The organism is Geodermatophilus sabuli (assembly GCF_010686765.1).
GTDB classification, from domain to species: Bacteria; Actinomycetota; Actinomycetes; order Mycobacteriales; family Geodermatophilaceae; genus Geodermatophilus; species Geodermatophilus sabuli_A.
Genome location: NZ_JAAGWF010000010.1, coordinates 56,568 through 170,205 on the forward strand (window position 1 = coordinate 56,568; position 113,638 = coordinate 170,205).

107 protein-coding genes and 1 pseudogene (2 of these 108 only partly in view) are annotated in these 113,638 nt (G+C 75.3%); 26 read left to right on the forward strand and 82 right to left on the reverse strand.

Features of this window, described 5'->3' with window-relative positions:
* From GCU56_RS10740 to GCU56_RS10760, 5 genes are all read right to left on the reverse strand, one after another.
* Positions 1-244, reverse strand: the beginning of a protein-coding gene (locus GCU56_RS10740) for a GNAT family N-acetyltransferase (protein WP_163481727.1). 281 nt of this gene lie to the left of the window's left edge; only the first 244 of its 525 coding nucleotides appear in the window; its start codon is at positions 242-244; its stop codon lies off the left edge, out of view.
* Between the two features lie 27 nt (positions 245-271).
* Positions 272-1,321, reverse strand: coding sequence for a TIGR03885 family FMN-dependent LLM class oxidoreductase (locus GCU56_RS10745; protein WP_163481728.1), 1,050 nt, complete (start codon positions 1,319-1,321; stop codon positions 272-274).
* Between the two features lie 156 nt (positions 1,322-1,477).
* Positions 1,478-3,310: a DUF222 domain-containing protein gene (locus GCU56_RS10750; protein ID WP_163481729.1), complete on the reverse strand. Its 1,833-nt coding sequence runs from the start codon at positions 3,308-3,310 to the stop codon at positions 1,478-1,480.
* Positions 3,311-3,401: 91 nt separating this feature from the next.
* On the reverse strand, positions 3,402-4,955 hold the full coding sequence (locus tag GCU56_RS10755) for an EAL domain-containing protein (protein WP_163481730.1): 1,554 nt from the start codon (positions 4,953-4,955) through the stop codon (positions 3,402-3,404).
* Positions 4,956-5,050: 95 nt separating this feature from the next.
* Positions 5,051-5,971: a MerR family transcriptional regulator gene (locus GCU56_RS10760; RefSeq protein ID WP_204331879.1), complete on the reverse strand. Its 921-nt coding sequence runs from the start codon at positions 5,969-5,971 to the stop codon at positions 5,051-5,053.
* 103 nt (positions 5,972-6,074) lie between these two features.
* Between GCU56_RS10760 and malQ the strand changes: the two genes are divergently transcribed.
* The 5 genes from malQ (at position 6,075) to GCU56_RS10785 (ending at position 9,815) form a co-directional block, all read left to right on the forward strand.
* Complete coding sequence (gene malQ / locus GCU56_RS10765; protein WP_163481732.1) at positions 6,075-7,910, forward strand: 4-alpha-glucanotransferase; 1,836 nt, start codon at positions 6,075-6,077, stop codon at positions 7,908-7,910.
* Positions 7,911-7,958: 48 nt separating this feature from the next.
* Complete coding sequence (locus GCU56_RS10770; protein ID WP_239522092.1) at positions 7,959-8,273, forward strand: hypothetical protein; 315 nt, start codon at positions 7,959-7,961, stop codon at positions 8,271-8,273.
* Between the two features lie 90 nt (positions 8,274-8,363).
* Positions 8,364-8,564: a hypothetical protein gene (locus GCU56_RS10775; RefSeq protein WP_163481733.1), complete on the forward strand. Its 201-nt coding sequence runs from the start codon at positions 8,364-8,366 to the stop codon at positions 8,562-8,564.
* Between the two features lie 35 nt (positions 8,565-8,599).
* Positions 8,600-8,983, forward strand: coding sequence for a hypothetical protein (locus GCU56_RS10780; RefSeq protein ID WP_345771772.1), 384 nt, complete (start codon positions 8,600-8,602; stop codon positions 8,981-8,983).
* A gap of 13 nt (positions 8,984-8,996) precedes the next feature.
* Complete coding sequence (locus GCU56_RS10785) at positions 8,997-9,815, forward strand: DUF998 domain-containing protein (RefSeq protein WP_163481734.1); 819 nt, start codon at positions 8,997-8,999, stop codon at positions 9,813-9,815.
* 54 nt (positions 9,816-9,869) lie between these two features.
* Here GCU56_RS10785 and GCU56_RS10790 read toward each other — a convergent pair whose 3' ends face one another.
* The gene (locus tag GCU56_RS10790; protein WP_163481735.1) at positions 9,870-10,082 is read right to left on the reverse strand and encodes a hypothetical protein; all 213 of its coding nucleotides are present in this window, start codon (positions 10,080-10,082) and stop codon (positions 9,870-9,872) included.
* On the opposite strand from GCU56_RS10790, the gene GCU56_RS10795 reads away from it, so the two are divergent.
* Complete coding sequence (locus GCU56_RS10795; protein WP_163481736.1) at positions 10,081-10,965, forward strand: universal stress protein; 885 nt, start codon at positions 10,081-10,083, stop codon at positions 10,963-10,965. The two genes, GCU56_RS10790 and GCU56_RS10795, sit on opposite strands and share 2 nt — an antisense overlap.
* A gap of 354 nt (positions 10,966-11,319) precedes the next feature.
* Positions 11,320-13,365: a chitobiase/beta-hexosaminidase C-terminal domain-containing protein gene (locus GCU56_RS10800; protein WP_163481737.1), complete on the forward strand. Its 2,046-nt coding sequence runs from the start codon at positions 11,320-11,322 to the stop codon at positions 13,363-13,365.
* Positions 13,366-13,603: 238 nt separating this feature from the next.
* Here the strand turns inward: GCU56_RS10800 and GCU56_RS10805 are convergent, their stop codons facing one another.
* Positions 13,604-14,545 carry an EamA family transporter gene (locus GCU56_RS10805; protein WP_163481738.1) on the reverse strand — a complete coding sequence of 314 codons (942 nt, stop codon included), beginning with the start codon at positions 14,543-14,545 and terminating at the stop codon, positions 13,604-13,606.
* 90 nt (positions 14,546-14,635) lie between these two features.
* Positions 14,636-15,400: an SDR family oxidoreductase gene (locus GCU56_RS10810; RefSeq protein ID WP_163481739.1), complete on the reverse strand. Its 765-nt coding sequence runs from the start codon at positions 15,398-15,400 to the stop codon at positions 14,636-14,638.
* Between the two features lie 78 nt (positions 15,401-15,478).
* Here GCU56_RS10810 and GCU56_RS10815 point away from each other — a divergent pair, with 78 nt between their 5' ends.
* The gene (locus GCU56_RS10815; RefSeq protein WP_345771773.1) at positions 15,479-17,026 is read left to right on the forward strand and encodes a helix-turn-helix domain-containing protein; all 1,548 of its coding nucleotides are present in this window, start codon (positions 15,479-15,481) and stop codon (positions 17,024-17,026) included.
* Here GCU56_RS10815 and GCU56_RS10820 read toward each other — a convergent pair.
* The 3 genes from GCU56_RS10820 to GCU56_RS10830 all read right to left on the reverse strand — a co-directional run bounded on the left by GCU56_RS10820 (position 17,023) and on the right by GCU56_RS10830 (position 20,532).
* Positions 17,023-17,781: an SDR family NAD(P)-dependent oxidoreductase gene (locus GCU56_RS10820; RefSeq protein ID WP_163481740.1), complete on the reverse strand. Its 759-nt coding sequence runs from the start codon at positions 17,779-17,781 to the stop codon at positions 17,023-17,025. The two genes, GCU56_RS10815 and GCU56_RS10820, sit on opposite strands and share 4 nt — an antisense overlap.
* A 79-nt stretch (positions 17,782-17,860) precedes the next feature.
* Positions 17,861-18,598, reverse strand: coding sequence for a DUF5995 family protein (locus GCU56_RS10825; RefSeq protein ID WP_163481741.1), 738 nt, complete (start codon positions 18,596-18,598; stop codon positions 17,861-17,863).
* A 44-nt stretch (positions 18,599-18,642) separates the two neighbouring features.
* On the reverse strand, positions 18,643-20,532 hold the full coding sequence (locus GCU56_RS10830; RefSeq protein WP_163481742.1) for a PucR family transcriptional regulator: 1,890 nt from the start codon (positions 20,530-20,532) through the stop codon (positions 18,643-18,645).
* Positions 20,533-20,862: 330 nt separating this feature from the next.
* On the opposite strand from GCU56_RS10830, the gene GCU56_RS10835 reads away from it, so the two are divergent.
* On the forward strand, positions 20,863-21,873 hold the full coding sequence (locus tag GCU56_RS10835) for a DUF2877 domain-containing protein (RefSeq protein WP_163481743.1): 1,011 nt from the start codon (positions 20,863-20,865) through the stop codon (positions 21,871-21,873).
* A 78-nt stretch (positions 21,874-21,951) separates the two neighbouring features.
* Here GCU56_RS10835 and hisG read toward each other — a convergent pair whose 3' ends face one another.
* The 7 genes from hisG to rpe all read right to left on the reverse strand — a co-directional run bounded on the left by hisG (position 21,952) and on the right by rpe (position 27,342).
* Positions 21,952-22,818: an ATP phosphoribosyltransferase gene (hisG, locus tag GCU56_RS10840; protein ID WP_163481744.1), complete on the reverse strand. Its 867-nt coding sequence runs from the start codon at positions 22,816-22,818 to the stop codon at positions 21,952-21,954.
* A gap of 92 nt (positions 22,819-22,910) precedes the next feature.
* Complete coding sequence (locus tag GCU56_RS10845) at positions 22,911-23,174, reverse strand: phosphoribosyl-ATP diphosphatase (RefSeq protein WP_163481745.1); 264 nt, start codon at positions 23,172-23,174, stop codon at positions 22,911-22,913.
* Complete coding sequence (gene ribH / locus GCU56_RS10850) at positions 23,171-23,698, reverse strand: 6,7-dimethyl-8-ribityllumazine synthase (RefSeq protein WP_163481746.1); 528 nt, start codon at positions 23,696-23,698, stop codon at positions 23,171-23,173. Before ribH ends, GCU56_RS10845 begins: the two co-directional genes overlap by 4 nt.
* The gene (locus tag GCU56_RS10855) at positions 23,695-25,005 is read right to left on the reverse strand and encodes a bifunctional 3,4-dihydroxy-2-butanone-4-phosphate synthase/GTP cyclohydrolase II (protein ID WP_163481747.1); all 1,311 of its coding nucleotides are present in this window, start codon (positions 25,003-25,005) and stop codon (positions 23,695-23,697) included. The genes ribH and GCU56_RS10855 overlap by 4 nt, the downstream gene beginning before the upstream one ends.
* Positions 25,002-25,610, reverse strand: a complete 609-nt coding sequence (locus GCU56_RS10860) for a riboflavin synthase (protein WP_163481748.1) — start codon at positions 25,608-25,610, stop codon at positions 25,002-25,004. The genes GCU56_RS10855 and GCU56_RS10860 overlap by 4 nt, the downstream gene beginning before the upstream one ends.
* Before the next feature lie 2 nt (positions 25,611-25,612).
* Positions 25,613-26,674: a bifunctional diaminohydroxyphosphoribosylaminopyrimidine deaminase/5-amino-6-(5-phosphoribosylamino)uracil reductase RibD gene (ribD, locus tag GCU56_RS10865; protein WP_345771774.1), complete on the reverse strand. Its 1,062-nt coding sequence runs from the start codon at positions 26,672-26,674 to the stop codon at positions 25,613-25,615.
* Positions 26,671-27,342: a ribulose-phosphate 3-epimerase gene (gene rpe / locus GCU56_RS10870; protein WP_163481749.1), complete on the reverse strand. Its 672-nt coding sequence runs from the start codon at positions 27,340-27,342 to the stop codon at positions 26,671-26,673. The genes ribD and rpe overlap by 4 nt, the downstream gene beginning before the upstream one ends.
* Before the next feature lie 68 nt (positions 27,343-27,410).
* Here rpe and GCU56_RS10875 point away from each other — a divergent pair, with 68 nt between their 5' ends.
* Positions 27,411-28,013 carry a GPP34 family phosphoprotein gene (locus GCU56_RS10875; protein ID WP_163481750.1) on the forward strand — a complete coding sequence of 201 codons (603 nt, stop codon included), beginning with the start codon at positions 27,411-27,413 and terminating at the stop codon, positions 28,011-28,013.
* Between the two features lie 6 nt (positions 28,014-28,019).
* Here the strand turns inward: GCU56_RS10875 and GCU56_RS10880 are convergent, their stop codons facing one another.
* Complete coding sequence (locus GCU56_RS10880) at positions 28,020-28,727, reverse strand: DUF1775 domain-containing protein (RefSeq protein ID WP_163481751.1); 708 nt, start codon at positions 28,725-28,727, stop codon at positions 28,020-28,022.
* Between the two features lie 191 nt (positions 28,728-28,918).
* Here GCU56_RS10880 and GCU56_RS10885 point away from each other — a divergent pair, with 191 nt between their 5' ends.
* On the forward strand, positions 28,919-32,923 hold the full coding sequence (locus GCU56_RS10885; RefSeq protein ID WP_163481752.1) for a Pls/PosA family non-ribosomal peptide synthetase: 4,005 nt from the start codon (positions 28,919-28,921) through the stop codon (positions 32,921-32,923).
* A gap of 20 nt (positions 32,924-32,943) precedes the next feature.
* Positions 32,944-33,633, forward strand: coding sequence for a 4'-phosphopantetheinyl transferase family protein (locus GCU56_RS10890; protein ID WP_163481753.1), 690 nt, complete (start codon positions 32,944-32,946; stop codon positions 33,631-33,633).
* Here GCU56_RS10890 and GCU56_RS10895 read toward each other — a convergent pair.
* The 19 genes from GCU56_RS10895 to pyrR form a co-directional block, all read right to left on the reverse strand.
* On the reverse strand, positions 33,605-34,960 hold the full coding sequence (locus GCU56_RS10895; RefSeq protein WP_163481754.1) for a transcription antitermination factor NusB: 1,356 nt from the start codon (positions 34,958-34,960) through the stop codon (positions 33,605-33,607). The two genes, GCU56_RS10890 and GCU56_RS10895, sit on opposite strands and share 29 nt — an antisense overlap.
* Complete coding sequence (fmt, locus tag GCU56_RS10900; protein ID WP_345771775.1) at positions 34,957-35,934, reverse strand: methionyl-tRNA formyltransferase; 978 nt, start codon at positions 35,932-35,934, stop codon at positions 34,957-34,959. The genes GCU56_RS10895 and fmt overlap by 4 nt, the downstream gene beginning before the upstream one ends.
* Positions 35,883-36,416: a peptide deformylase gene (gene def, locus GCU56_RS10905; RefSeq protein ID WP_163481755.1), complete on the reverse strand. Its 534-nt coding sequence runs from the start codon at positions 36,414-36,416 to the stop codon at positions 35,883-35,885. The genes fmt and def overlap by 52 nt, the downstream gene beginning before the upstream one ends.
* 69 nt (positions 36,417-36,485) lie before the next feature.
* Positions 36,486-36,725, reverse strand: coding sequence for a hypothetical protein (locus tag GCU56_RS10910; protein ID WP_163481756.1), 240 nt, complete (start codon positions 36,723-36,725; stop codon positions 36,486-36,488).
* A gap of 103 nt (positions 36,726-36,828) precedes the next feature.
* Positions 36,829-38,832: a primosomal protein N' gene (locus GCU56_RS10915; RefSeq protein ID WP_345771776.1), complete on the reverse strand. Its 2,004-nt coding sequence runs from the start codon at positions 38,830-38,832 to the stop codon at positions 36,829-36,831.
* 23 nt (positions 38,833-38,855) lie between these two features.
* A complete protein-coding gene (metK, locus tag GCU56_RS10920) occupies positions 38,856-40,049 on the reverse strand; it encodes a methionine adenosyltransferase (protein ID WP_163481757.1) in 1,194 nt (397 codons plus the stop codon).
* Between the two features lie 114 nt (positions 40,050-40,163).
* Positions 40,164-41,375, reverse strand: coding sequence for a bifunctional phosphopantothenoylcysteine decarboxylase/phosphopantothenate--cysteine ligase CoaBC (gene coaBC, locus GCU56_RS10925; protein WP_163481758.1), 1,212 nt, complete (start codon positions 41,373-41,375; stop codon positions 40,164-40,166).
* Positions 41,376-41,496: 121 nt separating this feature from the next.
* On the reverse strand, positions 41,497-41,760 hold the full coding sequence (rpoZ, locus tag GCU56_RS10930) for a DNA-directed RNA polymerase subunit omega (RefSeq protein ID WP_012949163.1): 264 nt from the start codon (positions 41,758-41,760) through the stop codon (positions 41,497-41,499).
* A 57-nt stretch (positions 41,761-41,817) separates the two neighbouring features.
* Positions 41,818-42,426 (reverse strand): guanylate kinase, encoded by a 609-nt coding sequence (gene gmk, locus GCU56_RS10935; RefSeq protein ID WP_163481759.1) that lies wholly within the window; start codon positions 42,424-42,426, stop codon positions 41,818-41,820.
* 40 nt (positions 42,427-42,466) lie between these two features.
* Positions 42,467-42,817 carry an integration host factor, actinobacterial type gene (gene mihF / locus GCU56_RS10940; RefSeq protein ID WP_163481760.1) on the reverse strand — a complete coding sequence of 117 codons (351 nt, stop codon included), beginning with the start codon at positions 42,815-42,817 and terminating at the stop codon, positions 42,467-42,469.
* 349 nt (positions 42,818-43,166) lie between these two features.
* Positions 43,167-43,484: a hypothetical protein gene (locus GCU56_RS10945; RefSeq protein WP_163481761.1), complete on the reverse strand. Its 318-nt coding sequence runs from the start codon at positions 43,482-43,484 to the stop codon at positions 43,167-43,169.
* On the reverse strand, positions 43,481-44,359 hold the full coding sequence (gene pyrF / locus GCU56_RS10950; RefSeq protein WP_163481762.1) for an orotidine-5'-phosphate decarboxylase: 879 nt from the start codon (positions 44,357-44,359) through the stop codon (positions 43,481-43,483). Before pyrF ends, GCU56_RS10945 begins: the two co-directional genes overlap by 4 nt.
* On the reverse strand, positions 44,356-45,303 hold the full coding sequence (locus GCU56_RS10955) for a dihydroorotate dehydrogenase (protein ID WP_345771777.1): 948 nt from the start codon (positions 45,301-45,303) through the stop codon (positions 44,356-44,358). Before GCU56_RS10955 ends, pyrF begins: the two co-directional genes overlap by 4 nt.
* Positions 45,300-46,211: an iron-sulfur cluster-binding protein gene (locus GCU56_RS10960; protein ID WP_345771778.1), complete on the reverse strand. Its 912-nt coding sequence runs from the start codon at positions 46,209-46,211 to the stop codon at positions 45,300-45,302. The genes GCU56_RS10955 and GCU56_RS10960 overlap by 4 nt, the downstream gene beginning before the upstream one ends.
* Positions 46,208-49,507, reverse strand: coding sequence for a carbamoyl-phosphate synthase large subunit (gene carB / locus GCU56_RS10965; protein WP_163481763.1), 3,300 nt, complete (start codon positions 49,505-49,507; stop codon positions 46,208-46,210). The genes GCU56_RS10960 and carB overlap by 4 nt, the downstream gene beginning before the upstream one ends.
* Positions 49,507-50,613 carry a glutamine-hydrolyzing carbamoyl-phosphate synthase small subunit gene (gene carA, locus GCU56_RS10970; protein WP_163481764.1) on the reverse strand — a complete coding sequence of 369 codons (1,107 nt, stop codon included), beginning with the start codon at positions 50,611-50,613 and terminating at the stop codon, positions 49,507-49,509. The genes carB and carA overlap by 1 nt, the downstream gene beginning before the upstream one ends.
* A gap of 76 nt (positions 50,614-50,689) precedes the next feature.
* Positions 50,690-51,976 carry a dihydroorotase gene (locus GCU56_RS10975; RefSeq protein WP_163481765.1) on the reverse strand — a complete coding sequence of 429 codons (1,287 nt, stop codon included), beginning with the start codon at positions 51,974-51,976 and terminating at the stop codon, positions 50,690-50,692.
* Positions 51,973-52,893: an aspartate carbamoyltransferase catalytic subunit gene (locus GCU56_RS10980; RefSeq protein ID WP_163481766.1), complete on the reverse strand. Its 921-nt coding sequence runs from the start codon at positions 52,891-52,893 to the stop codon at positions 51,973-51,975. Before GCU56_RS10980 ends, GCU56_RS10975 begins: the two co-directional genes overlap by 4 nt.
* On the reverse strand, positions 52,893-53,525 hold the full coding sequence (gene pyrR, locus GCU56_RS10985; protein WP_163481767.1) for a bifunctional pyr operon transcriptional regulator/uracil phosphoribosyltransferase PyrR: 633 nt from the start codon (positions 53,523-53,525) through the stop codon (positions 52,893-52,895). The genes GCU56_RS10980 and pyrR overlap by 1 nt, the downstream gene beginning before the upstream one ends.
* A 215-nt stretch (positions 53,526-53,740) precedes the next feature.
* Between pyrR and bldD the strand changes: the two genes are divergently transcribed.
* The gene (gene bldD, locus GCU56_RS10990; RefSeq protein WP_163481768.1) at positions 53,741-54,292 is read left to right on the forward strand and encodes a transcriptional regulator BldD; all 552 of its coding nucleotides are present in this window, start codon (positions 53,741-53,743) and stop codon (positions 54,290-54,292) included.
* 150 nt (positions 54,293-54,442) lie between these two features.
* On the opposite strand, the gene GCU56_RS10995 is transcribed toward bldD, so the two are convergent.
* The 16 genes from GCU56_RS10995 to GCU56_RS11070 all read right to left on the reverse strand — a co-directional run bounded on the left by GCU56_RS10995 (position 54,443) and on the right by GCU56_RS11070 (position 70,896).
* Positions 54,443-56,536 (reverse strand): Ig-like domain-containing protein, encoded by a 2,094-nt coding sequence (locus tag GCU56_RS10995; protein ID WP_163481769.1) that lies wholly within the window; start codon positions 56,534-56,536, stop codon positions 54,443-54,445.
* Between the two features lie 247 nt (positions 56,537-56,783).
* Positions 56,784-57,191: a transcription antitermination factor NusB gene (gene nusB / locus GCU56_RS11000; RefSeq protein WP_163481770.1), complete on the reverse strand. Its 408-nt coding sequence runs from the start codon at positions 57,189-57,191 to the stop codon at positions 56,784-56,786.
* A 24-nt stretch (positions 57,192-57,215) separates the two neighbouring features.
* On the reverse strand, positions 57,216-57,776 hold the full coding sequence (gene efp, locus GCU56_RS11005; RefSeq protein ID WP_163481771.1) for an elongation factor P: 561 nt from the start codon (positions 57,774-57,776) through the stop codon (positions 57,216-57,218).
* Positions 57,777-58,904, reverse strand: coding sequence for a M24 family metallopeptidase (locus GCU56_RS11010; protein WP_163481772.1), 1,128 nt, complete (start codon positions 58,902-58,904; stop codon positions 57,777-57,779).
* Complete coding sequence (aroQ, locus tag GCU56_RS11015) at positions 58,901-59,335, reverse strand: type II 3-dehydroquinate dehydratase (protein ID WP_163481773.1); 435 nt, start codon at positions 59,333-59,335, stop codon at positions 58,901-58,903. Before aroQ ends, GCU56_RS11010 begins: the two co-directional genes overlap by 4 nt.
* Positions 59,332-60,378 carry a 3-dehydroquinate synthase gene (gene aroB, locus GCU56_RS11020; protein ID WP_345771779.1) on the reverse strand — a complete coding sequence of 349 codons (1,047 nt, stop codon included), beginning with the start codon at positions 60,376-60,378 and terminating at the stop codon, positions 59,332-59,334. The genes aroQ and aroB overlap by 4 nt, the downstream gene beginning before the upstream one ends.
* Before the next feature lie 5 nt (positions 60,379-60,383).
* Complete coding sequence (locus tag GCU56_RS11025) at positions 60,384-60,926, reverse strand: shikimate kinase (RefSeq protein WP_163481775.1); 543 nt, start codon at positions 60,924-60,926, stop codon at positions 60,384-60,386.
* On the reverse strand, positions 60,923-62,101 hold the full coding sequence (aroC, locus tag GCU56_RS11030; protein ID WP_163481776.1) for a chorismate synthase: 1,179 nt from the start codon (positions 62,099-62,101) through the stop codon (positions 60,923-60,925). Before aroC ends, GCU56_RS11025 begins: the two co-directional genes overlap by 4 nt.
* A gap of 84 nt (positions 62,102-62,185) precedes the next feature.
* Positions 62,186-62,860 carry a prepilin peptidase gene (locus GCU56_RS11035; RefSeq protein ID WP_163481777.1) on the reverse strand — a complete coding sequence of 225 codons (675 nt, stop codon included), beginning with the start codon at positions 62,858-62,860 and terminating at the stop codon, positions 62,186-62,188.
* A gap of 4 nt (positions 62,861-62,864) precedes the next feature.
* A complete protein-coding gene (locus tag GCU56_RS11040) occupies positions 62,865-63,710 on the reverse strand; it encodes a shikimate dehydrogenase (RefSeq protein ID WP_163481778.1) in 846 nt (281 codons plus the stop codon).
* A complete protein-coding gene (gene mltG / locus GCU56_RS11045; RefSeq protein WP_163481779.1) occupies positions 63,703-65,226 on the reverse strand; it encodes an endolytic transglycosylase MltG in 1,524 nt (507 codons plus the stop codon). The genes GCU56_RS11040 and mltG overlap by 8 nt, the downstream gene beginning before the upstream one ends.
* Positions 65,223-65,888, reverse strand: a complete 666-nt coding sequence (gene ruvX, locus GCU56_RS25170; RefSeq protein ID WP_345771780.1) for a Holliday junction resolvase RuvX — start codon at positions 65,886-65,888, stop codon at positions 65,223-65,225. The genes mltG and ruvX overlap by 4 nt, the downstream gene beginning before the upstream one ends.
* Positions 65,889-65,893: 5 nt before the next feature.
* Positions 65,894-68,587, reverse strand: a complete 2,694-nt coding sequence (gene alaS / locus GCU56_RS11055; RefSeq protein ID WP_163481780.1) for an alanine--tRNA ligase — start codon at positions 68,585-68,587, stop codon at positions 65,894-65,896.
* Between the two features lie 60 nt (positions 68,588-68,647).
* Positions 68,648-68,935, reverse strand: a complete 288-nt coding sequence (locus tag GCU56_RS11060) for a hypothetical protein (protein WP_163481781.1) — start codon at positions 68,933-68,935, stop codon at positions 68,648-68,650.
* Positions 68,935-69,360, reverse strand: a complete 426-nt coding sequence (locus GCU56_RS11065; protein ID WP_163481782.1) for a DUF948 domain-containing protein — start codon at positions 69,358-69,360, stop codon at positions 68,935-68,937. The genes GCU56_RS11060 and GCU56_RS11065 overlap by 1 nt, the downstream gene beginning before the upstream one ends.
* A 159-nt stretch (positions 69,361-69,519) precedes the next feature.
* On the reverse strand, positions 69,520-70,896 hold the full coding sequence (locus tag GCU56_RS11070) for an AAA family ATPase (RefSeq protein WP_163481783.1): 1,377 nt from the start codon (positions 70,894-70,896) through the stop codon (positions 69,520-69,522).
* 76 nt (positions 70,897-70,972) lie between these two features.
* Here GCU56_RS11070 and GCU56_RS11075 point away from each other — a divergent pair, with 76 nt between their 5' ends.
* The 3 genes from GCU56_RS11075 to GCU56_RS11085 all read left to right on the forward strand — a co-directional run bounded on the left by GCU56_RS11075 (position 70,973) and on the right by GCU56_RS11085 (position 74,863).
* A complete protein-coding gene (locus GCU56_RS11075; RefSeq protein ID WP_163481784.1) occupies positions 70,973-71,845 on the forward strand; it encodes an aldo/keto reductase in 873 nt (290 codons plus the stop codon).
* A 103-nt stretch (positions 71,846-71,948) separates the two neighbouring features.
* Positions 71,949-72,986, forward strand: a complete 1,038-nt coding sequence (gene speB / locus GCU56_RS11080) for an agmatinase (protein ID WP_163481785.1) — start codon at positions 71,949-71,951, stop codon at positions 72,984-72,986.
* Positions 72,983-74,863 (forward strand): primary-amine oxidase, encoded by a 1,881-nt coding sequence (locus tag GCU56_RS11085; protein ID WP_163481786.1) that lies wholly within the window; start codon positions 72,983-72,985, stop codon positions 74,861-74,863. Before speB ends, GCU56_RS11085 begins: the two co-directional genes overlap by 4 nt.
* A 58-nt stretch (positions 74,864-74,921) precedes the next feature.
* On the opposite strand, the gene GCU56_RS11090 is transcribed toward GCU56_RS11085, so the two are convergent.
* On the reverse strand, positions 74,922-75,416 hold the full coding sequence (locus tag GCU56_RS11090) for an Lrp/AsnC family transcriptional regulator (RefSeq protein ID WP_163481787.1): 495 nt from the start codon (positions 75,414-75,416) through the stop codon (positions 74,922-74,924).
* Between the two features lie 105 nt (positions 75,417-75,521).
* Here GCU56_RS11090 and GCU56_RS11095 point away from each other — a divergent pair, with 105 nt between their 5' ends.
* A complete protein-coding gene (locus tag GCU56_RS11095; protein ID WP_163481788.1) occupies positions 75,522-76,913 on the forward strand; it encodes an aspartate aminotransferase family protein in 1,392 nt (463 codons plus the stop codon).
* A 25-nt stretch (positions 76,914-76,938) separates the two neighbouring features.
* On the opposite strand, the gene GCU56_RS11100 is transcribed toward GCU56_RS11095, so the two are convergent.
* Positions 76,939-77,364 (reverse strand): universal stress protein, encoded by a 426-nt coding sequence (locus GCU56_RS11100; RefSeq protein ID WP_163481789.1) that lies wholly within the window; start codon positions 77,362-77,364, stop codon positions 76,939-76,941.
* Positions 77,361-78,869: an APC family permease gene (locus tag GCU56_RS11105; RefSeq protein ID WP_163481790.1), complete on the reverse strand. Its 1,509-nt coding sequence runs from the start codon at positions 78,867-78,869 to the stop codon at positions 77,361-77,363. Before GCU56_RS11105 ends, GCU56_RS11100 begins: the two co-directional genes overlap by 4 nt.
* A 108-nt stretch (positions 78,870-78,977) precedes the next feature.
* Between GCU56_RS11105 and GCU56_RS11110 the strand changes: the two genes are divergently transcribed.
* Positions 78,978-80,186, forward strand: a complete 1,209-nt coding sequence (locus GCU56_RS11110; protein WP_163481791.1) for a saccharopine dehydrogenase family protein — start codon at positions 78,978-78,980, stop codon at positions 80,184-80,186.
* A gap of 48 nt (positions 80,187-80,234) precedes the next feature.
* Here GCU56_RS11110 and gabT read toward each other — a convergent pair whose 3' ends face one another.
* Positions 80,235-81,593: a 4-aminobutyrate--2-oxoglutarate transaminase gene (gene gabT, locus GCU56_RS11115; protein ID WP_163481792.1), complete on the reverse strand. Its 1,359-nt coding sequence runs from the start codon at positions 81,591-81,593 to the stop codon at positions 80,235-80,237.
* Positions 81,594-81,730: 137 nt separating this feature from the next.
* Between gabT and GCU56_RS11120 the strand changes: the two genes are divergently transcribed.
* The gene (locus GCU56_RS11120; protein ID WP_163481793.1) at positions 81,731-83,248 is read left to right on the forward strand and encodes a PucR family transcriptional regulator ligand-binding domain-containing protein; all 1,518 of its coding nucleotides are present in this window, start codon (positions 81,731-81,733) and stop codon (positions 83,246-83,248) included.
* Between the two features lie 50 nt (positions 83,249-83,298).
* Here GCU56_RS11120 and GCU56_RS11125 read toward each other — a convergent pair whose 3' ends face one another.
* A complete protein-coding gene (locus GCU56_RS11125) occupies positions 83,299-84,510 on the reverse strand; it encodes an MFS transporter (protein WP_163481794.1) in 1,212 nt (403 codons plus the stop codon).
* A gap of 126 nt (positions 84,511-84,636) precedes the next feature.
* Between GCU56_RS11125 and GCU56_RS11130 the strand changes: the two genes are divergently transcribed.
* From GCU56_RS11130 to GCU56_RS11140, 3 genes are read left to right on the forward strand one after another with little or no spacing between them, the layout of a single operon-like run.
* Positions 84,637-85,425 (forward strand): TIM barrel protein, encoded by a 789-nt coding sequence (locus tag GCU56_RS11130; protein WP_163481795.1) that lies wholly within the window; start codon positions 84,637-84,639, stop codon positions 85,423-85,425.
* Positions 85,426-85,449: 24 nt separating this feature from the next.
* Positions 85,450-86,133, forward strand: coding sequence for an SDR family oxidoreductase (locus GCU56_RS11135; RefSeq protein ID WP_163481796.1), 684 nt, complete (start codon positions 85,450-85,452; stop codon positions 86,131-86,133).
* Complete coding sequence (locus tag GCU56_RS11140; RefSeq protein ID WP_163481797.1) at positions 86,133-87,149, forward strand: LLM class flavin-dependent oxidoreductase; 1,017 nt, start codon at positions 86,133-86,135, stop codon at positions 87,147-87,149. The genes GCU56_RS11135 and GCU56_RS11140 overlap by 1 nt, the downstream gene beginning before the upstream one ends.
* Positions 87,150-87,152: 3 nt before the next feature.
* Here GCU56_RS11140 and GCU56_RS11145 read toward each other — a convergent pair whose 3' ends face one another.
* The 8 genes from GCU56_RS11145 to GCU56_RS11180 form a co-directional block, all read right to left on the reverse strand.
* Positions 87,153-88,559: a metal-dependent hydrolase family protein gene (locus GCU56_RS11145; RefSeq protein ID WP_163481798.1), complete on the reverse strand. Its 1,407-nt coding sequence runs from the start codon at positions 88,557-88,559 to the stop codon at positions 87,153-87,155.
* 185 nt (positions 88,560-88,744) lie between these two features.
* Complete coding sequence (locus GCU56_RS11150) at positions 88,745-89,506, reverse strand: SDR family NAD(P)-dependent oxidoreductase (protein ID WP_163481799.1); 762 nt, start codon at positions 89,504-89,506, stop codon at positions 88,745-88,747.
* Positions 89,507-89,542: 36 nt separating this feature from the next.
* On the reverse strand, positions 89,543-90,988 hold the full coding sequence (locus GCU56_RS11155) for an FAD-dependent oxidoreductase (protein WP_163481800.1): 1,446 nt from the start codon (positions 90,986-90,988) through the stop codon (positions 89,543-89,545).
* A 46-nt stretch (positions 90,989-91,034) separates the two neighbouring features.
* On the reverse strand, positions 91,035-91,937 hold the full coding sequence (locus GCU56_RS11160) for a TrmB family transcriptional regulator (RefSeq protein ID WP_204331882.1): 903 nt from the start codon (positions 91,935-91,937) through the stop codon (positions 91,035-91,037).
* A gap of 83 nt (positions 91,938-92,020) precedes the next feature.
* Positions 92,021-93,019: an alpha-ketoacid dehydrogenase subunit beta gene (locus GCU56_RS11165; RefSeq protein ID WP_345771781.1), complete on the reverse strand. Its 999-nt coding sequence runs from the start codon at positions 93,017-93,019 to the stop codon at positions 92,021-92,023.
* Positions 93,016-94,119, reverse strand: a complete 1,104-nt coding sequence (pdhA, locus tag GCU56_RS11170; RefSeq protein WP_163481801.1) for a pyruvate dehydrogenase (acetyl-transferring) E1 component subunit alpha — start codon at positions 94,117-94,119, stop codon at positions 93,016-93,018. The genes GCU56_RS11165 and pdhA overlap by 4 nt, the downstream gene beginning before the upstream one ends.
* Positions 94,116-94,886 carry an SDR family NAD(P)-dependent oxidoreductase gene (locus GCU56_RS11175; RefSeq protein WP_163481802.1) on the reverse strand — a complete coding sequence of 257 codons (771 nt, stop codon included), beginning with the start codon at positions 94,884-94,886 and terminating at the stop codon, positions 94,116-94,118. The genes pdhA and GCU56_RS11175 overlap by 4 nt, the downstream gene beginning before the upstream one ends.
* Before the next feature lie 43 nt (positions 94,887-94,929).
* Positions 94,930-96,150 carry a cytochrome P450 gene (locus GCU56_RS11180; protein ID WP_163481803.1) on the reverse strand — a complete coding sequence of 407 codons (1,221 nt, stop codon included), beginning with the start codon at positions 96,148-96,150 and terminating at the stop codon, positions 94,930-94,932.
* 146 nt (positions 96,151-96,296) lie between these two features.
* Here GCU56_RS11180 and GCU56_RS11185 point away from each other — a divergent pair, with 146 nt between their 5' ends.
* Positions 96,297-97,307, forward strand: a complete 1,011-nt coding sequence (locus tag GCU56_RS11185; RefSeq protein WP_163481804.1) for an amidohydrolase family protein — start codon at positions 96,297-96,299, stop codon at positions 97,305-97,307.
* Positions 97,308-97,343: 36 nt separating this feature from the next.
* Here GCU56_RS11185 and GCU56_RS11190 read toward each other — a convergent pair whose 3' ends face one another.
* Genes GCU56_RS11190 through GCU56_RS11205 form a run of 4 tightly spaced genes read right to left on the reverse strand, consistent with a single transcriptional unit; the run spans position 97,344 to position 99,890 of the window.
* Complete coding sequence (locus GCU56_RS11190) at positions 97,344-98,090, reverse strand: SDR family oxidoreductase (protein WP_163481805.1); 747 nt, start codon at positions 98,088-98,090, stop codon at positions 97,344-97,346.
* A gap of 5 nt (positions 98,091-98,095) precedes the next feature.
* Positions 98,096-98,389 carry a Dabb family protein gene (locus GCU56_RS11195; protein WP_163481806.1) on the reverse strand — a complete coding sequence of 98 codons (294 nt, stop codon included), beginning with the start codon at positions 98,387-98,389 and terminating at the stop codon, positions 98,096-98,098.
* Positions 98,390-98,431: 42 nt separating this feature from the next.
* Positions 98,432-98,653, reverse strand: a complete 222-nt coding sequence (locus GCU56_RS11200; protein ID WP_163481807.1) for a ferredoxin — start codon at positions 98,651-98,653, stop codon at positions 98,432-98,434.
* 13 nt (positions 98,654-98,666) lie between these two features.
* On the reverse strand, positions 98,667-99,890 hold the full coding sequence (locus GCU56_RS11205) for a cytochrome P450 (RefSeq protein ID WP_163481808.1): 1,224 nt from the start codon (positions 99,888-99,890) through the stop codon (positions 98,667-98,669).
* Positions 99,891-99,967: 77 nt separating this feature from the next.
* Here GCU56_RS11205 and GCU56_RS11210 point away from each other — a divergent pair, with 77 nt between their 5' ends.
* Positions 99,968-100,690, forward strand: coding sequence for a ThuA domain-containing protein (locus GCU56_RS11210; protein ID WP_163481809.1), 723 nt, complete (start codon positions 99,968-99,970; stop codon positions 100,688-100,690).
* On the opposite strand, the gene GCU56_RS11215 is transcribed toward GCU56_RS11210, so the two are convergent.
* The 9 genes from GCU56_RS11215 to GCU56_RS11255 are packed head-to-tail and all read right to left on the reverse strand — an operon-like array spanning position 100,663 to position 110,597.
* On the reverse strand, positions 100,663-101,775 hold the full coding sequence (locus GCU56_RS11215) for a Gfo/Idh/MocA family oxidoreductase (protein WP_163481810.1): 1,113 nt from the start codon (positions 101,773-101,775) through the stop codon (positions 100,663-100,665). The genes GCU56_RS11210 and GCU56_RS11215 overlap by 28 nt on opposite strands.
* Positions 101,772-102,785, reverse strand: a complete 1,014-nt coding sequence (locus tag GCU56_RS11220) for an LLM class flavin-dependent oxidoreductase (RefSeq protein WP_163481811.1) — start codon at positions 102,783-102,785, stop codon at positions 101,772-101,774. Before GCU56_RS11220 ends, GCU56_RS11215 begins: the two co-directional genes overlap by 4 nt.
* A 53-nt stretch (positions 102,786-102,838) precedes the next feature.
* Positions 102,839-103,417 (reverse strand): VOC family protein, encoded by a 579-nt coding sequence (locus tag GCU56_RS11225; RefSeq protein WP_163481812.1) that lies wholly within the window; start codon positions 103,415-103,417, stop codon positions 102,839-102,841.
* A gap of 55 nt (positions 103,418-103,472) precedes the next feature.
* The gene (locus tag GCU56_RS11230) at positions 103,473-104,492 is read right to left on the reverse strand and encodes a zinc-binding dehydrogenase (protein ID WP_163481813.1); all 1,020 of its coding nucleotides are present in this window, start codon (positions 104,490-104,492) and stop codon (positions 103,473-103,475) included.
* A gap of 13 nt (positions 104,493-104,505) precedes the next feature.
* A complete protein-coding gene (locus GCU56_RS11235; protein WP_163481814.1) occupies positions 104,506-105,960 on the reverse strand; it encodes an FAD-dependent oxidoreductase in 1,455 nt (484 codons plus the stop codon).
* Entirely contained in the window at positions 105,957-106,790 is an 834-nt protein-coding gene (locus GCU56_RS11240) for an FAD binding domain-containing protein (RefSeq protein WP_163481815.1), read from the reverse strand. Before GCU56_RS11240 ends, GCU56_RS11235 begins: the two co-directional genes overlap by 4 nt.
* On the reverse strand, positions 106,787-107,305 hold the full coding sequence (locus GCU56_RS11245) for a (2Fe-2S)-binding protein (RefSeq protein ID WP_163481816.1): 519 nt from the start codon (positions 107,303-107,305) through the stop codon (positions 106,787-106,789). The genes GCU56_RS11240 and GCU56_RS11245 overlap by 4 nt, the downstream gene beginning before the upstream one ends.
* Positions 107,302-109,755, reverse strand: coding sequence for a xanthine dehydrogenase family protein molybdopterin-binding subunit (locus GCU56_RS11250; protein ID WP_163481817.1), 2,454 nt, complete (start codon positions 109,753-109,755; stop codon positions 107,302-107,304). The genes GCU56_RS11245 and GCU56_RS11250 overlap by 4 nt, the downstream gene beginning before the upstream one ends.
* The gene (locus GCU56_RS11255; RefSeq protein ID WP_163481818.1) at positions 109,755-110,597 is read right to left on the reverse strand and encodes an SDR family NAD(P)-dependent oxidoreductase; all 843 of its coding nucleotides are present in this window, start codon (positions 110,595-110,597) and stop codon (positions 109,755-109,757) included. The genes GCU56_RS11250 and GCU56_RS11255 overlap by 1 nt, the downstream gene beginning before the upstream one ends.
* 143 nt (positions 110,598-110,740) lie before the next feature.
* On the opposite strand from GCU56_RS11255, the gene GCU56_RS11260 reads away from it, so the two are divergent.
* Both GCU56_RS11260 and GCU56_RS11265 read left to right on the forward strand, forming a co-directional pair.
* Positions 110,741-111,622, forward strand: coding sequence for a nuclear transport factor 2 family protein (locus tag GCU56_RS11260; RefSeq protein ID WP_163481819.1), 882 nt, complete (start codon positions 110,741-110,743; stop codon positions 111,620-111,622).
* Positions 111,619-112,566: a TIGR03621 family F420-dependent LLM class oxidoreductase gene (locus GCU56_RS11265; RefSeq protein WP_163481820.1), complete on the forward strand. Its 948-nt coding sequence runs from the start codon at positions 111,619-111,621 to the stop codon at positions 112,564-112,566. Before GCU56_RS11260 ends, GCU56_RS11265 begins: the two co-directional genes overlap by 4 nt.
* On the opposite strand, the gene GCU56_RS11270 is transcribed toward GCU56_RS11265, so the two are convergent.
* Complete coding sequence (locus tag GCU56_RS11270; RefSeq protein WP_163481821.1) at positions 112,509-113,129, reverse strand: hypothetical protein; 621 nt, start codon at positions 113,127-113,129, stop codon at positions 112,509-112,511. The genes GCU56_RS11265 and GCU56_RS11270 overlap by 58 nt on opposite strands.
* A 5-nt stretch (positions 113,130-113,134) precedes the next feature.
* Positions 113,135-113,638 (reverse strand): annotated as a pseudogene (locus GCU56_RS11275) (ABC transporter ATP-binding protein); its annotated part runs 168 nt beyond the window's last position; the annotation flags it as partial.

Sequence of the window (113,638 nt, forward strand, 5' to 3'; positions counted from 1 at the left end):
GGACGACGTTGTTGACGTTGACCCGCCCGGCCGGCTCGCCGTCGACGAGCACCACGCCCGGCAGGGCCGCGCCGTGCGCGTGCTGGTCGAGGGCGCGACGCGCGTCGGCGCGCTGGCGTGCCTCGGTGAAGTACTCCTCGGGGCGCTCGGGGTCCCACGGCGCGAGGAACTCCCGGTTGGCGACCAGCAGCCGGGTGAGGGCGGGGACGTCGTCCTCGCTGAGCACCCGCACGGTGACGTCCACGCGGGCGCACCCTAGTGCGGCTCGGGCTCAGGCGGTCCCGACCGGCTGCGGTGCCTGCTCCGGGCGGCGCGCGCCGGCCGGACCGGGCTGGTCGATCGCCACGGCCGGGGCCGGGGCCGTGACGTCGAGCCGCGGCAGGACCTTCTCGCCGAACGCGTCGAGGAAGGCGATCTGGTCGCCGCCCACCTGGTGCAGGTACACGTCGTCGAAGCCGAGGTCCACGTACTCGGCGATCCAGGCGGCGTGCTGGCCGAGGTCGGCGGAGACACGGACGGCGTCGGTCACGCCCTCGGGGGTCACGTGCGCACTGGCCTGCTCGAAGGCCTCGGGGCTGTCGAGGTCCCAGCACAGCGGGGGCGGGAAGACGTTGCTGCGCCACTGGTCGTGGGCCTGGCCGAGGGCGCGGTCCGGATCGGGGTCCCACGAGACGTGCACCTGGATGATCGTCTTCCCCTGCCCTCCGGCGTCCCGGTAGGCGGCGATCATCTCGCGGAGCTTGTCGTGCGGCTGGTTGATGGTGACCAGGCCGTCGGCCCAGTCGGCCCCCCGTCGAGCGGTCTCGACGCTGACCGCGGGGGCGATGAGCGCCGGCTGCTGCTCCGGCAGGGTGTAGACGCGGGCGCGGTCGACGGTGACCAGGCCCTCGTGGCTCACCTCCTCGCCGGCCAGCAGGGCGCGGATGACGTCGACGCACTCCCGCAGCCGGGCGTCGCGCAGCTCCTTGCGGGGCCACTTGTCTCCGGTGACGTGCTCGTTCATGGCCTCGCCGCTGCCCAGGGCGACCCAGAAGCGGCCAGGGAACATCGCGCCGAGGGTCGCGACCGCCTGGGCGATGATCACCGGGTGGTAGCGCTGCCCGGGGGCGTTGACCGCACCGAAGGGGAGGCCGGTCGTCGCCAGCGCTGCACCCAGCCAGGACCACGCGAAGCCCGAGTGCCCCTGGCGCGGATTCCAGGGCGTGAGGTGGTCCGAGCACATCGCCGCGGTGAAGCCCACCTGCTCCGCGTGCTGGACGGCCGACAGCAGGGCCGCGGGGTGGACTTGCTCGTGCGAGTTGTGGAAGCCGATGACCGTCATGCGGGTGCCCTACCCCTGCCCACCGCGCCTCTACCTGGAGGTGTCGCTCCCCCGGGTTCCCATCGAGCAAGGAGTGCGTACCCGTGCGGCCCCTGGGAGGAGCCCGCTCTCCCGTGGGCGGCCGCGATCGCCCGGTGCCGGTGCTGTCCCGGTGGGTCAGAAGGGTGGTGGGTCCTCGGCGGGGTCGGGTGCTGGTGGTGGCGGTCCCGGTGGCGCCGTGAGCACCCGCGCACCGGTGACCGGCAGCCGGGATCGGGTCGGATCGGCTGGGCGGTGGTCCGGGTGCCGGTCGGCTGGGCGTCGGTCGGCTGGGTCCCGGTCGCTGGGTGAGTGGCCGGGTGGTCGGGTGGTGCGGGTGACACCGCTGGGGGTGGTCACGGTCAGCACCCCGTCGGCGGTCATCTCGTACCGCCAGCCGCGGGCGTGGGTCTTGAGCCGGTGGTGGCGGCGGCACAGACAGCACAGGTTCTCGCACGCCGTCGGCCCGCCGCAGGCATAGGACTCCACGTGGTCCAGGTCGGCCCAGCCGGCCCGGTTCGAGCAGCCGGGATGCCGGCAGGTCCGGTCCCGGGTCTGCACCCACCGCCGCTGCGCAGGCGTCGGCTCGTAGCGGTCGAACGGTGGTGGCCGGTCCAACACCGGACAGTCGCAGGCACCCGGCGGCGCGCCGCCGAGAGCCCCGTCCACCGACTCCGCCAGGTCGACACTCCCGGCCGACTCGGCCGCGTCTTCACCCTCGTGGGGTTGCCGTCGGCGGCGGCGTTTCCGGCCGGGGGGCTGGTCGTGGGTGAGGCAGCCGCGGCGGGCGATGCTCTCCAGTTCCCGCCGGGACGCGGTCGCCCGCAGGGTTCCGTCCGGGTCGGTGATCGCCACCGTCAGGCTGCCCCCGGTCGGAGCCTGCAGCCCGCCGGGACAGACCGCGTCCAGCTGGATCAGCAGCTCCCGGACGTGGCCGGCGGTGATCGGCTGCCCACCCACCACCGCGGTCGGCGCGGGCACCGACCCCGGCCGCACCAGCACCGCACCCGCACCAGCGGTGTCGGGCCCGGGTGGGCTGAGCAGGTCCAGCGGCGCAGCACGCGCAGGGGTCCTGGTGGGGCGGAGCGCGTCCAGGGGTGCGGTGATCGTCAGCTGCGCGGACACCGGATCCCGGTCCTCATCCCACGGCCGCAGGGTCAGGTCGGCCAACACACCCACCCGCAGCACCCCCAGGGGGCGGTCGTCGCCGGCGGCCTTGGCGGCGCGGGCGTGGGTGGTGAGGGTGTCCCGGACCGCGGCGGCGAGCGGCTGCGGCATCCGCGCGACCAGCTCGGCCATCCCGTCGCAGGCCGGGCGGACGGTCACGTCCGCGGCCGCCTCCGCGTCCCGCCGCCGTACCTCGGCCGCCGCGGCATCCCGGGCGGTCAGCTCCCGCCGCACCACCGCGGTCAGCTGCCGGACCGACAGCTCCATCGCCGTCGGCAACACCGCGGCCTCCACCGCGGCGATCACCAGCGGATCGGTGGACCGCGCCTTCCACCCGAGCTCGTGCGCGATCGCCCGCGCCCGGGGCCAGTCCAGCCGCCCGTCGGCCAGCGCCGCCCACGTGCCGGGCAGCTTCCCGACCAGCGTCACCGCCTGATCGATCAGCACCGAGGCCGCCGACCGGGAGCAGTTCAGCACCTGCGCCAACTCATCGGCGAAGAACTCCGACACACCCTCCGGCAGCATGACGTCGGCCGTGGCGGCGGCGCCCGGCGTGCCCGGCTGCGGATCGAACACCGCCGGCCGGTCCCCGGCCAACGACGCCACCAGATCCACCCGGTACGCCGCGATCATCGCCTCCAACCGGGCCAGCCGACCCAACTCCAGCGCCTTCTCCGCCGGCGTCCGCGACGACACCGGCAACACCTCCGACAACCGCGCCGGACGCTCCCACTCCTCCAACTGCGAGGGCACCACGAGATCAGCGACCGTCAACCCGACGCCGAACCCGCCACCGATGAACACACCCCGAAGCTAGACACCGGGTACGACAGTTCTTGGCGGGCTGACCAGGGAGAACGGGTGAGGATCCAGGCCCCTCGCGCGAGGGGGGTACTCAGGCCGGCGCGGCAGTCCCGGTGTCCTCGCGCGGCGCGCCGGCCCCACCGAGCAGGAGCAGTTCGGCATCGGTCCGTTCCAGCGGCGCGGCGAAGAGATAGCCCTGCGCGAAGGCCACCCGACCGTCGCGCAGGTGCGTGCGCTGGCGCTCCTGCTCGATGCCCTCCGCGACGATCTCCAGGTCCAGGGTGTGACCCAGGTTGATCAGGCCCCGCAGGATGGCGGGCATGGCCTCCGCGTCGTCGATGGTGTTCACGAAAGACCGATCGATCTTGAGGATGTCGACGGCGAACTGGCGCAGGTGCGACAGCGACGAGTAGCCGGTGCCGAAGTCGTCGAGCGCGACGCGGACGCCGAGGCTGCGCAGCTGGTGCAGCCGCTCGGCGGCCAGCACGGGGTCCCGCACGAGCACCGACTCGGTGAGCTCGAGGACCAGCGCCGACGGCGGCAGGCCGGTGGCGGCCAGCGCCGTCCGGACGTCGTCGAGCAGCCCGGGCGACCCCAACTGGGACGGCGACACGTTGACCGCCATCGACAGCCCGGCAGCGCCGGGGTGGTCCCGGCGCCAGTCGGCCGCGGCGGCGCACGCCTCGGCGATCACCCAGCGGCCGATGTCGGGGATCAGCCCGATCTCCTCCGCGACCGGCAGGAACCGCTCGGGCAGCACGACACCGAGGACCGGGTGGTCCCAGCGCAGCAGTGCCTCGAAGCCGGTCACCCGTTCGGTGCCCAGGTCGACGACCGGCTGGTAGACCAGCCGGAACTGCTCGCCCGGCAGCGCCGCCCAGAGGTCCTCCTCGAGCTGCCGGCGCTCTGCGGCGGCCGAGCGCATCTGCGGGTTGAACACCACGTACCGCCCGCGCCCGGCACCCTTGGCCCAGTACATGGCGGCGTCGGCGTCGCGCAGCAGGGAGCCGGCGGTCGCGGCGACGTCGCCGGTGGCGATGCCGATGCTGGCCGACACCGTCACCCGCTGGCCGCCGAGGTCCACCGGCCCGGCGAGCGCCGCCAGGATCCGCTCGGCGATGCCGGTGGCCTCCTCGACCCCGGCCGCCCGCTCGACCAGGATCGCGAACTCGTCGCCGCCGAGCCGGGCGAGGGTGTCCTCGGTTCGGACCGCGCCCTGCAGCAGCGTGGCGACCTCGCGGATCAGCGTGTCCCCGATGGCGTGACCGAGGCTGTCGTTGACGTTCTTGAAGCCGTCGAGGTCGAGGAAGACCACCGCCACCTCACCGCCGCTGCGCGCAGTGCGGCGCAGGGCGAGCTCCAGCCGGTCGGTGAACAGCGCCCGGTTGGCCAGGCCGGTGAGGCCGTCGGAGAAGGCGAGCGCGGCGAGCTCGGCCTCCGTCCGCTGCCGGTTGCCGCGCTGCCGTCGGTCGGCGGCGACGGCGGCCACCACCGCCACCGCGATGCTGACGACGACGTGCAGGGCCACCGAGGTCGGGGTCCCGCCGGCGGCCAGGTGACCGGCGACCAGCACGGCGACCAGCGCCACGGCCAGCAGCAGGGGCCAGGAGCGTCCGGCACGAGGTGGAGCCGTTGCGTCGTCCACGCCGGGGGCCTTGCGTCGGATGCGGGTCACTCGACGGCTTCGACCGATCCGGCCGGCAACTGGAGGTCACGGGCCGGTGCGATCCCTCGAAGGGGTCAGGACGACGACCGCAGCGCCCCGATCCACCACTCGACGGCCGGCACCGACGGCTCGAACGGCGGCCAGTCGTTGAGCACCCCCAACAGCTGCCAGTAGCGCTCCACGCGGGCGTCGGTGAAGGTGGCCAACCGGTCGGCGAGTGCGGCCCGCCGGCGCCGGTCGGCGGGTGCGCCGTCGCCCAGCAGCTCGGCGACCAGCGCCTCGGCGGCGGGCGTGCCCGGCGCGATGCGCTCGGCCACCGCCCGCCGTCCCAGGGTCACCATCCGGCCGGCGTCCGCGTCGAGGGTGTCGGGATCCTCGGGGGTGGCACCGGCGCCTGCGACGGCCATCTCCCGGACCCGGCCGGCGAACGACGGGTCGGCGACCAGCTGCGCCAGCTCCAGCCAGGCACCGACCTGCGCGGGCGTCGGGTCCTCGGGCAGCTCGGCGGGCAGCGATCGCATGCCGTCGGCGATGCCCGCGCCGGGTGCGTCGGCGGGGACGCCGGCGAACGCCCGCTCCACGAAGTCGTCGATCAGCTGCTGCCGCTGGCGGGCGGACAGCGCGGCCAGGTCGTGCACGATCCTCATCTCCTCCGGGGTGGTGCCGGCTGTGGCCAGGAAGCGCAGCAGGGTGCGGCGCAGACGCAGCAGCCGGATCTCGGCGTCCAGGGCCCGGACGTGCTCGGCGGCCACCTCCGCCACCGTCCGCCGCCGGGCCAGCAGCTCCCGGATCGCCGGCAGTCCCAGCCCCAGCTCGCGCAGCGTGCGCACCAGGTCGAGCTGCGCCACCGCGTCCGCGTCGTAGAGCCGGTAGCCCCCCGTGGAGCGCTCGGGCGGCTCGACCAGGCCCTCGTCGGACCAGAACCGCACGGTGCGGACCGGCACGCCGAGACGGTCGGCCAGCTGCCCGATGGTGAGCGGTGCGGAGTCGGTCACGACGGCGACGATGCACCCTCCATCGGGTGGAGGGTCAAGGAGGAGACCGGCACCACGTCGGGCTTGCAGTGCGCGGCGGCCCACCCGTGGGGAGTATCGGGGAGTGACACGCACCCCTCCCACCGACGAATGGGGCATCGACGCCAGCTGGCTCGACGCCCTCGACGAGGAACACCAGGTCGACCAGGCCACCATCGACAGGCTGCGGGAGGTGATCGGCACACCGCCGGCCGACCTCGAGGAGCGTGCTCCCATCGTCGCCCGGCCCGGCGACGCCCTCGAGGTCGACTCCGCCGAGGTCACCTGCGAGGACGGCTCGGTCGTCACCGTCGACGGCGAGCTGCCCGACGACTTCCCCCTCGGCTACCACTGGCTGCAGGCGCCCGACGGCCCGCGCCGCCGGCTGGTCGTCTCCCCCGGCCGGTGCTGGCTGCCCGACGACCGCGCCTGGGGCTGGGCGGTCCAGCTCTACGCCACCCGCAGCCGCGGCAGCTGGGGCATCGGCGACCTCGCCGACCTGCGGGCGGTCCGTGAGATGGCCGCCGAGCAGGGCGCGGGTTTCGTGCTGATCAACCCGCTGCACGCCGTCGCGCCGACGGCCGGGCAGGAGGCCAGCCCCTACCTGCCGGCCACCCGCCGCTTCCGCAACCCGGTCTACCTGCGGGTCGAGGAGGTGCCCGGCGCGGACGCCGTGGACCTGGAGCAGGACGCCGGCCGTGCCCTGTCCGAGGGCGACCTCATCGACCGCGACGCGATCTGGGCCCGCAAGCGGGAGGTGCTGCGCAGGGTCTTCGACGCCACCGGCCGCGACCAGCCCGCCTTCCCCGAGTGGTGGTGGCACCAGGGCCAGTCGTTGCAGGACTGGGCCACCTGGTGCGCCCTCGCCGACGCGCACGGACCCGACTGGCACACCTGGCCCGAGGAACTGCGCGACCCGCGCAGCGACGCGGTGGGGACCTTCGTCGCCGCCCACGAGCGGGAGGTCGCCTTCCACGCCTGGTTGCAGTGGGCGCTGCACCTGCAGCTCGAGCGCGCCACCGAGGGCATGACCGTCATCCAGGACCTGCCGATCGGGGTGGCCGGTGGCGGCGCCGACGCCTGGACCTGGCAGGACGCGCTGGCCTCGGGCGCCAGCGTCGGAGCGCCCCCCGACGCGTTCAACTCGCAGGGTCAGGACTGGGGCTCGCCGCCGCTGATCCCGTGGCAGCTGCGGGCGGCGGACTACGAGCCGTTCATCCAGTCGATCCGGGCCACGATGGCCGGCGCCGGCGGCCTGCGGATCGACCACGTCATGGGCCTGTTCCGGCTCTGGTGGGTGCCCAGCGACGGCTCGGCCGCCGACGGCGCCTACGTCCGCTACCCGGCGGAGGACCTGCTCGACATCGTCGCCCTGGAGAGCGTCCGGGAGCAGGCGGTCGTCGTCGGCGAGGACCTGGGCACCGTGGAGGACGGCGTCCGCGAGGCGATGGCCGAGCACGGCATCCTCAGCTACCGGCTGCTGTGGTTCGAGGACGACGCCCCGGCCGAGTGGCCCGAGACCGCGATGGCGGCGATCACCACCCACGACCTGCCCACGGTCGCCGGGTTGTGGACCGGCGCGGACCTCGACGAGCAGCGGGAGCACGGGACCGGCAGCGACGAGGAGCTCGAGCGCGGTCGGGCCTCGCTGCTGGAGCGGCTGCCCGGCGTCCGGGAGAACGCCCGTCCCGAGACGGCGGTCACCCGGGCGCACGAGCTGCTGGCGGGTGCGCCCTCCCTGCTGCTGTCGGCGACCCTGGACGACGCGGTGGCCGAGCGGCGCCGGCCGAACATGCCCGGCACCACCGACCGCCCCAACTGGTCGCTGCCCCTGCCGGTCCTGGTGGAGGACCTGCCGGGGCACGCCCTCGTGCAGGCCGTGGCCGAGACGCTCCGGGCGGGGGTCGCCCGCCACGACTGAGCGGGTGTCGATCGAACGAGTGTTCGACCACCGTGCCAGACTCTGCGCATGGCCGGCGGCATGCACCCGGGGCGCTCCGGTCGCTCCCTCGGCGAGCGGGCGGCGCGGTCCGGGGTGCAGCCGGCCGCGGACCGGGCGCCCGAGCCCCTCCGCCCGGCCGCCGGCCGCCGGGCGGAGGGGCGGGGGCGGCACTGCTGGGTGCACGACCCCCCGGGCGCGCCCGGGGTGTGGCCGGGGCTGCTCGTCGAGTGGCGGCAGGCCGAGGGTGGGTGGCTGGGCCGGGTGACCTACGCCGTGGCGGGGCCGCAGGGGCCGCTGCTCGTCGAGGGGTGGGTGCCGGCCGCCCTGCTGGAACAACGCTGATCGCTGGTTACGGCGACGACCGGGTGGCTATGGCCTCCTGCAGAGACCCACTGCCGACGGCGGTGGGCGCCCCGACCGCAGGAGGTCTGCATGAGCGAGCCCGACCGTCCCACCCTGGACGACGTCATGGACACCGAGGAGTCCGCACCGCGCGATCGTCAGCAGCACGCCAAGGGCTACGACCGGCCCGACGACGAGCAGTTGCAGCACCGCACCGAGCAGGAGCGCCAGGCGGTCGGGTCCGACGACGCCGACCCCGCGGGTGCCGAGCCGCACCCGGCGACCGACTGAGCCGCCTGGCCGCGGCGGACGTCGCCTGCTGGGTGGTGAAGTCCACCCGCCGGCCGGCCGAGCTCCTGCCCGGCTGGCCGGCCGGGGCGGCACGGGAGCTGGCCCGCTGCCTGCGCCGCTCCTACCGGCTGGAGCTGATGGAGCCGGGCCAGCCCTGCCTGCTGTGGGTCAGCGGCCGGCACGAGCCCGGGGTGCACGCGATCGGCACGCTCGCCGGGGAGGTCCGGCACGACGCGGACGGTCCGGTCGTCGACGTCGATCTGACCCTCCTCCCGCACCCGGTGCCGCGCGCCGACCTGCTCGCCGATCCCGACGCCCGGGACGCCGAGGTCCTCCGGATGCCGGCGGGCAGCAACCCCTCCTGGCTGTCCGCCGTCCAGTTCGCCGCCGTCCTCGACCGGGTCCCGGACGGCGGCTGAGCGGCCTGGGACGATGGCCCCCGTGACTCCGCACCGGTACCGCTGGGGCGCGCTGGCCTGGCTGCTGACCCTGCAGTTCTTCGTCGTGGAGACGATCGCCGAGCTCGCGGCCGACGTCCCCTACTCCCGCGCCGAGGACCTGATCAGTGCGCTGGGTGCGAGCAACTCCCCGGCGCAGGCGCTGATGAACACCTCGTTCGTCGTCCAGGGCCTGCTGATCGGGGCCGGTGCGCTGCTGCTGCGCCCCGCGCTGACCGGCGCCGGCGGACGGGTGGCGCCGGTGCTGCTCGGTGCCGCGGGCGTGGGCGTGCTGCTGGTGGGGCTCTTCCCCCAGGACGGCCGGGCGGCGCTGCACGAGGCCGGCGCCGGGCTCTACCTGGTCGGCGGCGGGCTGGGGCTGATCGCGCTCGCGTACGGGCTGCGGCGGCGGTCGGAACCCGTCGGGACGGCGCTGGCCCTGCTCGGCCTGGTGGGCACGGCGATGACGGTCTTCTTCGTCGCCGGCATCACCGGTCTGCTCGGCGAGGGCGGCACCGAGCGCGCGGCGGCCTACGTGCTGCCGGTCGGCCTGGCGCTGGCCGGCGTCCTGCTCTGGCGCCGCGGCGCCGCCGCGCCGACCGACGCCGGGCCCTCGCGGCGCGAGCTCCGTGGACGGGAACGGGAGGACCGCGCCCTGCGGGCGCGGGAACGCGATGCGGCGCTGGAGGCCGCGGCTGCCCGGCCCGACGAGCAGGCGCAGGACCCGACCACGACGCCGGCCCACGAGCCGGCCACGGCGGTCGACGACGACTTCGACCCCGAGGACCCCTGGGCGCAGGCCCGCCGCGGCTGAGAGGACCCCTGACCCCACCGCTCGCAGGCTCGCGGTGGGACCGGGCCGGCGGTGTCACGCCGGCCGGACGTGCGACACCTCGCTGGCCGGGCGGCGTCCGGTCGTGGTGGCGGTGGTCGTGGAGGGGCAGCCCATCCGCAGCAGCAGCATCTCGGGGTGTCCGACCAGGGAGAGGCGGGGCGCATCCGCGTGCGGCTGGCGGGCCAGGCGCCGCTCGCGCCGGTCGTCCTGGTCCGCGTCCGTCCCGGTCGAGCAGGATGGCGGCATGAGCGCCCCAGAACCCGGTGGACGGTCCCTGCGTGTGCTGGTGGGCTACGACGGCTCCCCCAGCTCGGTGAACGCGATCGAGGCGGCGGCGACGCTGGTGCCCTCGGCGTCGGCGTCGGTCCTCCACCTGTGGGAGCCACCGTTCACCTCGCCCGAGCTGCGGCAACGGCTGGCCGGCCGCGCCGCGGGCCTGGAGGCGCTGGGCGACCTGCTGGAGCGCGAGGGCCGGGCCGAGGCCGAGCGGCTGGTGGGCAACGGCGTCAAGCTCGCCCGTGCGGCCGGGTGGGAGGCCTCGGCGTCGGTCAAGCGCACGTTCGGCGGCGACGGCTACCAGTTCGCCCGGACCGCCGAGGAGCAGGACGTGGACCTGGTCGTGGTCGGGTCGCGCGGCCTGGGGGGCGTGCGGGCGGCACTGGGCAGCGTCTCGGAGCTGGTCGTGCACGTGAGCCCCGTGCCGGTGCTGGTGGTCCCCCATCCGCTGACCACCGCCGAGTGGGCCGCGGCCGCCTCCGGCCCGGTGCTGGTCGGCACCGACGGGTCGCCCGGCGCCGAGGCGGCGGTCCGCTCCGCCGCGTTCCTGTTCCCGCGGCGCGAACAGGTGCTGGTGGCGGTCGCCGAACCCGGCGACGGGCCGGGCCCGACGGCTCCCGAGGGGGTCGAGCTGCTCACCGTGCCCTGCTCCGGGCGACCCGGCAGCGCCCGCGCGACCGCCGCGACCCTCGCCGAGGTCGCCGCCGAGCGCGGCGCGGGAGTCGTCGTCGTCGGCAGCCGGGGCCGGTCGGCCAGCCGGGAGCTGCTGGTCGGCAGCGTGCCCAGTTCGCTGCTGCACTGCGCCCACCGCCCCGTCCTCGTGGTGCCGTCGAGCCTCAGCAGCCCGGCCTGACCCGGCCGGGCGAGGCCCCGCGACACCACCGCGCCCCGTCGTCCCCTGCACCTGCGGCGCCCTCGTCGCGGGACCGGGATCGCGGTTCCGCGACCACGTCAAGCTGCCTCGTGGGCGTACTCCCCGATTGGGGGTCGTACGACCCCCCCGCCACGGCTGCTCCGGAGAGGCTGGACAAGCGACCGTTCTCGGCACGGCTCCGGTCATCCGGTCGGGGCGAGCGCACGACAGCGGAGACCTCCAATGAGTCAGACACGACCGACCGTCCACAGCGGTCGCGGGGGCGGGTCCGGAGCCACGGCTCCTCCCGCGTCGCGACTGCCCCTCTTCAGCCGCCGCACCAGCCGTGTGCTCATGGCGGGCGCCCTCACGGCCGCCACCGCCACCGGCGGCGTGTTCGTCGCCCAGAGTGCATCCGCCGGCACCCCGCCCACCGGGCCGGGCAACATCGAGGTGTTCCCCGAGCGCGACATGGTCGCCGTCGAGGGCTACGCCGCGCAGGCCGGACAGACCGCGACCGTGACCGTGAAGCGTGGCGGTCAGGTGATCGGCGTCGGCTCCCGCGTCCTGGACTCGACCGGGTTCATGGAGCTCAACCACGACGCGGACGGCTGCTTCAAGGACGTCACGCCCGCGATCGAGGCCGGTGACACCGTCGAGGTGTCCTTCAGTGGCTCGCCGCTGGTGGACAGCATGACGGTCAACTCGGCGAAGATCACCGAGATCACCGCCAGCGACCCGACCGCCGGGAACACCAACTCGGTCACGATCAAGGGCAGCTACGGCTCGGAGGTGAACCTCGACCGGTTCGCCGTCGAGGTCGTCAACCCGGCCATGCGGGACGCCGGCGCCATCGGCGAGCGGGCCATCGGCTGGAGCCCCAACGAGGTGCCCGACGAGGCCCCTGTCGGCTACACGGTCAGCGGCACCGCGGCGAACGGCGGCTTCGAGGTCACCTTCGCGAACATGTCGCAGGAGGACCAGCAGATGGTCTTCGACGGCCAGGCCGTCGCGCTCAGCTGGATGGCCGACCGGACCGACGGCGTCGAGCAGCAGCTGGGCCTGACCCTGGCGGAAGAGGGCCTCACCGGCGGCGGCGCTCCCGGCTGCCCCGCGGGTCCGGACGGCGCGAAGCCGCCCAAGAGCGACTACACGGTCACGTGGACCAGCGAGACCGAGGCCACGGTCACCTGGGCGACGGCGACGCCCGTCGCCGGTGCCGCCGCGGTCACCGGCTACAGCGTCGCTGCGGTGGACCAGGCGGCCAACGCCGGAGGCGCCTTCCGGCAGACCGGCTACCAGACGGGTGCCGGCGCCACCCAGGTCGTCCTCGACGGCCTGACCGCCGACGCCGTGTACGACATCCAGGTCCGCTCGGTCGTCGCCGGAGACGAGATGAGCGCTCCGTTCGCCCTGGCCGGCACCGTGACGCCTGGCACGGGCGGCGGGGACGGCGGCACGGGCGGCGACACGACCGCTCCGGTCCTGACCGCCACTCCCGCGTTCAACGGCACCACCGCGGTGATCGCCGACAGCCGGACGCTGACCCTGGCGGCCGACGAGGGCACCATCTACTACACCGTCGACGGCAGCGCGGTCACCTCGCAGCCGAACGGCAACGTCCCTTCGGCGACGGCCAAGATCTACCAGGAGCCGATCCCGATCACGGCCGCCGACACCAAGGTCAACGTCGTGGTGATCGACGCCGCCGGTAACGCCACCCACTCCTCGGGTGTCGTGTCGCCGAAGGCCGCGGCTGCCGCCGTCGCCCCGACCGGGCTGACGGTGCTGGGCGTCACCGGCGCCGGTCCCGATGCGGCAGCCCCGAAGGGCACGATCAGCGTGGGCTGGAACCCCGTCACCGACGCCACCGAGTACCGGGTGCGGGTCTTCGACCAGACCGTTGGATCGACGAGCCCCCCCGTGCTGTTGTCGCAGTACGACACGGTGGTCACCGGGGCCACCAACGCGACCGTCAGCGGTCTGCCGAAGAGCGCGGCGAACCACCGGTACGTCGTCCGGGTCCAGGCCAAGACCCCGGCTTCCCCGAACTTCGGCCCCACCACCATCGGCAACACGGTGTACGGCGTCGTCCCCGGTGACGACATCGGCGTCGAGGTGGCCCTCTACCGGACCGGTGACGAGCTCCGCATCCGCGGCACCGGCACCGTCCCGGGCTCGGTCATCACGGCCCACCGGTCCAACGCTGCCGGCACCGGACCGGTGACCAACGCGGTCCCCGGCTACCCGACCGCCACCGTGGGCGCGCTGGACGCGGGGCTGCCGACCGGCGCCTGGGAGATCGTCGTGGACCCCGCGCCCACGACCAACCCGGGGACGCTCTGGTTCAAGTCGAGCAACGGTGACGTCTTCGGGCCGGTCACGGTCGAGACCAAGTGACCGGTTCCCGGCCGACCCCCCACCCCCGCCAGGGGTGACCCCGGTCGGGAGACCCGACAACTGAACAGACCGAGGGCCCGCCACCAGCCGGTGGCGGGCCCTCGGCATGTCCGCAGGGCCCAGCGGATCAGGGACGTACACCCCTGACACGTCTGTGCAGGTCCGATCTGCGTGACCGGGATCGACCCCGTCGCGGACGCGCCCATCGTGCGGCGTTGCGGCTGCGGGGGTGGGTCGGTCAGACCCCGGCTCCGGCCTCCCTGCTCTCCGGGACCGCCGCGACCGGCGCGCGGCGGCGCCACCGGGACAGCGCGACGCCGGCCAGGCAGACCGCGCCACCCACCACGGCCAGTGCCGGCGGCACCTCGTCGAGCAGCAGCCAGCCGAGGGCGATGACCAGCGGCGGCACCAGGTAGGTCGTCACGCCGAGGGTCCCGGCGTCCATCCGCGACAGCGCGAAGGCCCAGGTGCTGAACGCCAGCGCCGTCGGCACCACGCCCAGGTAGACCATGCCCGCGATCGAGCCGGCCGGGGCGTCCCCCAGCTCACCGACGAGCTGGCCGGCCCACGGCAGGGTGCAGACCGCCCCGATGGCGCAGGCGGTGGAGGTCACCTGCAGGGGCGGCAGCCGGCGCAGCAACGGCTTCTGCGCGACGACCCCCGCGGCGTAGGTCACCGCCGCGACCACGCAGAGGACGATGCCCAGCACGTCGGCGTCGGCGCCGCGCGTGGCCAGCCCGATGAGCAGCACCCCGGCGAACGCGACGCCGATGCCGGCGACCAGCCGGGGCGGGAAGCCCTCCCCCAGCCACAGTCCTGCGAACAGCGCGATCAGGATCGGGCCGATGTTGACCAGCATCGCCGTCGTGCCGGCGTCCAGGTGCTGCTCGGCGGCGTTGAGGGCGACGTTGTAGACGCCGAACCAGCCGACGCCGCAGACCGCCAGCAGCCGCCACTCCCGCCAGGTCGGTCGCACCCAGCCGCGGCGCGAGACGGCCAGCAGGACGGCGAGGACCGCTGTCCCCACCACCAGCCGGCCCAGCGCCAGCGCGCCGGGTGAGAGGTCCGCCCCCACCCCGCGGATGGCGACGAACGCCGAGGCCCACGCCAGCAGCGTGACCACGACGGCGGCCAGCACCGGGACGGCGAGGCGGGACGGAGCGGTGGGAGGGGTGCGCACGTCTGGCGACGATAGGGCGCGCTGCCGACCGGACTCCGGCGGGTTTCGGACGCCGTCTGCTCCGTTGCGGGATCCGGCAGGAGTGCTGCGCTACGCCGGATGGGGGCCCTGTCCCTGCAGGTGCTCGGCGTAGGTGCGCCGTCCGCGGGTGCCGCCCGAGGGCAGGGCCGCGCCGTCCCGGAACGCGCTGGACAGCCGGCCGGGGACCGGGGTGGCGACCACCCGCGCGTTGGGCTCGCGCGCCGCCGACCACGCGCGCGCGAGTTCCGCGGCGGTCAGCTCCTCGGGCCCGGCGTACTCGACGACGTCCCCCGCGGGTGGGCCGGCGGCCACCTCGGCGGTGCGGGCGGCCGCCTCGCCGACGTCGACCGGCTGCGCCCGCCAGCCCATGGGCACCGGGAGCACCGGCCCGCGGCGGGCAGTGCTCAGCAGCTCGTCGACGAAGTCGTGGAACTGGGTGATCCGCAGCAGGGTCACCGGCAGCCCCGAGGCCAGCAGCACCTGCTCGGCGGCGAACTTGGCGTGGTAGTAGCCGAAGGGGATGCGGTCGACCCCGACGATCGAGACGTACACCAGGTGCCGCAGCCGGTCCCGGTCGACCGCCTGCACCAGCCGGCGGGTGCCGGCGACGTCGGTCTGCCAGTAGTCCCCGCGCGGGTCGCTGGCGGCGTGCACCACGACCTCGGCGCCCGCCAGCGCCGGTGCCAGGTCGCGGCCGGTGGCCAGGTCCCCCCGCACGCCGCCGGGACCGGTGCCCCGCCGAGACATCAGCCGCACCCGCGACGCCGTCCCCTGCAGGTGCTCGGCCACGCGTGGGCCCAGCCGGCCCGTTCCCCCGGTGATGACGACGTCCATGTCCCCAGTCTGGCCGGACGGGTCCGTCCTCGGCGCGCCCTCCCGGCGTCATCTCACATGCGAGATAGCGTCGCGCCCGTGACGGCCCTCGACACCCTCCCGCCCGACACCACGATGCGGCGGGTGGGACTGCTGGTCCGCGACGCGCGCCGCCACCGCGGGCTCACCCAGCTCGAGCTCGCCGACCGGCTGGGCACGAGCCAGAGCGCCGTCGCCCGCATCGAGCAGGGCGGCCAGAACCTCACCCTCGAGCTGCTGGGCCGGCTGTCCGAGGCCCTGGGCAGCGAGCTGATCAGCGTCGGGCCGGCCGGCCCGGCCCACCTGCGGGTCACCGGCGGCACCCCGCTGCACGGTGGTGTCACCGTGAAGTCGTCGAAGAACGCCGCCGTGGCACTGCTGTGCGCCGCGCTGCTCAACCGCGGCCGGACGACGCTGCGCAACGTCGCCCGGATCGTGGAGGTCGAGCGGATCCTCGACGTGCTGCGGTCCATCGGCGTGGCCGCCACCTGGGACGACGCCGGCCGCGACCTGACCCTCGTCGTCCCGGCGGAGCTCGACCTCGCCGGCATCGACGCCGACGCCGCGCGCCGGACCCGCAGCATCATCATGTTCCTGGGCCCGCTGCTGCACCGCGCGCCCACCTTCGACCTGCCCTACGCCGGCGGCTGCGACCTGGGCACCCGCACCGTGGAGCCGCACATGATCGCGCTGCGGCCCTTCGGCCTGGCGATCGAGGCGAGGGCCGGCGAGTACCACGCCACCGTCACCGCGCCGACCGCGGTCGACCGCACCATCGTGCTGACCGAGCGCGGCGACACCGTCACCGAGAACGCGCTGCTGGCCGCGGCCCGGTCCGGCGGGACGACGACCATCCGCAACGCCAGCTCGAACTACATGGTCCACGACCTGGTGCTGTACCTGCAGCTGCTCGGGGTGCGCATCGAGGGCCTGGGCACCACCACCCTCGTCGTGCACGGACGGGCGGTGCTCGACGCAGACGTGGACTACACGATCAGCGAGGACCCGGTCGAGGCGATGAGCCTGCTGACCGCCGGCATCGTCACCGGCTCGGAGCTGACCGTCCGCCGCGCCCCGATCGAGTTCCTCGAGATCGAGCTGGCCGTCCTGGCCGAGATGGGCCTGCGCTACTCGCTGTCCCCGGAGTACCGCGCCGACAACGGGCACACCCGGCTGGCGGACGTGACCATCTCCCCGTCCCAGCTCAAGGCCCCGATCGACAAGATCCACCCGATGCCGTTCCCCGGCCTGAACATCGACAACCTGCCGTTCTTCGCGGTCATCGCGGCCGCGGCGTCCGGGTCGACGCTCATCCACGACTGGGTCTACGACAACCGGGCCATCCACCTGTCCGACCTGACCCGGCTGGGTGCCGACGTCCGGCTGCTCGACCCGCACCGGGTGCTCGTCACCGGCCCGACCCGCTGGTCCAGCGCCGAGGTGGTCTGCCCGCCCGCCCTGCGGCCGGCCGTCTGCATCCTGCTGGCGATGCTGGCGGCCAAGGGGACGTCGGTGCTGCGCAACGTCGACATCATCGCCCGCGGCTACGAACAGCTCTACGAGCGGCTGGTCGAGATGGGCGCCTCGATCGAGGTGTTCCGGGATTAACGCTCCTGGTCGGTGGGGCGGACCAGCACCTCGTTGACCGCCACGTGCGGGGGCTGCGTCACCACGTAGACGATCGCGCGGGCGACGTCCTCGGCCTGCAGCGTGCGCATGCCCTGGGCCATCTGGCGGGAGGCCTCCCGCGCCTCGGGCTGGGTGATGTGGCTGGACAGTTCGGTCGCCACCGCGCCGGGCTCGACCAGGGAGATCCGGACGCCGCGGGCGGTCACCTCCTGGCGCAGTGACTCGCTGAAGGCGTTGACCGCCCACTTGCTGGCGTTGTAGACCCCGGCGCCCTTGCGTGCGGTCCGCCCGGCGACGCTGGAGATGTTCACGACGTCGCCGGAGCCCTGCTCGACCATGCCGTCGATGGCCGCGTGCGTCATGTACATCAGGCCCAGCACGTTGGTCGACACCATCCGCCGCCAGTCCTCGGGGTCGGCGCCGACGATCGTGCCCAGCAGCATCACGCCGGCGTTGTTCACCAGGACGTCGAGACCGCCGAGCTCGCTGCGGGTCCGGTCGACCGCGTCCGCGCAGGCCCGCTCGTCGGTGACGTCGAGCGGCAGGGTCAGCACCCGGGCGCCGCTGGCGGAGAGCCGGGAGGCGAGCGCGTCGAGCCGGTCCACCCGCCGGGCACCGATCGCGACGGCGGCCCCGGCCTGCGCCAGTGCCAGCGCCGTGGCCTCGCCGATGCCCGAGGACGCCCCCGTCACCAGGGCGACCTCGCCGTCGAGCGGTCGGGCGACCTCGGTCATGCGGATCCTCCTCGCGGGCCCCCGGGCGCGGCCTCCGCCCCAGCCTCGCCGATGCCGGCGCGACCGGCGCGCCGGGAGCTCAGCGCAACGTGACGCCGAAGCCGCGGACGGCCAGCCGCAGCAGCACCGGCCCCGGGCGCAGCAGGTCGCCCACCCGGGCCGCGGCCGCCGCCTCCAGCTCGGCCAGGCGGCGGGCGTAGGCGTCGGGACCCCGGCGCCGGGCGGCGTCCAGTTCCCGGGCGTTGGCCCACACCTTCCGCCGGGACTCGCGCAGGAACACCTGGCTGGCCGTCCGGTTGGCCGGCGACAGCAGGCGGTCCAGCCGCGTCCGCCGCCCGCCGGCCCGGTGCAGCTCGGCGTCCTCGGCGGCGACGCGGGAGGCCAGCACCCGGTCGATCCGCTCGTGGTCGCGCCGCCGCAGCGACGCCACGTCCGGGTCGTCGAAGCCGGCCGGCGGGATGACCCGCACCAGGGACTGCGGCAGGTCGAAGTTGATGTGGGCGTTCATGCCGAGCAGCACGTGGGCCTCGGGCGGCAGGTCCGGCCGCGCCCCGAAGGCCTGCCGCCACGGCCGGGGTGGCGCGGCCGGGTCACGGCGGTGGGCGGCCAGGGCGTCGAGGTACAGGCCGGCGAAGTCGACGTCCCACGCGCTCACCCAGGCGGCGTCCTCGAACTCGCCGGCGTCGATGGCGACGCCCACCGCCTGCGTGGTGCGCAGATAGGTGGCGAGGAAGAACCGGGCGGGGTCGCGGTCGGCCTCCAGCGGTGCCAGGAGCGCGGCCATGCGCGCCACCAGGGCGTCCACGGCAGCCGTCACACCGCCGATCCTGCCGACACCGGCCGGGGACCGGACGACCGGGCTCAGGCGAGCGCGTCCAGGCCCTCGTCCGGGGGCAGGGCGAGGGCGGCGTCCACCGGCGGGCGGTGCGGCTGGTCCAGGCCCCGCATGCGCGCCGCGTGCAGCGCGAGGAGCAGGTTCAGCCGCAGGGTCGGGTCGGTGGTGAACGGCCCGAGCAGCCGCTCCAGCTTGCCGATCCGGTAGCGCATCGTGTTGTAGTGGAAGTGCAGCCGGCGCGCGGACTCCGCGACGTTCAGGTTGGTCTCCAGCAGCACCCGCAGCGTCTCCCGCAGGTCGGCGGAGTCCGCGTCGGAGGCATCGGCCAGCGACCCCAGGACCTCGTCGACGTAGTTGCGCAACTCGGTGCTGTCGGGGATGAGCGACAGCAGCCGGAACACGCCCAGCTGGTCGAAGTGGGTGACCGCCTGCGTCCCGTGGATCTCCTGGCCGACGCCGAGGGCCCGCTGCGCCTGCTGGTGTGCCTCGCCCAGCGCCGAGAGCGAGCCGGCCGGGCGGCCGATGCCCGTGCCGAGCACCCGGCCGACCCGGCGCACGCGCGCGTTGACCCGCGAGGTCACCGCCGACACCAGCGAGCTGATCTCCTCCGGCGTACGGCCGTCGAGCGGCAGCACGGTGACGATCTCCGTGGACAGCCCCGCCACGGCCGCGCCCGACACCTCCGACTCCAGCGCGGCCCGCCAGCCGTCGGCCAGCCGGTCGAGGACGTCCAGGGCCCGGGTGGGGTCGGCGTGGGCGTCGGCCGCCGTCTCGGTGGCGGTGACCAGGACGACGACGGGCCCGTCCAGGCGCCAGCCGAACGACCGGGTCTGGGCCAGCGCCCGCTCGGTGTGCCGCAACGCCCCCGCGACCAGCCGGCGGACCAGGTCGCCCTGGAAGCGCAGCTCCACCGAGTGCACGGCCTGCTGGCGGATGACCGAGAGCGCGGAGACGACCGCGGCGCGCTCGAGCACACCCCCGGCACCGACCATCATCGGGCCGCTGCGGTGGACGGCGACCAGCCAGCCCTGGCGCTGGTCACCGGCCATGATCGGCGCGACCGCGTACTCCCCGACCCCGCCGGGCAGCTCGTGGTGGCCCGGGACGAGCAGGATGCCGTCGGCCGGCGAGAGGTCGGCGTCGGCGAGCACGTCGGCTGGGGTGACCACCGTCTGGTCGGCACGGACGCCGGAGAGCCGGCGGGAGGGCGCCATCAGGGCCATCTCGTCCTCGGCCTCGGCGTCGAGGAGCCACAGCCAGTCGCTGATCTCGGCGACGTCCTCGGGTGGTCCCGCCGAGGTGACGATCTCCCGGTCGGGCCCGAGCCCGAGGACGGCGGCACCGTCCAGGAAGACCGCGAGCTGGTCGGTCACCTCGGCCAGTCCACCGCCGCTGAGCGCGACGTCGATGAACTGGTCGTGCATGCGGAACGACAGCGCCAGGGCCTCGCTCTGCTTGGCGACGACCGCGCCGAGCACCTCGGAGACGATCTCGTCCAGCCGCACGGCGGCCGGCATCGCCAGCACCGGCAGCGCCCGGCGGTCGGCCTCGGCGAGCACCTCGTCGGGCACCGGGGCCGGACCCTCGGTGCGGCGGTAGGCCAGCGCGGCGGTGCCCATCGAGTCCAGCCGCTCGACCAGCGCGCGGCAGTTGGTGACGTCGGCCGGGGGCAGCCGGGCACCGAGGACGACGAGGACGTCGGGGCCGGCCACGGCCAGCGGATCGGCGGGGTCGTCGACCACCATGTGCCGCAGCACCCGCTCCAGCCCGCCGGCGCCGGCCACCACCTCCGTCCCCGCGAGACCGGGCAGGCGGAGTGCCTCGTCGAGGGTCAGACCCATGCGTTCCTGCCAGCTGGTGCGACCGGGACGGCGTTCGGTGACCTGTCCTCCCGCTGTGGAGAAGTACCCACGCATGGAGACTGCTCTGTCACCCTGGGTGGTCAAAGTGAGGGAGGTCTCACCCTGGGTCACGGCGTCCACCTTCCGAGTTGCCGTTATGGACGGCGTACCACGGCATCCTGTCAGGAGTGCCTGGACCAACGTCCCCATTCTTGGCGACTTCCGCCATACGAGGGCATGCGACGCGCCGCTTAGGTTCGAAGCCCGGTTCCACTCCGCCCGCAGGATGGTAGGCCGGTCACCGCGCCCCCGGTGCCGCCGCACTCCTCTGGCGAGCGGGACGGCCCCGGGCGGGGGGTCTCGAGCCGACGGTGCCTCCCGAAGCTCTCAGGTGAAGAGGCCGCCATGCGCACGATCCACGAGACCGCCGGCCCAGGGGGCTCCCGCCCCGAGGCCCCATCCTCCCCGCGCGGGCGCGCCGCTCGCGCCGGGGTCCCCACGATCCCCCTGCCGCGCGAGTCCGCCCAGGCCACCGCTCGCACCACGCCGCCCGCCCGCGCCGCCACCGCGGTGCCCGCCTCGGCGAGCACGGGCGTCGCCGAGCTGCTGCGTGGGCCGGTCCGCCCGGCCCGCGTGCTGCTCAGCGTCCCGGCCGCCGTCTACCTGCACGTGCCGGGCGAGCGCGGCGGCGACGTGGTCGGGGTGCTGACCAGCGACGCCGCCCGGCTGCCGCTGGGCTGCGTCCTCTTCCGGCCCAGCAACGGCCGCCCGCTCGTGGCCCTCCCCAGCGACGCACCGGCCGAGGTGGGGGGCGGGCGGATCGTCGTCGGCGACCTCGCCGTCAGCGCCGCGGCGTGGTGGGACCCGCACCCGCGGCTGCCCAGTCCCCGCCCGGCGCTGCTGCCCGAGGGTGTCCGCCAGCTGCGCAACGCCCTGTACGGCGAGGGCGTGCCGCACAGCGCCTTCACCCTCCCCGGCCTGCCGGCCGGCCCGGGCGGTCCACTGGCCGCGCTGCGCGGCGCCGTCCGCCGGGCCGACCTCGACGCCGCCCTCCGCACCGCCGTCCGGCTCGTGGGCCTCGGCCCCGGGCTGACGCCGGCCGGGGACGACGTGATGGCCGGGACGATGGCCGGCCTGGTCCTGCTGGGTCACCCGGCCGCCGACCGGTTCTCCGCCGGGGTCTACGCGCTGGCCGCCGGCCGCACGACGGAGCTCTCGCGGGCGCTGCTGCGACACGCGGCGGCCGGGCGGGTCAGCGGCGAGTACGCCGCGGTGCTGCAGGGCCTGGTCGGCGAGCGGCCGCTGGGTCCGGCGATCGCCGGTCTGCTGGCCACCGGCTCGACCAGCGGGCGCGCCCTGGCACTGGGGCTGTGCACCGCGATCGACCTCGTCGACCGGACCACCCGCCCGCGCTGAGATGCCGGCCAGTGAGGTCGGCCGCCGTGCCGGGCCCCGTCGCGAGGTGCGAGCGGCGGGGGGCACGGCGGCCCTCTCTCACAGCCGGCAGGCGTGGATGCTCGTGACGAGGATGGCGCGGGCGCCGAGCTCCCAGAGCTCGTCCATGACCCGGTTGGTGTCGGTCTGGGCGACCATCGCCCGCACCGCCGACCAGCCCTGGGTCTGCAGCGGGCTCACCGTGGGGCCCTCCAGGCCCGGGGTGAGCGCCGTGGCCTGCGCCAGCAGCTCGTTGGGGCAGTCGTAGTCCAGCAGCACGTACTGCCGGGCCACGAGCACCCCGCGCAGCCGGCGGCGGAGCTGGGCCACGGCCGGGATCTCCTCCGCGCCCTCGCGGCGGACCAGGATCGCCTCGCTGCTGAGCACCGGCTCGCCGATGATGTGCAGCCCGGCCGCGCGCAGCGTCGTCCCGGTCTCGACCACGTCGCAGACGGCGTCGGCGACACCGAGCCGGCAGGCGGTCTCGACCGCGCCGTCGAGCTTGACCACCCCGGCGACGATGCCCTTCTCCTCCAGGTAGCGCCGCAGCAGGACCGGGTAGGCGGTGGCGATCCGCTTGCCGGCGAGCTGGTCGACCTGCTCGATGCCGGACTCGAGCGGGGTCGCGAACCGGAACGACGACCGGCCGAACCCCAGCGGCATGACCTCCACGGCAGCCGCGCCCTCGCCGTCGGCCGGAGCGGTCTCGAGCAGCATGTCGCGGCCGGTGATGCCGACGTCGAGCGTGCCGGCAGCGACGTAGACGGCGATGTCCCGTGGCCTCAGGTAGAAGAACTCCGTGTCGCTGTCGGGGTCGTAGACGGCGAGGTCCTTGGTGCTGCGGCGCTGGCGGTAGCCGCTCTCGGCGAGCATCTCCGCCGCGGGCTCGCTCAGGACGCCCTTGTTGGGCACGGCGATGCGCAGCACTGTCTCGTCTCCTTCGGTGAGCGGATGGAACGGCCCTCGCGCAGGGCCCCGCGGCGCGCGGAGCGTGCCGTGGGGGGCGCGAGGGTCCTCTTTCAGAGGTGGGCGTACACGTCGTCGAGGGAGAGCCCGCGGGCGAGCATGAGGACCTGGACGCGGTAGAGCAGCTGGCTGATCTCCTCCGCCGTCCGCTCCTCCCCCTCGTGCTCGGCGGCCATCCAGGACTCCGCGGCCTCCTCGACCACCTTCTTGCCGGCCGCGTGCACGCCGTCGGCGACGGCAGCGACGGTGCCGGACGCGGGGTCGCCGGCGGCCACCTTCGCGGAGAGCTCGGCGAAGAGCTGGTCGAAGGACTTCACGCCCGCCCCCCGCCGGCGGCCGGGGTCACCGAGAAGCCGGTGGCCCGCTGCGGACCCCGCAGGTCACGCAGCGTCAGTGCCGTGGCCAGCGCCGCCACCGCCGCCTCCCAGCCCTTGTCCTCCGCCGACCCGGGCAGTCCGGCGCGGTCGCGCGCCTGCTGCTCGGTGTCGCAGGTCAGGACGCCGTTGCCGACCGGGCGGCCCGCGTCGAGGGCCACCCGGGTGAGGCCGGCGGTGACGGCGTCGCAGACGTACTCGAAGTGCGGCGTCCCACCCCGGACGACGACACCGAGGGCGACGACGGCGTCGTGCCGCTCCGTGAGCGCCTGCGCCACGACCGGGAGCTCCACCGCGCCGGGCACCCGGACCACGGTCGGCTCGGCGATCCCGCAGGCGCGCGCGGCGGCGACCGCCCGCTCCAGCAGCGCGCCGGTGAGCTCCGCGTGCCAGGTGGTGGCGACGATGCCGAGGGTCAGGCCCGCCGCGTCGACCGGCTGCGCCTCGGGGGCGCCGTCCCTGCTCACAGCGGCTGCTCCTGCTGGTGGAGGGGCACGTCGGTGCCCGGCACGGTGGGGACGTCGGCGGGACCGGCCTCGGTCTCGGGCTCGATGATGTCGAGCAGGTGGCCCATCCGGTCGCGCTTGGTGCGCAGGTAGGCGAGGTTCTCCGCCGTCACGTGGCTGGGCAGCGGCACCCGGCCGCTGATCTTGAGGCCGTACCCCTCCAGCCCGGCCCGCTTGGCCGGGTTGTTGGTGAGCAGCCGCATGGTGTGCACGCCCAGGTCGACCAGGATCTGCGCGCCGGTGCCGTAGTCACGGGCGTCGGCGGGCAGACCGAGGTCGAGGTTGGCGTCGACAGTGTCCACGCCGGCGTCCTGGAGTTGGTAGGCCTGCAGCTTGTGCAGCAGGCCGATCCCCCGGCCCTCGTGGCCCCGGATGTAGAGGACGACGCCGCGGCCCTCCAGCGCGACCGCGGTCAGCGCCGCCTGCAGCTGGGGACCGCAGTCACAGCGCAGCGACCCGAACACGTCGCCGGTGAGGCACTCGGAGTGCACCCGCACCAGGACGTCCTCGCCGTCGCCGATGTCGCCGTAGACGAAGGCGACGTGCTCCCGGTCGTCGTAGGAGCTGCGGTAGCCGACGGCGGTGAAGGTGCCCGGCTCCAGCGGCACGGTCGCCTCGGCGACCCGCTCGACCAGCTTGTCGAAGCGCTTGCGGTAGGCGATGAGGTCGGCGATGGAGACCAGGCACAGGTCGTGCTCGTCGGCGAACACCCGCAGCTCGTCGCCGCGGGCCATGCCGGTGGGGTCCTTCTCGCTCACCAGCTCGCACAGCGTCCCCGAGGGCCGCAGGCCGGCGAGGATCGCGAGGTCGACGGCGGCCTCGGTGTGCCCGGGCCGGCGCAGGACGCCGCCGTCCTTGGCCCGCAGCGGGACGATGTGCCCGGGCCGCGCCAGGTCGGCCGAGGTGGTCTCGGCGTCGGCGAGCAGCCGGATGGTGTGCGCCCGGTCCGAGGCGGAGATGCCGGTGGTCACGCCCTCGCGGGCGTCGACGGTGACGGTGTAGGCGGTGCCGCGGCGGTCCTGGTTGACCCGGAACATCGGCGGCAGGTCCAGCCGGTCGGCGTCGGCCTCGGTGACCGAGACGCAGATGTAGCCCGACGTGTAGCGGACCATGAACGCCACCAGCTCCGGCGTGGCCAGCTCGCTGGCGAAGATCAGGTCGCCCTCGTTCTCGCGGTCCTCGTCGTCGATGACGACGACCGGCCGGCCCCGCTTGACCGCGGCGATCGCGTCCTCGATGGAGTCCAGCCGTGTCGTGGGCCCACTCACCGGCGTGCTCCCATCAGGCGTTCCACGTACTTGGCGATCACGTCGACCTCCAGGTTGACCGGGCTCCCCGGAGCAACCGTCCCGAGCGTGGTCTCGCGCAGGGTGGTGGGGATGAGGCTGATCTCGAACCAGGGTCCGGGGTCGTCGACCGCGCTGACCGCGCTGACGGTCAGCGAGACGCCGTCCACCGCGATGGAGCCCTTCTCGACCACGTAGCCGGCCAGCTCGCGGGGCAGCGCGACCCGGACGACCTCCCAGTGCTCGCTGGGCGTCCGGGTGAGCACGGAGCCGAGGCCGTCGACGTGCCCCTGCACGAGGTGGCCGCCCAGGCGGCCGTGCGGGGTGACCGCGCGCTCGAGGTTGACCGGGTCGCCGTCGGACAGGCCGCCCAGGCTGCTGCGGCGCAGCGTCTCGGCCATGACGTCGGTGCTCCAGACGTCGTCGTCGACGCCGGTGACGGTGAGGCAGACGCCGTTGACGGCGATCGAGTCGCCGAGGGCCACGCCCTCGAGCGCCTTCCGTGCCCGGATGCGCAGCCGGGCGGCGTCCTGCTGGTCCTCCCGGACGAGCAGGGTGCCCATCTCCTCGACGATCCCGGTGAACACCCTCAGCTCCTCCCGTGCGCGGTCCGACCGGCACCAGTGTGCCGGTTCGGTCGCAGCCGGATCGCCACGTCCCCGCCCAGCCGGGTGACGTCGACCACCGTCAGCGTCAGCGCGTCCACGATCGCGCTGATTCCCAGGTCGCCCACGAGGGGGGCGCCGGAGCCCAGGAGCTTCGGCGCCAGGTGCACGACCGCCTCGTCGACGAGACCGTCGCGGAGGAAGGCCGCGGCCAGCGTGGGGCCGCCCTCGAGCAGCACCCGCCGCACGTCCCGCTCCCACAGCTGCGCCAGCAGTTCCCGCGGCCCCGGCGCGGCGCTGACGAGCGTCGGGGCGGCGGCATCGAGGACCCGGGCGGTGGCCGGCAGCCGGCCGCGCCGGTCGAGCACCACCCGCAGCGGCTGCCGGTCGGCGTCGGTGCCGTCGGGCCCGCGGACGGTCAGCTGGGGATCGTCGGCCAGCGCGGTGCCCGAGCCGACGAGGACCGCGTCGCAGGTGGCGCGCAGCCGGTGGACGGCGGCGCGGGCCTCCGCGCCGGTGACCCAGCGGCTGCTCCCGTCGGCGGCGGCGACCCGGCCGTCCAGGGTGCCGGCCACCTTCCACACGACGTGCGGGCGCCGGTGGCGGACGCCGGTGAGCCAGGCGGCCAGCGCACCGTCCTCGGCCTCGGCCTGCTCGACACCGAGTTCGACGTCGACGCCCGCGGCGCGCAGCCGCTCCGCGCCGCCGACGGCCAGCTCCGTCGGCTCCGGCACGGCCACGACGACCCGGGCGATGCCGGCGGCCAGCAGCGCGTCGGCGCAGGGACCGGTCCGGCCGGTGTGCGCGCACGGCTCGAGGGTGACCACGGCGGTGCCACCCCGGGCCCGCTCGCCCGCCTGCGCCAGCGCGACGACCTCGGCGTGCGGCCCGCCGGGCGGCGCGGTGGCGCCCTCACCGGCCGGGGTCCCGTCGGCGGCCAGCACCACGGCCCCGACCGGCGGGTTGGGACTGGTCGTGCCCAGCACGCCGGCACCGAGGTCCCGCGCCCGCGCCATGGCGCGCCGCTCGGCGTCGGGGACGCTCACCCCTGCCCGGCCGCGCTGGCCTGCGCGCGCAGGCCCGCGATGGCCGCGGCGGGGTCGTCCGCGCCGTAGACGGCGGAGCCGGCCACGAACACGTCGGCACCGGCCGCGGCGGCCTGCTCGATGGTGTCGGCGTTGATGCCACCGTCGACCTCGACGAACAGCCGCAGGTGCCCGGTCTCGACCAGCTCGCGGGCCCGGCGCACCTTGGGCAGCACCTCGGCCATGAACTCCTGCCCGCCGAAACCGGGCTCCACGGTCATGACCAGCAGGGTGTCGAAGTCGCGCAGGACGTCGAGGTGGGTCTCCAGCGGGGTGCCGGGCTTGAGCGCCAGGCCGGCGAGCGACCCGGCGGCCCGCAGGTCCCGGGCGACCGCCCGGGGGTCGGTGCAGGCCTCGGCGTGCACGGTGACGTTGCGGGCGCCGGCCTCGGCGTAGCCCGGCGCCCAGCGCTCGGGGGCCTCGATCATCAGGTGGCAGTCCAGCGGCACGGGGCTGACCGCCTGCAGGGCCCGCACCACCGGCAGGCCGAGGGTCAGGTTCGGCACGAAGTGCGCGTCCATGACGTCGACGTGCAGCCAGTCCGCGTCGGCGACCCGCTGCGCCTCCTCGGCCAGCCGGGCGAAGTCCGCCGACAGCAGGCTGGGCGCGATCAGGGGGGTGCGGGACACGTCTGGCGAGTCTAGGCGGGCACCCGGGCCTCCCCCCGCACGGGCGCCGCCGGACCTAGCCTGCGGGGATGGAACTCGCCGACGGGATCGCCGTCCGGGTCGCCGCCCTCTGCCTGGACGCGCGCGGCCGGCTCAGCGACCGGCTGATCTGCGGGCACGCCGTCCGCGGCGGACTGCTGCTGGACCTGGTGCTGGCCGGACGGGTCGAGTCCGCGGCCGACAGCATCCTCGTCGACCCGACGCCCACCGGCTTCCCGCCGGCCGACCGGCTGCTGGCCGCCGTCGGCGCCGAGCCCGAGCGATCGCTCGACGGCTGGCTGGACGAGCGCCGGCTGGGGCTGCGGGACGTCGCGGCGGCCGCCGTCGCCGCGGGGCGGTGGGAGGTCACCCGGCCGCTGCTGCGCCCGCGGTACACCGACCGCGCCCCCGAGCGCACCGTCGCCGACCGGCAGCGGGCGGCGACCGCGGAGCCCGCCGGGTGGACGCCGGCCGACGCCTGCGTCACCGCCCTCGCCACCACCGCCGGTCTGCGCGGCACCGACGTGTACGTGCCGGCGGCCGTGCTCGCCGCGACCGGCCCGGCCGAGGAGATCGCCACGGCGGTCGTGGACCACCTCCGGCGGACGGCGGACCGGTACACGGTGGAGGCGTCCGGCCTCGGCCCGTTCTGACCGCGCTCAGCCCCGGCCGGCGCGGGAACGCCGGAACCACACGGCGGCGGCGGTCGCGGCGAGCACCAGGACGCCGATCCCGGCCAGCCATCCCCCGCTGACCCCGCCGTCGTCGGACGCGGCCGCGGTGGGGGTGGTGGCCGGTGCGGCGTCGGTCGTGGGGGCCGGCGCCTCCGGCGTCGGCGACGGCACGGCCGGCGCGGTGGTGGCCGGAGCCGGCGCACCCGGCGCGACGCTGATCACCGGGGCCGGCTGCTCGGGTTCGGGTCCCCCGGGAGCGGGGCGCTCGATCCAGGCGTCCTCGCTGCCGTCGGCGTAGCGCTGGATGCTCGGGAAGGCCAGCTCCGTCACCGCGAACGGCAGCTGCGCGACGGTGACCGCGTACTCGAGGTCCGCCCCCACCGGCAGTGCGGGTCCACCGACGTCGTAGCCGTCGGCGGTGGGGGTGAGCGTCCAGCCGGCCGGTCCGGAGGTGAGCGTGACGTCGGCCGGGGCGATGCCCTCGGGCAGCTGGGTGCGCATCCCGGCGATGCCGGACGAGGACGACTCGGCCGCCGCCGAGAAGGTCACGGTCAGCGGGCCGGTGCCGGCCACCGCACCCGGCGCGCTGACCTCGACGTGCGCGGCTGCCGTCCCCGCGCCGGCGCCGACCAGGACGGCGGCCAGCAGACCGGTGGCGAGGGATCGGCGGACGGCCACGCGCAGGGTGCTCACGCCGCTGTAGTCGCTCGGGACCCCGCCGGAGTTCCACGGCCCCCCGCCGGGCCGGTGCATGACGCGTCAGGTACTACGACCGACGTCGTATGGAGCCGCTCGCACCCTCGCCGCAGGCTCGTCCGTGCCGACGGAACCCGATCGTCCGGCATCCGCACGGACGCGGATCCTGCCCAGAGGAGGGCACTCCCATGACCACCACCTCCGCCGGTCCCTCGACCGCCGCCGTCGGCACCAGACCGCTGGCACCGGCCGTCTACCGCGGTGGCTCCCCGCCGCCGGTCCGGACCTTGTGGGACGTCGTGGAGGCCACCGCGCTGCGCCATCCGGGGGCGCCGGCCGTCGACGACGGCTGCTCGGTCCTCACCTACGCGGACCTGCTCCGCGAGGTGCGGACGCGTGGCGACCGGCTCGCCGCCGCGGGGGTGGGCCGCGGCGACCGGGTCGGCATCCGGATCCCGTCGGGGACCGCGGACCTGTACGTGTCCGTCCTCGCCGTCCTCGCCGTCGGCGCCGCCTACGTGCCGGTGGACGCCGACGACCCGGACGACCGGGTCGACCTCGTCCTCGGCGAGGCGGAGGCCTGCGCGGTCGTGGGTCCCGGCGGCGAGGTCGTCCCCCGCGCCGGGCGCCGGGCCGGGCGCGGCGCCGGACGGCCCGGGCCGGACGACGACGCGTGGGTGATCTTCACGTCCGGCAGCACCGGGACGCCGAAGGGCGTGGCCGTGTCGCACCGCAGCGCCGCCGCCTTCGTGGACGCCGAGGCGCGGCTCTTCCTGCGCGCCGATCCCCTGGGCCCCGGGGACCGCGTGCTGGCCGGCCTGTCGGTCGCCTTCGACGCCTCGTGCGAGGAGATGTGGCTGGCCTGGCGGTCGGGCGCCTGCCTCGTCCCGGCGCCCCGGGCGCTGGTGAAGGCGGGCCCGGAGCTGTGCGGGTGGCTGGCGCAGCGGGGGGTCACCGTGGTGTCGACGGTGCCGACGCTGGCGTCGATGTGGCCGGTGGCCGCACTCCGCGGGATCCGCCTGCTCATCCTGGGCGGGGAGGCGTGCACCAGCGAGCTGGCCGACCGGCTCACCGCGGCCTGCGCGGAGGTGTGGAACACCTACGGGCCCACCGAGACGACCGTGGTGGCCTCGGCCGCGCGCCTGTCCCCGGACGAGCCGGTCCGCATCGGCCTCCCGCTCACCGGCTGGGACCTCGCCGTGGTCGACCCCGCCGACGGGCGACCGGTGACGTGGGGCGGCACCGGCGAGCTGGTGATCGGCGGTGCCGGAGTGGCCCGGTACCTCGACGCCGGGAAGGACGCCGCCGCCTTCGGCCCGCTGCCCGCGCTCGGCTGGGCGCGCGCCTACCGCAGCGGTGACCTGGTGCGCGCCGATCCGGCCGGGCTGCACTACGTCGGCCGCGCCGACGGCCAGGTGAAGATCCGCGGGTACCGGATCGAGCTCGGGGAGATCGAGTCGGTGCTCGCACGGGTGCCCGGGATCGCCCAGGCGGTGGTGGCCACGCACGAGCCGCAGCCGGGTCTGGTCGAGCTGGTGGGGTACTACACCGTCGCGGCCGGCGGCGTCGTCCCCGACCCGCGGGCCCTCCGGGACCAGCTGCGCGCCCTGCTCCCGGCGCACATGGTGCCGACGCACCTCCAGGTGCTGGCCGAGATACCGACCACGCGCAGCGGCAAGGTGGACCGCTCGCAGCTCCCGCCGCCGACCGGCCGGCTCGCGCGCGGCCAGCTGCCCGACGCGGAGCAGCCGGCGTCCCCCCTGGAGCGGGCGCTGGCCGGGGTGGTCGCCGACGTGCTCGGGGTCGACCGGGTGCCCGTGGACGCCCACCTGTTCGACGAGCTGGGCGCCAGCTCGCTCGCCGTCGCCCACCTCTGCGCACGGGCCCGGGACACCGGCGGGCTGCCCCCGGTCTCGACGCGGGAGGTCTACCTGCACCCGACGGTCCGGGAGCTGGCCGGGGCGCTCGCCATCGCTGCGGCGACCGCACCCGCTCCGCCGTCCGAGCCGCAGCCGGCGCCGCCGGCCGCCGTGGGCACCGCGCGCTACCTGCTCTGCGGGGTGCTGCAGCTGCTGGCGCTGCTCGGCCAGGTGTTCCTGATGGCGATCCTGGTCGACGCCCTCCTCCCCCGGCTCGCCGCCGACGCCGGCCTGCTCGGGACCTACCTCCGCTCGGTCGCCGTCGGGGCCGTGGTGTTCCTGGTGCTGTGCCTCGTCCCGATCGCCGCCAAGTGGCTGCTCGTGGGGCGCTGGCGGGCGCGGGAGATCCCGCTGTGGACCGTCGGCTACGTGCGCTTCTGGCTGGTCAAGACGCTGCAGCGGACCAGCCCCCTGACCCTGTTCCGGGGGTCGCCGCTGTACGTGCTCCACCTGCGCGCGCTGGGCGCCCGGATCGGCCCGCGGGTCGTCGTCCTCTCCTCCGCCGTCCCGGTGTGCACCGACCTGCTGACCATCGGCGCGGACACCGTCATCCGGCGGGACGTCGCGTTCTCCGGTTACACCGCCGTCGCCGGCCGGATCCGGACCGGGCCGGTCACCATCGGCCGCGGCGCCTTCGTCGGTCAGCGCAGCGTGCTCGCCCCCGGGTCGGCGCTCGGTGACGGCGCGCAGCTGGGGCACAGCTCCTGCCTGTACGGAGACCAGTGCGTGCCCGCCGGCGAGTCGTGGCACGGCTCCCCGGCCCAGCCGACGGACGTCGACCACCGGCGGATCGGACCGGCTCCGTGCAGCGCGCGGCGCCGGGCCGCCTTCGCCGCCGGTCAGCTCGCGGTCCTGCTGCTGGTGACCGTGCCCGCCGGCCTGGCCCTCGCCGGTGTGCTGCTGCGCGAGTTCCCCCTGCTGGCGGAGCTCGCCGACGGCGCCACGAGCCTCGGGACCGGCGACTTCTACCGGAACGCCGTCGTGCTGGCCACGGTGCTCTACCTCGGGGCGCTGCTCACCGGCCTGGCCGTGGTCACCACGGTCCCGCGGGTGCTGAGCCTGCTCGTCCCGCCGGGGCGGACCCACCGCCTCTACGGGCTGCGTCACTGGGCCCACCGGGCGGTCGAGCGGCTGACCAACGTGCCGGTCTACCTGCAGCTCACCGGGGACAGCTCCTACGTCGTCCACTACCTGCGCGCGCTGGGCTACCGGCTGGGTGAGGTCGAGCAGACCGGGTCCAACTTCGGTTCGGCACTGCACCACGAGACGCCGTACCCGATCACCGTCGGGCGGGGCACGCAGGTCTCCGACGGGGTCGCCTTCGCCGACGCCGAGTACTCGAGCACGTCGTTCCGTGTCGTGCCGGTGCAGGTCGGCGCCCGCAGCTTCTTCGGCAACTCGATCGCCTACCCCGCGGGGGCACGGGTCGGGGACAACTGCCTGGTCGCCTCCAAGGCGATGATCCCGCTGGACGGGCCGGTGCGGCAGGACGTGGGCCTGCTCGGCTCGCCCTGCTTCGAGATCCCCCGGACGGTCGAGCGGGACACCAGCCTGGACCGGTTCCGGGTGGGCGAGGCGTTCCGCCGCGGCCTGGCGGCCAAGAACCGGCACAACCTCGCCACCATCGGCCTGTTCCTGCTCGTGCGGTGGGGCCACTCCGTGGGCCTGACCGTGCTCGGCCTCGCGGCCTGGGACCTGCACGCCGACCTCGGCGTGCTGGCCATCGTCGGCCTGGTGGTCACGGGCGTGCTGTTCAGCGTGGCCTACGACCTGACCGTCGAGCGGCTGGTGGTGCGCCGCCCGCTGCGGCCGCGGACCTGCTCGATCTACCAGCCCTACTTCTGGTGGCACGAGCGCTACTGGAAGCTCATGGCGCCGTCGCACACCCTCCTGCTGTTCAACGGCACGCCGGCCAAGGGGCTGGTCTGGCGGCTGCTCGGTGCCCGCGTGGGGCGGCGGCTCTACGACGACGGCTGCGGCATCGCCGAGCGCTCCCTGGTGACCATCGGCGACGACTGCGTGCTCAACGCCGGCACGATCGTCCAGTGCCACTCCATGGAGGACGGCACCTTCCGCTCCGACGCGGTCCACATCGGCTCGGACTGCACGCTCGACGTCGGTGCCTACGTCCACTACGGGGTCACCATCGGCGACGGCGCCGTCCTCGCCCCCGACGCGTTCCTCATGAAGGGCTCGGCGGTGCCCGCCGGCACGCGGTGGGCCGGCAACCCGGCGGCGGAGACGCGGGTCGCGGCGAGCGCCCCCCGGAGCTGAGCCGCCGGGGGACGGCCGCGATGATCGAGCAGATCCTGCCGCCGGCAGCCGCGTCCGCCGAGGCCTGGGGCGACCTGCCGTCGGCGACCCCCGCAGCGGGCGAGGAGGCACTGCCGGGCCGGGTGACCCCGGCCCGGCGCGCCGAGTTCGCCACCGGCCGCGAGCTGGCCCGTCGCGCCCTGGCCGGGCTGGGACTGCCGCCCGCCCCGGTCCCCCGCGATCGGTCCGGCGCTCCCGTCTGGCCGTCCGGCGTGGTCGGCAGCCTGACCCACTGCCCCGGCTACCGGGCCGCCGTGGTGGCGCGGCGGCGCGAGCTGGGCACGGTCGGGGTGGACGCCGAGCCCGCGCTGCCCCTGCCCGACGGCGTGCTCCCGGTCGTCGCCCGGCCGGACGAGCGGACCGCCCTGCGCCGGCTGGCGGTCGAGTGCGCGGGGACCTGCTGGGACCGGTTGCTGTTCTGCTGCAAGGAGGCGGTCTACAAGGCGTGGTACCCGCTGACCGGCGGCTGGCTGGACTACGCCGACGTCCGGGTCGTCCTGGGCCGGCACGGCACGTTCTCCGCCACCCTGCCCGCCGGCCAGGGCCCGCTGGGGAACGGCCTGCGCGGCCGCTGGCTGGCACGCGACGGCCTGCTCGTGGTCGCCGTGGCCGGCCGGGCCGCCGCGGGTCCGGCGCCGGCCGTCAGCGGGTGCGGCGCAGCAGGGCCATGAACATGGCGTCGGTGCCGTGCCGGTGCGGCCACAGCTGCCCGTAGCGGCCCCGGGCGACGTCGGGGACCTCCGGGAACAGCGGGGCGACCGGCAGCACCTCGACGTCCTCCCGGGCGGCCGCGGCGTCGGCCACGTCCACCGTCTCGGCCGTGTGCGGGGAGCAGGTCACGTAGGCGACCACCCCGCCCGGGCGGACCGAGGTCAGGGCCCCGTCGAGCAGGGCGGTCTGCAGCTCGGCCAGCGGCGCGACGTCCTCCGGCGTCCGGCGCCAGCGCACCTCCGGCCGCCGGCGCAGGGCCCCGAGCCCGGTGCAGGGCGCGTCGAGCAGCACGCGGTCGAAGGAGCCCGCCGGCCACGGCGGCTGCCGCCCGTCGGCGACCAGCACCTCCACGTCGTCCACCCCGTCCAGCGCACGGCGCACCAGCTCGGCCCGGTGCGGTGCGCGGTCGGCCGCGGTCAGCCGGACGCCGTCCGGGCGCACGGCCGCCAGCAGGCCGGCCTTTCCCCCGGGACCGGCGCAGGTGTCCAGCCACGCGGTGTCGGAGCCCTCCAGCGGGACCCGGGTCAGCAGCAGCGCGGCCAGCTGGCTGCCCTCGTCCTGCACGGCCGCGGCACCGGACCGGACCGACGGGAGCCGGCCGGGGTCCCCACCGCGCAGCCGGACGGCGTACGGCGACCACGGCCCCGGCTCTCCGCCGGACTCCTCGGCCAGCCGGTCGCGGGCCACCCGGCGCGCGACGAGGTGGACCTCGGGCGCGGTGTCGTCGGCCAGCAGGGCGGCCTCGAGCTCCGCCTCGCCGCCGAGCGCGTCGCGCCAGGCGTCGACGATCCAGCGCGGGTGGTCGGTGGCCAGCGCCAGCCGCTCCTGCGGCCCGCCGCCCAGCCGCTCCAGCCAGGCGGCGCGGTCCCCTCCGGCGGCGACCTTGCGCAGCACCGCGTTGACCAGGCCCGAGGCGCCGGTGCCGACGATCGCGCGGGTGAGGTCCACGGTGGTCGCGACCGCCGCGTGCGCGGGCACCCGCAGGTCCAGCAGCTGGTGGGCGCCGAGCCGGAGCAGGTCCAGCACGCGCGGGTCCAGCTCGGCCAGCGGGCGGGAGACCAGCCCGGTGAGGACCGCGTCGAGGGTGCCCTGGGCGCGCAGCGTGCCGTAGGCCAGCTGGGTGGCGAACGCCGCGTCCCGCGGCTCGAGCTGCCGCTCGCGCAGCAGCTGTGGCAGCAGCAGGTTGGCGAACGCGGCGCGGGAGGAGACACCGTCGAGGACGTCGTAGGCGGTCAGCCGGGCGCCGTCCAGCCGCGGGCGGGGCGCCTTGCGGGGCGGGCGGCTCACGACCCCACCCGCTCACCGGACGCGGGGCGGGCGCCCCGGGCCCAGTCGGCGGCGGGGAGCACCCGCTTGCCGGCCGGCTGGACGTCGCCCAGCCGGACCGCGCCGCGGCCGGTGCCGACCAGCACGCCCGTCGGCCCCACCGACAGCTCGCCGGGTGCCAGGCCCAGGGACGTCGGCAGCGGCTCGACCGGGCCCAGCCGGAGCCGGTCGCCGCGCCAGGTGGTCCAGGCCCCCGGGGCCGGGGTGACACCGCGCACCCGCCGGTCCACGACGTACGCGGGGAGCTCCCAGTCGACCCGGGCGTCGGCCGGCTCGATCCGCGGGGCCAGGCTGACGCCCTCGGCCGGCTGCGGCTCGGGCACCAGCGTGCCGGCCGCGATGCCGTCGAGGGTGGCCAGCAGCAGTCGCGCGCCGCTGACCGCGAGCCGGCCGAGCAGGTCACCGGCGGTGTCCCGCGGCGCGACCGGCTCGGTGACCACGCCGTACACCGGCCCGGTGTCCAGCCCGGCCTCCAGCAGGAAGGTCGACGCGCCGGTCACCTCGTCGCCGGCCATGACGGCGTGCTGCACGGGCGCGGCGCCCCGCCAGGCGGGCAGCAGCGAGAAGTGCAGGTTCACCCAGCCGTGCCGCGGCAGGCCGAGGGCCGCCTGGGGCACCAGGGCGCCGTAGGCCACCACCGGCGCGCAGTCGACGCCGAGGTCGGCGAGCGTGCCGAGGAACTCCGGGTCGCGGGGGGCCCGCGGCTGCAGCACCGGCACGCCCGCGGCGTCGGCGCGCTCGGCGACCGGTGAGCGGCTGACCCGGCGGCCGCGGCCGGCCCGCGCGTCGGGCCGGGTGAGCACGGCGGCGACCTCGTGCCCGGAGTCCAGGAGCAGGTCCAGCGAGGGGACGGCGACCTCCGGCGTCCCGGCGAAGAGCAGCCTCAGTGGGGGCTCACCTCCACGCGCGGGACCCAGGCGCCGTGGCCGGCCCACTCGGCCTCGGCGATGACCGCGAGCGCTGCCGCCCGCGCCTCCTCGTCGAGCCGGTCGACGAACAGCACGCCGTCCAGGTGGTCGACCTCGTGCTGGACGGCCCGGGCGAGCAGGTGCGAGCCCTCCACCCGCAGCGGCTCGCCGTGCAGGTCGACGCCGGTCGCGGCCACGTGCAGGTGCCGTCGGCAGTCGAAGGAGTAGCCGGGGATGGACAGGCAGCCCTCGGGCCCCTCCTCGACCTCGTCGCCCACCGTCGTCACGACCGGGTTGACCAGGTGGCCGACCTCGCCGTCGACGAACCAGGTGAACACCCGCAGGCCCACGCCGAGCTGCGGTGCGGCCAGCCCGGCGCCGCCGGCGGCGAACATGGTGTCGGTCAGGTCGGCGACGAGCTGCTCGAGCTCCCGGTCGAAGTCGACGACCGGGCTGGCCGGCGTCCGCAGCACCGGGTCGCCGTAGAGCCGGATGGGGGTCACGCTCACCGGGCCAGCGTAGGTGGCCGCCTGCGAGGTCCCGCCACGAGCGTGCGAGCGGTAGGGACAGGGGGTCCTTCAGCAGGCGGCCAGGAGCCGCCCCGCCGGCGTGGCGAGCAGCAGGCCGAGAGCCCGGTCCGGCCCGCCGCTGGGGTCGTCACTGCCGAGGACCCGGGACAGCAGGACGGCGATCGCCGCGACGACCACCAGCACCACCAGGGCCACCAGCGCGCGGATCGCCCACCGCCGGAGGTCGGAGGGACGGGGCCCGTCACCGCCCGCGGGCGAGTCGCCGGGCTGTGGGTTCGACGCTGTCACGCAGACTCCTCCCCGGTCCGCGGCACGCGGACCGGCAGTCAGGGGCCCGTTCTCAGCACCTGGCCGGGGCCTACCCCGGCCGCGTCGGGCTGACACCCGCCACTCAGACCAGGGCCAGCGGGTCCAGCTGCACGCGGACGTGCTCGGGCACCTTCTTCGCGCTCCGCACGCCCTGGACGCCGGCCAGCGCGCCCGCCAGGGCCACGCCCTCACTGCGGGGCACCCGGACCAGGTAGCGCTCGCGGTCGCCCTCCTGACCGGGGCGGGGCGGCTCGGGCACCGGACCGAGCAGGTCGGCGTCGGCCGGGAGGCGGGCGGTGGCGAGGAACTCCGCGAGCGCCGCCGGCGAACCCGACAGCGCGGCGATCCGGGTGACGGGCGGGAAGCCGAGCTCCCGCCGGTCGGCCAGCTCGCGGGCGGCCAGCCAGGCGGGGTCCCAGCGCACCAGCGCCTGGACGACGGGGTGCGCCGCGTCGGCGGCGACGACCACCGAGCCGCCGGCCGAGGCCGGGCGCACCAGGGTGGCCGCGTTCATCCACCGGCGCAGCGTCTCCTCCCCCGCGCGGAGGTCGGCCCGGCCGAGCAGCGCCCACGAGTCCAGCAGCAGCGCCGCCCCGTAGCCGCCCTCGGCGACCGGCTCGGCCCCCGGGGTGGCGACGACCAGCCCCGGCCCGCCCGGCACGGTGGCGAGGACGCCGGAGGTGCTGCCGGACGTGCGCACCGCCGCGCCCGGGAAGGCCCGCGCCAGCTCCTCGGCCGTGCGGGACTCCCCCACCACCGAGGCCCGCAGCTTGGTGCCGTGGCAGTGCGGGCAGTCGAACGTGGCCGCCGGGCGGGCGCACCAGCGGCAGGCCGGGATGCGGGCGCCCCCCGGCCCTGGACGGGCCGAGATGCCCAGCGGCCCGGCGCAGTGCGCGCAGCGGGCGGGTGCCCGGCAGCGCGCGCAGGCCAGCGAGGGGACGTACCCGCGCCGGGGCACCTGGACGAGGACCGGCGCTCCCGCGGCCAGCGCCTTGCGGGCCGCCTCGTGCGCGAGCGACGGGAGCCGGGCGGACCGGGCGGCCGGGTCGCGGGCCAGTTCGAAGTCCTCGCCCAGTGCCTGCACGCGCGGCGCGGCGGACCGGAGGGTGCTGCGGTCGGCGACCACCTCGTGCGCCCAGCCGGACTCGACCAGCAGGGCCGCCTCGGCCGTGCGCGCGGTCCCGGCGACGACCGCGGCACAGCTGTCCAGCCAGGCCCGCTGCACGAGCACGTCCCGGGCGTGCGGATAGGGCGCGTGCTCGTCGGAGTGCAGGTCGTCGCCGTCGTCCCACACGACCACCAGGCCGAGGTCGCGGACCGGCGCGAACATCGCCGCCCGGGTGCCGAGGACCACCTGCGCGGCTCCGCGGGAGGCCGCCAGGAAGGAGCGGTAGCGCTTCTCGGGCGAGTCCCCCGCCCGCAGCACCGTGTACGAGTGCTCCGGCAGGAGGCGGCCGGCAGCGGCTTCGAGCCGGTCGAGGTCCCGGCCGTCGGGCACCACGACCAGCGCCCCGCGCCGTCCCGAGAGTGCGGCACGGCACAGCTCGGCCAGCCGCGCGGGCCAGTCCTCGCCGGGCAGCGCCGTCCAGACGGCCCGGGCCGGCCGCCCCTCCGCCAGGGCGTCGAGCAGCGCGCGACCCGCCGGGTAGCGGGCGAAGCCGGCCGGGTCCGGCGGTCCGGGCAGCGACTCCGGCAGCGGCGTCGGCCGCTTCTCGGCGGCGGCGCGGCGGGGCGGCACGGCCAGGCGCAGGACGTCGCTCATCGTGCCCGCGTACCGGTCGGCGACCGTCCGCAGCAGCCTGGCCACCTGCGGGGTGAGGACCGGCTCGCCCGACGGCACGTGCGCGAGCGGCATCAGCGTGCCGGTGAACTCGGTGGTCTCGCCCAGCTCGAGGACGAACCCGTCGACCAGCTGGCCGCTGAACCGCACCCGCACGCGGCAGCCGGCCTGCACGGTGCCGGCGAGCCCCTCCGGGACGGCGTAGTCGAACGGGCGGTCGAGGTGCGCCAGCGGCACGTCGACGACCACCCGGGCCACGGACCCGCTGCCGGGTCCCGCGCCGAGCTCGTGCGGGGCGGGGGGCACCGCGGTCCTCGCGGGGACCGCCCTCAGCCGGCGGCCGCGCGGAGGGCGTCGACGCGGTCCAGCCGCTCCCAGGGCAGCTCGACGTCGGTCCGGCCGAAGTGGCCGTAGGCGGCGGTCGGTGCGTAGATCGGGCGGAGCAGGTCCAGGTCGCGCACGATCGCGCCCGGGCGCAGGTCGAACACCGAGCTGATCGCCTTCTCGAGGACGTCGTCGGCGACGGTGCCGGTGCCGAAGGTCTCCACGAACAGGCCGACCGGGTGGGCGGCGCCGATCGCGTAGGCGACCTGCACCTCGCAGCGACGAGCCAGGCCGGCGGCGACCACGTTCTTGGCCACCCAGCGCATCGCGTAGGCGCCGGACCGGTCGACCTTCGACGGGTCCTTGCCGGAGAAGGCGCCACCGCCGTGGCGGGCCATGCCGCCGTAGGTGTCCACGATGATCTTGCGGCCGGTCAGCCCGGCGTCGCCCATCGGGCCGCCGATGACGAACTTGCCGGTCGGGTTGACCAGCAACCGGTAGCCGTCGGTGGGCAGGCCGAGGGCGGCCAGCTCCGGCTCGACGACGAGCTCCTGGACGTCGGGGGCGAGCAGCTGCTCGATCGAGATGTCCTCGGCGTGCTGGGAGGAGACCACGACGGTGTCCACGGCGACCGGCCGGTCGTCCTCGTAGACCACGGTGACCTGGGTCTTGCCGTCGGGCCGCAGGTAGGGCACCGAGCCGTCCTTGCGGACGGTCGACAGGCGGCGCGAGAGCCGGTGGGCCAGCGCGATCGGCAGGGGCATCAGCTCCGGCGTCTCGTCGGTGGCGTAGCCGAACATCAGGCCCTGGTCGCCGGCGCCCTGGCGCTCGATCTCGTCGTCCGTCGTCCCGGAGGTGCGCGCCTCGAAGCCGGTGTCGACGCCCTGGGCGATGTCGGGCGACTGCGAGCCGATGGAGACGCTGACCCCGCACGAGGCCCCGTCGAAGCCCTTGCGGGAGGAGTCGTAACCGATGCGGAGGATGGTGCGGCGGACGATCTCGGCGATGTCGACGTAGCCGCCGGTGGTGACCTCGCCGGCGATGTGCACCTGGCCGGTGGTGATCAGCGTCTCGACGGCCACCCGGCTGCGCGGGTCCTGCTCCAGCATGGCGTCCAGGATCGAGTCGCTGATCTGGTCGGCGATCTTGTCCGGGTGGCCCTCGGTCACCGACTCGGACGTGAAGAGGCGGCGTGGCACGCGGTACTCCCTGGTTCGGCGACGACGAGAGGTGGGCGCTGCTGGTGCAGCGTGTCTGGTGCACGGTACCGGCGGGCGCCGACAGCGGGGCGCGCAGCCTGACCGCGGAGCCGGCTAGGACAGGCGTGGGACGACGGTGCTCCAGACGCCGGCGGCGACGGCGTCCTTGCTGCCCTCGGCGAGCTCGGTGGCGGTGCCGTCGGCGGCGAGGACGACCGCGGCGTTGTCGGACCGGCCGAACACCCGCCCGCCGGAGACGTCGTTGACCACCAGCAGGTCGCAGCCCTTGCGGGCGAGCTTGGCGCGGGCGTGGGCGAGCACGTCGCCGTCGGCGTCCCCGGTCTCGGCGGCGAAGCCGACGACCAGCCGCCCGGCGCGGCGCTCGGCGACCAGCTCGGCCAGCACGTCGGGGTTGCGGACCAGCGGGACGGCGCTGGGCTCGGCCGCGCTGCCCTTCTTGAGCTTCGTGCCGGCCACGGTCGCGGGCCGGAAGTCGGCCACGGCGGCGGCCATCACCACGACGTCGGCGTCGGCCGCCTCCGCGAGCACCGCCGTCCGGAGGTCCTCGGCGGTCCCGGCCGGGACGACCCGGACCCCGAACGGGGCGGGCAGCTCGACGTTGGCCGCCACCAGGACGACCTGGGCGCCGCGGGCGGCGGCGACCCGGGCCAGCGCCCAGCCCTGCTTCCCCGACGACCGGTTGCCCAGGTAGCGGACCGGGTCCAGCGGCTCGCGGGTGCCGCCGGCGCTGATCACGACGCGCCGTCCGGCGAGGTCGGGGGCGAGCGCCCCGGCTCCCCCGGCGAGCACCACCGTCGCCAGCGCGGCCACGTCGGCCGGCTCGGGCAGGCGGCCGGGACCGGAGTCGGGGCCGGTCAGACGGCCGACGGCAGGGGGCAGCACGACCGACCCGCGGCGGCGCAGCGTCGCCACGTTGTCCTGCGTGGCCGGGTGCAGCCACATCTCGGTGTGCATGGCCGGCACGAAGACCACCGGGCAGTGGGCGGTGAGCAGGGTGGCGGTGAGCAGGTCGTCGGCCCGCCCGGCGGCGGCGCGGGCCAGCAGGTCGGCCGTGGCCGGGGCGACGACGACCAGGTCGGCGGTCTGCCCGATCCGCACGTGGGCCACCTCGTCGACGTCGGACCAGACGTCGGTGGTGACCGGGTTGCCCGACAGCGCCTCGAAGGTGGCCGCGCCGACGAAGTGCAGCGCCGCCGGCGTGGGGACGACCCGCACGTCGTGCCCGGCCTCGGTGAACGCCCGGAGCAGGAGGGCGGCCTTGTAGGCGGCCACTCCCCCGCTGACGCCCAGCACGATCCGACTCATGCAGTCATCCTCCGCCAGACGCGATGACGCCCCCGGCATCGGCCGGAGGCGTCATCACAAAGGTTGAAGGACCTCGTCCTCCCCACCCTCCGCACGCTCAGGGCGGGACCCGGGGCGAGGCCTAGTTCTCGCCGGCGGTGTGGGTGAGCAGGCCCTCGTTGATCTCGCGCAGCGCGATCGAGAGGGGCTTCTCCTGCGGAGCGGTGTCGACCAGCGGGCCGACGTACTCGAGCAGGCCCTCGGAGAGCTGGCTGTAGTAGGCGTTGATCTGCCGCGCGCGCTTGGCGGCGAAGATCACCAGGCCGTACTTGCTGCTGGTGCGCTCGAGCAGCTCGTCGATCGGCGGGTTGGTGATGCCCTCGGGGGCGGGTGCGACTCCGGACACGGGCGGGCGTGCTCCTCAGATCGTCAGGCGAGTGTGCGGGCGGCGCGGGGGGCCGCGTCACTCGGTGGCGCCGCCCCGGACCGGGCCGGACGACGGCGCAGTCAGCAAGCTTACCAACTCGTCCGCGGCGCGGGCCACGTCGTCGTTGACGACCACCACGTCGAACTCCCCGGAGGCGTCCAGCTCGGCCTGCGCGATCGCCAGCCGGCGCTCCTGCACGGCCGGGGGCTCGGAGCCGCGCCCGGCCAGCCGGCTGACCAGCTCCGCCCACGAGGGCGGGGCCAGGAACACCAGCTGGGCGTCGGCGTCGCGCGCGCGGACCTGGCGGGCCCCCTGCAGCTCGATCTCGAGCAGCGCCGGCGCCCCGGTCGCGAGACGCTCCCGCACCGGGGCGGCCGGCGTGCCGTAGCGGTTGCCGGCGTACTCGGCCCACTCGAGCAGGCCGTCCTCGGCGATCAGCCGGTCGAACTCGGCGTCACTGAGGAAGGAGTAGTGCACCCCGTCGACCTCACCCGGGCGGGCCCGCCGGGTGGTCGCCGACACCGACACCCACACCTCGGGGTACCGACGCCGGACCTCGGCCACGACCGTGCCCTTGCCGACCCCCGAGGGGCCGGAGAGCACGGTCAGCCGGGCCGGGGTGCGCTCCTGGACAGCACTGTGCACGCGTCGTCGTCCTCGGCATCCGGGTGCCTGGTCGGACGGGTCAGCCCTCGGCGGAGACCTGCTCGGCGGCCACCGGCTCGCCGCCGAACTCCGTCTCGAGGGCCCGGCGCTGGTTGGCACCCAGACCGCGCACCCGGCGGGTCGGGGAGATCTCGAGCCGCTCCATGATCTTGGCAGCCCGCGCCTTGCCCACGCCGGGCAGGGATTCCAGCACCGCGGAGACCCGCATCTTGCCGATGACCTCGTCGGTCTCGCCCTGCCGGAGGACGTCGCCCACGGTGGCACCCTTGGTCTTGAGCCGCTCCCGCAGCTCGGCACGGGCCTTGCGGGCGGCCGCGGCCTTCTCGAGGGCCGCGGCGCGCTGTTCGGGGGACAGGTCGGGAAGGGGCATGGTGCGACCCAATCGTGTCGTCGCCGGTCGTCGCGTCGACCGGACGGGGCTCGGTGCGGTGTCGGAGGGCAGAGCTCACTGCTGAGCCTGTCGGCCAACCTAGTTCCTGGCATATGCGCAGGTCACGCCAGGATTTCGCGGTTGCGTCCGCCCGCCTGTCACTTTCCGTTCACACCGGGTATCGCGTCCCGGTGACGGTCGGTCATCACCGCAGGTCAGGGACGTCCGCTCCGGACGTCGGGCGACGGTCGGCATGCGGACGGAACCGTCCGACACACCGGCGGCGACACGCCGGTGGACGCCGGAAACCGCTGGTGACGCCGTCGCGAGGACCGGGCGCCGACCCCGCTCAGGCCGGCGGGCCCGACGTGTCACGGCGGCCGGACCGCCGGCCCAGCGCCCAGCCGCCGACGGCGGCGAGGAGGAGCAGTCCCAGCACCAGCAGGCCGGCGCCCGCAGCGTGCCGCCAGGTCCAGAGCACCGAGCCGTCGACGCCCAGGACGAGCCGGCTCTGGTACGCCGCCGGGGAGCCCTCGGGGACCAGCGGGGCGTAGCTGCCGCCGTACACCGTCCACGTGGCGGTGTTGGCCAGCCAGAAGACGACGACGCCCGCGACGGCGAGCAGCCCGCCGAGGCCGGCCACCACCCAGGGCGCCGCCCGCCTCACGCCGTCAGCTCGGTGGCCCAGCGGTCCGCGGCCGCCCGCAGTGCCGCGGGGTCCGGCCCGGCGGCCAGCACGTCGCGGGACACGGTGGGCACCACGGCCGCGTCGCGCCCGAACAGCCGGCGCAGGTCGGCGACCGAGCCGCCCTGGGCGCCGAGGCCCGGGGCGAGCACCGGCCCGCCCAGCCCGCCGAGGTCGACGTCCAGCTCGGCCAGGGTGGCGCCGACGACGACGCCGAAGGAGCCGGTCGTGGGCCCCCACCGGCTGGCCTGGTCCTGCACGGCGCCGAGGTCGGGCAGCGGGTCGCCGACGACCCAGCCCGGGGTGTTCCAGCCGCGGACGGCGTCGACCACCACCTGGGCGACCGTCCGCTCCCCCACGAGCGCGTGCTGGAGCGTGCCGGCGTCCGGGTTCGACGTGCGGGCCAGCACGAACAGCCCCCCACCGTGCTGCCGGGCGGTGTCCACGGCCGGCTGCAGGGACCCCGGGCCGAGGTAGGGGCTGACGGTCATGGCGTCGACGTGCAGCGGGTGCCCGGGCCGCAGGTAGTCGCCGTAGGCGTCCATGGTCGAGCCGATGTCACCCCGCTTGGCGTCCAGCAGCACCAGCGCGCCCGCCGCCCGCGCCCGGGCGACGGCGTCCTCGAGCACCGCCAGCCCCCGCGAGCCGTGCCGCTCGTAGAAGGCCAGCTGCGGCTTGAGGACGGCGACGGTGCCGGCGAGGGCGCCGACGACGGCGTCGGTGAAGCGGGCCAGCCCGTCCGGGTCGTCCGGGAGGCCCCAGCGCTCGAGCAGCGGCACGTGCGGGTCGATGCCGACGCACAGCGGGCCGCGGGCGGCGACGGCGTCGGCCAGCCGCTCGCCGAAGGTCGCGCTCACGTGGCGTCCCGGTGGGCGTACCCGACGGCGTCCCGCAGGGAGGAGAAACCGCGCGCGGCGAGGGCCGCCGCCAGCTCGTCGTGCACCCGGGCGACCGCGGAGGGGTCGTTGAACACCGCCGTCCCGACGCTGACCGCGCCGGCCCCGGCGAGGACGAACTGCAGCGCGTCCAGGCCGGTGCGGATGCCGCCCATGCCGAGGATCGGCACCTGCGGCAGCGCGGCGTGCACCTGCCAGACGCAGCGCAGCGCCACCGGCCGGATGGCCGGGCCGGACAGGCCCCCGGTGACCCCACCGAGCACCGGACGCATGGTGTCCGGGTCGATCACCAGCCCGAGCAGGGTGTTGATCATCGACAGGCCGTCGGCGCCGGCGTCGGTGACCGAGCGGGCCACCGCGACGATGTCGGTCACGTCCGGGCTGAGCTTGGCGTACACCGGCTGGGCCGGGTCGGCGACGGCGCGGACCGCGCCGACGACGTCGGCGGCGGCCACCGGGTCGCAGGCGAAGACCTCGCCGCGGCTCTCCACGTTCGGGCAGCTGATGTTGACCTCGAGCCCCAGGACGCCGGGGACGCCGCGCAGCCGCCCGGCGAGCTCGGCGAAGTCCTCGACCCGCGTGCCCGCGATGGAGACCAGCGCCCGGGCGCCGCGCTCGGCCAGCCAGGGCAGGTCGTCGGCGAGCAGGCCGTCGATGCCCGGCCCCTGCAGGCCGATCGAGTTGAGCATCCCGCTGGGCGTCTCGGCCATCCGCGGGGTGGGCCGGCCGGAGCGGGCGCGCAGCTGCACCGACTTGGTGACCACCGCACCGATGGCGGTCAGGTCGAGGAACGGCTCGAGCTCGCGGCCGAACGCCGAGCAGCCCGACGCGGTCAGGACCGGGCTCGGGATCGTCGCCGACCCCAGGTCGGTGGACATGTCGACGGCGGTCTCCAGCAGGGTCACGGCGCGAGCACTCCCATCGCGTCGGCACCGACGACGTCCCACGGCAGCCTGCCCACGTCCGCGAAGCGCACGCGGTCCCCGCCGAAGACCGGCCCCTCGGTGCAGGAGCGGGCGAAGCGGGTCCGCCCGTCCTCCCCCACGACCGGCAGCACGCAGGTCATGCAGACCCCGATCCCGCAGGCCATCGACTCCTCCACGGCGACGTAGCAGGGCACGCCGGCGGCGGTGGCCACGTCGGTGACGGCCCGCAGCATCGGCATGGGCCCGCAGGCGTAGACGACGGCGGCGTCCCCGGCGAGGTCGGCCAGCGCGTCGGTGACGCGGCCAGGGCGGCCGGCGCTGCCGTCGTCGGTGGTGACCAGGACCGGGTCGGCGATCCGGGACAGCTCCTCGACCGAGCACAGCCGGTCGGCCGAGGCGGCGCCGGCCACGGCCGCGACCGTGCGACCCTCCGCCCGGAGGCGGGCGGCGAGCCCGACCAGGGCCGCGGCGCCGTAGCCGCCGCCGACCACGACGGCCGGGCCGCCGGGCGGGGCGGCCGGGAAGGGCCGCCCGAGGGGGCCCACGACGTCCACCGTGTCGCCGGGGCGCAGGCCCGCCAGCCAGGTCGACCCCGGCCCGTGCGGGGCGACGACGACGGTGACCTGGCCGTCGGCGGTGGCGGCGATCGCGATGGAGCGGCGCAGCAGCATCGCCGACGTGGCGCCGCCGACGGCGAAGGCGACGAACTGGCCGGGTTCCGCGCGCTCGGCGATCTCGGGCGCGGCGAGGGTCAGCTGCACGTAGGCGCCGGCCGGGCGGGCGTCGGCCACCTCGGCGACGCGCTGGACCGGCGCCCGCCCCGCGACCGGCACGGGCCGGCTCAGGAGCGGGCCTCGGTGGCCACCGTGGCCGGTCGGGGTGGTCACGGGCGGGCTCCTGCGGCGAGGGCGGCGTGGATCTCCTGCAGGCTGCGGACGCCGATGCCCCCACCGCGCAGCGCCTCCACCCCCTGCACCGCCGCGGCCAGCCCCTGCACCGTGGTGATGCACGGGATGCCCGCGGCCACGGCGGCGGTGCGGATCTCGTAGCCGTCCAACCGGGGCCCGCTGTTGCCGGGGGCCCCGAAGGGCGTGTTGACCACGATGTCGACGTCCCCGGCCAGGATCGCCTCGACGACGTTGCCCGGGCCCTCGCTGAACTTGCCGACCACCTCGCAGGCCACCCCGTTGCGCTGCAGCACCTGGGCGGTGCCCGCGGTGGCGAGCACCCGGAAGCCGAGGTCGGCCAGCCGCTTGACCGGGAAGATGGCGCTGCGCTTGTCCCGGTTGGCCAGCGAGACGAAGACGGTGCCCTCGGTGGGCAGCGACCCGTAGGCGGCGGCCTGCGACTTGGCGAACGCGGTGCCGAAGCCGGTGTCGAGGCCCATGACCTCGCCGGTGGACTTCATCTCCGGGCCGAGCACGGTGTCGACGTTGTGCCCCTCGACGGTGCGGAACCGGTGGAAGGGCAGCACCGCCTCCTTGACCGCGATCGGCATGTCCGCGGGCAGGTCCGCGCCGTCCCCGGTGGGCGGCAGCACCCCGGCGGTGCGCAGCCCGGCGATCGTCTCGCCGACGGCGATCCGCGCGGCCGCCTTGGCCAGCTGGACCGCGGTGGCCTTGGAGACGAACGGCACGGTGCGCGACGCCCGGGGGTTGGCCTCGATGACGTAGAGGATGTCGTCCTTGATCGCGTACTGGACGTTCACCAGCCCGCGGACGCCGATCCGCGCCGCCAGCTTCTCCGTGGCCGCACGGATGCGGACGACGTCGGCCGAGCCCAGCGTGATCGGCGGCAGCGCGCACGCCGAGTCACCGGAGTGGATGCCGGCCTCCTCGATGTGCTCCATGACGCCGCCCAGGTAGAGCTCGGTGCCGTCGTAGAGGGCGTCGACGTCGATCTCCACGGCGTCCTCGAGGAACCGGTCGACCAGCACCGGGTGGGCGGGGCTGACGTCGGTGGCCTTGGCGATGTAGGCCTCCAGGGTCGCCTCGTCGTAGACGATCTCCATGCCGCGCCCGCCCAGCACGTAGGAGGGGCGCACCAGCACCGGATAGCCGATGCGCGCGGCGATCTCCCGCGCCTCGGGGAAGGTGGTCGCCGTCCCGTGCGCCGGCGCGGGCAGCCCGGTGTCGGCGAGCACCCGCGAGAAGGAGCCCCGGTGCTCGGCGTCGTCGATGGCCTCGGGCGCGGTGCCCAGCACCGGGACGCCGGCGTCCTTCAACCGCTGCGCCAGGCCCAGCGGGGTCTGCCCGCCGAGGGTGCAGATGACCCCGGCGACCGGGCCGGCGGCGCGCTCGGCCTCGACCACCTCGAGGACGTCCTCGAAGGTCAGCGGCTCGAAGTACAGCCGGTCGGCGGTGTCGTAGTCGGTGGAGACGGTCTCGGGGTTGCAGTTGACCATCACCGCCTCGTAGCCGGCGTCCTGCAGCGCCATCACCGCGTGCACGCAGGAGTAGTCGAACTCGATGCCCTGCCCGATCCGGTTGGGGCCCGAGCCGAGGATCAGCACCGCCGGCTTCTCCCGCGGCTCGACCTCGGTCTCCTCGTCGTAGGAGGAGTAGTGGTAGGGCGTGCGCGCGGCGAACTCGGCGGCGCAGGTGTCGACGGTCTTGTAGACCGGCCGGATGCCCAGCCGGTGCCGGAGCAGCCGGACGCCGTCCTCCCCGGCCAGCTCCGGGCGCAGCGCGGCGACCTGCCGGTCGGACAGGCCGTGCCGCTTCGCGCGGCGCAGCAGCTCGGGCGTCAGGGCGGGCGCGTGGCGCAGCTCGTCGCCGACCTCCTCCACCAGGGCGATCTGGTCGACGAACCACGGGTCGAAGCCGGACGCGGCCGACACCTGCTCGACCGTCGCACCGGCCGCCAGCGCCCGCTGGGCCAGCAGCAGCCGGCCGTCGACCGGCGTGCGCAGCGCCTCGAGCAGCTCCTCGGCGCTGGAGCCGTCCTCGCCGCCGGTCCAGAAGCCGGCGACCGACGTCTCCGTCGAGCGCATCGCCTTGCCGAGCGCCTCCGGGAAGTTGCGGCCCATCGCCATGACCTCGCCGACGCTCTTCATCGTCGTGGTCAGCCGGGGGTCGGCACCGGGGAACTTCTCGAAGGCGAACCGCGGGATCTTGACGACGACGTAGTCCAGCGTCGGCTCGAAGGCGGCCGGGGTGACGCCGGTGATGTCGTTGGTGATCTCGTCGAGCGTGTAGCCGATCGCCAGCTTGGCGGCGATCTTGGCGATCGGGAAACCGGTCGCCTTGGACGCCAGCGCGCTGGACCGGGACACCCGCGGGTTCATCTCGATGACGACCAGCCGGCCGGTCTCCGGGTGGACGGCGAACTGGATGTTGCAGCCGCCGGTGTCGACGCCGACCGCCCGGAGCACCGCGATGCCGACGTCGCGCATCTGCTGGTACTCGACGTCGGTGAGGGTCATCGCCGGGGCGACGGTCACCGAGTCGCCGGTGTGCACCCCCATGGCGTCGATGTTCTCGATCGAGCAGATGACGACCACGTTGTCGCTGCGGTCGCGCATCAGCTCGAGCTCGTACTCCTTCCAGCCCAGCACCGACTCCTCGATGAGGACCGTGTGCACCGGGGAGTCGGCCAGCCCGTGGCCGGCCATGCGACGCAGCATCGGCTCGTCGGTGGCGATGCCGGAGCCCAGCCCGCCCATGGTGAAGCTCGGCCGGATGACGACCGGGTAGCCGACCTCCTCGGCGGTGGCCAGCGCCTCCTCCACGGTGGAGCACACCGTCGAGCGGGGGGCGTCGGCGCCGATCGACCGGACGATGTCCTTGAACAGCTGCCGGTCCTCGCCGCGGTTGATCGCGTCGACGTCGGCCCCGATGAGCCGGACGCCGTACTCCTCCAGCACCCCGTTCTCGTAGAGGCTGATGGCGATGTTGAGCGCGGTCTGCCCGCCGAGGGTGGCCAGCAGCGCGTCGGGGCGCTCCTTGGCGATGACCTTCTCGACGAACTCCGGCGTCAGCGGCTCGATGTAGGTGGCGTCGGCGATCTCGGGGTCGGTCATGATCGTCGCCGGGTTGCTGTTGACCAGGCTGACCCGCAGGCCCTCCGCCCGCAGCACCCGGCAGGCCTGGGTGCCGGAGTAGTCGAACTCCGCGGCCTGGCCGATGAGGATCGGCCCCGAGCCGATCACCAGGACGTGGTGGATGTCGTCCCGCTTGGGCATCAGTGCTGCTCCTGCATCAGGTCGACGAACCGCTGGAAGAGCGGGGCGGCGTCGTGCGGGCCGGCCGCCGCCTCGGGGTGGAACTGGACGCTGAAGGCCGGGACGTCGAGGCAGCGCAGCCCCTCGACGACGTCGTCGTTGAGCCCGACGTGGCTGACCTCCACCTGCCCGTAGGGGGTGTCGGTCGGCCGGTCGAGCGGGGCGTCGACGGCGAACCCGTGGTTGTGGCTGGTCACGCGCACCGTGCCGCTGACCCGGTCGAGCACCGGCTGGTTGAGCCCCCGGTGGCCGAACCGCAGCTTGTAGGTGCCCAGGCCCAGCGCCCGGCCGAGGATCTGGTTGCCGAAGCAGATGCCGAACAGCGGACGGCGGGCGTCGAGCACCCCCCGCACGGCCGCGACCGCGTAGTCCGCGGCGGCCGGGTCGCCGGGCCCGTTGGAGAGGAACACCCCGTCCGGGCCGGCGGCGAGCAGGTCCTCCGCGGTGGCGGTCGCCGGCAGCACGTGGGTCTCGACGCCGAGCGCGGCCAGGTGCCGCGGGGTGGCCGTCTTGATGCCCAGGTCGAGCGCGGCGACGGTGTACCGCCGCTCCCCCACCGCCGGGACGACGTAGGGGTCGTTCGCGGTGACCACGGGCGCGAGGTCGGCACCGGTCATGCTGCCGGCGGCCTGCACGCGGGTCAGCAGCTCCTGCTGCCCGAGGCCCTCGCTGCTGATCCCGGCCCGCATGGCGCCCCGCTCCCGCAGGTGGCGGGTGAGCGCCCGGGTGTCGATGCCGCTGATGCCGACGACGCCCTGGGCGACCAGTTCGTCGTCCAGGCTGCCGGTGGCCCGCCAGTTCGCCGGGCGCCGGGCCGGGTCCCGGACGACGAAGCCGGCCACCCACATGCGGCGGCTCTCGTCGTCCTCGGCGTTGACCCCGGTGTTGCCGATGTGCGGCGCGGTCATCGTCACGATCTGCCCGGCGTAGCTGGGGTCGGTCAGGGTCTCCTGGTAGCCGGTCATCCCGGTGGCGAACACCGCCTCGCCGACCGTCGTCCCCACCGCACCGTAGGACTCGCCCCGGAACGTCCTGCCGTCCTCGAGGACGAGGAGCGCTTCCTTCACCGTGCCCACCGTTCGGCTCCGCGGTCGCTCCGCTCCTCGCTCGCAGGCCTCGCTGCGATGCTCACTCCCTGTCGCCTCACGTGACTGCCTCTCCGTCCAGAACTGTCGCCGTCCCCCGCAGGAACGTCGCGACCACCCGGCCGGGGAGTTCCCGGCCGGCATAGGGGCTGTTGCGGCTGCGGCTGGCCAGGGCGGCGGGGTCGACGACCGCGCGCGCGCCCGGGTCCAGCAGCAGCAGGTTGGCCGGCTCACCCACGGCGAGCGGGCGGCCGTGTCCGTCCAGCCGGCCGATGGCCGCCGGCCGCACCGACATGCGGTCGGCGACCCCGCGCCAGTCCAGCCGGCCCGGCTCGACCATCGTCTCGATCACCACCGAGAGCGCCTGCTCCAGGCCGAGCATCCCGGGCCGGGCCTGCGCCCACTCGCTCTCCTTGTCCTCCACCGCGTGCGGCGCGTGGTCGGTGCCGACGGCGTCGATCGTGCCGTCGGCCAGCCCGGCCCGGAGCGCGGCCACGTCGTCGTCGGTCCGCAGCGGCGGGTTGACCTTGAAGACCGGGTCGTAGCTCTCCGCGCACGCGTCGGTGAGCAGCAGGTGGTGCGGGGTGACCTCGGCGGTCACCTGGACGCCGCGACCCTTGGCCCAGCGCAGGATCTCCACCGAGCCGGCAGTGGACACGTGGCAGACGTGCAGCCGGGCGCCGACGTGGCCGGCGAGCAGCACGTCGCGGGCGATGATCGCCTCCTCGGCCGCGGCCGGCCAGCCGGTGAGGCCGAGGCGGGCGGAGCGGTCGCCCTCGTGCATCTGCGCGCCGGTGGTGAGCCGCGGCTCCTCCGCGTGCTGGGCGACCACGCCGTCGAAGGCCTTCACGTACTCCAGCGCCCGGCGCATGAGAGCCGGGTCGGCCACGCAGTGCCCGTCGTCGGAGAACACCCGCACGCGGGCGGCGGAGTCGGCCATCGCGCCGAGCTCGGCCAGCCGCTCGCCCTCGAGGCCGACCGTCACCGCACCCACCGGGACGACGTCGACCAGCCCGGCCTCCTGGCCCAGCCGCCAGACCTGCTCCACCACGCCGGCGGTGTCGGCCACCGGGTCGGTGTTGGCCATCGCGTGCACCGCGGTGAACCCGCCCAGCGCGGCGGCGCGGCTGCCGGTCTCGACGGTCTCGGCGTCCTCCCGCCCGGGCTCCCGCAGGTGGGTGTGCAGGTCGACCAGGCCGGGCAGGGCGATCAGCCCGGCCGCGTCGACGACCTGCGCGCCGGTCGCCGACAGCGACTCGCCGATCGCGGCGATCCGGCCGTCCGTGACCAGGATGTCGGCGGCGGCCTCGCCGTAGGGACGGGCGCCCTTGATCAGGTACGTCACTGGGTGGAGCCTCCGAGCAGCAGGTAGAGCACGGCCATGCGGACGGAGACCCCGTTGCCGACCTGCTCGACGATCGTGGAACGGGCGGAATCGGCCACCTCGGCGGCGATCTCCATCCCGCGGTTCATCGGGCCCGGGTGCATGACGATCGCGTCGTCGGCGAGCGCGGCCACGCGGCGGGCGTCGAGGCCGTAGCGGCGGCTGTACTCGCGGGCGCTGGGGAAGAAGGAGGCGTTCATCCGCTCGGCCTGGACCCGCAGCATCATCACCACGTCGGACTTGGGCAGCACGGTGTCGAGGTCGTAGCTGACCTCGACCGGCCAGCTGCCGATGCCCACCGGCAGGAGGGTCGGGGGCGCGACCACGGTGACCTCCGCGCCCAGGGTGTGCAGCAGCCAGACGTTGGAGCGGGCCACCCGGCTGTGCAGCACGTCGCCGACCACCGCCACCCGGACGCCCTCGAGCCGGCCCAGCCGCTGCCGGATCGTGTAGGCGTCGAGCAGCGCCTGCGTCGGGTGCTCGTGGGTGCCGTCGCCGGCGTTGACCACGCTCCCCCGGACCCAGTTGGCCAACCGGTGCGGGGCGCCGGACGCCGAGTGCCGGACGACGATCGCGTCGGAGCCCATCGCCTCGAGCGTCAGCGCGGTGTCCTTGAGGCTCTCGCCCTTGGAGACGCTGCTGCCCTTGGCGGAGAAGTTGATGACGTCGGCGGACAGCCGCTTGGCCGCGAGCTCGAAGGAGATGCGGGTGCGGGTGGAGTCCTCGTAGAAGAGGTTGACCACCGTCCGCCCGCGCAGCGTGGGCAGCTTCTTGACCTCGCGGCCGGCCAGCGCCTGGTCGATCTGCGCGGCGGTGTCGAGCACCAGCGTGGCGTCGGCGCGGTCGAGGTCGGCGGCCTCCAGCAGGTGCCGCTTCATCAGCTCTCTCCCTCGGTGACCAGGACCTCGTCGACGCCGTCGGTCTCCGAGAGGTGCACCCGCACCTGCTGGCTGCGCGCGGTCGGCACGTTCTTCCCGACGAAGTCCGCACGGATCGGCAGCTCGCGGTGCCCGCGGTCGACCAGGACGGCGAGCTGCACGCTGCGTGGCCGACCGAGGTCGCGGAGCGCGTCCAGCGCGGCCCGGACCGACCGGCCGGAGAAGAGGACGTCGTCGACCAGGACGACCAGCCGGCCGTCGATGCCCGCGTCGGGCAGCACGGTGGGCTCCAGGGCGCGGACTCCGCGCATGCGGAGGTCGTCCCGGTACAGGGTGATGTCGGCGGTGCCGACGTCGACCGGTGTGCCGGTGAAGGCCTCGATCCGGGCGGCGATCCGGCGGGCGAGCGGCGCGCCGCGGGTGGGGATGCCCACGAGGACGAGGTCGGAGAGGCCGGCCGTGCCGTCTCCCCGCCCACCCCCCGGGTCGCTCGTCGCGGCCCGCTCGATGAGCTGGTGGGCCATGCGGTCGATGACGCGACCGACGTCGGCGGCGGTGAGCAGGGTGCCGGCGGAGGACGGGTCGCCGGTCCTCGGCGCCGTTCCGCGGGCAGGCTCGGTGGAGCTGGCCATCAGGCCTCCTTCCCCGCCTCACTGGACGGGTCGTTAAAGGAGTGGTCGGACCGGGGCCGACGGTACTGCACGGCCGGATGTGACCCGCGTCGCGGCGGGGACCCGTCCGGGGCCCGACGTCACCCCGAGGAGTGCCCTGGTGTTGCCGACCTCGCTTGACCAGTACGCTGCGTGACGACAGAACGCCCACGACGACGGACAGTGAGCAGGACGAGATGAGCACCGACTACTCACGGGCCCTCGGTGCCCGGCTCCGCGCCATCCGGAACCAGCAGGGTCTCTCGCTCCAAGGGGTCGAGGACAAGTCGCACGGCCGCTGGAAGGCCGTCGTCGTCGGCTCCTACGAACGCGGCGACCGAGCGGTGACCGTCCAGCGGCTCTCCGAGCTCGCGGTCTTCTACGGCGTGCCGGTCTCCGAGCTCCTGCCCGACCCGCGCCCCAGCTCGGCGGTCACCTCGACGACCAAGATCGTGCTGAACCTCGAGTCGCTGGGCTCGCTGCCCGCCGACGAGGCCGGCCCGCTGGCCCGGTACGCCTCGACCATCCAGGCCCAGCGGCACGACTACAACGGCAAGGTGCTGTCCATCCGCGCCGAGGACCTCAAGTCGCTGGCCATCATCTACGACATGAGCCCCGACGAGCTGACCAGCCGGCTCATCGAGTGGGGCGTCCTCTCCCCCGGCATGGAGGGCATCGTCGGCTCCGGTGGCGACGACGAGGACGACGAGCTCAACCCCAACTGGGAGCGCCGCCGCTCCCCCCGCTGAGCGCAGCGATCGTCAGAGGCCCCGTCCGCCCTCGCGGACGGGGCCTCCGTCGTTCCGGCAGACCTCTCGATCGCACCGAGCGTCCCTCGCCCGCGCGATCGAGAGGCCCCGTCCGACGTCGGACGGGGCCTCTCGATCCTCGGTGCCGGTTCAGCGGGTGGTGAAGGCCCACTCCTCCGGCGCGACGGACAGGCCCGCGAGGTCCTTGACGCCGGCCGTCAGCACCACGGTGTACGTCGTCTTCGCGGTGAGGTCGACGCCGGGGTTGAGGATCACCGTGTTGCTGCTGGCGTAGTAGTTCACCGCCGCGGTGACCTTCGAACCATCCGGCGCCTCGAGCCACACAGTGGAGTCGTCCGGCTTGACGATCGGCTCGCTGAAGACCATGAACACGTTCGACGCGAGGCCGACGTTGGCCGCGTCCGGTGCCGGCGTGCGACTGGTCAGGGTGGGCGCGACGGTGTCGGTCGAGGCCACGCCGACGGTGAACGTCCAGCTCGTCGGTGCGAGCTTGTTGCCGGCCGCGTCCCGGACGCCGTCGGTCAGCACGGCCCGGTACCTGCCCGCGGCGAGGTCGCTGTCGGGATTGACGATCACCGTGTTGCTCGTCGCGTTGTAGTTGACGACGGCGGGCACCTTCGCGCCGTCCGGAGCCTCCAGCCACACCGACGACGAGTCGGGCTTGACGACCGGCTCGCTCATGCCGACGAGCACGTTGGCGCCCTTGGCCACGCCGGACGCGTCGGGCGCGGGCGACTGGCTGGACACCGTCGGCGGCACGGTGTCCCCGGACGCCGTCCCGCTCGTGGTGAACGTCCAGGTCGTGGGCGTCAGCTGGTTGCCGGCCAGGTCCTTCACGCCGTCGGTGAGGACGACCTCGTAGGTGGTGCCGGCGGCGAGGTCGGCGTCCGGGTTGACGATCACCGTGTTGGTCGTTGCGTTGACGTTGACCGCCGCGGGCACCTTCGACCCGTCCGGCGACTCCAGCCAGACCGACGTCGAGTCGGGCTTGGCCACGGCCTCGCTCATGCCGATCAGCACGTTCGCGCCGCGGGCCACGCCGGTCGCACCGGACTCCGGTGTCCGGCTGGCGATGGTGGGCGCGGCGCGGTCGTTGTCGGGACCCTCGCCGCTGGTGACGAAGGACCAGCTGGTCTTCGGCAGCGGATTCCCCGCGGCGTCGGTGACCGTCTCGCTGACGGTGGCGGTGTAGCGGGTGCCGCTCGCCAGGGGGTCGGTGGTGCCCGGGAAGGGGTTGAGGGTGGCCACCCCGGTGGTCCGGTTGTAGGCGACCCCCGCGGTCACGGCGGTCCCGTTGGAGGCGGACAGCGTGAAGGTCGAGTTGCTCAGCCCGGTGACCGGCTCGTCGAAGCCGACGGTGACGTTGCTCAGCCGGCCCACGTCGCGGGTGTCCGGCGCCGGGGTTTGGCTGACCGGCTTGGGCGGCAGCAGGTCCTGGCTGAAGTCCTCGCAGCCGACCGCGGGGCCGGGCACGTCGGCCAGGCCGTCGACGAGCATGGACTCCCGCGGCAGTGGCTCGGTGTGACCGATGCCGATGGCGTGCCCGTCCTCGGTGAGCAGCGCCTGCTTCCGCTGCGCCTCGGTCAGGCCGTCGCTGTTGCGGAAGCCGAGGTAGGGGGCGCGGTACCGCGCGACGAATCCGCCGTCCACGCCCGGGTCGGCCTCGATGACGTCCGGGGTGGCCCGGTACTTGCCGCTCTCGTTGCGGAACTCGCCGGAGTCGAGGGCCGACGGCGGGATGACCGTGCCGTCGAAGCGCTTGGCGACCCCGCGGACGACGATGGAGTCCGCGACGCCGTTCCCGTTCTCGTCCGCCGACTCCGGGGCGCCGGTCCAGCGGATGTCGTCGACGGTGACCTCGTTGCGGGTGGTCCCCGCGTACACCACCACGCGGTCGCCGGGCTTGATGTCGGGCGTGCCGCCGGCCCAGCAGTCCCCGGGCTGCGGCGTCCCGGCCTCGAGGCCGTGGTTGACCTCCAGGCCGACGCCCTCGTCGGTGCTCCAGGCCGGTCCCTGCGCGACGCCGATCACCGCGCCGGCGCGGATGACCTCGACCCGCACGGTCGAGCCGACCGTGCCGTAGCCGAAGACCCCGACGAAGTCGAGGTTGTGGAAGACGGTGATGTTCTTGTTCGGGCCCACGCCGGGACCGGTCAGGGACGCCGACGCCGGGGCGGTGCCGACGAGCGCGGGGGCGAGGAGCGCCACCGTGCTCGCCGCCACCGTCACCCCCCACCGACGGCGACGGACACGGGACTGCTGGAGATGACTCACGCGACGTGCTCCCTCGGGCTCCGGTGACCGGAACCCCCTGCCCCGGCCGGGACCCGACCGGCCCCAGGCCGGCGTCGGGATCCCCACAGCCGAGGCTGTCGGCTCGGCGACCTGCGCGGATCCCCTCGGGCGGGGGCGCGGGGCCCCCCAAACCGGGGCCCCTCCCGGGACGCCCGGCCCGCGGGTGCCCGGCGACTCAGCTGGTGGGCACCTCGGCAGCGAGGATCGCGCCCAGGACGCCGTTGAGGTAGCCCGGGGAGTCGTCGGTCGACAGCGTCTTGGCCAGCTCGACGGCCTCGTCGATGACGACGGCGTCGGGCACGTCGTCGGCCCACAGCAGCTCGAAGACCGCCATCCGCAGGATCGCCCGGTCGACGTCGGGCAGCCGGTCCACCGACCAGCCGGTGGCATGCGCGCCGATCAGCTCGTCGATGCGGGCTGCGTGCTCGGTGGCCCCCTCGACCAGCCGCACGGTGTGGTCGGGCACCGGCGGCGTCGCGTCGGCGATCCGCTCGCGCAGCAGGGTCAGGGGGTCGGCGCCGCGGACGTCGGCCTCGTAGAGGACGTCGACGGCACGCTTACGCGCCTTGGACCGGGCAGCCATGGGGTCTCCCGCCCGCCGGGCAGCTCAGTTCGCCCGGCCGAGGTACCGGCCGTCGCGGGTGTCGACCTTGAGCTTGTCGCCGGTGTTCACGAACAGCGGCACCGCGATCTGCGCACCGGTCTCCAGCGTCGCGGGCTTCGTGCCGCCGGTGGAGCGGTCGCCCTGCAGCCCCGGGTCGGTGTGCTGCACGACGAGCTCGAGGGTCACCGGCAGCTCGACGTAGAGCGGCGTCCCGTCGTGCACGGCGACGGTGGCCTCGGTGTTCTCCAGCAGGTAGTCCGCGCCGGTGCCGAGGGTCTCGGCCGGAACGTGGATCTGCTCGTAGGTGTCGCCGTCCATGAAGACGAAGTCGGTGCCGTCCTTGTACAGGAAGGTCATCGACCGCTTGTCCACGTTCGCCGTCTCGACCTTGACCCCGGCGTTGAAGGTCCGGTCGACCACCTTGCCCGACAGCACGTTCTTCAGCGTCGTCCGCACGAACGCGCCGCCCTTGCCGGGCTTGACGTGCTGGAAGTCGGTGACGGTCCAGAGCTGGCCGTCCAGGTTGAGCACGATGCCGTTCTTGAGGTCGTTGGTGGTAGCCATCTAGAGGACCAGCAGTTCCTTGCTCGTGAGGGTCAACAACTCGGGCGCGTCGTCCGTGACGACCAGCGTGTCCTCGATCCGGACTCCGCCGTGGCCGGGGAGGTACACCCCGGGCTCCACGGTGACGGCCATGCCGGCGGCCAGCGTACCCGCGCCCAGCTGCCCGATGCCCGGCGCCTCGTGGATCTCCAGCCCCACCCCGTGCCCGAGGCCGTGGGTGAAGTGGTCACCGTGCCCGGCTGCCGCGATGACGCCGCGGGCCGCGGCGTCGACACCGACCACGTCCGCGCCGACCGCCAGCGCGGCCCGTCCGGCCGCCTGCGCGGTGGCCACCAGCTCGTACACCTCGCGTTGCCAGGCCGCCACGACCCCACCCGCCCCGCCGAGCACGAGGGTGCGGGTCATGTCGGAGTGGTAGCCGTCGACCGTGGCGCCGAAGTCGAGCTTGAGGAGGTCCCCCTCGCGCAGCACGGTCCCGTCGGGCCGGTGGTGCGGGATCGCGGAGTTGGCGCCGGTCGCCACGATCGTCTCGAAGGACGGCGCCTCGGCGCCCATGGCCAGCATCCGGGCGTCGAGCTCCCGGCCGACCTGCTGCTCCGTGCGGCCCGGGCGCAGTGCCCCCTCCGCGGCCAGCTCGGCCAGTGCGGCGTCGGCGACCGCGCAGGCCCGGCGGAGGGCGTCGACCTCGTCGTCGTCCTTGACCGCGCGCAGCGCCTCCACGGCCCGGCGCACGCTGGTCAGCTCCGGCACCGTGCCGCCGGAGGCGGCGTCGGTCAGGACCGACTCCAGCGCCCGCAGCCCGTCCACGGTGAGGGAGTGGCTCTCGTAGCCGATCCGCCCGGCGCCCGGCCCACCGGACCGGGGACGCACCGCCTCCCGGGCCAGCGCGGCGACGGTGGACCGGTCGACGAGCAGCTCGACGTCGGGCACCTGCACGCCGGCCTGGGTCGTGTAGCGGCCGTCGGTGCCGAACACGTCGGGGCTCCCCGTCCGCAGGAGGAGCGCACCGTTGGAGCCGGTGAAGCCGGTCAGGTAGCGCACGTTGAGCAGGTCGGTGACCAGGACGGCGTCCAGTCCGCGCTCGGCGGCCGTGGCCCGCAGCCGCTCCCGCCGGCCGGCGTGGTTCACCGGAAACCCCGGGCGACCAGCCACTGCACGGCGAGCACGTAGCCCTGCACGCCGAGCCCGGCGATCACGCCGTCGGCGACGCGGGAGACGTAGGAGTGGTGCCGGAACTCCTCACGCCGGTGGATGTTGGTGATGTGCACCTCCACCAGCGGGCCGTTGAGCGCGGCCAGCGCGTCGTGCAGCACGACCGAGGTGTGCGACCACCCGCCCGGGTTGACCACCACGGCGTCCCCGGCGTCGGAGGCGGCGTGCACCCAGCCGAGCAGCTCCGCCTCGCTGTCGGTCTGCCGCACCCGCACCTCGACGCCCAGCTCCCGGCCGGTGGCCTCGAGCAGCTCCACCAGCTCGGCGTAGGTCGTCGTCCCGTACTTCTCGGGCTCGCGCAGGCCGAGCCGGCCCAGGTTGGCACCGTTGAGGACCTGGATGGTCATGCCGCCTCCGATACTGCGGCCCACGCCGCGTCGAGCCAGGCCTGCTCGGGGTCGGTCAGGATGGTGGGGTTGCCCAGGCCATCGAGGACGACGAACCGCAGCGAGGCGCCCCGGGCCTTCTTGTCCACCCGCATGACCCCCTGCAGCCGCTCCCAGTCGCCGGCGTACCGGGTGGGCAGGCCCATCGCCGCCACCAGGTCCCGGTGCCGGTCGACCTCGGCGCGGGTCAGCAGGCCGGCCTGCCCGGCCAGCTCCGCCGCGAAGACCAGCCCGACGGCCACGGCCTCGCCGTGCCGCCAGCCGAAGTCCTCGACCCGCTCGATGGCGTGCGCCAGGGTGTGCCCGTAGTTGAGGAACTCCCGCACGCCGGTGTCGTGCAGGTCCGCCCCCACCGCCTCGGCCTTGACCTGCACCGACCGCTCGATGAGCTCGGCGGTGTCCCGCCGGCCGGTGGGGTCGGCCGCGAGCAGGTCCAGGATCTCGCCGTCGGCGATGAACCCGCACTTGACCACCTCGGCCAGCCCGGACCGGAACTCGTCGTCGGGCAGCCCGGCGAGCACGTCGGTGTCGGCGAGGACGGCGGCCGGCGGGTGGAACGCACCGACGAGGTTCTTGCCGGCGCCGGTGTTGATCCCGGTCTTGCCCCCGACGGCGGCGTCGACCATGCCGAGCAGGCTGGTGGGCAGGTGCACCACCGGCACGCCGCGCACCCAGGTGGCGGCGAGGAAGCCGGCCAGGTCGGTCACCGCTCCCCCGCCGACACCGACGACCGCGTCGGAGCGGGTGAGCCCGAGCCGGCCGAACTCCTCCCAGGCGCCGGCCGCGACCTCGGCGGTCTTGGCGGCCTCGCCGTCGGGCACGACGACGGCCTCCGCGGCCACCCCGGCGGTCTGCAGCGTCTCCACGGCCGCGCCGGCGAGCGCGGCCAGCGGCCGGGCGTGCACCACCGCCGCCCGGGCGGTCCCGGCGAGGACGAGGGCCAGCTCGGCGTGCGCCCCCGCCCCGATGACGACCTCGTAGGGCCGGTGGCCGGCGACGGTCACCCGCCTCACGGGGCCGCCGTCCGGCTGGGGACGGCGGCGAGGACCTCGGCCACCACGTCGGCGGGCGTGCGGTTGCCGGTGTGCACGGTGAGCGTGGCGACCTCGGCGTACAGGGGGGCGCGCTGCTCCAGCATCTGCCGCAGCATCGCCCGGGGGTTGATCCCGAGGATCGGGCGGTCCCGCGAGAGGCCGACGCGCTTGGCGGCCGTGGGCAGGTCGACGTCGAGCCAGACGACCAGGACACCCGCCCGGCCCTGCGCCGCCAGCAGCTCGCGGGTGGCGGGGCTGAGCACCGCGCCGCCGCCGAGGGCGAGGACGCCGTCGTGCTCGGCGAGCGCCCGTGCCACCGCCTGTTCCTCGAGCGCCCGGAAGTGCGGCTCCCCGTGCTGGACGAAGAGGTCGGCGACGGTCGTGCCCGCCTCGGCCTCGACGTCGTGGTCGGTGTCGCGGAACGTCGTCCGGAGGGCCGCGGCCAGCGCCGTCCCGACGGTGGTCTTGCCCGACGAGGGGGGCCCGACCAGGACGGCCAGGGGTCGGCGGCCGCTCATCGCAGCGGCAGCGCGTCGAGGTAGGCCGCCGCGTTGCGCCTGGTCTCGGCCACCGAGTCGCCGCCGAACTTCTCCAGCGCCGCGTCGGCGAGCACGAGGGCGACCATCGCCTCCATGACGACGGCCCCGCGGGGCACCGCGCAGGCGTCGCTGCGCTGGTTGATCGCGACCGCCGCCTCGCCGGTGGCCACGTCGACGGTGGCCAGCGCCCGCGGCACCGTGGAGATCGGCTTCATCGCCGCGCGCACCCGCAGCACGTCGCCGTTGGTCATCCCGCCCTCGATGCCCCCGGCGCGGTCGGTGAGCCGCTGCACCCGCCCCTCGGCGAGCACGATCTCGTCGTGGGCGACCGAGCCGCGGCGCCGGGCGGTCTCCAGGCCGTCGCCGACCTCCACCGCCTTGACCGACTGGACACCCATGAGCGCGCCGGCCAGCCGGGAGTCCAGCCGGCGGTCCCAGTGCACGTGGCTGCCCAGGCCCGGCGGCAGCCCGTGCACGACGACCTCGATCACGCCGCCCAGGGTGTCGCCGTTCTTCCGCGCGTCGTCGACCTCGGCGACCATGAGCTCGCTGGTCGCCGGATCGGCGCAGCGGACCGGGTCCTCGTCGATCCGCGGGTTGTCCTGCGGGCCCGGCACCAGCCCCTCGGGCGCGACGACCGGGCCGATCGCCACCACGTGGCTGACCACCTCGGCGCCGAGGGCCTGGCGCAGGAACGCCCGCGCGACCGCGCCGAGGGCGACGCGGGCCGCCGTCTCGCGGGCGCTGGCGCGCTCGAGCACCGGCCGCGCGTCGTCGAAGCCGTACTTCTGCATGCCGGGGAGGTCGGCGTGGCCGGGCCGCGGCCGGGTCAGCGGGGCGTTCCGGGCCTGACCGGCGAGCTCTTCGGCGTCGACCGGGTCCGCGGACATGACCGTCGTCCACTTGGGCCACTCGGTGTTGCCGATCTGGACGGCGATCGGCCCGCCCTGGGTCAGCCCGTGGCGGACGCCGCCGGTCAGGGTGACGGCGTCCTGCTCGAAGGACATCCGCGCGCCCCGGCCGTGGCCGAGCCGGCGCCGGGCGAGGTCGACGTCGAGATCGGAGGTCTGCACCCGGACACCGGCCGGGAGGCCCTCGAGGATGGCGGTGAGCTGCTGGCCGTGCGACTCACCGGCGGTCAGCCAGCGCAACATGCCACGGAGTCTAGGAGGACCCCCTGCCCCCCATCCCTCGCAGGCTCGGAGCGGCGCCCGGCAGGGGGCCCTCCGGGGGCACCCTCAGGGCGGCGGCAGCGGACCCGCCAGGGCCAGCGCCAGCACCGCGCCGGCGAGCAGCGGCGGGCCGAACGGCAGGGCGGTGCGCCAGCCCGCGCGCCGGGCGGCGACCAGGGACAGCGAGGCGGCGGCGCCGACGAGCAGCCCGAGGAACACCCCGGCCAGCAGCGCACCCCAGCCGACCCACCCCAGCAGCAGGCCGAGCAGCCCCAGCAGCTTGACGTCGCCGTAGCCCAGCCCCTCGGGTGAGGCCAGCGCCGCCAGGGCGGCGACGCCGTAGGCCGCGGCCGCGGCCAGCACCCCGCGCAGCAGCGCCGGCCAGCTGCCGAGGACGGCCGCGTCGGCCAGCAGCGCCACGGCGGTCGCCGCGTACGCCGGGAAGGTCACGCGGTCGGGCAGCCGGTGGACGGCGAGGTCGACCGCGCCCAGGACCACGGCCGCGGCGAGCGCCCACGCGAAGGCCACCGTGGCCGGCCGGAGCCCGCCGAGCAGCAGCGCACCGGCGAACCCGGCCGCCAGCAGCCCGCCGACGGCGACCGTGCGGGTCGCGCCCGCCGCGGCGGAGTCGTCGCGGGTGGCCAGCCGGACCGTGACCCGGGCCAGCCACGGCGCCAGCAGCAGCGCCGGCAGGGCGGCCCCGACCAGGACGGCGACCGGCGGCAGGTCGTCGGCGCTCACCGGGTCAGCGGACGTCCAGGGCGGCACGCATGGCGGTCAGCGGCGCCGGTCGGCCGGTCATGAGCTCGACCTGGGCGGTGGCCTGCCAGAAGAGCACCTCCAGGCCGCTGACCACGGTGCCGCCCGCCGCGGTGACCCGCTGGGCGAGCGGCGTCGGCCACGGGTCGTAGAGGACGTCGAGCACCGTCTGGCCGGCCCGCCAGTCCAGGGCCGCGACCGTCGGCTGGCCGTCCACCGGCACCGTGCTGACCACCACCGGCGCATCGACGGTGGCGATGCCCAGCGGGACGACGGTCGTGGGCACCGCGAGGGTGTCCAGGACCCGCAGCAGGTCGCCGGCCCGGGCCGGCTCCCGGACGACGACGTCGACGTGCTCCGCGTCCAGGGAGGCGAGGGCCACCGCCGCCGCCACCGCCGTCCCCCCGCCGCCGAGGATGGCCGCCCGGCCCACCCGCTCGACGCCGGCCAGTTGCAGGGCCATGCCGATGCCGGTCACGTCGGTGTTCTCCGCCCGCCAGCCGGCATCGGTGCGGACCAGCGTGTTCGCCGCGTGCAGCAGCCGGGGCAGCGGCTCGACGACGTCGGCGGCGTCCACGGCGGCTCGCTTGCAGGGCATGGTGACCGAGAAGCCGCGCCACTCCTCGCCCAGCCCGGCCAGCAGCACCGGCAGGTCCTCGGCCCCGATGTCGAGGGCGTCGTAGGTCCAGTCGGTCAGCCCGAGCGCGGCGTAGGCCGCCCGGTGCAGCAGCGGCGACAGCGAGTGACCCACCGGCCGGCCGAGGACGGCGGCCCGCCTCGGACCCGGTGCCGCCGTCCCGGCCGCCGTCCCGTCTGGGGCCGGCTCAGCCACCGCAGCCGAGGCCGGCGGCGGCGCAGCGCTCGCGGGCCGCCATGAACTCCGCGTAGTCGGCGGTGAAGAAGTGCCGGCCGTCCTCGGACTCCAGGACGTAGTACAGGAGCGGACCGGCCGTCGGCGCCAGCGCCGCCTCGAGGCTGGCCTCACCCGGGGAGCTGATGGCCGTCGGCGGCAGGCCGGTGCGGATCCGGGTGTTGTACGGCCCGTCGGTGGCGAGGTCGGAGACGGTGAGCTCGTTGCCGTTCTTGTCCAGGCCGTAGGCGAGGGTGGCGTCGATGCCGAGCGCGATGCCCTGGTTGAGCCGGTTGTAGACGACCTGGGCGACGTCGGCCCGCTCCTCGTCCAGCCGGGTCTCGGACTGGACCATGGAGGCGACCGTCACGACGTCGTGCACCGACCGGCCCGCCGCCGCGGCCCGCTGCTCCAGCTGGATGCGCTCGGCGGTGGCGGTGAACTGGCCGATCATCGCCCGCAGCATGTCGGCCGGGGCGTCGTCGGGCGTGAAGTCGTAGGTCGCCGGGAAGAGGAAGCCCTCCAGCTGGCCGTTCGCGTACGCCGGCAGCCCGAGGGCGGCGGGGTCGGCCGCGGCCGCGGCGATCTCCTCGACGGGGGTGTCGGTGCCCTCGGCGAGCCGGGCGAAGATGTCGTCGAGGGTGAAGCCCTCGGGGATCGTGACCCGGGAGAACAGCCGGGTGGCGGGGTCCAGCAGCAGCTGGAGCGCGGACTGGCCGCTCATCTCCGAGCGCATGGCGTACACCCCGGGCTGGATGCCGGTGGCCGCGGGCTCCACCTCGGCGGCGTCGACGAACGGGCCGACGGAGGCGATCACGCCGGTGTCGACGAGGGTCCGCGCGATGTCGCTGAGGGTGTCCCCCACCTTGATCCGCACCTCGACGCTGCCCGAGCCCTGGCCGGCGAAGTCCTGGCTGGGCGGGTTCACGATGTCGATCAGCGCCTTGCCGCCGAAGACGATGCCGGCGACGAGGCCGGCCAGCACGACCAGCGACAGGACGACGGCCACCGGGCTGCGCCGGCGCCGCGGCCGGCGCGGCTCGTCGTGGCCCGGCTCGTCGTGGCCCCGGTCGTCGCGGGCGGCGCGCCGCCGGGACCGGCGGGGCTCGTCCGCACCGGCGGCGCCCAGGACCTCGAGGCCGCCGGTGGCGTCGTGGTCGTCGTCCCAGTGCGCGTCGGGAGCCTGCTGGGCGGCGGTGTCGTCGTCGTACCGGGCAGCCGGGACGCCGGGCACCGCGGTGACGGGGTGGGCCACGGTCTGGTCGTCGTCGGGGTGCACGTCGCCGCGGCGCTGCAACCGCGACCAGGTGCCGGCCGGGCGCGGCGGCAGACCGGGCAGCGGAGCGGAGGGGTGGCTGCTCCCGTCGGAGCCCGAGGGCCCCGCCGAGGCGCGGGGGACCGGGTGCTGCGTCACGGCGCTCCAGGCGGTCGTGGGCAGGCCACCGGCGGCGTCCGTGGAGTGCCGACCCCGCCGCTGCGGCGGGGTCGGACCGGTCACGCTCGCTCCCGCTGCGCGTCCAGGTACGCCTGGAGTATGACCACGGCCGCTGCCTGGTCGATGATCGGGCGCTGCTGACGGCTGTCCAGACCGTTCGCCCGGAGGGAACTGGCTGCGGTCACGGTGGAGAGCCTTTCGTCGACGAGGTGCACGGGCACGGACCCGATGCGCCCGGCCAGGGCCCGAGAGTAGGCACGCGCCTCCCGCGCCGAGGCGCCCGACGCACCCGAGAGGTGCCTCGGCTCCCCCACGATCACCTCTGTCACCTCGTGTTCCACCACGAGCGCCGCGATCCGGTCCAGATCGGACTCGTCCCGGGCCCGCTGGACGGTCTCCAGGGGGCTGGCGAGGATGCCGCCCGGGTCCGACAGCGCCACCCCGACGCGCACGCTGCCGACGTCGATGCCCAGCCGTCGACCCTGCCGGGGCCGGCGCGGCGGGATCGGCAGGCCTCCGGGCAGCCCACCGGACAGGTCGAGCTGCGCCGTCTCGTGCCGCACCGGGGGGAAGCCCGCGGACAGGTCGATCTCGGTCGTCTCGTGCTGGACCGGCCGCGGCGGGGGGCTGCCCGGGCCGGTCCGCGGCCGGGACGGGGGCACCGCCGGGCGGCTCACCGGACGACGGCCCACCGGACCGGTCTCGTCGGGGCGCTGATCAGGCACCTCGCTCACCTCCCTGCGGCGGTCTGGACCGCCTGTTCGCCGGCGTGCAGGGCCGCAGGGATGCCGGCGGGGTCGGTCCCGCCCCCCTGGGCGACGTCGGGCTTCCCACCGCCCCGGCCACCGACCGGGGTCGCCGCCGCGCGGAGCACGTCGTTGGCCGACAGGCCGCGGTCCTGTGCGGCCGGGTTGAGGGCCGCCACCAGAGCCACCTTGCCCCCGGACTCCGACGCGAGCAAGACGACGGCCGGACGGTCGGCGGGCAGCCGGCCCCGGACGTCGAGCGCCAGCGTGCGCAGGTCCCCGCCGCCGAGTCCGGCCGGTGCACCGGTGACCACGGCGACACCCGCGACGTCCCTGGCCCCGGCGGCCAGCGAACCGGCCGCGGCCAGGGTCTGCTGGCCGCGCAGCTCGGCGAGTTCCTTGTCCACGTCGCGCAGCCGCGCCAGCATCCCGCTGATCCGCTCGGCGAGCCCGTCGGTCGGGGTCTTGAGCAGGTCCCCGAGCTGGCGGACGAGGTCGCGCTCGCGGGCGAGGTAGCGGAAGCCCTCGAGGCCGACGACCGCCTCGACGCGGCGCGAGCCCGAGCCGACCGAGGACTCCCCGGTCAGGGCGAGCGTGCCGATCTGCGAGCTGCCCCGCACGTGGGTGCCACCGCAGAGCTCGCGCGACCAGGGGCCGCCGATCTCCACGACCCGCACCTGCTCGCCGTAGGTCTCGCCGAACAGCGCCAGCGCGCCGAGGGCCCGGGCCTCGGGCAGCGTCATGTAGGAGGCGGTCACCGTGTGGTCGGCGCGGACGGCGGCGTTGGCGACGTCCTCGATGTCGTGCCGCTGCTGGCCGGTGAGCGCGCCCTGCCAGGCGAAGTCCAGCCGCAGGTAGCCGGGCCGGTTGTAGGACCCCGACTGCAGCGCCTGCGGGCCGAGCACCTGGCGCAGCGCGGCGTGCACCACGTGCGTGCCCGAGTGCGCCTGGCAGGCCGACAGCCGCCACTCGCGGTCGACCTCGGCGACCAGCTCGGCGCCCTGGGTGAGCTCACCCTCGAGCACCCGCACCTGGTGGGCGACCAGGCCCTTGACCGGCCGCTGGACGTCGAGGACTTCCGCGCGGCCACCGTCCCAGGTGAGCAGCCCCGCGTCGGCGACCTGACCACCGGACTCCGCGTAGAACGGCGTCCGGTCGAGCACCACCCGGGTGATCTCGCCGGGTCCGGCCGGCGCGCCGCCGTCCCCGTCCTCGTCGGCGAGCTCGGACACCAGCCCCAGGACGCGCGAGTCGGTGCGCAGGGTGTCGTAGGCCCGCCAGTCGGTGGGGCCGTGGTCGGCCAGCAGCCGGCGGTAGGCCAGGACGTCGACCGAGCCGGTCTTCTTGGCGCGGGCGTCGGCGCGGGCCCGGTCGCGCTGCTGCTGCATGAGGGCCCGGAAGCCCTCCTCGTCGACGGTGACGCCCTGCTCGGCGGCCATCTCGAGGGTGACGTCGATCGGGAAGCCGTAGGTGTCGTGCAGGGAGAACGCCTGCTCGCCCGACAGCGCCGGCGTCCCGGCCTGCTTGGCGGCGGCGACGGCGGTGTCGAACAGCGTCGTCCCCGAGGTGAGGGTGCGGCGGAACGCCTCCTCCTCGGCGTAGGCGACGCTGGAGATGCGGGCGAAGTCGGTGGCCAGCTCGGGGTAGCTGGCACTCATCGCGTCCCGGGACACCGGCAGCAGTGCGGGCAGCGTGGCCTCGTCGACGCCGAGCAGCTTCATCGACCGGACGGCGCGGCGCAGCAGCCGGCGCAGGATGTACCCGCGGCCCTCGTTGCCCGGCGTCACGCCGTCCCCGATCAGCATCAGCCCACTGCGCACGTGGTCGGCCACGACCCGCAGCCGGACGTCGGCCTCGTGATCGCGGCCGTAGCGCACCCCGGCGATCTCGGCGGCCCGGTGCAGCACCGGGGCGACCTCGTCGATCTCGTAGAGGTTGTCGACGCCCTGCAGCAGGTAGGCGACCCGCTCCAGGCCCATGCCGGTGTCGATGTTCTTCTTCGGCAGCTCGCCGACGATCTGGAACTCCTCCTTGCTCCGTACGTCGGTGAGCTCGTACTGCATGAAGACGAGGTTCCAGATCTCCAGGAACCGGTCACCGGCCGTGTCGACCAGCGGGCCGCCGTCCGGGCCGAACTGCGGGCCCCGGTCGAAGTAGATCTCGCTGCACGGGCCGCCCGGGCCGGGCTGCCCCGTGTGCCAGTAGTTGTCCTTCTTGCCCAGCCGCTGGATCCGCTCGACCGGCAGGCCCGCGATCCGGTGCCAGGCCTCGGCGGCCTCGTCGTCGTCCAGGTAGACGGTGACCCAGATCCGATCCGGGTCGAAGCCGAGCCCGCCGGCGTCGACCGGCCCGGTGACCAGCTCCCAGGCGTGCGCGATCGCCCCCTCCTTGAAGTAGTCACCGAAGGAGAAGTTGCCGTTCATCTGGAAGAACGTGCCGTGGCGGGTGGTCTTGCCCACCTCCTCGATGTCGAGGGTGCGCACGCACTTCTGCACGCTGGTGGCCCGCGGGTAGGGCGCGGGCTCGCGGCCGGTCAGGTACGGGATGAACGGCACCATGCCGGCGACGGTGAACAGCAGCGACGGGTCGGGGGAGACCAGCGAGGCGCTGGGCACGACGGTGTGGCCGCGGGAGGCGAAGTGCTCCAGGAAGCGGCGGCGGATCTCGGCGGTCTGCATGGTCCTACTCGGGGGTCTGGAGGAGGGCGGAGCGGCGTCCTCCGGCGGGTGGCGAGGTGGTCAGCGGTCGGCGGCGTGCGCGCCACGCCGGCCGGGCAGCTGCACCTGGTCCGGGCTGGGCAGCGGGGCGTCCAGGCCGGTGCCGGCGCGCAGTTCCTGCTCGCGCTCGGTCATGGCCTCGCGCACGTCGGCACCGAAGTCGCCGATCGCGTCGGCGAGGTCGCGCAGGCCCTCGGCGATGGAGGCACCGATGCCCGAGGGGGTCAGCCGCTCGGCGGCCGCGGACAGCTTGCGGACCACGAGGACGCCGATCGTCACCCCCATCGCCAGCCAGAACAGCCGGCGCATCAGGCGGCCCGCCGTGCGGCGCGGCGTTCCCGGCGCGCGGCCTTGTCCCGGGCGGCGGCCTCGGCGAGCGCCTGGCCCTCCCGCTTCTTGCGCGCGGCGCTGCGGACGCCGTAGCTGAAGGCGGCCACCTTGATCAGCGGGCTGCCGACGGTGGCGGCCACGACGCTGGTGAGGGCCGCGACGTTGCTGGACACGTTGGCGGCGTTGCCGGTGATGTCGTCGACCCGCTCGAGGTTGCTGTTGACGTGCGCCACGGTCGTCGAGGCCTGGCTCAGGATCGGCCCGCTCTGCTCCCGGGCCTGGCGGATGGTCAGCGTCGCCTCGTCCAGCGTGCGACCCAGCTTGAGGATCGGGACGGCGAGCAGCACCACCAGCAGCACCAGCGCCAGCGCGGCGATCAATCCGGCCCACTCTCCTGCGGTCACGCGCAGTTCTCCTGTTCGTCGTTCGGGCACGCGGCGCGCGGACACGCGGCCGGGCGCCGACCCTCGGGCGACTGCCCGGCGTGGTCACAGTAGTCGCGGGCACCGGCGACCGTCCGTGCCCCGCCGGGAGTCAGCGGCCGCGCCGGACGACGCCCTCGGTCAGACCCCGCTCCCCGGGCTGCCGGTGCTGCGATGCCCCCGCGGCTGTCGTCTGACGATCGCCCGCAGCTTGGCCAGGCGGGCGCCGATCGGACCCTCGGCGCCCCTGCTGGTGGGCCGGTAGTAGTCCCGGCCGACCAGGGCGTCGGGCGGGTACTGCTGCGCCAGGATCCCGTCGGGGGCGTCGTGCGGATAGCGGTAGGCGGCCCCGTGGCCCAGCTTCTCCGCCCCGGCGTAGTGCGCGTCGCGCAGCCCCGGCGGCACCGGCCCGGCCAGGCCGGCGCGCACGTCGGCCATCGACTCGCCGATGCCCACGGTGAGGGCGTTGGACTTGGGTGCCGTGGCCAGGTGCACCACGGCCTGCGCCAGGGGGAAGTGGCCCTCGGGCATGCCGATGAAGGCCACCGCGTCGGCCGCGGCGACCGCGGTGAGCAGCGCGGTCGGATCGGCCATGCCGATGTCCTCGCTGGCGGAGATGACCAGCCGGCGGGCGATGAACCGGGGGTCCTCCCCCGCCGCGACCATCCGGGCCAGGTAGTGCATCGCGGCGTCGACGTCGCTGCCGCGGATGCTCTTGATCAGCGCGCTGGCCACGTCGTAGTGCTGGTCACCCTGCCGGTCGTAGCGCACCGCGGCCTGCGCGACGGCGGTCTCCAGCGTGGCCAGGTCCAGCACGTCGACACCCGCGGCCTGCGCGGCGCCCGCGCCGGACTCCAGGGCGGTGAGGGCCTTGCGGGCGTCGCCGCCGGCGATCCGGAGCAGGTGCTCCTCCGCCTCGGCGGTCAGCGTGACGGCACCGTCGAGCCCGCGGTCGCTGGTCAGCGCACGGCGGAGGACGGCCCGGATGTCGTCGTCGGACAGCGGCTGCAGCGCGAGCACGAGACTGCGCGAGAGCAGCGGGCTGACCACGGAGAAGAACGGGTTCTCGGTGGTGGCCGCGATCAGGCTGACGATCCGGTCCTCCACCGCCGACAGCAGGGAGTCCTGCTGGGTCTTGGAGAACCGGTGCACCTCGTCGATGAACAGCACGGTGCGCCGGCCGGCGTAGGTGAGCTCGCGCTTGGCGCTCTGGATGACCGCCCGCACCTCCTTGACGCCGGCGTCGAGGGCGGAGAGCTGCACGAACTGCCGCTTGGTGGCCAGGGAGATGACGTGCGCCAGCGTCGTCTTGCCGGTGCCGGGCGGGCCGTAGAGGACCAGCGACATCGGCTCGTCGGACTCCACCAGCCGGCGCAGGGGGGCGCGCGGGCCGAGCAGGTGGGTCTGACCGACCACCTCGTCGAGGCCCCGCGGCCGCATCCGCACGGCCAGCGGCGCACCGGTGTCCACCACGGCGCCACCGGCGTCGGGCGCCGGGTCGTCGAACAGCGACGTCACGATCGCACCTGCCCGAGCACGGTTGCGACGCTACCCGCGGGGCACGACGCAACCGTCGGTCCACGAGGAGGAGCCCGTGCAGCAGCGCACCATCGGCAACGACACCGTCGGCCGCGTCCAGGTCAGCGCCATCGGCCTGGGCGCCATGCCGCTGTCGACCAAGGACCCCCGGCCCGCCCCCGAGGACGCGCGGGCCGTCGTCCACGCGGCGCTCGACGCCGGGGTGACGCTGATCGACACCGCCGACGCCTACTCCCGGGACGAGGGGGAGTTCGGCCACAACGAGTCGCTCGTGGCCGCTGCACTGGCCTCGTGGGGCGGCGACACCTCCGGCGTGCTGGTCGCGACCAAGGGTGGGCACACCCGGCGCGGCGCGGACTGGGCGCTCGACGGGTCGCCGGCGTACCTGCGCCGGGCCTGCGAGGAGTCGCTGCGCCGGCTCGGCGGCGACGCGATCGGCCTGTACCAGTTCCACCGGCCCGACCCCGACACCCCGTGGGAGGAGTCGATGGGCGCGCTGCGCTCGCTGGCCGACGACGGGCTGGTGCGCATGGTCGGCATCTCCAACGCCGACGTCGCGCAGATCGACGTCGCCCGGTCGATCGTCGGCCCGGCGCTGGTGAGCGTGCAGAACCAGTTCTCCCCCGGCTGGCGGTCCTCCGCCGACGAGCTGGCGCACTGCGGCGAGCACGGGCTGGCCTTCCTGCCCTGGAGTCCGTTCGGCGGGGTGTCCGCGGCAGGATCCCTTGACGCCACCGCGCCCGCCTTCGCCGAGGTGGCCGGGGAGCTGGACGTGTCGGTGTACCAGGTGACCCTCGCCTGGCACCTGGCCCAGTCCGACGTCGTCGTCCCGATCCCCGGGGCGTCCCGGCCGGCGTCGATCGTCGACTCCGCGGCCGCGGCGGACCTGCGGCTGACCCCGGAGCAGCTCGCCCGGCTGGACGGCTGATCCCGGCGGCCGAGCGAGTCGGGACGACGGATCCACCACCCCTGCCCGCGACGCGCTGCGGTTTCCGTTGACCGGGCACTCGAAGCGATGGTGAGGTCAGGGCATGCCGCGCTACGGGGCCCAGTACGGGCCCGACGTCACCTTCCTCGGCATCGACCGGTGCGACCTCGACGACCCGGGGTCGTTCGCCGGTGCCGACGTCGTCGTCCTCGGCGCGCCGTTCGACGGGGGGACGTCGCACCGGCCGGGCACCCGCTTCGGCCCGCAGGCGATCCGGACCACCGACTACCTGGGGCACGACGGCTCCCGGCCCAGCCTCGCGCTGCGCACCGACGGGCTGCGCGACCTGCGGGTGCTCGACGCCGGGGACGTCGAGATGTTCTCCGGCGACATCGAGGCCGCGCTCCCCGCGCTGCGGGCGGCGGTGGCCACGGTCGCCCGGGCCGGCGCCATCCCGGTCGTGCTCGGCGGGGACCACTCGATCACCTACGCCGACGCCTCCGGCGTGGCCGACGCCTTCGGGGCCGGCCGGGTGTCGATGCTGCACTTCGACGCGCACGCGGACACCGGCGACATCGAGTTCGGCTCGCTCTGGGGACACGGCCAGCCCATGCGGCGGCTCATCGAGTCGGGTGCGCTGCGCGGCGACCGGTTCCTGCAGATCGGCCTGCGCGGGTACTGGCCGCCGCCGGAGACGCTGGACTGGATGGCCGCGCAGCGGATGCGCTCCTACGAGATGTCCGAGATCGGCGCCCGGGGCCTGCCGGCCTGCCTCACCGAGGCCTCCGGCATCGCCACCGACGGGTGCGAGGGCGTCTTCCTCTCCGTCGACATCGACGTCTGCGATCCCGGGCACGCCCCGGGCACCGGCACCCCGGAGCCCGGCGGGCTGACCGCCCGCGAGCTGCTGGACTCCGTCCGCCGCATCTGCCTGGAGCTGCCGGTCGTGGGGGTCGACGTGGTGGAGGTCAGCCCGCCCTACGACTCCGCCGACGTCACCGCGGCGCTGGCCAACCGGGTGGTGCTGGAGGCCCTCTCCGCGATCGCGCGCCGCCGGCGCGACGCGCGGCACGGGACCCGCTGGGACCCGGCGCTCCCCCTGCTCGCCGACCGTCCCGACGTCGTGGAGGACCCCGCATGACCGCGCACCCGCTGGACCCCCTGAGCGCCGACGAGTTCCGCGCCGCCGCCGGCATCCTGCGCCGGGACCGGGGCGTGGACGAGCGCTGGCGGTTCGCCTCGATCGAGCTGCGCGAGCCGGCCAAGGACGTCGTCCGTGCGTTCGCCCCCGGCGACCCCATCCGGCGCGAGGCCCGGGTGACCTGCTGGAGCCGCGACGAGGGGACGCCGCACAAGGCGGTGGTGTCGCTGACCGACGACGCCGTCCTCTCCTGGGAGGCGGTGCCCGGTGAGCAGGCCAACATGACCCTGGACGAGTGGCACGAGGCGCACGAGGCCCTGATCGTCCACCCGGCGGTGGTCGAGGCGCTGGCCCGGCGCGGCATCACCGACCTGGACCTGGTGCTCATCGACACCTGGGCCTACGGGCACTCCCTCATCCCGGAGGGCCTGCAGGACCGGCGGGTCGGCTGGACCGACGTGTGGCGGCGGTCGGTGCCCGGGGGCAACCCCTACGCCAACCCGGTCGACGGCCTGCACTTCGTCGTCGACCTGAACTCGATGGAGCTGCTCCAGGTCGAGGACACCCCACCCCCGGCGCCGTCCGCCGTCATGGGCGAGTACGTGCCGGCGCTCGTGCCGGGCCTCCGGCAGCGCACGGACCTGCGGCCGGTCGAGATCACCCAGCCCGAGGGCGTCTCGTTCACCCTCGAGGGCTCCGAGCTGCGCTGGCAGAACTGGGCGATCCGGCTGGGCTTCAACCACCGCGAGGGCCTGGTCCTGCACCGGGTGTCCTACGACGGCCGCCCGATCGCGCACCGGATGTCCTTCGCCGAGATGGTCGTGCCCTACCGCGACCCGAGCCCCGACCACCACCGGCGCACCGCCTTCGACATCGGCGAGTGGGGCCTGGGCTTCATGACGACGTCGCTGGAGCTGGGCTGCGACTGCCTGGGCGAGATCACCTACGTCGACGCCGTCCTGCACGACTCCCGCGGCGAGCCCTACGAGGTCCGCAACGCGATCTGCCTGCACGAGGAGGATGACGGCGTCCTCTGGAAGCACGTGGACGAGCACGCCGGCGCCGAGGTGCGGCGATCCCGGCGGATGGTCGTGTCGTTCCACGCGACCGTCGCCAACTACGAGTACCTCGTCTACTGGCGCTTCTACCAGGACGGCAGCATCCAGTGCGAGGTCCGCGCCACCGGGATCATGGTGACCAGCCGGTTCGCCGGCGCTCCCCCGCCCTACGGCACGGTGGTCGACGAGCGCACCTACGCCCCGCACCACCAGCACTTCATCGTGGCCCGCCTGGACATGGAGGTCGACGGCCCGGAGAACACCGTGCTGGTCTCCGAGAGCGAGGCGGTCCCGATCTCGCCGGCCAACCCGCACGGCCTGGGACTGGTGCAGCGCACCCGCCCGCTGCTGACCGAGTCCGAGGGCCGGCAGGACCTCGACTGGGCCGGCCAGCGCACCTGGAAGGTCGTCAACCGCGGCCGCCTCAACCGGCTCGGCTCGCCGACCGGCTACCAGCTCCTTACGCCCGGGGCCATCCCCGCGCTGGCCGATCCGAGCTCACCGATCCTCCGGCGGGCCGAGGTGATCGACCACCCGCTGTGGGTGACCCGGTTCGACGAGGACGAGCGCTGGCCCGCCGGCGAGTTCTGCAACCAGAGCCGCGGGGACGCCGGGCTGCCCGACTGGACACGGGCCGACCGCCCGATCGCCGACACCGACATCGTGCTGTGGCACGTCTTCGGCATCCACCACGTCCCCCGCCCCGAGGACTGGCCGGTCATGCCGGTGGACACGGTCTCCTTCTCCCTGGCGCCGAGCGGCTTCTTCGACCGCAACCCCGCCCTCGACGTCCCCCCGACCCCCGGGCGCTGCCACTGAGGGAGGACCCCCTGCCCCCCACCGCTCGCAGGCTCGCGGCGGGGCCCTGCAGGGGGCCTCAGGCGTCCGGCTGGGGGGCCGGCAGGGGCGGGCGGCGGGTGCCCCAGGCGTAGGTCTGCTTGCGCAGCCCCAGGTACAGGTGCGTCTCGGTGGACAGCACGCCCTCCACCGCGCGGATGCGGGTGACGGTCTCGAGCAGCTGGTCGTCGTCCTCGCAGACCACCTCGACGAGCAGGTCGACCGAGCCGGCGGTGATGACGACGTAGTCGACCTCGGCGAAGTCGGCGATCCGGTCGGCCACCTCCCGGGCGTCCCCGCCGGTGCGGACGGCGACCATCGCCTGACGGGAGAAGCCCACCTGCAGCGGGTCGGTGACCGCGACGATCTGCATCACCCCCGCGTCCACCAGCCGCTGCACGCGCTGGCGGACGGCGGCCTCCGACAGACCCACCGCGGTCGCGATCCGCGCGTAGGGACGCCGGCCGTCCTGCTGGAGCTGTTCGATGATCGCGCGGGACACGTCGTCCAGCACGAAGGTCCCCCGGGTGGTCATGCCCGGATCGTATCGGCGCAGTCGGCTGCCGGACTCGTCAGTCCGACCCGGGAATAGCTACGATTCCCTGGTCCAGACTTCCCCCCGACGACGGGATCCGTGGTCATGACCACCACCGAGCAGGCCGTCGCAGCCCCCGGCTCCGCCGCCGGCGGCGACGCCGCCGCCAACCTCTGGCTGCACTTCTCCCGCATGGGCGCCTACCGCGACACCCCGCCGCCGGTCATCGTGCGCGGCGAGGGCGCCGCCATCTACGACGACCGCGGCCGGCGCTACCTCGACGGCCTGGCGGGGCTCTTCGTGGTGCAGGCCGGGCACGGCCGCCGGGTGCTGGCCGAGGCGGCCGCGAAGCAGGCCGGCGAGCTGGCCTACTTCCCGCTGTGGTCCTACGCGCACCCGGCGGCGATCGAGCTGTCGCAGCGGCTGGCCGCGGCCGCGCCCGGGGACCTGAACCGGGTCTTCTTCACGACCGGTGGGGGCGAGGCGGTGGAGACGGCGTGGAAGGCGGCCAAGCAGTACTTCAAGCTGACCGGCAAGCCGATGAAGACCAAGGTCATCAGCCGGGCGGTGGCCTACCACGGCACCACCCAGGGAGCGCTGTCGATCACCGGCCTGCCGGCGCTCAAGGAGGTCTTCGAGCCACTGGTCCCCGGCACGTTCCGGGTGCCCAACACCAACTACTACCGCGCCCCGGTGTTCGGGGACGACCCCAAGGCCTTCGGGCGCTGGGCCGCCGACCAGATCGAGCAGCAGATCCTGTTCGAGGGCCCCGACAGCGTCGCGGCGGTCTTCCTCGAGCCGGTGCAGAACGCCGGCGGCTGCTTCCCGCCCCCGCCCGGCTACTTCGACCGGGTGCGCGAGATCTGCGACCGGTACGACGTCCTGCTCGTGAGCGACGAGGTGATCTGCGCCTTCGGCCGGCTGGGCACCACGTTCGCGTGCGACAAGTTCGGCTACGTGCCCGACATGATCACCTGCGCGAAGGGGATGACGTCGGGCTACTCCCCCATCGGCGCGATGATCGCCTCCGACCGGGTCATGGAGCCGTTCCTGCAGGGGGCGACGACCTTCGCGCACGGCTACACCTTCGGTGGGCACCCGGTCAGCTCGGCCGTCGCGCTGGCCAACCTCGACCTGGTCGAGGAGGAGGGCCTCGACGCGCACGTCCTGGAGGCCGAGGGCGCGTTCCGCTCGACACTGGAGCGGCTGCTGGACCTGCCGATCGTCGGGGACGTCCGTGGTGACGGGTTCTTCTACGGGATCGAACTGGTGAAGGACAAGGCGACCAAGGAGACGTTCGACGCGGCGGAGTCCGAGCGGCTGCTGCGGGGGTTCCTCTCCGGCGCGCTGTTCGACGCCGGCCTGTACTGCCGCGCCGACGACCGCGGTGACCCCGTCGTCCAGCTGGCCCCGCCGCTGATCTGCGGCCAGGCCGAGTTCGACGAGATGGAGCAGATCCTGCGGTCGGTGCTGACCGAGGCCTGGACCCGGCTGTAGCGGTCCTCGCCCGGCCCGGGGCCCCCTACTCGCCGGCCGTGCCTGCGGGGACGCACAGCACCGGCCGGTCGGAGATCTGCAGCAGCTTGTGCGGCACCGAGCCGAGGATGGCGCCGCGCAGCGGGCTCTCCCCGCTGGTGCCGACGACGATCACCCGCGCGTCGTGCCGGTCGGCCGCGTCGACCAGCGCCTGGGCGGGCTTGGCGTCGAGCACCTCGACGACCGTCCGCACCCCGGCGGCGTCGGCCTCGGCCATGGCGTGCTCGACCGCCGCCCGGCCCATCTCGGCCAGCGCCCGCTGGTGCGCGCGGAACTCCTCGCCCAGGCCACCGGGGGGTTCGGCGCCGTAGACCAGGACCAGCGGCTCGTCGAAGCGGACCGCCAGCGAGACGGCCACGGCCAGCGCAGGGCGTGAGCCCGGCGACTCGTCGTACCCCAGGACGATGCTCACCGCAGCTCCTCGTCGACCACGATGCGGTCGCCGGCGATCCCGGGCCGCTCCTGCCAGTACCTGCCGTCCCGGCTCCGCCAGACGAGCATCAGCACGACACCCAGCAGGAAGATGCCGACGCCGATGACCAGTGGCGGCCCGACTCCCAGCCAGGCCTGCCCGGTGTAGGAGTTCGCCGGGTCGGAGATGTCGCGGATCGCGAGCACCAGCAGCCAGATCAGCAGCCCCGCGCCCACCAGCGGGCCGAGGCCGATGAGCAGGAACGCCGACGCGCTGCGGGTCAGCTGCCGCCGGTGGTAGACCGCGCAGGCGATGCCGGTCAGCGCGTAGTAGAAGGCGATCAGCAGGGACAGCGCGGTGATCGAGTCGAACAGCGCGTTCTCGCTGAGCAGGCTGACGACGACGAACCAGACGCTGGCGATGCCGCCCACCCACCAGGTCGACACGTCCGGGGTGCGGTGCCGCGGCGAGATGTGGCCGAAGCGGCGGGGGAACGCGTGCCGCCGCGCCATCGACAGCCCGGTGCGCGAGGCCGGGAGGATCGTCGTCTGGGTCGAGGCGATGGCGGCGGTGGCCACGGCCAGGAGGACCACCCAGTCCCAGCCGCCCATGACCTCGGTGGACAGCAGCGCGAAGATCGCCTCCTCCTCGTCGGCGTTGTCCGCGAGGAAGTCGGTGCCGGCGAAGGCGAGGACGGCGATGGCGACGCCGACGTAGGTGACCAGCAGGACGACCGTCGAGGCGATCGCGGCCCGGCCGGGGGTGGACGTCGAGTCGCGGGTCTCCTCGGTGAGGTTGACCGCCGACTCCCAGCCCCAGTAGGCGAACACACCGAGCAGCAGCCCGCCGGACAGCGCCGCCCCGCCGGCGCCGAACGGGTTGAGCCAGCTCCAGCTCGGGTCCAGCCCGCCGAGCGGGCTGTCACCGGTCACGCCGCGGACGATCGCCACCGCCGCGAACACCAGGAGGGCGACGGTCTGGGCGAGGATCAGACCGTTCTGCAGCCGCGCGGACAGCTCGGTGCCCAGCACGCAGATCCAGGTCATCAGCAGGATCAGCCCCACGGTGAGCACCGTGACCAGCAGCTGGTTCTCCGCCAGCGAGTCCAGGTTGAGCGTCCGCAGCGTGAAGACCACGCCCACGTTGGCCAGCGAGCCGATGATCAGGACGCCGGTCATCGTGATCGCCCAGCCGCCGATCCAGCCGAACCACGGCCCCATCGCCCGGGTGACCCAGGAGAACGTCGTCCCGCAGTCGGGGTCGACCCGGTTGAGCGCGGCGAAGGCGGCCGCGATGAGGAGCATCGGCACGAACGAGGCCAGCAGGACGCCGGGGGTGTTGACGCCCACCAGGCCGACCAGGGCGCCGATGATGGCCGCCAGCGAGTAGGCCGGCGAGGTCGAGGCCAGCCCGATCACGAGGGCGTCGACGAAGCCGATCGCACCCGGCCGGAGGGTCGGCTCCGCGGCCGATTCGGCGACGGGATCTACGGGGTCCGCGCTCATGCGACGGTTATCGCAGTCCAGGGGCCGGACGGCAAGGGTTTGGCGCTCCCAACCCTGGTCCGGCGACGGAACTCGTCGCTAGGGTGACCGCCACCGTTGGAGGTCCCCATGCGCATCCTGCTCGTCGGCGCCGGAGGCGTCGGCAGCGCGGTGGCCGCGATCGCCGCGCGCCGCCCCTTCGTCGAACGACTCGTCGTCAGTGACTACGACCCGGCTCGCGCCGAGAAGGCGGTCGCCGCGACCGGCGACCCACGCTTCGTGGCCGCCCGGGTGGACGCGAGCGACGAGGCCGCCGTCCGGGCGCTGCTCGCCGAGCACCGCTGCGAGGTCCTGCTCAACGCCACCGACCCGCGGTTCGTCATGCCGCTGTTCCGTGCCGCGCTGGCCGCCGGCGTGGACTACCTGGACATGGCGATGTCGCTGTCGCGTCCGCACCCCGAGCAGCCCTGGTCGAAGACCGGCGTCAAGCTCGGCGACGAGCAGTTCGCGCTGGCCGGCGAGTGGGCGGCGGCCGGGCGGCTCGCGCTGGTCGGCATCGGGGTCGAGCCGGGCCTGTCCGACGTCTTCGCCCGCTACGCCGCCGACCACCTGTTCTCCGAGATCGACGAGCTCGGCGTGCGCGACGGGTCGGACCTGACCGTGCGGGGCCACGACTTCGCGCCGTCCTTCTCCATCTGGACGACGATCGAGGAGTGCCTCAACCCACCGGTCGTGTGGGAGCGGGAGCGCGGCTGGTACACGACCGAGCCGTTCAGCGAGCCCGAGGTCTTCGACTTCCCCGAGGGCATCGGGCCGGTGGAGTGCGTGAACGTGGAGCACGAGGAGGTGCTCCTCATGCCGCGATGGGTCGACGCCCGCCGGGTGACGTTCAAGTACGGCCTGGGCTCGCACTTCATCGAGATCCTCAAGGTGCTGCACGAGACCGGCCTGGACTCGACGACGCCGGTGCGGGTCGGCGACGTCGAGGTCTCCCCGCGTGACGTGGTCGCCGCGGCGCTGCCCGACCCGGCCGGGCTGGGCGAGCTCATGACCGGCAGGACCTGCGCCGGGTTGTGGGTGAGCGGCACGGGCACCGACGGCCGGCCGCGGCAGGTCTACCTCTACCACGTGGTGGACAACGCCTGGTCGATGGCCGAGTACGGCGCCCAGGCCGTCGTCTGGCAGACCGCGGTCAACCCCGTGGTCGCCCTGGAGCTGCTGGCGACCGGGCAGTGGCGGGGCAGCGGCGTCCTCGGCCCCGAGGCGTTCGACGCGGTGCCCTTCCTCGAGCTGCTGACCGCCTACGGCTCCCCCTGGGGCCTGCGCGACGGCGGCTGAAGGAGGACCCCTCGCTCTGCTCGGGCCGGGCCCCTGCGAGGGGGCCGCTCAGCCGGCCGGGGCGTGGGCGGCGAAGGCGGCGTCCAGGACGTCGAGGGCGTCGGCCAGCAGCTCCTGGCCGATGACCAGCGGGGGCAGGAAGCGCAGCACGTTGCCGAACGTGCCGGCGGTCAGGGTGATGACGCCCTCGGCGTGGCAGGCCTTCGAGATGGCGGCGGTCAGCCCGGCGTCCGGCTCGGTCGTACCGGGCCGGACGATCTCGGCGGCCAGCATGGCGCCTCGCCCCCGGACGTCCCCGATCACGCCGGTGCGCTCCTGCAGGGCCCGCAGCCGCGGCAGCATGGCGGCCTCGATGGCGCGGGCGGCACCGGCGAGGTCCTGCTCGCGCATGGTCGCGATGGTGGCCAGCGCGGCGGCGCAGGCCACCGGGTTGCCGCCGTAGGTGCCGCCGAGACCGCCGGTGTGGACGGCGTCGAGCAGCTCGGCCCGGCCGGTCAGCCCCGCCAGTGGCAGGCCGCCGGCCATGCCCTTGGCGGTCGTCACCAGGTCGGGCACGACCCCCTCGTGCTCGGCGGCGAACCAGGCGCCGGTGCGGCAGAAGCCGGTCTGCACCTCGTCGGCGATGAACACCGCGCCGGAGCGGGCGCACCAGTCGGCCAGGGCGGGCAGGAAGCCCGGCGCCGGGACGACGAAGCCGCCCTCCCCCTGGATCGGCTCGATCAGCACCGCGGCGACGTTCTCCCCGCCGACCTGCGTCTCGACGAGGGCCAGCGCCCGCGCGGCGGCCTGCTCCCCCGTCATCCCCGGCTCGTCCCGAAAGGGATAGGACATCGGGACCCGGTAGACCTCACCGGCGAAGGGCCCGAACCCGTTCTTGTAGGGCATGTTCTTGGCGGTCAGCGCCATCGTGAGGTTGGTGCGGCCGTGGTAGGCGTGGTCGAAGACGACGACGGCCGAGCGGCGGGTGGCCACGCGGGCCACCTTGACCGCGTTCTCCACGGCCTCGGCGCCGGAGTTGAACAGCGCCGTCCGCTTCTCGTGGTCGCCGGGGGTGAGCCGGGCCAGCTCCTCGCTGACGGCCACGTAGCCCTCGTACGGCCCGACCATGAAACAGGTGTGGGTGAAGGCGGCGACCTGCGCCTGCACGGCGGCCACGACCTCCGGCGCGGCGTGGCCGACGCTGGTCACGGCGATCCCGGAGCCGAGGTCGATGAAGGAGTTGCCGTCGACGTCGACGACCACGGCGCCGCCGGCGCGCTCGACGTACACGGGCAGGACGCTGCCCACGGCCGAGGTGACCGCACCCGCCCGGCGGGCGGCCAGTTCGCGGGACCGGGGGCCGGGCACCTCGGTGACGAGCCGCCGCTCCTGGGTCACGGCGTCGGTTCGGGCGAGCACGTCGGTCATGTCTCCAGCTCCTCGCAGCCCGGCCACCCCCGTCGGGGCAGACCCTCCGCTCAGCGTGGGCCTCCCGGCGCCCCGTCGGTACCGTCCACCACGGCGTCCCGGGGGCGCCCGGGTGTCCACATCGTCGGAGGTCTGCCGTGCCGGTCACCGTCGCGACGCTGCTGGACACCGCCGCACTGGAGCTGACGCTGCACACCTCCGCCGCCGCCGCCGACCGTCCCGTCTCCTGGGTGCACGTGAGCGAGCTGGCCGACCCGACCCCCTTCCTCGAGGGCGGCGAGCTGCTGCTCAGCACCGGGTTGACCCTCCCGGCCGACGCGGCGGGACAGCGGGACTACGTCCGGCGGCTGGCCGGGGCCGGCGTGGTCGCCCTCGGGCTGGGCACCGGCCTGAGCCTCGCGAAGGTGCCGGAGGAGCTGGTGGCCGCGGCCGACGCGCACGGACTCGCCGTGCTGGAGGTGCCGCGGCAGACGCCGTTCATCGCGCTCTCGCGGGCGGTCTCCAGCGCGCTCGCGGCCGAGGAGTACGCGGCCGTCGCGCGCGCGTCGGCGGTCCAGCAGGAGCTGACCCGCGCCGCCGTCGCCCCCGGTGCACCGGCCACCCTCGTCGACCGGCTGGCCCGGCACCTCGGCGGGTGGGCGCTGCTCACCGACGCCGCCGGGACGCCGGTGGAGGCGGCGCCGCCCGGTGCACGGGCCCGCGCCGGCACCCTCGCACCCGCGCTCGACCGGCTGCGCGGCACGCGCTCCCCGGCCGGGGCAGCGCTCACCCGTCCCGACGAGACGGTGCTGCTGCAGTCACTGGGCACCGGGACGCGCACGCGCGGGTTCCTCGCCGTCGGGCGCCCGGGGTCGTTCCCGGCCGCCGACCGGCACGTGGTCAACGCGGCCGCCCTGCTGCTGACCCTGCGGCTGGAGCAGTCCCGGGCGCTCGACAGCGCCACGGCCGCGCTGCGGGCCGCGTTGCTGCGGCTGCTGCTGGCCGGGGAGGAGGCGTCGGTGGTCCCCGCGGTCGCCGCGCTGGGCGAGCGGCTGCCGACCGAGCCGGTGCGCCCGCTGGTCCTCCTCGGCAGCGCGGAGCAGCGGGCGGCCGCCGTCGACGTGGCCGCCGACGCCGCGGCGCAGGACCGCGAGCCGGTGTTCGCCGCGGAGCTGGAGAGCGCGCTGGTCGTCCTGGTCGCCGCCGACGGGCCGCTGGACCGGCGGCTGGCCGTCCTGCCCGAGCGGGTGCGCGGAGCCGTCGTCGGGACGGCGCCCCCGGTGTCGTGGGACCGGCTGGCCGAGGGCGTCCGGCAGGCCCGCCAGGCCGCCGAGCACGGCCGCGCGACCGGCCGCCCGGTCACCGGCTCCGCCGACGTCGCGGGCCAGGGCCTGGCCGCGCTGCTCGACCCGGACGCCACGGCCGCGTTCGCCGAGGCGGCGCTCGCCCCGCTGGTCGCCGCCGACCGGGCCGGGCCGGGCGAGCTGGTCGAGTCGCTGCGGGCGTGGCTGGCCGCGCACGGCCAGTGGGAGCCCGCGGCCGCCCGCCTCGGCGTCCACCGGCACACGCTGCGCAAGCGCATCCACCGGGTCCAGGAGCTGCTGGGCCGCGACCTGGACTCCCCCGGCGTCCGGGCCGAACTGTGGGTGGCCCTGCACCCTCCGGCTCGTCCCTAGCGGCTTGGGGCGGCTCCAGCGGCGCGCCGGCGCGCGCCCGCCCGGTGGGCTCAGCCGGGCACCCGGAGGCCCGGGACGGCGACCCGCCGGTGCACCAGGACGAAGCAGACCGCGCTGCCGGCGAGCGCGACCGCGCAGCCGCCCCAGGACAGCGCGTACCCGCCCGTGAGGTCGGCGGCCAGCCCGAACGCCCAGGGCGCGACCAGCGCGCCGAGGAAGTAGCCGGTGGACATGAGGGCGATCGCCCGGCCCACCGCCCACGGCGCCCGGTCGACGACGACCGCGTGGATCGTGCTGGCCCCGGCCAGGTTGCCGAAGAGGCCGACGACCGCGCCGACGACCACCAGGACCAGCGGGCTGCCCGCCGTCGACCACAGCAGCAGCACGCCGAGCAGCGCGAGGCCCGCCAGCCCGGCCGCGACCAGCGCCCGCCGCGGCGGCCCGACCCGGTCGGACAGCCGGGCCACGAGCACCATGGCCACCACCCCGGCGCCGGTGCCGGCCGCGGAGACCGCACCGGCCGTGGCCGTCCCGACCCCCGCATCGGTCAGCGAGAGCACCAGCCAGGACAGCAGCGGCTGGGAGCCGGCGATGAACAGGAACGCGGCCAGGGGCAGCAGCGCGAACCCGGGCGGCAGCGGCCGGTCCGGCTCCGCCGTCGCGGCGACGCCCCGGCCGCGGGCGGCGGGACGGGCCGGCAGCAGCAGCCCCCCGGCGACGGCGGTGGCCGCCGCGACGACCGCGAGGGCCAGGGCCACCCCCTCCCAGCCGACGGAGCGCGCCACCGCCGGCCCGGCGAGGGCGAGCACCGTCGCCATGAGCGGTACGCCGGCGGTCTTGACGGTGAGGTCCCGCCCGGCGCGTCCCGCCGGCGCCGTCGCGGCCACCGCCATGCTCGTCCCCGCGTTGCCCAGCGCGTAGCCCACGCCCGCGACGCCGGCGGCCAGGCCCAGCACCAGCGCCGAGGGGAAGGCCACCGACGCCAGCAGGCAGCCGGCCACCACCACCTGGTCCACGACGATGCAGCGCCGGGCACCCCAGGGCTGGGCGACCCGCGCGGCCACCAGCGAGCCCAGGCCGGTGAGGCCGTAGAACAGGCCGATCAGCAGGCCGAGGCCACCGCGCGAGAGGTCGAGGTCGGCCCGGATCTCGGGACCCAGGTAGCCGTAGAGGAACGCCGGCGCCGTGCCCGCGCCCATGGCCGCGGTGCAGACGGCGACGACCGCGGCCCGCCGGCCCACCACCGAGCTGGGGTCCGCCATCCGCGCCCGCCCATCGCCACCACCGGCCGGACCCCGGGCGGCCGGGCGGGTGGACCGACCGTAGGTGAGACCCGGAGCACAACTCAAGCTTCCGTCGCTGGTGCTCTAGCGACTACGGTCAGCCGGGTGACGGCCGGCCGGGTGGTGTCCCTGTCCGCCGGCACCGTGCTCGACGCGCGACCCGACGACGCCCTCGACGCCGCGGCGGCCGCGGGCTTCGACGCCTTCGGCACCCGGTGGGACCCCGAGCACGCGATCGGCTCGCTGCGGCGCCGGATCGACGACAGCGGCCTGGCCCTGCTCGACCTGGAGGTGGTGCGGCTGGGCCCCGGGACGCCGGTCGGGCACCACCGCCCCTGGGTGGACGCCGCCGCGGAGCTCGGCGCCCGCTTCCTGCTGGTGGTGAGCTCGCACGACGACCCCGCCCGCACGGCCGACGAGCTGGCCACGCTGGCCGGCTGGTGCGCGCCCGCGGGGGTCACCGTGGCGCTGGAGTTCATGCGGTTCACCGCCGTCCCCACCCTGCACGCCGCCGGCGAGCTGGTGCGGGCCGCCGGCGGCACGGGCCTGACCGTCCTCGTCGACGTCCTGCACCTGCAGCGCGGCGGGGAGACCCCGGCCGACCTCACCCGGCCCGGCGCCCCACCGGTCGGCTACCTCCAGCTGTGCGACGCGCCCGCCGACCCGCCCGGCGACCTGGCGGCGCTGGCCGAGGAGGCACGGCACGGGCGGCTGTTCCCCGGCGACGGCGAGCTGCCGCTGGCCGACGTCCTCGCCGCCCTGCCGGCCGACCTGCCCGTCTGCGTCGAGGTGCAGTCCGACACCTGGTCGCGGCAGCTCGACGTGCCCGCGCGGGCGCGGCGGGCGATGGACAGCGTCCGCGGCCTGCTGGGTGCGCCGCACCCGGCGCACTGACCCGCACGACGACGAGGAGGGCACGTGCCTGCAGTCCTGGTGACCGGAGGCGGATCGGGCATCGGCGCGGAGGTCTGCCGGGTGCTCGCTGCCGCGGGCTGGCAGGTGGCCGCCGCCGACCTGCGGCCCCCGGAGGGCGGGCACGAGCTCGACACCACCGACGAGGCCGGCTGGGAGCGGGTGCTGGACGCCGTCTGGCCGCTGGACGGGCTGGTCAACTGCGCCGGCATCCGGGACCGGGCGCCGCTCGAGGAGCTGGAGCTGGCGGCGTTCGAGCGGATGATGGCCGTGCACGTCACCGGGTGCTTCCTCGGCACCCGCGGGGTCGCCCGGCGGTGGCGCACCGAGGAGCGCTCCGGCGCGGTCGTCAACATCTCCTCGGTCACCGCCACCCACGCCGTCGCCGGACAGGTCCACTACGTCACCGCCAAGGGCGCGATCGCCGCGCTGACCCGGGCGGCGGCGGTGGAGCTCGGGCCCACGGGCACCCGGGTCAACGCGATCGCGCCCGGGATCATCCGCACCCCCATGACCGCCGACCGCCTCGGGGACCCGGACCAGACGGCGTGGCTGCTGTCCCGCGTGCCGGCGGGCCGGGTCGGCGAGCCGGCCGAGATCGCCTCGGCGGTGCAGTTCCTGCTCTCCGACGCGGCGTCCTACGTCAACGGCGTGCTGCTGCCCGTCGACGGCGGCTGGGCGGCGGGCTGATGGCCGGCCGGCGCACCGTCGGCCTCGGGCTGTTCACCGGCCAGCGCCCTCCGGGGGTCGCGCACCCGCCGTACGGGGACGCGGTGCTGCTCGCCCGTGCCGCGGAGGACGCCGGCTTCGACGCGTTCTGGGTCAGCGAGCACCACGGGATGCCCGACGGCTACCTGCCCTCCCCGCTGGTGCTGCTCGGCGCGCTGGCCGCCGCGACCGACCGGCTCACGCTCGGCAGTGGCGTCGCCCTCGCGCCGCTGCACCACCCGCTGCGGCTGGCCGAGGACGCGGCGGTCCTCGACCACCTGTCCGGAGGGCGCCTGGTCCTGGGTCTCGGCCTGGGCTACGCCGAGCACGAGTACGCCGCCTTCGGCGTGGACCCCACCCGCCGCGGGGCGCTGATGTCCGACCTCGTGCCGTTCCTGCGCCGGGCCTGGACCGGGGAGGCGTTCGACTGGAGCGGCCCCGCGTACGCCGGCCAGGGCCTGCGCGTCACCCCGGCCCCGCTGCGGGACGGCATCCCGGTGTGGCTGGGCGGGTACGCCCCGGCCGCCCTGCAGCGGGCCCGCCGCGTCGCCGACGGCTACCTGGTGGGCCGCGCGGACGACGCCATCCTCGACCGGGTGCTCCCGGCGTTCGCCGAGCCGGTCGGGCGCCCGTTCACGATCGCGGTCAACGCCCTCGTCCTGCTCACCGACGACCCCGCCGACGCCGACGCCGCCCGGCGGGGCTACGCCGCCACGCAGACGGCGTACGAGGCGATGCAGGCCGGCGGCATCGCGCACGCCGGGATCGTCGCGCCCGACCCGGAGGCGCCCGTCACGGCCGGGTCGGTCGACCGCTACTTCCAGGCCGTCGGACCGGCCGGCGCCGTCGTCGCCCGGCTGCGCGAACTGCTGGACCGGCTGCCGGCCTGGGCCGACGCCCACCTGGTGCTGCGGGTGCTCTTCCCCGAGCCGGACGCGCGGCGCCAGGCCGACCGCGTGGCGCGGCTGGGCCGGGACGTGCTGCCCGGGCTGCGCTGACCCTCAGGCCTTGGACAGCTCGCGCATCTGGTCGTCGGACAGCACGTCGCCCTCCCGGGCCGCCTGGGCCAGGCGGGTGTCCTCCAGGGCGAAGGCACGGGTGAGCGGGCAGGCGGCCAGGAAGCTCACCTTCTCCCCCGACCGGGGACGCCGCTCGGGCAGCGGCCGGGACAGGTCGATCCGGCGGCCCTCCTTGACCACCTCCACGATCGCCCCCTCGCGGGTCAGGACGGTGATGTCGGCCAGCGGGTCACCGTCGACCACGAGGACGTCGGCGACGTAGCCCTCGCGGACCGCGCCGAGGCTGCCCTCCATCTTGATCGCCCAGGCCGCCTGCGAGGTCGCCGCGGTGATCGCCTCCATCGGCGAGAACCCGGCGTACTGGACGAGCATGTCGAGCTCCCGCGCGTGCCACTCGCCGCACGGGGTGATCGCGAACCCCGTCTCCGAGCCGGTGATGACCCGCACGCCGGCCCGGTGCGCCTTGTCGATCATGACGCCGGTGACGTCGAGCTCGGCCTTGAAGACGTCGAGCAGCTCGGGGGCGGTGCCGACCTTCTCGCCGTACTCGACGAGGTTGCCCAGCAGCGTGAACGTCGGGCACAGCGCCGAGCCGTTCTCGACGACCGCCTCGAGCGCCTCGTCGTCCATGTAGGACGAGTGGTAGATCAGGTCCATGCCGGCCTCGGCCGACTCCTTGGTGCTGATCGAGTTGCGGCAGTGACCCACCACGGGGGTGTTGAGCTCGTGCGCCGCGTCGACGACCGCCTGGATCTCGCGCTTGTTCCAGACCTTGACCTCCGGCCCCTTCACCGAGGGGATCAGCCCGGTGACCATCACCTTGATCCAGTCGACGCCGTGCTTGATCTGCCGGCGCACCTCACGCTGGATGCCGTTGGCGTCGTGGACGACGGTGGCGTAGCCGGTGGTGCCCTCGTCCCTGATCAGCCGCCCGGCGGTGCCGCCCAGCATCGTCATGAGGGCGTTGCCCCCGGCGCGCATCCGCGGGCCCTCGACGAAGCCGGACTCGATCGCGTCGCGCAGCTCCACGCCGATGTTCCACAGGCAGTCGGCGTCGAGCACGCTGGTGACGCCGGCCCGCAGCACCTTCTGGGCGTTGTGCGCCGACAGCATCGAGCTGAACGCCTCGGTGCGGTGGAAGAACAGCTCGTCGTTGCCGGTGGGCTCGCCGAAGGACAGGTGGGTGTGGGCGTCGATCAGCCCCGGCATGACCGTGCGGCCGGTGGCGTCGATCCGGGTCAGGCCGGGGAGGTCCACGGCCTGCGCCTCGGCGGCCGCACCAAGCGCGGCGATCCGGCCGTCGCGGATGAGCACGGCCTCGCCGGGCCGGGCGTCGGCCCCGGTGCCGTCGACCACCGTGCCGCCGGTGATGAGGATCGGCTCGGACATCTGCGCTCCCTCCAGGGACGGCGGGGCGCGCCGAGTCCGGCGGAGTGGCCCGCGTCACGTCGCCGTCGCCCATCGTCGGCGGGCGTCCCCATAGTGTCAAGCACAGTAACGACGGGCGCCGGGAGGTGGCGACGGGTTCCCGAGCGAGGTGACGACGGGCGCCGGGGTGGGTGGCGACGGTGCCCTCAGGCGTTGGTGACCCCCAGCGCGAGGCCGCCGTCCACGGTCAGGATGCTGCCGGTCACCCACTCGGCCCCCGCGAGGTAGGCCACCGCCTCGGCGACCTCCTCGACCGTCCCGATCCGGCCCAGCGCATGGGCGGCGCCGAGGGACTGCAGCCGGGCGTGGGCCTCCTCGGGGGTGCCGAGCCCGGCCCGTTCGTTGATCTCGGTGTAGACGGCACCGGGCCGGATGCAGTTGACCCGCACCTGCTGCGGTCCCAGCTCCGCGGCCAGGACGCCGGTGAGGGCCTCCAGCGCCCCCTTCGTCGCCGCGTAGGGCGAGGCGCCGGGGAAGGCCCGTTGGGTGTGCACGGACCCGAAGAAGACGATGGAGCCGCGGCGGGCCCGCAGCTCCGGCAGCGCCAGCCCCGACAGCTGCACCGGGCCCACCACGTTGGCGTGGTAGAGGTCGAGCACCTGCTGCTCGTCCAGTGCGTCGAGCGCGCCGCGGTACATGTTCCCGGCGGCGTTGACGAGGGTGTCCAGTCCGCCCCCGTGCCCGACGGCGGCGGCGAGCAGGCGCTCCCGGTCACCGGCGGCCGTGACGTCGGCCGGGACGGCGAGGCAGGCCGCGCCCAGCTCGTCGGCCACCGCCTGCACCTTGTCCGCCCGCCGTCCCGACACCGTCACCCGGGCACCCCGCTCGACCAGGTGCCGGGCGACCCCGGCGCCGATGCCCGATCCCCCGCCGGTCACCAGCACCGACGAGCCCGCCAGTTCGCGCATGCCGCACGTCCTCCTCGTGGATGGTCCCCGCCGGGCTCAGCCGGCCAGGGCGCACTCCGCCGCGATCTGCCCGAAGCACAGCGCCTCGGACAGGTTGCTGCCGTCGGCCGGGTACAGCAGGCCGCTGGCCTGCCCGAGCTCGCCGGCCGCGTACAGCCCCGGGATGACGTCGCCGAAGACGTCCAGCACCTGCGCCCGGGCGTCCCGGCGGGGTCCGCCGGTGGTGTTCGAGCCGCCCGGGTACAGCGGCACGCAGTAGTAGGGCGGGGTGTCCAGCGGCACGAGCGTCTCCGCCGGACGGCCCAGGGGGTCACTGCCCGTGGCGCAGCCGGCGTTGTACGCGGCCACGGTGGCCGCGGCCGCCTCCGGGTCGGCGACGCCGGCCGCGCGGGCGGCGTCGGCCACGGTCGCGCCCTGGTGGACCCAGCCGCGCTCGATCTCGGCCCGGTTGTCGGGGCTCCACGTGTACAGGCCGACCGCGCCGGCGCCGAGGTGCGGGAAGGTGAGCGGGCCGGCCGCGCGCCGCCGGTCGTCGAAGAACCAGTAGCAGGGCACCCGCGGGTGGCCTCCGGTCGCCGGGTCGATGCCGAGCAGTTCGTAGTAGAAGCCGTGCAGGAGGCGGGCCTGCTGGCTCTCGTCGGCGAAGCGCCGTCCCGCGCCGTCGGTGATGACGTAGCCGGGCGGGTCGATGCCGATGATCAGGTTGAGCCGGCTGCCGTCGGGCATCGGGAAGCTCCCGATCGCGCGGCCCACCATCTGGTTCATGTGCCACAGGTCGGCCCCCAGCGCCTGCGCCATCCGGACGCCGTCCCCGGTGTTGCCGGGGTTGCCGTAGAAGTACACCGGCGCCGCCCGGAGGTGGTCGAGCTTGAGCGCCTCGTCGAACTCGTAGCCCCCGCACGCGAGGACCACGCCGGACCGGGACCGGACGACGGTGCCGTCGTCGTCCCCCACGCGGACACCGGTGACCATCCCGGCGTCGTCCCGGAGCAGCCGCGCCGCGGGGCTGGACCACCGCAGCTGCACGCCGGTGCCGGCGACGGCGGTGGTGAGGGCGGCGTAGAGGTCCGTCCCCGCGCCGCCCCGGGCGTCGAGGCGGTAGCGCGCCTCCCCCGGCTGCCCGACGACGATGCCCTCCGCCCCGGGCAGCTCCGGGTGCTCGGCACCGCCGATCGCGGTCATCGGCAGCCCGCGGGCGGCCAGCCAGTCGAACAGCCCCCCGGCCCGCTCTGCCCACCGCGCGCTGACGTCGCGCGGCACCATGCCGCCGGCGCACCGGTCCAGGTACTCCGTCGCCGCGGGCACGTCGGTGACGCCCATGACGAGGCCCCCCGACATCCGCGTGCTCGGCGTGTGCCGGTCGGCCGGCTGCTTCTCCAGCACGACGACGGAGGCACCGGCCCGGGCGGCGGTGAGAGAGGCGGCCGCGCCGGCCGCCCCGAACCCGACGACGAGCAGGTCGCAGTCGGGGGTGGGCGGCACGGTTCCTCCTGCGGGTCGGGACCGGGCCGGGCCCGGGGACGGGCGGTCAGCTGGCCGAGCGGCCCCGGCGCGCGCGCCGGGCGGGGATGCGGTCGCGCCCGCTCTGCTCGGCGGCCTGCAGCGTGGCCGCGGGCAGTCCGCGGTCGGCGCGCAGGCGGTTCATGTCGGGGTCCTCCTGCCAGAACGCCCGGATCTGCTCGGCGTCGAAGTGGTCGCCCATGAGCTGGATGGCGATGTCGTGCCGGATGTACTCGACCGACAGCAGGACGACGGCCGGGTTGTCCGTGTAGACCCCCCAGGCCCCGGTCTCGGTGAAGCCGCCGATCACGGCCTCCTGCCGGTCGCCGACGACGGTGAGCATCCGGCAGCCGAGGTTCTCCATGACGACCTCGGGCGTGGACAGCTCGTGCTGGTAGGTGCGCCCCACCGGGTCGCCGAGGTCGCCGAAGGCGATGGAGGTGACCGCCACCGAGCGCGCCTCGGCCGCCGTCACGCTGTCGCGCAGGGCGGCCATCTCCTCGGGCCAGATGGAGAGGAACAGCTCCCGCCGGGCGCCGGAGACCACGTCGCGGGCCCGGTCGAGCAGGGCCGCGGCGCCGGACAGGTTGTGGATCAGGTGCACGGTGGGCGGCGCGGCGATCGCCGGCAGCATCGCGTCCAGTGCGGCCAGGGACTCGGAGTAGTCGCGGCCGAGCCGGTTGAGCAACGCCTTCGCCGGCAGGGGCAGGTAGTCCACGGCGTCCCCGGCGCCCCGCACCTCGAAGGCCGCGCCGCGCGCGACGAGCTTGGCGAGGGTCTCGTACACCGTGCTGCGGGGCACGCCCGACCGCTTGGCCACCTCGTAGCCGTTGAGCGGCTCCCCCGCGCCGACCAGCGCCAGGTACGTCTTGGCCTCGTAGCCGGACATGCCCAGGTGCTGCAGCCGCTCGATCACGTCTTCGTAGGTCACTGCCCGTACCCCTCCTCCCGGGGTGCCATCGGCACCGTCGTGAGCATGCCAGTCACGATCGGCCGCCACCTCGTTCCCATGGGTCAGTACCCGAACGTGCGGTCGACGGCGTCGAGGACCCGGTCGAGGTCGGGGAGGAAGTCCTCCTCGACCCGGCTCGGGGGGTACGGGACGTCGTAGCCCGTCACCCGCTGCACCGGCGCCTCCAGCTCGTAGAAGCAGGCGTCGGCCAGCTCCGCCGCGATCTCCGCCCCGAGCCCGAGCGTCCGCGGCGCCTCGTGGACGACGACCACGCGCCGGGTGCGGCGGGCGGAGTCGACCAGCGTGGGCAGGTCCAGCGGCGAGAGCGAGCGCAGGTCCACCACCTCCAGGGAGCGTCCCTCCGCCCGTGCCGCCTCCGCGGCGTCGAGGGCGACCCGGACCATCGCGCCGTGGGCGACCACGGTCGCGTCGGTGCCGGGCCGCACCACCCGCGCCCGGTGCAGCGGCAGGTCGTCGGCGGCCGGGCCGAGCCGGACCGGGCCCTTCTCCCAGTAGCGGCGCTTGGGCTCGTAGAAGACGACCGGGTCGTCGCTGCGGACGGCCTCCTGGATCATCCGGTAGCCGTCGGCCGGCGAGGAGCAGGCGACCACGCGCAGCCCGGCCGTGTGCACGAAGTAGGACTCGTTGGACTCGCTGTGGTGCTCGACGGCGCCGATGCCCCCGCCGTACGGGATGCGGATGACCACCGGCATGGCCAGCGTGCCGCCGGAGCGGGTGCGCAGCTTGGCCAGCTGGCTGACCACCTGGTCGAACGCCGGGTAGACGAACCCGTCGAACTGGATCTCGCACACCGGCCGGTAGCCCCGGACGGCCAGCCCGATCGCGGCGCCGACGATCCCGGACTCGGCCAGCGGCGTGTCCACGACCCGGTCGCCGCCGAAGTCCTTCTGGAGCCCGTCGGTGACCCGGAAGACGCCGCCGAGCCGCCCGACGTCCTCACCCAGGACCAGCACCCTCGGATCGTCGTCCATCGCCTGGCGCAGGCCGGCGTTGATCGCCGCGCCCAGCGCCAGGGTCGTCGTCCCGCCCGGTTCGCTCACCCCGGCTCCCGGGGGCCGGTGAAGGAGGCGAGGTGCGCGGCCAGCTCCGCCTGCTGCCGCGCCATGGCCGGGTGGGGCTCGGCGTAGACGAGGTCGAACACGGCCAGTGGGTCGGTGTCCGGCAGGGCGCGAGCGCCGGAGCGGATGCCCTCGGCGAGGTCGTCGGCCTCCGCGCCGAGGTCGTCGAACCAGGCGTCCCCGACGCCCTCGGCCCGCAGGTACCGCTCCACCCGCAGCAGCGGGTCGCGCGCCCGCCACTGGTCCACCTCGGCCGCGTCGCGGTAGCGACTGGGGTCGTCGGAGGTCGTGTGGGCGGCCATCCGGTAGGTGAAGGCCTCGATCAGCGTGGGCCCGCCGCCGGCCCGGGCCTGCGCCAGCGCGGCGCGGGTGACCGCCAGGACGGCGAGCACGTCGTTGCCGTCCACCCGCACGCCCGGGAACCCGAAGCCGTGCGCCCGCTGCCACAGCGGGACGCGGGTCTGCCGGCTCAGCGGCTCGGAGATCGCCCACTGGTTGTTCTGGCAGAAGAAGACGACCGGCGCCGAGGACACCGCGGCGAAGGTGAACGCCTCGGCGACGTCGCCCTGGCTGGTCGCGCCGTCCCCGAAGAACGCCATCGCGGCGGCGTCGGCGCCGTCGCGCTGGATGCCCATCGCGTAGCCCACCGCGTGCAGCGCCTGCGCCCCGATGATCACGGTGTAGTTGCCCATGCCGGCGGCCCGCGGGTCCCAGCCGCCGTGGGCGCTGCCGCGCCAGAACCGCAGCATCTGCGTCGGCCGGATGCCGCGGCACCACGCCACCCCGTGCTCGCGGTAGCTGGTGAAGGCGAAGTCCGCCGGTGCCAGCGCCCGCCCCGCCCCGACCTGTGCGGCCTCCTGGCCGAGGCAGCTGGCCCACAGCCCCAGCTCGCCCTGCCGCTGCAGCGCGGTGGCCTCGCTGTCGAAGCGGCGCAGCAGCGTCATGTCCCGCAGCAGCCCCTGCACGGTGGGCAGGTCGACGTCCAGGGGGTGCCCGGGGTCGGCCACCCGCCGGCCTCCGGGGGTGAGCAGCTGGACGCCGGGGTCGTCCTGGCCCGGCGGGTCGATGAGCGGCTGGCTCATCGGTCGCCCACGGAGTCGACGCTCTTGGGCCGGGACAGGCCCAGCATCGCGGCCTTGGTCAGCCCGCCGTCGACGGCGAGGGTCTGAGCGGTCACGTACCCGGCCTTGTCCGAGGCGAGGAACAGCACGGCGGCGGCGACGTCGTCGGCGGAACCGAGGCTGCCCAGCGGCACCTTGCCCTGCCGCAGCTCACGGATCTCCGGATCGGCGTAGATGGGGTCGGACATGCCGGCCAGGATCAGTCCGGGGGCGACCGCGTTCACCCGGATGCCGAGCGGAGCCCACTCGAGCGCCATCTGCTCGGTGAGCATGAGGATCGCGGCCTTGGTGGCGGTGTAGGCGCCGGCGTTGGGTGCGGCGGCGATCCCGTTGACCGAGGAGATGTTGACGATCGCGCCGCCGCCGGCCTCCCCCATGCGCCGCGCCGCGGCCCGCGACACCAGGAACGTGCCGGTGAGGTTGACGGTGAGGACGTCGGTCCAGTCGTCGGCGCTGAGGGACAGCAGCGGGCCGAAGCGCACCTGGCCGGCGTTGTTGACCACGAGGCCGGGCGCCTCCGGGAGCGCGGCGAACCCCGCCTCGATCGAGGCCTCGTCACCCACGTCGACGGTGGCGGCGACGGCGGCGTCCCCCAGCTCGGCCGCGACGGCGTCGGCCGCGGCCCGGTCGACGTCCCAGACCGCGACCCGGTACCCCTCCTTGACGGCGTGCCGGGCGATGACCGCACCGATCCCCCGGCCCGCTCCGGTGACGACTGCCCAGCTCATCTGCTTCTCCTACGGGACGGTGACCGACGCGGCCGGCCGGGGTTCAGGACGGGTCGAACAGGACCGGGTAGGTGCCGAAGTGGTCGCGCTTGGAGTGCGGGTCCTTCGTCGGTGGGTGGTCGGGGTCGGGCCGGACGCCGTGCCGCAGCAGCTCGCGCACCATGAGCGGCACGGTGCCCAGCACGTGGTCGGGGCCGCCGCCGGCCTCGTCGCGGGGAACGGTGCCGCCGTCGAGCTCCATGCCGATGCAGGCGTGCATGCCGCCGCCGAAGGTGTGCCCCCACGGGGGGACGCCGTCGGGCACGGTCCGCAGCGGGTCGAACTCCTCGGCGTCGGCGCCGAACACCTCCGGGTCGCGGTTGGCCGCCCGGATGTCCATCACCACGACCGTCCCCGCCGGCACCACCCGCCCGTCGCGGAGGGTCACGTCGGCCAGCGCGCGCCGCTCGGCCACCGGGCTGGCCGGGTGCAGCCGGAACACCTCGTGCACGCAGCGCTGCACGAACCGGTCGTCGCCCAGCCGGCCGGCCAGGTCCGGGTGGCGCTGCCGCCAGCGCAGGATCTCGTCGGCGGCGTGGGTGAACGCGTCGGAGGTGCTGTGCGAGCCGGCCTGCAGGTAGAAGGCGACCTCGCGGAGCATCACCGTGCGGTCGGCGCCCAGCTCGTCGGCGTTGCGCACCATCGCCATCAGCACGTCGCGGGGCAGCTCGTCCTCGGGGACGGCGGGGTCGGCGGCCAGGGCCCGCCGGCGCTCGTAGGACGGGGTGAAGAACATGGCGTCGAAGCGGCCCAGGGCCTCCTCGACCTCGGCCCGCACCTGCGCGTGGTCCCGGGTGCTGTGCACCAGGGTGGCGCCCTCGCTGAACGTGACGGCGAACTGCTGCAGGGCGTCGGTCTCCTCGACCGAGCCGGTCGGGTGGTCGGCGCCGGCCACCCGCGCGGTCAGGTTCATCGTCGTCCGGTACCCGAGCTGGACCAGGTCCCCCCGCCCCGCGCGCAGGCTCGGGGCGAACGCCTCGTCGATGATCCGCGGGACCAGCTCGTCCTCCCAGAACCGGAAGGTGCCGCGGCGGAACAGCCGGTTCTCCACCCGCCGCCGGAGCTTGTGGGCGTCGCCGTGGAGGTCGAGGAGGGCGTCGCGCATGACCACGCCGCCGGCGTCGTAGAGCCGCTGGCGGAGGTCGCGCTGCCGGAAGCCGTCCCAGAGCTCGGCGAAGGTGCTCAGCGTCAGCTGCGGTGTCTCCGTCAGCTGGTCGGCGGACATGCGGCCTCCTCCGTTCGCGGGGACGACCGCGTCTCGGCATGCGGCGTCATACGCCTAACGACGCTAGTGTGTCCCACGTCTCACGTCCATGCCCTCGGCCCGTGAGGGTGCCGCACCGGGCCGTCCCCTGCAGCCCGAGGAGATCCATGGCCGCCGACCCCGCCGCCCCGGTCATCGACGTCCACGCGCACGCCGTCCTGCCCATGAGCCTGGGCGCGGCGGGAGCGGCCGGCCCCGAGCTCGGGACGGCGCCCGACGGGACGCCCTTCTACCGGGTGGGCGACTACGTGCTGCGGGGCGTGCGGTACGAGGGCAGCGCCTTCATGGACGTCGACGTGCGGATCGCCGCGATGGACGCCGCCGGGATCGACGTCCAGCTGCTGTCCCCCAACCCGATCACCTACTTCGGCGACCTCGAGCCGGCCGCCGCGGCGGCGTACGCCCGGTCGCACAACGACGCCCTCGCCGAACTCGTCCGCGCCCACCCGGGGCGGCTGCTGGGCGCCGCGCAGCTGCCGATGCAGGACCTCGACGCGGCGATCGGCGAGCTGGAGCGCTCGGTGCGCGAGGTCGGCCTGTCGGCGGCCTACGTCGACACCGACCCCGGCCGGACGCTCGACGACCCCGCCCTGGACGCCTTCTACGAGGCGGTGGTCGACCTCGACGTCCCGCTGTTCGTGCACCCCTCGCCGCTGGGCAGCACCGGCCCGGCCGACGACCCGCGGCTGCGTCGCTTCGACCTCGACCTGCTGCTGGGCTTCGCCTACGACGAGACCCTCGCCGTCGCCGCGCTCGTCTTCGGCGGGGTGCTGGAGCGCCACCCGCGGCTGGACGTGTGCCTGTCCCACGGCGGCGGCGTCACCGCCTACGTGGCGGGCCGCTTCGGGCGGGCCGCGGCGGTCCCCCGCGCCTGGGTGCCGGAGTTCCTCCGCGAGCACGGGGTGGAGCACTACCTGCGCCGGCTGTGGCTGGACACCCACGTGCACAGCCGCGAATCCCTCGACCTGCTCACCGGGGTGGCCGGCACCGACCGGCTGGTGTTCGGCACCAACTTCGCCGGCTGGGACGCCGGCGGCGCCCACGCTGTGGAGGAGGTGGCGCACCTGGCCCCGGTGCTGTCGGCCAACGCCCGCCGGCTGCTGCGCCTGGACCGCTGACCCGGGGGCAGACACGGGCGTCCCTGCCCCCGGGGGTCAGAGCAGGCCCTGGTGGACGCCGCCGTCGACGGGCAGCGCGACCCCGGTGACGTACCGGGCGGGTTCGGAGCAGAGGAAGGCGACCGCCGCGCCGAAGTCCTCGGGGCGACCCAGTGCCCGGGCCGGGATGGACTCGACCTGCGCGGCCAGGCCCTCCCCGTAGACCGCCTCCACCCGCTCGGTCTCGTGCAGGCCGGGCTGGATGCTGTTGACCGTCACCCCGTCCGCGGCGACCTCGCGGGCGAGGGTCTTGAGGAAGCCCGTGGCGCCGGCCCGCGCGGTGTTGGACAGGATCAGCGTGCCGATCGGCTGGCGGACCGCGATCGAGGTGATCGCGACGACCCGCCCCCACCCCCGCTCGCGCATGGCCGGGACGGCGGCCAGGCACATCCGAACGACCGACAGCAGGTTGAGGTCCAGGGCGGCCGGATAGTCCTCGGCCCGCGCGGTGGCGAACGTGCCCGGCGGGGGGCCGGGGGCGTTGGCCACCAGGACGTCGACCCCGCCCATGACCTCCTGGGCGTCGCGCACGAAGCGCTCGGCGCCGTCCGGGTCGGACAGGTCGGCGACCACCCACGACGCGCCGGCGCCCAGGCGGTCGGCCGCGGCCTCCGCGCGTCCGGCGTCGCTGCCGCAGATGGTGACCGTGGCGCCCTCGGCCAGCAGGGCCGCCGCACTGGCGAACCCCAGCCCGCTGGTGGCGGCGGCGACGGCCGCCCGCCGGCCGTGCAGTCCGAGGTCCACGCGGACTACAGCTCGTGCTGGACGGCGCAGCGCCGCTCGAGGATCGGCCGCACGTGGTCCCGGAGCGCGGCCAGGTGCCGCTCGTCGGCGGCGTAGGCGGCGTAGGTCTCCCGGTCGGGGAGGTCGACGACGACGACCGCGTTCCCGTTGCCCTCGGCCAGGCCGGCGTCCACGCCGAGGGTCAGGGTGCCGTACTCGCGGCAGTCCTCCCCCCACTGCCGCAGCGCCGCGAGGGCTCCCTCGCGCTGCTCGGGGGTGGACTCGGAGGTCCAGGTGAACACCACGACGTGACGGAACACGGGACGAGGACTCCTCGGCTCGGGGACGGGCGGGCGGCGCGCTCAGTCGAGGTCGATCGGCTCGCCCTGTCCGCCGTACACCGTGATGGCGCCCGAGGGGCAGTTGCGCGCCACGGCGACCAGGAACCCGTCGTCCACCGTCGGCGTCGGGTCCACCGCCTCGGCGAGCTCGTCGTCGTCGAACCGGAACACCGCGGGGGCGTCGGCGACGCACTTGCCGGAGCTGATGCAGATCTCCTTGTCCACGGACACGGTGTGCGGCATCGGGTCCCTCCCGTCAGCCCGCGCGGCCCAGGAGCACCGGGTAGGTGCCCCAGTAGGGCCGGGCGGTGTTGGCGTCGCGCTGCGGCGGATCGGCCGGGTCGCGCCGCACCCCCTCGGTGAACATCCGCTGCACCGCACCGGTGACCAGGCCGAACAGGTGGGTGTCCGGGTCGACCTCGCCCAGGGGGACGACGCCGGCGGCCAGGTCCTGCCCGATGCAGACGTGCATGCCGCCGCCGAAGCTCAGCCCGAACGGCCCGACGCCGGAGGGCAGCGCCCGGTACGGGTCGAACTCCGCCGCGGTCGGGCCGAAGACCGCCGGGTCGCGGTTGACCGCGGCCAGGTCGATGACCAGCTTGCCGCCCTTGGGGACGTGCACCCCGGACTTGAGCGTCACGTCCTCGAGCGCCCAGCGCATCCCGATCGGGCTGGAGGGGTTGAGCCGCACCGTCTCGTGGATGCAGCGCTGCACGAACAGCGGGTCGCCCACGACCCTTCCGGCGTCCTCGGGGTGGGCCTCCACCCAGGACAGGATGTGGTCGATCGAGCGCACGAACGCCGTCGCGCTGGTGTGCGCCCCGGCGAGCAGCACGAAGGCGATCTCCCGGCGCAGGACCTCGTGGGGCAGCCGCAGCTCGCCCTCGGAGCGCAGCAGCACGGTCAGGACGTCGCGCGGCACCTCGCTCTCGGGGATCTCCCCCGCGGCCAGGCGGGCCAGCGCCTCGCGGCGGCGGGCGACCGACGGCGCGAGGAACTCCTCGTCCCACTCGAGCAGGCCGGCGGCGATGGCCTGCCGCTGCACGTCCTTGTCCCGGGTGGAGTGCGCGAGGGTGGCGCCCTCGATGAACACCATCATGTAGTCGTAGAGCCGCGCGGTCTCCTCCGCGGTGCCCTGCGGCCGGTCCACGCCCGCGGTCAGCGCGGCCAGGTTGAGCATCAGCTCGTGCCCGAGGTGGACCAGGTCGACCCGTCCGGCGGCCACGTGCGGCGCCAGCGTCTGGTCGGTGACGGCCGGGAAGAGCTCGCGCTCGTAGTGGTCGAAGGTCTCCCGGCGGAAGCTGCGGTTCTCCACCCGGCGCCGGGCGCGGTGCTCGTCCCCGTGCAGGTTGACGAGGACGTCGGCCATGATCACCTCGCCCTCGTCGTACAGGGCCTGCCGCAGGTCCTTCTGGCGGTAGGCGTCCTTGGCGTCGGCGAAGGTCTGGATCGTCACGACGTCCAGCGCGGGTGCAGCCATCGGGACTCCTCGGGTGTGACCTGCGTCGCTTCCCAGCCTGTAGTAGTTAGTCTTCTCACGTCAAGGAGGAGGCGTTCGTGGACGGTCAGCAGCTCGGGCCCGCGGTCATCGTCTCCGGAGGGGTGGCGCACGACTTCCCGGCCACCTCGGCGGAGCTGGCGCGGGTCCTCACCGGGGCCGGGTTCACCCCCACGGTCACCGAGGACGTCGAGGCCGCGCTCACCGGGCTGGCCGGCGGAGGTCCCCGCCCGCTGCTCGTGCTCGACCTGCTCCGCTGGACCATGCAGGTGGAGCGCTACGCCCACCTGCGCGAGCAGTGGTCCATCTCGCTGTCCACGGAGGCGCGCGCGGCGCTCAGCGGGCACGTGCACGCCGGGGGCGGGTTGCTGGCCATGCACGGAGCCAGCATCTGCTTCGACGACTGGCCGGGGTGGCGGGACCTGCTCGGCGGCGTGTGGCGGTGGGACCGGTCCACGCACCCGCCCCTGGACGGCCCGGTACGGGTCACGGTCGCCACCGACCGCCATCCGCTCGTCGCCGGGATCGCGGACTTCGACGTCGTGGACGAGGTCTACGGGTTCCTCGACCGGACCGACGACGTGGTGGGCTTGGCCTCCTCGCCGCACGGCGGCACCGACCACCCGCTGCTGTGGGCCCGGGAGGTGGGCGCCGGCCGGGTGGTCTACGACGCGCTCGGTCACCACGTGCCCTCGTACGCCGTCCCGGAGCACCGCCGGATCGTGGCGCGAGCCGCGCGCTGGGCGGTGGGCGCTCAGCCGGACGGCGGCCCGCTCGGCTGACCCCCGTCGACGGCGTCGGCCAGCTCCAGCAGCCGCAGCCCGTCGGCGAACGTCGGCAGCTGCGCGCGGGCGGCGGCCGCGGCCGGGTCCCCGCCGTCGAGGAGCACCCCGGCCAGCCGGCGCACCAGCCGGGCGAAGGGCAGGGTCGCGGCGTCGGGGGCCAGCTCGGGGAGGTCGTCGCCGGGGCCGGGCCGCGGGCGGATCTCGACCAGCTCGGCGTCCTCGGCGCGGGCGCCGGCCAGCCGCACCGGGAAGTGCCCGGTGTGCCCGGCCGCCGTCGCCACGAGGGCACCGGCGCTGCCGTAGGCGGCCAGCCGCCAGCCCGAGCCGTGCCAGGCCACCCACGAGGTGTGCACCGAGACCACCGCGCCGCCGGGCAGCCGGCCGGTGAACGCCACGCTGTCCCGGCTGGTCGCCGCGAGCTCGCCCTCGGGCGTCGGCCACACCGGACGGCGGGTGGCCGCGGTGCCCTGCACGCCGGAGAGCTCCCCGAACAGCCACTGCACCAGGTCGACGGAGTGCAGGCCGTGGATCCGCAGGCTGCTGGCGCCGGACCCCGCGTCCGCGCACCACAGGGACGACGGCACGCGCTCGGGCCGGGTGAACGTCGGGTAGAAGGCGCGCACCTCGACGTTCTCCAGCGTCCCGAGGAACCCCTCGTCGACCAGCCGGCGGAACTCGGCCAGGCCGGGCCAGAACCGCGACTGCATGTCGACCAGGCCCAGGCGGCCGGCCCGCTGCGCGGCGGCGGCCATCGCCGCGCCGTCGGCCACCGACGCGGCCAGGGGTGCCTCGCACAGGACGTGCTTGCCCGCCGCCAGCGCCGCCTCCGCCATGCCGCGGTGCCGGCTGGGCCGGGTGGCGACGTCGACGAGGTCCACCTCCGGGTCGGCGCACAGCCGTTCGAAGCCGACGTGTGCCCGTGGCACGCCGAAGCGCCGCGCGACGGCCTCGGCGGTCTCGGCGTGCGCGGTCGCGACCGCCACGACCTCGACCTCGGGCAGCGCCGCGTAGGCCGGCAGGTGGGTGCCGGCCGCGTAGCTGGCCCCCACGACCCCGATCCGCAGCCGCGGGCCCCCGGTCACGCGACCGGTGCGGCCGCGACAGCCGGGGCGACCTCGGCCGCGAACAGCTCCATCGCGGCCAGGACCGACTCGTGCGAGGGGCCGGTCGGGTAGCGGAAGACCAGGAGGAAGTCGTCGACGCCCACCTCGTCGGTGAACCGGCGGATCGTCTGCGCGCACTCCTCCGGCGTCCCGAAGACGAAGCGGTCCCGGACGAACTCCGCGAGCGTGATCTGGTCGGCCGAGGTGACGCCGGGGAGGTCGGTGATCGCGCCGTAGTCGAACAGCGTCCGTGCCATGGCCAGTGCCGTGGCGCCGAACTCGGCCTCGGCCCGCTCCCGGTCGTGGGACGGCCAGCAGAACCGGATGGAGGTCACGTGCGGGGTGCGGCCGGCCTCCCGCGCGGCGGCCCGGTAGGTGTCGGCCATGCCCCGCATCGTGTCCAGCGACATCAGCGCGTTGGTGATCCACCCGTCCCCGAGCCGGCCCGCCCGGCGCAGCCCGCCGGGCGACCAGGCGGCCAGGTGCAGCGGCACCCCGCCGTCCTGCAGCGGGCGCGGGATGACGCTGACGTCGTCGAAGGCGTACACCTCGCCGCGGAAGGAGAAGCGCTCCTCGGTCCAGGCCGAGCGCAGGATGCGCGCGCTCTCGTCGAACCGCGTCGCCCGCTCCTCCCAGGGCACGCCGACGGTCGTGTAGTCGACCGGCAGGTAGCCGGCCCCGACCCCGAGCCAGGCCCGGCCGCCGGAGAGCTGGTCGAGGGTGGCGACGTCCTGGGCCAGCTCCACCGGGTTGTACAGCGGGGAGATCGCGATGGCGGTGCCCACGCGGACCCGCTGGGTGCGGGCCGCGATGGCGAACGACAGCGGGACAGGCGAGCCGAAGTACTCGTCGGAGTACTTGTGCTCGGTGGTGAGCGCGGCGTCGAAGCCCAGCCGGTCGGCGGCCTCGGCCTGCGCCAGGATCTCCTGGAGGGTCTGGTGCGGCGGGCCCGTCACCAGGCCCTGCGTGAACAGCACTCCGAAACCCATGACAGCTCCTCGTGTTCGGCGGGTCCCCGGCCCGCGGCGGGCCGGGGTCGGGCTCAGCGACCGGGCATGGCGGACGGGTAGGGGCCGCCGGCGAACCAGGCCTCCAGGGCGGGGCGGCGGGCGGCGTCGACCAGCTCGACCAGCGGACCGGTCGGCAGCCGGTGGTAGACGAACCGGGCCGCGCCGCCGCTGCCGTCGTCGAAGGTGAGCACCCGGGGGTGTCCCGCGGCGACCAGCTCGTCCGACGCCGCGGCGAGGTCCTCGGCCCACACGCCGACGTGGTGCGCGGCCCCGGCCCCCGACGACGGCTGGACCGGCCGCTCCCACACCGTGCCCGGCACCGGCTCCAGCAGCTCCAGCCGGCACGGCCCGCTCCGGGAGTAGACGAACCGCAGCCGCGCGGTCAGCGGGCCGTCCGGGGTCACGACCGGCAGCTCGTGCTCCTCGACCGGGGTCCAGGCGAGGCCGAGGACCGCGCTGAGATCGGCCATCGCCGCCTCGAGGTCCTCGACCACGAGGCCGGTGTGGAAGATCTCGCCGAACGACCGCATCGGCGCTCCCCGGTCCACGAGGGCCGGCGCGACGCCACCGACCGGGGCGTCGGTGTGCGGGGTGGGCGGGGCACCGGTCATGACGGTCCTTCCTGGCGGGGGCCCGTCCCGCGTCGCGGGGACGGCGGGGACGTGGTCACGTCGGGGAGAGCTCGACGAGCACCTTGGCGGTGCCGGCCGGGTCGTCGTGTGCCTGGGCGAAGGCCGCCGCGACGTCGGCCAGGGGGAAGCGGTGGCTGACCATCCGCGCCGTCTCCGCGGGGAGCCGCGCGACGACGTCCACGGCCTCGCGGAAGAGCCCGGCGCGGGACCCGGTGACCCGGACACCCTCGAAGAGCAGCCGCGGGACCGGCACGCGCAGGTCCCCCTCCCCCAGCCCCACGACGACCACCGTCCCGCCCCGCCCGGCCAGCTCGACCGCGCCGTCCAGGGCCCGCGGCGAGCCGCTGGCCTCCACGACGGCCTCGGCCCCGGCGCCGCCGGTCCACTCCGCGACGGCGGCGGCCGGGGCGACGGTGGAGACGTCGACGGTGACGTCGGCACCCAGGGCCCGGGCCAGCTCCAGCCGAGCGGGCAGCACGTCGGTGACCAGCACGCCGACGCCGGCCACCCGGGCGCACAGGACGAGGCCGAGCCCGATCGGGCCGGCGCCCAGCACGACGAGGCGGTCCCCGGCCCGGACGCCGGAACGCTGCAGCGCCATCGCGGCGACCGAGACCGGTTCGACCAGCGCGGCGACGTCGGGCCCGACGCCGGGCACCGGGTGCAGGTGGTCGCCGGGCACGGCCATCAGGTCGGTGAGGCCTCCGGGGCGGGCCACCCCGTAGGCGGTGAAGGCGGCGCAGGCCGGCCACGCGCCGCGCCGGCACACCGCGCAGGCACCGCAGGGGAACGACGGGTCGACGGCGACGACGTCCCCCACCGCGAGGTGCGCCGCCGAGCCGTCGGCCGGGAGGTCGGTGACCACCGCGCCGATCTCGTGGCCCTGGCGCAGCGGGAACCCGACGCCGGCCCGCTCGCCGGCCCACATGTGCAGGTCCGTGCCGCACAGGCCGACGGCGGCCACGCGGACCAGCGCCTCCCCGGGCGCGGGCTCCGGCGGTGGCACGTCGCGCACCGCGATCGCGCACCGGTCGACGGTGACCGCCGCGCGCACCGCCGGCCCCCGCTCAGGCGCCGGGCAGGTGGACCAGGGCGAGCTTGGTGTCCACCATGCTCGGCAGGTGGGCCCCCTGCACGGTCCCGTGGTCGCCGTCGTCGGTCGTGCCGCGGGCGGCGGCGCGGCCGGCGACCCGGCCCAGCGTGAAGCCGCCGGAGATCCGGATGCCGCCGAGGTCGGAGACCGGGTTGAGCCCGCCCACGGTGTCCCCGGCGGCGTACAGGCCGGGGATCGACCGGCCGTACACGTCGATGACCTGCATCGAGGTGGTGACGCGGAACCCGCCGGAGCAGAAGTTCACCCCGACCACCATCGGCACGGCGGTGAAGGGCGCGGTGGCGGCGGTCCGCCGGCCGGGCGGGAGCACCACGCGGCCGAAGGCGGGGTCGGTGGTCTCCCGGGTGTCGGCGAGCCAGGAGTTCCAGGTCCCGACCGTCCGCTCCAGGGCCTCGGCGGGCACGCCGATCACGCCGGCGAGCTCGGCCAGGGAGCCGGCGTGGACGGCCGGCTGCGGCATCTGGGCGACCAGCGCCCGCTTCTCCTCGGCGACGACGGCGTCGAAGACGTACCAGCCCCGTCGTCCGGGCTGGGCCAGCAGCGCGGCCACCCGGTCCTCGTACGGGCCCGCCTCGTCGTGGAACCGCTCGCCCGCCTCGTTGACCGCGATCGCGTCCTCGACCAGCGAGGACGAGACGATGACCAGCGGCGGGACGAAGGTCATGTTCACCAGGTCCCCGCCGGCCGCGGACCCCATGAGGTGGCCGTCCCCGCGGCAGGTGTCCACGCCCAGGTACGGCCCGCGGGCCAGGTGCTCGGGCATGTACCGCTGCCGCAGCAGGTGGTTGGACTGGTAGCCGCCGGTCGCGAGGACGACGCCGGTGCGGGCCCGGATCTCGACCGGCTGCGAGCTCCCGTCGGCGTCCCGCCGCTGCGCGAGCACCCCGACCACGCGCCCGTCGCCGTCGGTGCGCAGCCGGGTGGCCGTCGTCCGGTAGAGGGCGGTCACCGAGGGCAGCTCGAAGTCGGCGGAGAAGGCCCGCAGGAACATCCAGGGGTCCTCGACGGCGGCCATGCGGTCGATCGTGTGCTGCGCGGGCCGCGGGATGAACCGGCTGAACCGGACCCCGCGCGCGGTCAGCAGGTCGTAGGTCTCGGCGCTCTCCCGGGCGAACAGGCGGACCAGGTCCTCGTCCCACACCAGCCCGTAGTCGTCCTCGGCCAGCTCGACCATGTGGGCGGCGTCCCGGACGAAGGTGTCCTCGTCGTCGACGATGCCCTGCTCGGCCTGCATCGCCGAGTTGACGAAGGCCAGGTAGCCGGTGGACCAGACGCAGTTGCCACCGATGTGGTCCAGGGCCTCCACCGCCACCACGGAGGCACCCTCGGCCGCGGCCGCCGCCACCGCGGCCATGCCGCCGGGGCCGGCACCGAGGACGACGACGTCGGCCTCCAGCTGCTCGGTCACGACCCGGCGCCCGCCGTGGTCAGCGCCTTGGCGGTGAGCACCTGCGCGAGGTGCGCCCGGTAGGCGGAGTCGCCCCGCAGGTCCGACGGCGGCGCGGCGCCCTCGGCGGCGTGCCCCGCGGCCTCCGGGACGGCGGCGCCGGAGCGCAGGGCGTCCTCGACCGGCGACGCCCGCCACGGCACCGGCGCCATGTTGACCAGCCCGACGGCGTGCTCCCCGTCGGCGGTCTCCTGGACGGCGACGCCGACGGTGGCCCAGTCCTGGCTGCGCTGGCGGAACTTCTCGAACGCCCACCGGCGCCCCGGCAGCGCCGGCACCACGATCTCGACCAGCACCTCGTCGAGGCCGCAGGCGGTCTCCCAGAAGTCGACGAAGAACTCCGCCGCCGAGAGCTCCCGCTCGCCGGCCGGACCGCGCAGCACGAGGGTCGCGTCGAGGGTCACCAGGACCGCGGGGATGTCGGCCGCCGGGTCGCCGTGGACGACGGTCCCCCCGACGGTGGCACGGGCCCGCACCTGCCGGTCGCCGACCGAGGCGGCCGCCGCGGCCAGCAGCGGGACCTGCTCGCGCACCACCGGGGACAGCTCCAGGTCGCGGATGCGCAGCCCGGCACCGAGCCGCAGGTGGCCGTCGGACGGGCGCAGCGTGCGCAGCTCCGGCAACCGGCTGATGTCGACCAGCACCGAGGGCGCGGCCAGCCGGAACTTCATGAGCGGGATCAGCGAGTGCCCGCCGGCCAGCAGCTTGGCCTCGTCGCCGTGCTCGCCGAGCAGCCGCAGGGCGTCCTCGAGCGAGGACGCCGCCACGTAGTCGAACTCGGCGGGGATCACGGCGTCCCCGCCTCGGTGCGCGAGCGGTGCGCCTCCGCCACGGCGCCGGGGCCACCGTGGTCGGCCGCCCACCGGACCGACTCGACGATCATCTGGTAGCCGGTGCAGCGGCAGAGGTTGCCCTCCAGCCCCTCCCGGATCTCCTCGGGCGAGGGGTCCGGCCGGTCGAGCAGCAGCCCCGTCGCCGAGACCACCATGCCCGGCGTGCAGTAGCCGCACTGCAGCCCGTGGCACTGGCGGAAGCCCTCCTGCACCGGCGTGAGCTGCCCGTCCTGGGCCAGGCCCTCGACGGTCAGGACCTCCCCGCCGTCGGCGGCGACGGTGAACACCGTGCAGGACTTCACCGCCACGCCGTCGAGCAGGACGGTGCAGGCGCCGCAGTTGGAGGTGTCGCAGCCGACGTGGGTGCCGGTGAGCCCGAGCGTCTCGCGGAGGTGGTGGACCAGCAGTTGCCGCGACTCCACGGTGTGCCGGTTGACCACCCCGTTCACGCGGAGCGTCACGTCGTGCCTCATGGGGTGACCTTCCAGGTGTCGTCGCCGTCCGCCGGCGGGGTCGGCATGCCGTCCGGGGGTGGGGGCGCGGCCGGGTCGGGCCGCATCGCCTCGGGCGGGGGTCCGGTCCCGTCGCTCGCCGCGGCGGCGCGGCCCTCCTCGGCGGCGCGCATCGCCGTCCAGACCCGGAAGGGGGTCAGCGGCATGTCGAGGTCGCGGACGCCGAGGTGCGACAGCGCGTCCACGACGGCGTTGACCACGGCCTGCGGCGCGGCCGTCGCCCCGGACTCGCCGAGCCCCTTGGCCCCCAGCGGGTTGAAGCTGGTCCTGACCTCGACGTGGTGGGTCTCCATGCCGGGGACGTCGGGCGCACCGGGGACCTGGTAGTCGATGAGGGACGACGTGACCGGCTGCCCCTCGCCGTCGTAGACGACCTCCTCGAGCAGCGCCTGGGCGATGCCCTGCGCGAGTCCGCCCTCCACCTGGCCGCGCGCGGTCAGCGGGTTGATGACCGTGCCGCAGTCGTCGACCGCGACGTAGCGCAGCACGCTGACCTGGCCGGTGGCACGGTCGACCTCCACCACGCAGGCGTGCGCCCCGCTGGGGTAGCTGAGGTTGGTCGGCTCGTAGTAGTCCATCACCTGCAGCCCGATCTCCATCCCCTCGGGCAGCTTGTGCGGCTTGTACGCGGTGAGCGCGACCTCGGCGACCGTGACCTCGGCGCCCGGCGTCCCCCGGACGGCGAACCGCTCGCCGTCCTGCTCGATGTCGTCCTCGCTGGCCTCCAGCAGGTGGGCGGCGATCTGCAGGAGCTTCTGGCGCACCTTGTCGCTGGAGCGCTGCACCGCGGGGCCGCAGACCGGGATCGCCCGGCTGCCCATGGTGCCGATCCCCTCCTGGATGGTCTGGGTGTCGCCGTGGCGCACCGTGATCCGCTCCATCGGGATCCCGCCCAGGGCGTCGGAGGCGATCTGCGCGAACGCCGTCTCGTGGCCCTGGCCGTGCGGGCTGGTGCCGACCGAGACGACCACGGAGCCGTCCGGGTTCATCCGCACGGTGGAGGACTCCCACCCGCCGATGTAGCCGAACTGCTCGAACAGCGGGGACGGCCCGAAGCCGCCCATCTCGACGAAGGTCGAGAACCCGATGCCGAGCAGCGGCCGCTGCGGGTCCCGGCGGCGCTCCTCGGCCTCCCGCTTGAGCGCCTCGTAGTCCAGGTGCTCCAGCAGGGTGTCCAGCAGCCGCGGGTAGTCGCTCTCGTCGTAGACGATGCCCGGCCACTGGGTGGCGAAGGGCATCTCGCCGGGCTGGATGAGGTTCACCCGGCGCACGTCGACCGGGTCGCGGCCGAGCTCGTCGGCGACCACGTCGACGACCCGCTCGATCAGGTAAGCCGCCTCGGGCCGGCCCGCGCCCCGGTAGGCGGCGACGGGCGTGGTGTTCGTCGTGACGCTGCGGAAGGAGGCGGCGATCGTGCCGACCTTGTAGCAGCCGCCGGACATGAAGATGGTCAGCGTCGGCAGGCCCGCCCCGGTGGCGTCCGGCCAGGCCCCGCAGTCCTGCACGATGGCCACCCGCATCGCCAGCAGCCGGCCCTCGTCGTCGAAGCCGACGTCGATGTCCTGCAGCTGGGCCCGGCCGTGGGTCATCGAGACGAGGTTCTCGCTCCGGGTCTCGACGAACTTGACCGGCCGGCCCAGCCGCCGGGACAGCTCCGCGGTGAGGATGAACTCCGGGTAGAAGCTCGCCTTGGCCCCGAAGCCGCCGCCCACGTCGGGGGCGACCACGCGGACCTCGTGCTGCGGCAGGCCGAACATCACCGCCAGCTCGTTGCGCACCGGGTGCGGCGCCTGCACCGTCGCGTACAGCGTGAGGCCGGTGCTGTCCCAGCTGGCGACGCAGCCACCCGGCTCGATCGGCACGGCGGCCAGGCGCTGGTTGCGGATGCGCAGGCTGGTGCGGTGCGGGGCGGCGGCCAGCTCGGCCTCGGCGTCACCCTCGGTCAGGGGCTGGTCCATGACGACGTTGCTGGCCTGCCCGGGCACGATCGGCGCGGCGCCCTCGGCCATGGCCTGCTCGATGGTGGCCAGCACGGGCAGCGGCTCGTAGTCCACGACCACGGCGGCCGCGGCGTCCGCCGCCAGGTACCGGTCCTGCGCGGCGACGACGGCGACGGGCTCCCCGACGAAGCGGACGGTGTCCGACGCCAGGCACGGCCGCTCCATCCCGGGGATGGACCGGGTGGCCGGCAGCCCCTCGAGGTCGGCCGCCGTCCACACCCCGAGGACGCCGGGCAGCTGCCGCGCGGCCTCCGTGTCGATGGCGGTGACCCGGGCGTGCGCCTGGTGGCTGCGGACGAAGGCCATGGAAACCGCGCCCGGCAGCTGGATGTCGTCGACGTAGCGGCCGCGCCCGGTCAGCAGGGCGGGGTCCTCCTTGCGGACGACGGTGGCCCCGACCATCGACGCCATCAGCGGGTCGCCTGGCCGCAGTCGACGTGCAGCACGTGGCCGGTGACCATCCGGGCGTTGTCCGAGGCGAGGAAGAGCACCGCGTCGGTGATGTCCTGCGCCTGCGCCCGCCAGTGCTCCCCGGGGAGGTTGCCCTGGGCGGAGAAGACCTCGAAGGCCTCGTCCGGGTCCATCCCCATGGCGCCCGACAGCCCGGTGACCATCCCCGAGCCGTGCCGGTCGGGCCCCGGCTTGATCGTCGCCGGGGCGATCGCGTTGACGTTGATGTCGAACTCGGCGAGCTCGGTGGCCCAGGACCGCGTCAGCCCGACCACGCCGTGCTTGCTGGCCACGTAGTGCGACAGCATCGCGTGCCCGCTGCCGATGACCGCGGACGAGATGTTGATGATCTTGCCCGCCCGGCGGCCGATCATCTGCGGCACGACGAACTTCGCGACGTGCATCGGCCCCTTGAGGTTGGTGTCGATGACCGCGTCGAGCGTCGCCGCGCTCATGTCGTGGATGGTGTCCAGTGCGGCCATGCCCGCGTTGTTGACCAGCACGTCGATCCGCCCGAACTCCGCCAGCGCGGCCTCGACGGCGGCCTGCACCTCGGCCTCGTCCCGGACGTCGGCGGTGAGGCCGAGCGCCCGGCGGCCGTGCTCCTCGACCTGCTTCACCGTCAGCGCCAGGTCGTCGGCCGAGGCGGTGTCGTACAGCCCCTCGATGGGCCGGCAGATGTCGACGGCCGCCACGTCGCACCCGGCGCGGGCGAACTCCCGCGCGTGGTTGGCCCCCTGACCCCGTCCGGCCCCCGTGATGAGGACGACCTTGCCCTCGAGCCCGCGTAGTTCGACGCCCATGTGCCCACCTCGTTGTGTGACCCAGCCGACAGCGTGCAGGGCCTTCCTACGGCACGGCCCGAGGTCCGGGCAACGGCTTGTCGCACTAGTCGTTGGTGTGGTAACGACTGCAGCACGAGCACATCCGGCGGCCGAGGAGTGGCATGGACGACGTCGACCCGGCAGCCGCCCTCGCCGGACTCCGCGACCGGGCCGCGATCGCCGACGTGCTGGCCGCGTTCTGCGAGCGGGTCGACGAGTACGACATCGCCGGCCTGGACACGGTCTTCACCGCCGACTGCGCCACCGACTACGGGCCCGGCCGGGGCGGCCCCGTCTCGGGGCTGGCGGCCGTCCAGGCCCGGATCGGCCGGGGGCAGGCCGAGTTCCGCCGCACCCACCACCAGCTGGGCCAGAGCCGGGTGCGCCTCGACGGCGACACCGCCGAGGCCGCCACCTACGTGACCGCCACCCACGAGCACCGGGACGGCGCGCGCTCGCGGGTGCACCTGCGCTACCTCGACCGGCTGCGGCGGACCCCCGCCGGGTGGCGGATCGCCGCGCGCACGGTGGCCGCGACGGTCGTCGAGGGGATGCCGGGCACCGCCTGGGTCTGGGTGCCGCGGGGCGAGCCGGGACCCGCCGGCTCGGTCGCCGCCGCCGTCCGGCGCTTCCTGGACGCGGTGGAGAGCCGGGACCCCGACGCGGTCGCCGCCTGCTTCACGGTCGACGCCCGCTACGCCAACGTGCCGCACCCGCCCGCCGTGGGCCCGGCCGCCATCCGGTCGGTCTTCGCCCGCATCCTGTCGCGGTGCGAGCGGGTCCGCTGGGACGTGGTCAGCACCGCCGCCGACGGGGACCGCGCCTGGCTGGAGCGGGTCGACCGGTTCTGGATCGGCGGAAGGGAGTACGCCATCGAGTGCAACGGCGTCTACACCGTGGACCCGGCGAGCGGGCTGCTGGCCGAGGTGCGCGACTACGTCGACCTCGCCACCTGGCGCGAGCGGCTCGGCGACGTGCTGGACCGGCCGGACGCGGCGCCGTGAGCATCCCCTTCCGGTTCGGCGTCCTGGCGATGCGGCCGGCCGCGACGCGCACCGAGTGGCTGGACCGCGCGCGCCGTGCCGAGGACGACGGCTTCGGCACCTTCCAGGTGAGCGACCACTTCGACCGGTCCCCCGCCTCGCCGCTGCTCACGCTGGCCGCCGTCGCCCAGGCCACGTCCTCCATCCGGCTGGGCACGCTGGTGCTGGACAACGACTTCCGGCACCCCGCGGTGCTGGGCAAGGAGCTCGCGACCCTCGACGTGCTGTGCGACGGGCGGCTGGAGGTCGGCATCGGCGCCGGCTGGATGCCCGCTGACTACGCCGTCTCCGGCCTGCCGTTCGACCCGCCGGGTCTGCGCGTGGACCGCCTGGCGGAGACCCTCGCCGTGCTCGACGCCGTCCTGGGGAGCCCGGAGCCGGTCACCTGGACCGGCGAGCACACCCGCGTCACCGGTCTGCGCAGCGTCCCCGCGCCGCGTCAGCAGCCCCGCCCCCCACTGCTGGTCGGCGGCGCCCGCCCGCGGGTGCTGGGGCTGGCCGGCCGGCTGGCGGACGTGGTCAGCGTGAACATCGACGTCCGGGAGGGGCGGGTGGGCCCGCAGGCCACCCGCTCGGCCCTCGCCGACGCCGTCGACGAGAAGGTGGGCTGGGTCCGCGCGGCCGCCGCGGGGCGGCCGGTCGCCCCCGAGCTGCACCTGGTGGCCTACTGGGCCGAGGTGACCGAGCGACCCGAGGAGGCGGCGGCGCGGCGGATCGCGGCGGCCGGCCTCGACCTGGCCCCGCGGGAGCTGCTCGCCTCCCCGCACTGCCTGATCGGCCCCCGCGCGCAGGTCACCGAGCGGCTGCTGCAGGCCCGCGAGCGGTGGGGCTTCTCCTACGTGACCGTCTACGACTCCGACGCGGCGTCCCTGACCCCGGTCGTGGCCGGGCTCGCCGGGACCTGAGCGAGCTCGCCCCCGCCGGCCACCGTCCACGTGCAGTGCCCCGACGGGTCGGCCGGCGGGTCCACCCGCCACCGCTCGCCGCCGTGGTGGGAGATCGTGGCGATGCAGCGGGCGCAGTACCGGGGCCGGCCACCCGGGACCCCCGGCACCTCGCCGTCGGCGACGGTCGGCGTCTCCGGGTGCTCCCGCCAGTACCGCTGGCCACTGCCGCACCGGTGCCGGAACACCGTGCCGCCGTCCTCCGCCGTGACCGTGCCGGTCGATCCGTGCGCACGCAGCAGCGCGGCGATCTCCGCCGGGTCGATCCTCGCGTCGACGAGCGTGTCGAGCGACACCCGGGTGCCCGCCAGCAGCCGGTCGACCACCTCGCGCACCGGCCGCCCGTCGTCGGCGGCCACGTCGAGCAGCGCGGCGATCAGGCCGACCAGCCGGTCGTGCAGCGTCCGCCACCGGGCGTGCTCGGCCTCCACCATCGCCAGCACGTCGGGGGACACCGGCGGGTCGAGCCGTCGCAGCCGGTCGGGCAGCGGCTCCAGGTGCAGCTCGCCCGCGGGATCGGGCACCGCGCTCAGCCCCGCAGGTAGGACGAGACGAGGTCCTCCGAGCGCAGCAGGTCCGCCGAGGCCCGCTCGAGCTGGTTGCGCCCGTTGCGCAGCACGTAGGTGCGGTCGGAGATCCGCAGGGCGGCCGCCTGCTGCTCGACGACGAGGAAGGTGACCCCGCCCTCCCGCAGGTCGAGGATGACCTGGAACAGGTCGCTCACGACGCGCGGCGCCAGGCCGAAGGACAGCTCGTCGACCATGAGCAGCCGCGGGCGGCTCATCACGGCCCGGCCGAGCGCCAGCATCTGCTGCTGCCCGCCCGACAGCGACGCCGCCTGCGCGTCCAGCCGGCCGGACAGCTCCGGGAACAGGCCCAGCACCCGCTCCTTGTCGCGCCGCCGGTCCTCGGCCGACCCCCGGCCGCTGACCGTGCCGAGGTCGAGGTTCTCCCCCACCGTGAGCGTCTGGAAGATGCCGCGGCCCTCCGGCAGCTGGCACAGGCCGAGGGCCGCGCGCCGCTCGGACACGGT

What these genes read in the sequence shown, in the direction of transcription:
- GCU56_RS11200 (WP_163481807.1), bottom strand. Translation starts at nt 98,653, where the DNA reads ATGCCGCACACCGTGTCCGTGGACAAGGAGATCTGCATCAGCTCCGGC.
- GCU56_RS11090 (WP_163481787.1), bottom strand. Translation starts at nt 75,416, where the DNA reads ATGACCACCCGGGGGACCTTCGTGCTGGACGACGTGTCCCGCGCGATC.
- GCU56_RS11220 (WP_163481811.1), bottom strand. Translation starts at nt 102,785, where the DNA reads ATGGGTTTCGGAGTGCTGTTCACGCAGGGCCTGGTGACGGGCCCGCCG.
- GCU56_RS11095 (WP_163481788.1), top strand. Translation starts at nt 75,522, where the DNA reads ATGACCACCACCGAGCAGGCCGTCGCAGCCCCCGGCTCCGCCGCCGGC.
- coaBC (WP_163481758.1), bottom strand. Translation starts at nt 41,375, where the DNA reads ATGAGTCGGATCGTGCTGGGCGTCAGCGGGGGAGTGGCCGCCTACAAG.
- mihF (WP_163481760.1), bottom strand. Translation starts at nt 42,817, where the DNA reads ATGCCCCTTCCCGACCTGTCCCCCGAACAGCGCGCCGCGGCCCTCGAG.
- GCU56_RS10835 (WP_163481743.1), top strand. Translation starts at nt 20,863, where the DNA reads ATGCGCACGATCCACGAGACCGCCGGCCCAGGGGGCTCCCGCCCCGAG.
- GCU56_RS11185 (WP_163481804.1), top strand. Translation starts at nt 96,297, where the DNA reads ATGGCCGCCGACCCCGCCGCCCCGGTCATCGACGTCCACGCGCACGCC.
- efp (WP_163481771.1), bottom strand. Translation starts at nt 57,776, where the DNA reads ATGGCTACCACCAACGACCTCAAGAACGGCATCGTGCTCAACCTGGAC.
- GCU56_RS10980 (WP_163481766.1), bottom strand. Translation starts at nt 52,893, where the DNA reads ATGAAGCGGCACCTGCTGGAGGCCGCCGACCTCGACCGCGCCGACGCC.
- GCU56_RS11105 (WP_163481790.1), bottom strand. Translation starts at nt 78,869, where the DNA reads ATGAGCGCGGACCCCGTAGATCCCGTCGCCGAATCGGCCGCGGAGCCG.
- GCU56_RS11245 (WP_163481816.1), bottom strand. Translation starts at nt 107,305, where the DNA reads ATGAGGCACGACGTGACGCTCCGCGTGAACGGGGTGGTCAACCGGCAC.
- GCU56_RS11255 (WP_163481818.1), bottom strand. Translation starts at nt 110,597, where the DNA reads ATGGGCGTCGAACTACGCGGGCTCGAGGGCAAGGTCGTCCTCATCACG.
- GCU56_RS10885 (WP_163481752.1), top strand. Translation starts at nt 28,919, where the DNA reads ATGACCACCACCTCCGCCGGTCCCTCGACCGCCGCCGTCGGCACCAGA.
- GCU56_RS11205 (WP_163481808.1), bottom strand. Translation starts at nt 99,890, where the DNA reads ATGGCTGCACCCGCGCTGGACGTCGTGACGATCCAGACCTTCGCCGAC.
- GCU56_RS10775 (WP_163481733.1), top strand. Translation starts at nt 8,364, where the DNA reads ATGAGCGAGCCCGACCGTCCCACCCTGGACGACGTCATGGACACCGAG.
- nusB (WP_163481770.1), bottom strand. Translation starts at nt 57,191, where the DNA reads ATGGCTGCCCGGTCCAAGGCGCGTAAGCGTGCCGTCGACGTCCTCTAC.
- GCU56_RS11085 (WP_163481786.1), top strand. Translation starts at nt 72,983, where the DNA reads ATGACCGCGCACCCGCTGGACCCCCTGAGCGCCGACGAGTTCCGCGCC.
- GCU56_RS11175 (WP_163481802.1), bottom strand. Translation starts at nt 94,886, where the DNA reads ATGAGCTGGGCAGTCGTCACCGGAGCGGGCCGGGGGATCGGTGCGGTC.
- GCU56_RS11110 (WP_163481791.1), top strand. Translation starts at nt 78,978, where the DNA reads ATGCGCATCCTGCTCGTCGGCGCCGGAGGCGTCGGCAGCGCGGTGGCC.
- bldD (WP_163481768.1), top strand. Translation starts at nt 53,741, where the DNA reads ATGAGCACCGACTACTCACGGGCCCTCGGTGCCCGGCTCCGCGCCATC.
- aroQ (WP_163481773.1), bottom strand. Translation starts at nt 59,335, where the DNA reads ATGACCATCCAGGTCCTCAACGGTGCCAACCTGGGCCGGCTCGGCCTG.
- GCU56_RS10795 (WP_163481736.1), top strand. Translation starts at nt 10,081, where the DNA reads ATGAGCGCCCCAGAACCCGGTGGACGGTCCCTGCGTGTGCTGGTGGGC.
- GCU56_RS11180 (WP_163481803.1), bottom strand. Translation starts at nt 96,150, where the DNA reads ATGTCCGCCGACCAGCTGACGGAGACACCGCAGCTGACGCTGAGCACC.
- GCU56_RS11250 (WP_163481817.1), bottom strand. Translation starts at nt 109,755, where the DNA reads ATGGCGTCGATGGTCGGGGCCACCGTCGTCCGCAAGGAGGACCCCGCC.
- aroC (WP_163481776.1), bottom strand. Translation starts at nt 62,101, where the DNA reads ATGTTGCGCTGGCTGACCGCCGGTGAGTCGCACGGCCAGCAGCTCACC.
- GCU56_RS10820 (WP_163481740.1), bottom strand. Translation starts at nt 17,781, where the DNA reads ATGACCGAGGTCGCCCGACCGCTCGACGGCGAGGTCGCCCTGGTGACG.
- GCU56_RS10770 (WP_239522092.1), top strand. Translation starts at nt 7,959, where the DNA reads ATGGCCGGCGGCATGCACCCGGGGCGCTCCGGTCGCTCCCTCGGCGAG.
- GCU56_RS11150 (WP_163481799.1), bottom strand. Translation starts at nt 89,506, where the DNA reads ATGCGCGAACTGGCGGGCTCGTCGGTGCTGGTGACCGGCGGGGGATCG.
- GCU56_RS11145 (WP_163481798.1), bottom strand. Translation starts at nt 88,559, where the DNA reads ATGTCCGAGCCGATCCTCATCACCGGCGGCACGGTGGTCGACGGCACC.
- GCU56_RS10785 (WP_163481734.1), top strand. Translation starts at nt 8,997, where the DNA reads ATGGCCCCCGTGACTCCGCACCGGTACCGCTGGGGCGCGCTGGCCTGG.
- GCU56_RS10800 (WP_163481737.1), top strand. Translation starts at nt 11,320, where the DNA reads ATGGCGGGCGCCCTCACGGCCGCCACCGCCACCGGCGGCGTGTTCGTC.
- pyrR (WP_163481767.1), bottom strand. Translation starts at nt 53,525, where the DNA reads ATGGCCAGCTCCACCGAGCCTGCCCGCGGAACGGCGCCGAGGACCGGC.
- pdhA (WP_163481801.1), bottom strand. Translation starts at nt 94,119, where the DNA reads ATGAGCCAGCCGCTCATCGACCCGCCGGGCCAGGACGACCCCGGCGTC.
- GCU56_RS10745 (WP_163481728.1), bottom strand. Translation starts at nt 1,321, where the DNA reads ATGACGGTCATCGGCTTCCACAACTCGCACGAGCAAGTCCACCCCGCG.
- GCU56_RS10875 (WP_163481750.1), top strand. Translation starts at nt 27,411, where the DNA reads ATGGAACTCGCCGACGGGATCGCCGTCCGGGTCGCCGCCCTCTGCCTG.
- speB (WP_163481785.1), top strand. Translation starts at nt 71,949, where the DNA reads ATGCCGCGCTACGGGGCCCAGTACGGGCCCGACGTCACCTTCCTCGGC.
- GCU56_RS11060 (WP_163481781.1), bottom strand. Translation starts at nt 68,935, where the DNA reads ATGCGCCGGCTGTTCTGGCTGGCGATGGGGGTGACGATCGGCGTCCTC.
- GCU56_RS10830 (WP_163481742.1), bottom strand. Translation starts at nt 20,532, where the DNA reads ATGCGTGGGTACTTCTCCACAGCGGGAGGACAGGTCACCGAACGCCGT.
- GCU56_RS11225 (WP_163481812.1), bottom strand. Translation starts at nt 103,417, where the DNA reads ATGACCGGTGCCCCGCCCACCCCGCACACCGACGCCCCGGTCGGTGGC.
- alaS (WP_163481780.1), bottom strand. Translation starts at nt 68,587, where the DNA reads ATGCAGACCGCCGAGATCCGCCGCCGCTTCCTGGAGCACTTCGCCTCC.
- gabT (WP_163481792.1), bottom strand. Translation starts at nt 81,593, where the DNA reads ATGACCGACGTGCTCGCCCGAACCGACGCCGTGACCCAGGAGCGGCGG.
- carB (WP_163481763.1), bottom strand. Translation starts at nt 49,507, where the DNA reads ATGCCCAAGCGGGACGACATCCACCACGTCCTGGTGATCGGCTCGGGG.
- GCU56_RS10890 (WP_163481753.1), top strand. Translation starts at nt 32,944, where the DNA reads ATGATCGAGCAGATCCTGCCGCCGGCAGCCGCGTCCGCCGAGGCCTGG.
- GCU56_RS11125 (WP_163481794.1), bottom strand. Translation starts at nt 84,510, where the DNA reads ATGGCGGACCCCAGCTCGGTGGTGGGCCGGCGGGCCGCGGTCGTCGCC.
- GCU56_RS10790 (WP_163481735.1), bottom strand. Translation starts at nt 10,082, where the DNA reads ATGCCGCCATCCTGCTCGACCGGGACGGACGCGGACCAGGACGACCGG.
- GCU56_RS11260 (WP_163481819.1), top strand. Translation starts at nt 110,741, where the DNA reads ATGGACGACGTCGACCCGGCAGCCGCCCTCGCCGGACTCCGCGACCGG.
- GCU56_RS11025 (WP_163481775.1), bottom strand. Translation starts at nt 60,926, where the DNA reads ATGAGCGGCCGCCGACCCCTGGCCGTCCTGGTCGGGCCCCCCTCGTCG.
- GCU56_RS10810 (WP_163481739.1), bottom strand. Translation starts at nt 15,400, where the DNA reads ATGGACGTCGTCATCACCGGGGGAACGGGCCGGCTGGGCCCACGCGTG.
- GCU56_RS11140 (WP_163481797.1), top strand. Translation starts at nt 86,133, where the DNA reads ATGGCCGGCCGGCGCACCGTCGGCCTCGGGCTGTTCACCGGCCAGCGC.